Annotated in this window: 98 protein-coding genes and 7 pseudogenes (1 of these 105 only partly in view); 49 read left to right on the top strand and 56 right to left on the bottom strand. The window is 59.3% G+C overall.

Features of this window, described 5'->3' with window-relative positions; translation table 11 throughout:
• The first annotated feature begins 766 nt into the window (after nt 1–766).
• The gene (locus JG746_RS36510) at nt 767–2,308 is read left to right on the top strand and encodes a Fic family protein (RefSeq protein ID WP_199200650.1); all 1,542 of its coding nucleotides are present in this window, start codon (nt 767–769) and stop codon (nt 2,306–2,308) included.
• Between the two features lie 725 nt (nt 2,309–3,033).
• Nucleotides 3,034–3,990: a magnesium transporter CorA family protein gene (locus tag JG746_RS36505; RefSeq protein ID WP_199200649.1), complete on the top strand. Its 957-nt coding sequence runs from the start codon at nt 3,034–3,036 to the stop codon at nt 3,988–3,990.
• Nucleotides 3,991–4,439: 449 nt separating this feature from the next.
• On the opposite strand, the gene JG746_RS36500 is transcribed toward JG746_RS36505, so the two are convergent.
• Nucleotides 4,440–6,161: an OmpA family protein gene (locus tag JG746_RS36500; protein WP_199200648.1), complete on the bottom strand. Its 1,722-nt coding sequence runs from the start codon at nt 6,159–6,161 to the stop codon at nt 4,440–4,442.
• Between the two features lie 149 nt (nt 6,162–6,310).
• Nucleotides 6,311–6,764, bottom strand: a pseudogene (locus JG746_RS36495) (integrase core domain-containing protein); the annotation flags it as partial.
• 410 nt (nt 6,765–7,174) lie between these two features.
• On the opposite strand from JG746_RS36495, the gene JG746_RS36490 reads away from it, so the two are divergent.
• Complete coding sequence (locus JG746_RS36490) at nt 7,175–7,453, top strand: hypothetical protein (protein ID WP_199200647.1); 279 nt, start codon at nt 7,175–7,177, stop codon at nt 7,451–7,453.
• Between the two features lie 535 nt (nt 7,454–7,988).
• Here the strand turns inward: JG746_RS36490 and JG746_RS36485 are convergent.
• Nucleotides 7,989–8,357 carry a hypothetical protein gene (locus JG746_RS36485; RefSeq protein ID WP_342216577.1) on the bottom strand — a complete coding sequence of 123 codons (369 nt, stop codon included), beginning with the start codon at nt 8,355–8,357 and terminating at the stop codon, nt 7,989–7,991.
• A 37-nt stretch (nt 8,358–8,394) separates the two neighbouring features.
• Nucleotides 8,395–8,847 carry a host attachment family protein gene (locus JG746_RS36480; protein ID WP_199200646.1) on the bottom strand — a complete coding sequence of 151 codons (453 nt, stop codon included), beginning with the start codon at nt 8,845–8,847 and terminating at the stop codon, nt 8,395–8,397.
• 1,094 nt (nt 8,848–9,941) lie between these two features.
• Here JG746_RS36480 and JG746_RS36475 point away from each other — a divergent pair.
• Nucleotides 9,942–10,952 carry a sensor histidine kinase gene (locus JG746_RS36475; protein ID WP_199200643.1) on the top strand — a complete coding sequence of 337 codons (1,011 nt, stop codon included), beginning with the start codon at nt 9,942–9,944 and terminating at the stop codon, nt 10,950–10,952.
• 86 nt (nt 10,953–11,038) lie between these two features.
• On the opposite strand, the gene JG746_RS36470 is transcribed toward JG746_RS36475, so the two are convergent.
• Nucleotides 11,039–11,383: a response regulator gene (locus JG746_RS36470; RefSeq protein WP_244731102.1), complete on the bottom strand. Its 345-nt coding sequence runs from the start codon at nt 11,381–11,383 to the stop codon at nt 11,039–11,041.
• Between the two features lie 773 nt (nt 11,384–12,156).
• Nucleotides 12,157–12,660, bottom strand: a complete 504-nt coding sequence (locus tag JG746_RS36465; protein WP_199200641.1) for a hypothetical protein — start codon at nt 12,658–12,660, stop codon at nt 12,157–12,159.
• A 273-nt stretch (nt 12,661–12,933) separates the two neighbouring features.
• Here JG746_RS36465 and JG746_RS37980 point away from each other — a divergent pair.
• Nucleotides 12,934–13,044: pseudogene (locus JG746_RS37980) on the top strand (YadA-like family protein); the annotation flags it as partial.
• Between the two features lie 1,099 nt (nt 13,045–14,143).
• Here JG746_RS37980 and JG746_RS37565 read toward each other — a convergent pair.
• A complete protein-coding gene (locus JG746_RS37565; RefSeq protein WP_244731058.1) occupies nt 14,144–14,431 on the bottom strand; it encodes a hypothetical protein in 288 nt (95 codons plus the stop codon).
• A 431-nt stretch (nt 14,432–14,862) separates the two neighbouring features.
• Here JG746_RS37565 and JG746_RS36450 point away from each other — a divergent pair, with 431 nt between their 5' ends.
• A complete protein-coding gene (locus JG746_RS36450) occupies nt 14,863–15,051 on the top strand; it encodes a DUF3606 domain-containing protein (protein WP_199200638.1) in 189 nt (62 codons plus the stop codon).
• A 915-nt stretch (nt 15,052–15,966) separates the two neighbouring features.
• Here the strand turns inward: JG746_RS36450 and JG746_RS36445 are convergent.
• The 9 genes and pseudogenes from JG746_RS36445 to JG746_RS36410 all read right to left on the bottom strand — a co-directional run.
• Entirely contained in the window at nt 15,967–16,299 is a 333-nt protein-coding gene (locus tag JG746_RS36445) for a hypothetical protein (protein ID WP_199200637.1), read from the bottom strand.
• A 2-nt stretch (nt 16,300–16,301) separates the two neighbouring features.
• Entirely contained in the window at nt 16,302–16,661 is a 360-nt protein-coding gene (locus JG746_RS36440) for a hypothetical protein (RefSeq protein WP_199200636.1), read from the bottom strand.
• Nucleotides 16,661–17,881, bottom strand: coding sequence for an NRAMP family divalent metal transporter (locus tag JG746_RS36435; protein WP_199200635.1), 1,221 nt, complete (start codon nt 17,879–17,881; stop codon nt 16,661–16,663). Before JG746_RS36435 ends, JG746_RS36440 begins: the two co-directional genes overlap by 1 nt.
• Nucleotides 17,878–18,312 (bottom strand): hypothetical protein, encoded by a 435-nt coding sequence (locus tag JG746_RS36430; protein ID WP_199200634.1) that lies wholly within the window; start codon nt 18,310–18,312, stop codon nt 17,878–17,880. The genes JG746_RS36435 and JG746_RS36430 overlap by 4 nt, the downstream gene beginning before the upstream one ends.
• 553 nt (nt 18,313–18,865) lie before the next feature.
• Entirely contained in the window at nt 18,866–19,141 is a 276-nt protein-coding gene (locus JG746_RS36425; RefSeq protein ID WP_199200633.1) for a hypothetical protein, read from the bottom strand.
• Nucleotides 19,142–19,251: 110 nt separating this feature from the next.
• Nucleotides 19,252–19,680, bottom strand: coding sequence for a cupin (locus JG746_RS36420; protein ID WP_244731057.1), 429 nt, complete (start codon nt 19,678–19,680; stop codon nt 19,252–19,254).
• Complete coding sequence (locus JG746_RS37560; RefSeq protein ID WP_244731055.1) at nt 19,650–19,988, bottom strand: hypothetical protein; 339 nt, start codon at nt 19,986–19,988, stop codon at nt 19,650–19,652. The genes JG746_RS36420 and JG746_RS37560 overlap by 31 nt, the downstream gene beginning before the upstream one ends.
• Nucleotides 19,989–20,755: 767 nt before the next feature.
• Nucleotides 20,756–21,088 (bottom strand): low affinity iron permease family protein, encoded by a 333-nt coding sequence (locus JG746_RS36415; protein WP_199200632.1) that lies wholly within the window; start codon nt 21,086–21,088, stop codon nt 20,756–20,758.
• 263 nt (nt 21,089–21,351) lie between these two features.
• Nucleotides 21,352–21,666: pseudogene (locus JG746_RS36410) on the bottom strand (NmrA/HSCARG family protein); the annotation flags it as partial.
• A gap of 140 nt (nt 21,667–21,806) precedes the next feature.
• Between JG746_RS36410 and JG746_RS36405 the strand changes: the two are divergent.
• A complete protein-coding gene (locus JG746_RS36405; protein WP_244731053.1) occupies nt 21,807–23,342 on the top strand; it encodes an alpha,alpha-trehalose-phosphate synthase (UDP-forming) in 1,536 nt (511 codons plus the stop codon).
• Nucleotides 23,343–23,954: 612 nt separating this feature from the next.
• Here the strand turns inward: JG746_RS36405 and JG746_RS36400 are convergent.
• From JG746_RS36400 to JG746_RS36390, 3 genes are all read right to left on the bottom strand, one after another.
• On the bottom strand, nt 23,955–24,254 hold the full coding sequence (locus tag JG746_RS36400) for a DUF982 domain-containing protein (protein WP_199200631.1): 300 nt from the start codon (nt 24,252–24,254) through the stop codon (nt 23,955–23,957).
• Between the two features lie 136 nt (nt 24,255–24,390).
• The gene (locus JG746_RS36395) at nt 24,391–24,900 is read right to left on the bottom strand and encodes an Hsp20/alpha crystallin family protein (RefSeq protein WP_199200630.1); all 510 of its coding nucleotides are present in this window, start codon (nt 24,898–24,900) and stop codon (nt 24,391–24,393) included.
• Nucleotides 24,901–24,973: 73 nt separating this feature from the next.
• A complete protein-coding gene (locus tag JG746_RS36390) occupies nt 24,974–25,441 on the bottom strand; it encodes an Hsp20 family protein (protein ID WP_199200629.1) in 468 nt (155 codons plus the stop codon).
• 226 nt (nt 25,442–25,667) lie between these two features.
• Between JG746_RS36390 and JG746_RS36385 the strand changes: the two genes are divergently transcribed.
• Nucleotides 25,668–25,919, top strand: a complete 252-nt coding sequence (locus JG746_RS36385) for a hypothetical protein (protein WP_199200628.1) — start codon at nt 25,668–25,670, stop codon at nt 25,917–25,919.
• Between the two features lie 165 nt (nt 25,920–26,084).
• Here the strand turns inward: JG746_RS36385 and JG746_RS36380 are convergent, their stop codons facing one another.
• Both JG746_RS36380 and JG746_RS36375 read right to left on the bottom strand, forming a co-directional pair.
• Nucleotides 26,085–26,306: a hypothetical protein gene (locus tag JG746_RS36380; RefSeq protein ID WP_064982348.1), complete on the bottom strand. Its 222-nt coding sequence runs from the start codon at nt 26,304–26,306 to the stop codon at nt 26,085–26,087.
• A gap of 291 nt (nt 26,307–26,597) precedes the next feature.
• Nucleotides 26,598–27,306: pseudogene (locus JG746_RS36375) on the bottom strand (Crp/Fnr family transcriptional regulator).
• 121 nt (nt 27,307–27,427) lie between these two features.
• Here JG746_RS36375 and JG746_RS36370 point away from each other — a divergent pair.
• Nucleotides 27,428–27,673 (top strand): DUF6894 family protein, encoded by a 246-nt coding sequence (locus JG746_RS36370; protein ID WP_199200627.1) that lies wholly within the window; start codon nt 27,428–27,430, stop codon nt 27,671–27,673.
• A 1,093-nt stretch (nt 27,674–28,766) separates the two neighbouring features.
• Here the strand turns inward: JG746_RS36370 and JG746_RS36365 are convergent.
• Nucleotides 28,767–29,198, bottom strand: a complete 432-nt coding sequence (locus tag JG746_RS36365) for a hypothetical protein (protein ID WP_199200626.1) — start codon at nt 29,196–29,198, stop codon at nt 28,767–28,769.
• A 429-nt stretch (nt 29,199–29,627) separates the two neighbouring features.
• On the opposite strand from JG746_RS36365, the gene JG746_RS37555 reads away from it, so the two are divergent.
• Nucleotides 29,628–29,891, top strand: a complete 264-nt coding sequence (locus JG746_RS37555; RefSeq protein ID WP_244731051.1) for a hypothetical protein — start codon at nt 29,628–29,630, stop codon at nt 29,889–29,891.
• A 536-nt stretch (nt 29,892–30,427) separates the two neighbouring features.
• Here the strand turns inward: JG746_RS37555 and JG746_RS36355 are convergent.
• The gene (locus JG746_RS36355) at nt 30,428–32,596 is read right to left on the bottom strand and encodes an amylo-alpha-1,6-glucosidase (RefSeq protein WP_199200625.1); all 2,169 of its coding nucleotides are present in this window, start codon (nt 32,594–32,596) and stop codon (nt 30,428–30,430) included.
• A gap of 192 nt (nt 32,597–32,788) precedes the next feature.
• The gene (locus JG746_RS36350) at nt 32,789–33,886 is read right to left on the bottom strand and encodes a glycosyltransferase family 4 protein (protein WP_199200624.1); all 1,098 of its coding nucleotides are present in this window, start codon (nt 33,884–33,886) and stop codon (nt 32,789–32,791) included.
• Nucleotides 33,887–34,425: 539 nt separating this feature from the next.
• On the opposite strand from JG746_RS36350, the gene JG746_RS36345 reads away from it, so the two are divergent.
• Together JG746_RS36345 and JG746_RS36340 are read left to right on the top strand one after the other, a co-directional pair.
• Nucleotides 34,426–34,725, top strand: coding sequence for a DUF1236 domain-containing protein (locus JG746_RS36345; protein ID WP_199200823.1), 300 nt, complete (start codon nt 34,426–34,428; stop codon nt 34,723–34,725).
• 1,405 nt (nt 34,726–36,130) lie between these two features.
• Nucleotides 36,131–36,328: a hypothetical protein gene (locus JG746_RS36340; protein WP_199200821.1), complete on the top strand. Its 198-nt coding sequence runs from the start codon at nt 36,131–36,133 to the stop codon at nt 36,326–36,328.
• 117 nt (nt 36,329–36,445) lie between these two features.
• On the opposite strand, the gene JG746_RS36335 is transcribed toward JG746_RS36340, so the two are convergent.
• The 5 genes from JG746_RS36335 to JG746_RS36315 form a co-directional block, all read right to left on the bottom strand.
• Complete coding sequence (locus JG746_RS36335) at nt 36,446–36,946, bottom strand: DUF6894 family protein (protein ID WP_199200820.1); 501 nt, start codon at nt 36,944–36,946, stop codon at nt 36,446–36,448.
• A gap of 280 nt (nt 36,947–37,226) precedes the next feature.
• Nucleotides 37,227–38,378, bottom strand: a complete 1,152-nt coding sequence (locus tag JG746_RS36330) for a DUF2252 family protein (protein ID WP_199200819.1) — start codon at nt 38,376–38,378, stop codon at nt 37,227–37,229.
• Entirely contained in the window at nt 38,375–39,271 is an 897-nt protein-coding gene (locus tag JG746_RS36325; RefSeq protein WP_199200818.1) for a DUF6328 family protein, read from the bottom strand. The genes JG746_RS36330 and JG746_RS36325 overlap by 4 nt, the downstream gene beginning before the upstream one ends.
• A 6-nt stretch (nt 39,272–39,277) precedes the next feature.
• Nucleotides 39,278–40,570 (bottom strand): Nramp family divalent metal transporter, encoded by a 1,293-nt coding sequence (locus JG746_RS36320; RefSeq protein WP_199200817.1) that lies wholly within the window; start codon nt 40,568–40,570, stop codon nt 39,278–39,280.
• A 312-nt stretch (nt 40,571–40,882) separates the two neighbouring features.
• On the bottom strand, nt 40,883–41,044 hold the full coding sequence (locus JG746_RS36315) for a helix-turn-helix domain-containing protein (RefSeq protein ID WP_199200836.1): 162 nt from the start codon (nt 41,042–41,044) through the stop codon (nt 40,883–40,885).
• 788 nt (nt 41,045–41,832) lie between these two features.
• Here JG746_RS36315 and JG746_RS36310 point away from each other — a divergent pair.
• On the top strand, nt 41,833–42,012 hold the full coding sequence (locus tag JG746_RS36310) for a hypothetical protein (RefSeq protein WP_199200816.1): 180 nt from the start codon (nt 41,833–41,835) through the stop codon (nt 42,010–42,012).
• Between the two features lie 9 nt (nt 42,013–42,021).
• Here JG746_RS36310 and JG746_RS36305 read toward each other — a convergent pair whose 3' ends face one another.
• The 7 genes from JG746_RS36305 to JG746_RS36275 all read right to left on the bottom strand — a co-directional run bounded on the left by JG746_RS36305 (nt 42,022) and on the right by JG746_RS36275 (nt 48,734).
• The gene (locus JG746_RS36305) at nt 42,022–42,681 is read right to left on the bottom strand and encodes a hypothetical protein (RefSeq protein WP_199200815.1); all 660 of its coding nucleotides are present in this window, start codon (nt 42,679–42,681) and stop codon (nt 42,022–42,024) included.
• Nucleotides 42,662–43,075 (bottom strand): phage holin family protein, encoded by a 414-nt coding sequence (locus JG746_RS36300; protein WP_199200814.1) that lies wholly within the window; start codon nt 43,073–43,075, stop codon nt 42,662–42,664. Before JG746_RS36300 ends, JG746_RS36305 begins: the two co-directional genes overlap by 20 nt.
• 14 nt (nt 43,076–43,089) lie before the next feature.
• Complete coding sequence (locus JG746_RS36295; RefSeq protein ID WP_199200813.1) at nt 43,090–43,611, bottom strand: hypothetical protein; 522 nt, start codon at nt 43,609–43,611, stop codon at nt 43,090–43,092.
• A gap of 111 nt (nt 43,612–43,722) precedes the next feature.
• On the bottom strand, nt 43,723–43,896 hold the full coding sequence (locus JG746_RS37545) for a histidine kinase dimerization/phosphoacceptor domain -containing protein (protein WP_244731100.1): 174 nt from the start codon (nt 43,894–43,896) through the stop codon (nt 43,723–43,725).
• Nucleotides 43,897–44,305: 409 nt separating this feature from the next.
• Nucleotides 44,306–45,346 (bottom strand): sensor histidine kinase, encoded by a 1,041-nt coding sequence (locus JG746_RS36285; RefSeq protein ID WP_199200835.1) that lies wholly within the window; start codon nt 45,344–45,346, stop codon nt 44,306–44,308.
• Nucleotides 45,343–46,872: an ATPase domain-containing protein gene (locus JG746_RS36280; protein ID WP_244731099.1), complete on the bottom strand. Its 1,530-nt coding sequence runs from the start codon at nt 46,870–46,872 to the stop codon at nt 45,343–45,345. The genes JG746_RS36285 and JG746_RS36280 overlap by 4 nt, the downstream gene beginning before the upstream one ends.
• Nucleotides 46,873–47,756: 884 nt before the next feature.
• Complete coding sequence (locus tag JG746_RS36275) at nt 47,757–48,734, bottom strand: SDR family oxidoreductase (protein ID WP_199200812.1); 978 nt, start codon at nt 48,732–48,734, stop codon at nt 47,757–47,759.
• A 56-nt stretch (nt 48,735–48,790) separates the two neighbouring features.
• On the opposite strand from JG746_RS36275, the pseudogene JG746_RS36270 reads away from it, so the two are divergent.
• Nucleotides 48,791–52,943, top strand: a pseudogene (locus JG746_RS36270) (GAF domain-containing protein).
• A gap of 1,246 nt (nt 52,944–54,189) precedes the next feature.
• On the opposite strand, the gene JG746_RS37800 reads toward JG746_RS36270, so the two are convergent.
• Nucleotides 54,190–54,471, bottom strand: coding sequence for a hypothetical protein (locus tag JG746_RS37800; protein WP_342216579.1), 282 nt, complete (start codon nt 54,469–54,471; stop codon nt 54,190–54,192).
• Between the two features lie 211 nt (nt 54,472–54,682).
• On the opposite strand from JG746_RS37800, the gene JG746_RS36260 reads away from it, so the two are divergent.
• Nucleotides 54,683–55,321: a LolA family protein gene (locus JG746_RS36260; RefSeq protein ID WP_199200809.1), complete on the top strand. Its 639-nt coding sequence runs from the start codon at nt 54,683–54,685 to the stop codon at nt 55,319–55,321.
• A gap of 196 nt (nt 55,322–55,517) precedes the next feature.
• Here the strand turns inward: JG746_RS36260 and JG746_RS36255 are convergent, their stop codons facing one another.
• Nucleotides 55,518–56,540, bottom strand: a complete 1,023-nt coding sequence (locus JG746_RS36255) for a YihY/virulence factor BrkB family protein (RefSeq protein WP_199200808.1) — start codon at nt 56,538–56,540, stop codon at nt 55,518–55,520.
• A gap of 270 nt (nt 56,541–56,810) precedes the next feature.
• Between JG746_RS36255 and JG746_RS36250 the strand changes: the two genes are divergently transcribed.
• Entirely contained in the window at nt 56,811–57,074 is a 264-nt protein-coding gene (locus JG746_RS36250; RefSeq protein ID WP_199200807.1) for a YMGG-like glycine zipper-containing protein, read from the top strand.
• Between the two features lie 264 nt (nt 57,075–57,338).
• Here JG746_RS36250 and JG746_RS36245 read toward each other — a convergent pair whose 3' ends face one another.
• Nucleotides 57,339–59,360 (bottom strand): response regulator, encoded by a 2,022-nt coding sequence (locus JG746_RS36245; RefSeq protein WP_244731096.1) that lies wholly within the window; start codon nt 59,358–59,360, stop codon nt 57,339–57,341.
• Between the two features lie 53 nt (nt 59,361–59,413).
• Nucleotides 59,414–65,125 carry a HAMP domain-containing protein gene (locus JG746_RS36240; RefSeq protein WP_446721255.1) on the bottom strand — a complete coding sequence of 1,904 codons (5,712 nt, stop codon included), beginning with the start codon at nt 65,123–65,125 and terminating at the stop codon, nt 59,414–59,416.
• A 912-nt stretch (nt 65,126–66,037) separates the two neighbouring features.
• Here JG746_RS36240 and JG746_RS36235 point away from each other — a divergent pair.
• Nucleotides 66,038–66,439 carry a response regulator gene (locus JG746_RS36235; protein ID WP_199200804.1) on the top strand — a complete coding sequence of 134 codons (402 nt, stop codon included), beginning with the start codon at nt 66,038–66,040 and terminating at the stop codon, nt 66,437–66,439.
• 733 nt (nt 66,440–67,172) lie between these two features.
• On the opposite strand, the pseudogene JG746_RS36230 reads toward JG746_RS36235, so the two are convergent.
• Nucleotides 67,173–67,620: pseudogene (locus JG746_RS36230) on the bottom strand (cysteine hydrolase family protein).
• Nucleotides 67,621–67,785: 165 nt separating this feature from the next.
• Here JG746_RS36230 and JG746_RS36225 point away from each other — a divergent pair.
• Both JG746_RS36225 and JG746_RS36220 read left to right on the top strand, forming a co-directional pair.
• Nucleotides 67,786–68,289: a GFA family protein gene (locus JG746_RS36225; protein ID WP_244731094.1), complete on the top strand. Its 504-nt coding sequence runs from the start codon at nt 67,786–67,788 to the stop codon at nt 68,287–68,289.
• Nucleotides 68,283–69,296 (top strand): ATP-dependent DNA ligase, encoded by a 1,014-nt coding sequence (locus JG746_RS36220; RefSeq protein WP_199200802.1) that lies wholly within the window; start codon nt 68,283–68,285, stop codon nt 69,294–69,296. Before JG746_RS36225 ends, JG746_RS36220 begins: the two co-directional genes overlap by 7 nt.
• Before the next feature lie 31 nt (nt 69,297–69,327).
• Here JG746_RS36220 and JG746_RS36215 read toward each other — a convergent pair whose 3' ends face one another.
• On the bottom strand, nt 69,328–69,531 hold the full coding sequence (locus JG746_RS36215) for a hypothetical protein (protein WP_199200801.1): 204 nt from the start codon (nt 69,529–69,531) through the stop codon (nt 69,328–69,330).
• Between the two features lie 563 nt (nt 69,532–70,094).
• Here JG746_RS36215 and JG746_RS37525 point away from each other — a divergent pair.
• Both JG746_RS37525 and JG746_RS36205 read left to right on the top strand, forming a co-directional pair.
• Nucleotides 70,095–70,265, top strand: a complete 171-nt coding sequence (locus JG746_RS37525) for a hypothetical protein (protein WP_244731093.1) — start codon at nt 70,095–70,097, stop codon at nt 70,263–70,265.
• 723 nt (nt 70,266–70,988) lie between these two features.
• Nucleotides 70,989–72,995 (top strand): sensor histidine kinase, encoded by a 2,007-nt coding sequence (locus tag JG746_RS36205; protein ID WP_244731092.1) that lies wholly within the window; start codon nt 70,989–70,991, stop codon nt 72,993–72,995.
• A gap of 25 nt (nt 72,996–73,020) precedes the next feature.
• Here the strand turns inward: JG746_RS36205 and JG746_RS36200 are convergent, their stop codons facing one another.
• Nucleotides 73,021–73,302 (bottom strand): hypothetical protein, encoded by a 282-nt coding sequence (locus tag JG746_RS36200; protein ID WP_202359597.1) that lies wholly within the window; start codon nt 73,300–73,302, stop codon nt 73,021–73,023.
• Between the two features lie 567 nt (nt 73,303–73,869).
• Here JG746_RS36200 and JG746_RS36195 point away from each other — a divergent pair.
• Nucleotides 73,870–74,397: a YciE/YciF ferroxidase family protein gene (locus JG746_RS36195; protein ID WP_199200833.1), complete on the top strand. Its 528-nt coding sequence runs from the start codon at nt 73,870–73,872 to the stop codon at nt 74,395–74,397.
• 889 nt (nt 74,398–75,286) lie between these two features.
• On the opposite strand, the gene JG746_RS36190 is transcribed toward JG746_RS36195, so the two are convergent.
• Nucleotides 75,287–76,114: a PRC-barrel domain-containing protein gene (locus JG746_RS36190; protein WP_244731091.1), complete on the bottom strand. Its 828-nt coding sequence runs from the start codon at nt 76,112–76,114 to the stop codon at nt 75,287–75,289.
• Nucleotides 76,115–76,425: 311 nt separating this feature from the next.
• On the opposite strand from JG746_RS36190, the gene JG746_RS36185 reads away from it, so the two are divergent.
• From JG746_RS36185 to JG746_RS36160, 6 genes are all read left to right on the top strand, one after another.
• Nucleotides 76,426–77,088, top strand: a complete 663-nt coding sequence (locus JG746_RS36185) for a hypothetical protein (RefSeq protein WP_199200798.1) — start codon at nt 76,426–76,428, stop codon at nt 77,086–77,088.
• Nucleotides 77,085–78,287 (top strand): plasmid partitioning protein RepA, encoded by a 1,203-nt coding sequence (gene repA, locus JG746_RS36180; protein ID WP_199200797.1) that lies wholly within the window; start codon nt 77,085–77,087, stop codon nt 78,285–78,287. Before JG746_RS36185 ends, repA begins: the two co-directional genes overlap by 4 nt.
• A 77-nt stretch (nt 78,288–78,364) precedes the next feature.
• Nucleotides 78,365–79,330 (top strand): plasmid partitioning protein RepB, encoded by a 966-nt coding sequence (repB, locus tag JG746_RS36175; RefSeq protein WP_199200796.1) that lies wholly within the window; start codon nt 78,365–78,367, stop codon nt 79,328–79,330.
• A 153-nt stretch (nt 79,331–79,483) separates the two neighbouring features.
• On the top strand, nt 79,484–80,689 hold the full coding sequence (repC, locus tag JG746_RS36170) for a plasmid replication protein RepC (RefSeq protein ID WP_199200795.1): 1,206 nt from the start codon (nt 79,484–79,486) through the stop codon (nt 80,687–80,689).
• A 167-nt stretch (nt 80,690–80,856) separates the two neighbouring features.
• Nucleotides 80,857–81,246, top strand: a complete 390-nt coding sequence (locus JG746_RS36165) for an antitoxin Xre/MbcA/ParS toxin-binding domain-containing protein (RefSeq protein ID WP_446721254.1) — start codon at nt 80,857–80,859, stop codon at nt 81,244–81,246.
• Entirely contained in the window at nt 81,243–81,761 is a 519-nt protein-coding gene (locus JG746_RS36160; RefSeq protein WP_199200793.1) for an RES family NAD+ phosphorylase, read from the top strand. Before JG746_RS36165 ends, JG746_RS36160 begins: the two co-directional genes overlap by 4 nt.
• Nucleotides 81,762–81,799: 38 nt before the next feature.
• Here the strand turns inward: JG746_RS36160 and JG746_RS36155 are convergent, their stop codons facing one another.
• Together JG746_RS36155 and JG746_RS36150 are read right to left on the bottom strand one after the other, a co-directional pair.
• Nucleotides 81,800–82,918 (bottom strand): site-specific integrase, encoded by a 1,119-nt coding sequence (locus JG746_RS36155; RefSeq protein ID WP_446721253.1) that lies wholly within the window; start codon nt 82,916–82,918, stop codon nt 81,800–81,802.
• Nucleotides 82,919–82,920: 2 nt separating this feature from the next.
• Entirely contained in the window at nt 82,921–83,055 is a 135-nt protein-coding gene (locus JG746_RS36150) for a type II toxin-antitoxin system VapB family antitoxin (RefSeq protein ID WP_199200791.1), read from the bottom strand.
• A gap of 167 nt (nt 83,056–83,222) precedes the next feature.
• Between JG746_RS36150 and JG746_RS36145 the strand changes: the two genes are divergently transcribed.
• Entirely contained in the window at nt 83,223–84,179 is a 957-nt protein-coding gene (locus JG746_RS36145) for a DUF1403 family protein (protein ID WP_199200790.1), read from the top strand.
• Nucleotides 84,180–84,181: 2 nt separating this feature from the next.
• Nucleotides 84,182–84,907, top strand: coding sequence for an SMC-Scp complex subunit ScpB (scpB, locus tag JG746_RS36140; protein WP_199200789.1), 726 nt, complete (start codon nt 84,182–84,184; stop codon nt 84,905–84,907).
• A gap of 100 nt (nt 84,908–85,007) precedes the next feature.
• On the opposite strand, the gene JG746_RS37515 is transcribed toward scpB, so the two are convergent.
• Together JG746_RS37515 and JG746_RS36135 are read right to left on the bottom strand one after the other, a co-directional pair.
• A complete protein-coding gene (locus tag JG746_RS37515; RefSeq protein WP_446721252.1) occupies nt 85,008–85,181 on the bottom strand; it encodes an RES domain-containing protein in 174 nt (57 codons plus the stop codon).
• Nucleotides 85,178–85,411 (bottom strand): annotated as a pseudogene (locus JG746_RS36135) (hypothetical protein); the annotation flags it as partial. The gene JG746_RS37515 and the pseudogene JG746_RS36135, both read right to left, overlap by 4 nt.
• Nucleotides 85,412–85,635: 224 nt before the next feature.
• Here JG746_RS36135 and JG746_RS36130 point away from each other — a divergent pair.
• The 3 genes from JG746_RS36130 (at nt 85,636) to JG746_RS36120 (ending at nt 90,604) form a co-directional block, all read left to right on the top strand.
• Nucleotides 85,636–85,779 (top strand): hypothetical protein, encoded by a 144-nt coding sequence (locus JG746_RS36130; protein WP_199200788.1) that lies wholly within the window; start codon nt 85,636–85,638, stop codon nt 85,777–85,779.
• A gap of 98 nt (nt 85,780–85,877) precedes the next feature.
• Nucleotides 85,878–87,137, top strand: coding sequence for a metallophosphoesterase family protein (locus tag JG746_RS36125; protein ID WP_199200787.1), 1,260 nt, complete (start codon nt 85,878–85,880; stop codon nt 87,135–87,137).
• A complete protein-coding gene (locus JG746_RS36120; RefSeq protein WP_199200786.1) occupies nt 87,134–90,604 on the top strand; it encodes an ATP-binding protein in 3,471 nt (1,156 codons plus the stop codon). The genes JG746_RS36125 and JG746_RS36120 overlap by 4 nt, the downstream gene beginning before the upstream one ends.
• A gap of 193 nt (nt 90,605–90,797) precedes the next feature.
• Here JG746_RS36120 and JG746_RS36115 read toward each other — a convergent pair whose 3' ends face one another.
• Nucleotides 90,798–91,025, bottom strand: coding sequence for a hypothetical protein (locus JG746_RS36115; RefSeq protein WP_199200831.1), 228 nt, complete (start codon nt 91,023–91,025; stop codon nt 90,798–90,800).
• A gap of 548 nt (nt 91,026–91,573) precedes the next feature.
• On the opposite strand from JG746_RS36115, the gene JG746_RS36110 reads away from it, so the two are divergent.
• From JG746_RS36110 to JG746_RS36095, 4 genes are all read left to right on the top strand, one after another.
• Entirely contained in the window at nt 91,574–92,053 is a 480-nt protein-coding gene (locus JG746_RS36110) for a YidB family protein (RefSeq protein ID WP_199200785.1), read from the top strand.
• Nucleotides 92,046–92,468 carry a DUF4112 domain-containing protein gene (locus JG746_RS36105; protein WP_199200784.1) on the top strand — a complete coding sequence of 141 codons (423 nt, stop codon included), beginning with the start codon at nt 92,046–92,048 and terminating at the stop codon, nt 92,466–92,468. The genes JG746_RS36110 and JG746_RS36105 overlap by 8 nt, the downstream gene beginning before the upstream one ends.
• A gap of 121 nt (nt 92,469–92,589) precedes the next feature.
• Nucleotides 92,590–92,841, top strand: a complete 252-nt coding sequence (locus JG746_RS36100; protein WP_199200783.1) for a GlsB/YeaQ/YmgE family stress response membrane protein — start codon at nt 92,590–92,592, stop codon at nt 92,839–92,841.
• Nucleotides 92,842–93,048: 207 nt separating this feature from the next.
• Nucleotides 93,049–93,525, top strand: a complete 477-nt coding sequence (locus JG746_RS36095) for a YciE/YciF ferroxidase family protein (protein WP_199200782.1) — start codon at nt 93,049–93,051, stop codon at nt 93,523–93,525.
• Between the two features lie 158 nt (nt 93,526–93,683).
• On the opposite strand, the gene JG746_RS36090 is transcribed toward JG746_RS36095, so the two are convergent.
• Nucleotides 93,684–93,836, bottom strand: a complete 153-nt coding sequence (locus JG746_RS36090) for a hypothetical protein (protein WP_202359596.1) — start codon at nt 93,834–93,836, stop codon at nt 93,684–93,686.
• 330 nt (nt 93,837–94,166) lie between these two features.
• The gene (locus JG746_RS36085) at nt 94,167–94,478 is read right to left on the bottom strand and encodes a hypothetical protein (protein ID WP_202359595.1); all 312 of its coding nucleotides are present in this window, start codon (nt 94,476–94,478) and stop codon (nt 94,167–94,169) included.
• Between JG746_RS36085 and JG746_RS36080 the strand changes: the two genes are divergently transcribed.
• Genes JG746_RS36080 through JG746_RS36070 form a run of 3 tightly spaced genes read left to right on the top strand, consistent with a single transcriptional unit; the run spans nt 94,464 to nt 99,309 of the window.
• A complete protein-coding gene (locus JG746_RS36080) occupies nt 94,464–96,413 on the top strand; it encodes a PrkA family serine protein kinase (protein WP_199200779.1) in 1,950 nt (649 codons plus the stop codon). The two genes, JG746_RS36085 and JG746_RS36080, sit on opposite strands and share 15 nt — an antisense overlap.
• Before the next feature lie 19 nt (nt 96,414–96,432).
• Nucleotides 96,433–97,752 carry a YeaH/YhbH family protein gene (locus JG746_RS36075; protein ID WP_199200778.1) on the top strand — a complete coding sequence of 440 codons (1,320 nt, stop codon included), beginning with the start codon at nt 96,433–96,435 and terminating at the stop codon, nt 97,750–97,752.
• A 12-nt stretch (nt 97,753–97,764) separates the two neighbouring features.
• Nucleotides 97,765–99,309: a SpoVR family protein gene (locus tag JG746_RS36070; protein ID WP_199200777.1), complete on the top strand. Its 1,545-nt coding sequence runs from the start codon at nt 97,765–97,767 to the stop codon at nt 99,307–99,309.
• Nucleotides 99,310–99,469: 160 nt separating this feature from the next.
• On the opposite strand, the gene JG746_RS36065 is transcribed toward JG746_RS36070, so the two are convergent.
• Both JG746_RS36065 and JG746_RS36060 read right to left on the bottom strand, forming a co-directional pair.
• Nucleotides 99,470–99,880, bottom strand: coding sequence for a hypothetical protein (locus JG746_RS36065; RefSeq protein WP_199200776.1), 411 nt, complete (start codon nt 99,878–99,880; stop codon nt 99,470–99,472).
• Between the two features lie 1,184 nt (nt 99,881–101,064).
• Nucleotides 101,065–101,274 (bottom strand): hypothetical protein, encoded by a 210-nt coding sequence (locus tag JG746_RS36060; RefSeq protein WP_199200775.1) that lies wholly within the window; start codon nt 101,272–101,274, stop codon nt 101,065–101,067.
• A gap of 407 nt (nt 101,275–101,681) precedes the next feature.
• Between JG746_RS36060 and JG746_RS36055 the strand changes: the two genes are divergently transcribed.
• The 8 genes from JG746_RS36055 to JG746_RS36020 are packed head-to-tail and all read left to right on the top strand — an operon-like array spanning nt 101,682 to nt 109,767.
• On the top strand, nt 101,682–104,075 hold the full coding sequence (locus JG746_RS36055) for an FdhF/YdeP family oxidoreductase (RefSeq protein ID WP_199200774.1): 2,394 nt from the start codon (nt 101,682–101,684) through the stop codon (nt 104,073–104,075).
• Nucleotides 104,076–104,098: 23 nt separating this feature from the next.
• Complete coding sequence (locus JG746_RS36050; RefSeq protein WP_446721251.1) at nt 104,099–104,692, top strand: c-type cytochrome; 594 nt, start codon at nt 104,099–104,101, stop codon at nt 104,690–104,692.
• Nucleotides 104,689–105,681, top strand: coding sequence for a cytochrome c oxidase subunit II (gene coxB, locus JG746_RS36045; RefSeq protein ID WP_199200772.1), 993 nt, complete (start codon nt 104,689–104,691; stop codon nt 105,679–105,681). The genes JG746_RS36050 and coxB overlap by 4 nt, the downstream gene beginning before the upstream one ends.
• A gap of 38 nt (nt 105,682–105,719) precedes the next feature.
• On the top strand, nt 105,720–107,591 hold the full coding sequence (gene ctaD, locus JG746_RS36040) for a cytochrome c oxidase subunit I (RefSeq protein WP_199200830.1): 1,872 nt from the start codon (nt 105,720–105,722) through the stop codon (nt 107,589–107,591).
• Nucleotides 107,588–108,190, top strand: a complete 603-nt coding sequence (locus JG746_RS36035; RefSeq protein WP_199200771.1) for a cytochrome c oxidase subunit 3 — start codon at nt 107,588–107,590, stop codon at nt 108,188–108,190. Before ctaD ends, JG746_RS36035 begins: the two co-directional genes overlap by 4 nt.
• A 20-nt stretch (nt 108,191–108,210) precedes the next feature.
• Nucleotides 108,211–108,495: a hypothetical protein gene (locus JG746_RS36030; protein WP_202359594.1), complete on the top strand. Its 285-nt coding sequence runs from the start codon at nt 108,211–108,213 to the stop codon at nt 108,493–108,495.
• Nucleotides 108,483–109,361, top strand: a complete 879-nt coding sequence (locus JG746_RS36025) for a cytochrome c oxidase assembly protein (protein ID WP_446721250.1) — start codon at nt 108,483–108,485, stop codon at nt 109,359–109,361. Before JG746_RS36030 ends, JG746_RS36025 begins: the two co-directional genes overlap by 13 nt.
• A 34-nt stretch (nt 109,362–109,395) precedes the next feature.
• Complete coding sequence (locus JG746_RS36020; protein ID WP_199200770.1) at nt 109,396–109,767, top strand: c-type cytochrome; 372 nt, start codon at nt 109,396–109,398, stop codon at nt 109,765–109,767.
• Nucleotide 109,768: 1 nt separating this feature from the next.
• Here the strand turns inward: JG746_RS36020 and JG746_RS36015 are convergent, their stop codons facing one another.
• Nucleotides 109,769–110,692 carry a c-type cytochrome gene (locus tag JG746_RS36015; protein ID WP_199200828.1) on the bottom strand — a complete coding sequence of 308 codons (924 nt, stop codon included), beginning with the start codon at nt 110,690–110,692 and terminating at the stop codon, nt 109,769–109,771.
• Nucleotides 110,693–110,851: 159 nt separating this feature from the next.
• Nucleotides 110,852–111,373, bottom strand: coding sequence for a KTSC domain-containing protein (locus JG746_RS37510; protein WP_244731089.1), 522 nt, complete (start codon nt 111,371–111,373; stop codon nt 110,852–110,854).
• A 1,093-nt stretch (nt 111,374–112,466) separates the two neighbouring features.
• On the opposite strand from JG746_RS37510, the gene ligD reads away from it, so the two are divergent.
• On the top strand, nt 112,467–115,115 hold the full coding sequence (ligD, locus tag JG746_RS36000) for a DNA ligase D (protein WP_199200768.1): 2,649 nt from the start codon (nt 112,467–112,469) through the stop codon (nt 115,113–115,115).
• Nucleotides 115,116–115,125: 10 nt separating this feature from the next.
• Here the strand turns inward: ligD and ku are convergent, their stop codons facing one another.
• Nucleotides 115,126–115,343, bottom strand: the end of a protein-coding gene (gene ku / locus JG746_RS35995; RefSeq protein ID WP_199200767.1) for a non-homologous end joining protein Ku. It continues 592 nt past the right edge of the window; 218 of the gene's 810 nt are visible here — the last part of the coding sequence; its start codon lies off the right edge, out of view — the gene reads right to left on this strand; it ends in the stop codon at nt 115,126–115,128.

Below are 115,343 nucleotides of genomic sequence, written 5' to 3'. Positions count from 1 at the left end.
CGATCAGGTTGCATGGAGGCCAAAGGACTTCGGCAACGCGGATCCTTTGGTTGGCAATCTTGTACACCGCAAGTTCGCCGGTGGTATTGAAGGCGAATGGCGTGACTGCGGGCCTCCTGCAGGTTGGTCGCGACCGTTGAGGCCTCTTTGCCATGTAAGAGGTATCGGCGACGGATGAGCAGCGGAATTCCAAGGTTCGGGGAAAATGAACCCAATGACGCCGTCGACCTTGGTAGCTAAACTTGTCACTTGCGGCCTCATAAGGAGGATGCGCCCAACTCCCTGCGATCGATTGACGCGTTGCCGTGGGTGTCGCCACCACTCCTGGTTTGCTGGAACGCACCGACGTGGTTGGGCTTACTCGAGTAATGGAGGCCTATCGGGCTTTTGGCGCACACCGGCCCTCGGCCGCCCTGCCCAGATGCCGCAAGGGACGATTCATTTGCCTGCATGGCCGTCGACGAATCCCGTTTTCACAGGATGGGAGAAGTCCTGGGGAGGTCTGTCCTGCACGACCCTTATCGTACAGGAGGGCGGCTACCCCTCCCCGACACTTGCACTTTCGCTGGCTGCGTTCCTGAAGGATTTGTCGCAGAGCAGGCTACGGTCCGATTTGGCGAGCCATGACGCGAACCTTGCGGAAATCTAACGGCGCACTTGGAGATTGATTTTCACACTTTCGGATGATAGTGATCGATTTTCGCAGACGGTGAATGAAACACGCAACCCGGTCTGGACCCGGTGATCGCGGTTCACAGGAGTAGGCATGGGTGAGTGGTTTACGCGACCGGTGACGGACTTTCGCGGCCGCCCCTTGCCGGAGCCAGGTGAACCCGCCGGATATGCCGCTTTGGCTGAGCACTATGAGCTGGCAGCGCCGCTTCCACAACGTCTGGCGGCCATTGCCGAGCGTCATCATCCACAATCGACTGACGAATGGCTGTTGCTGACGCCACGCCATCGGCCACCGCCCACCTTGGAAAACCAATTAATCTTCGCCTTCCGCTACGAAGGGGTCGATCTCCAAGTCCTGTTTCAGCTTTTCAGCGCGATCAAGGCAGCCGACATTGAAACCATTGTGCGTCGCGCGCCAACCGGTTCCTTCGCGCGGCGCCTGTGGTTCTTATACGAATGGCTGACAGGAGAGACACTTGAGATTGCAGATCCGGGCAAGGTCCGTCTCGTTCCCATTATCGATACGGACCAGCAGTTCGCATTGAGCAAGGGGGATCCTTCCGCCCGGCACAAGATCGTCAACAATCTGCCCGGGACGCCAACCTTCTGTCCTCTGGTCACCAAGACGGCGGGGCTTGTCGAGATGGCCGGCAAGGCGCTGGGCGAGCGAGCTCGAGCCGCCATGGGGCGGGTTCGACCGGATCTGATCGCACGCGCGGCCGCATTCATTCTCCTCAACGATTCACGTTCGTCCTTCGCCATCGAGGGCGAACGCCCCTCCGGGCCGCGCGCCGCCCGCTGGGGCCAGGCAATTGCACAGGCCGGAACGCGACCGCTCAACCTCGAAGAGCTCAACCGTCTCCAGCGCATCGTAATCGGAGATGATCGCTTCGTTCGACTCGGCTTGCGACGCGATGGCGGCTTCGTGGGTGTCCATGATCGCGAAAGCAATCTGCCCATTCCCGATCACATAAGCGCGCGCCACGAGGATCTTTCGGATCTGATCGACGGCCTTGCGGCCTTCTCCGACCGGGCGACGCGTGGTGGCATGGATCCGGTTGTGACGGCCGCTTGCCTCGCCTTCGGCTTTATCTATATTCACCCTTATGTGGACGGGAACGGGCGGCTGCATCGCTGGCTCATCCACCACGCGCTTGCAGCCGCCGCTTATAGTCCGCCGGGACTGGCCTTTCCGGTGAGCGCCGCGATCCTGCGCAGGCTCGATGAATATCGCGCCGTATTGGAATCCTACTCGAGGCCGCTTCTTCCATATATTGAATGGCGCCCGACGGCGTCAGGCAATGTCGAGGTGTTGAACGACACAATGCCGTTCTATCGGTATTTCGATGCCACGGCGCACGCAGCCTTCCTTTACGCCTGTGTCGAGCAAACCATCGAAGAGGACCTACCGCACGAGGTTTGGTTCCTCCAGGCATTCGATGCCTTCAACCAGGCGGTCCAGGAGATCGTCGACATGCCGGTGGGCAAGGTCGAGCTTTTACACAAATTCCTCGCCCAGAACGACGGGCGGCTGTCACAGCGCGCGCAAACGAAGGAGTTTGTTGCCCTGACGACTGATGAGATTGGCCGCATCGAAGCCGCTTACGCAGAAACATTCGGAAGACAGCATTGAGATGGCGGATTGCCGACGAGAATGCTGTTTGTCCACGCGACAGCAGCCCCTCGATGACGCATCTCAGACAACTTCGAGAGTCGCGGCCGCGCCCACTATATCGGCCGAAACCGACAGGTCAGCATCCGCATCCTGTCCCCGCCGGGCTCGAAAATCAGATCGGTGCGGGCGGCGCGACCTGGCTCGATTAACCGTTGCAGGTCAACACCCTCCTCCCGTGGCAAGCTTGATGTCGGACCCGCTGCCACCTCCTCCCGGCAGCGGGTTCTTTCATGCGATCAATGCGTCACGATAGGCATCGGGCTTCTCAGAACCCAGTGCCCGGATCCAGGTCATGTCGGCCGTCATACTCACAGCGTGGAGGGCTTTAAAGTCTCCACCTGTACGCCCGCCGCCCACCGCCGGGAGTTGCGGGACGGACTTCTGGAGCGCGATTCAAAGGCGTATGCTCACTTGGGGATAGCCGACGCGACTTTTTCTCAAAGTGACGCGTTCCAAAGACGATTTACGCCGCAGTTACAACTCCCAGGGTGCGAGGATCTGGAACATAAAGCGCAACCGCTCGTTCAAATAGCGGCAGGGGCCAGCGGAATTGGTAATCGGCCGGCACGCAAAGGGCTTACAAATGGCTAGAAGCCTGCCTTGGAGCACGGAACTCCATTTCGATTTGGCTTACTCGCCCAAAGACCATTCCACGCGATCCGCCTTTTAGCGCACTCCCGAAAATGTTGAGCATCTATCCTCAGGCCAGCGCCCCGGAAGCGACTGAAAAGGCGCTCTGGCTGGATCTTATCGACCCTGACACGGCCGAGGTCAAAGAGGTCGAGGGGATGGCCGGCGTTGCAGTCCCAACCCGGGAAAATCTCAGCGAGATCGAAACGTCTAGCCGACTAAAGGCCCGCGATGGCGTGCTTACCATGAGCGTTCCGATGGTCACCCATGTCGAAGGAGGCCCGCCGCTGGTTGCTCCCCTCGGCTTTGTGCTCTCGCGCGACCACTTGATCACTGTTCGCTTCTCGGCTTTGCCGGCCTTTGACGCAGTTGCTGGACGCTTCACCGATTCGGGAGAGCCGCCGACCTCGAGCCTTGAGGTGTTCCTAGATCTCTGTGATGAGCTTGTCGACCGCCTCGCCGACGGCCTTGAGCAGGCGGCGACGGACCTTCGTACCCTTTCTTCAACCGCCTTTCATGTACCGGACAGCCATGGTCGCAAGGCGATCCGCTCAAACAATGTCATTCGCGCGCAGCTCCGCCATGTTGGCAGGCTGGGTGACGCTCTCTCGGAAAAGCGTGATGCGCTACTTGCTCTTGGACGCGCCATCGATTTTGCCTGCGGGATGACCGCGGGCTGGGGCGATGGAGAACTCGCGTCCCGTATGGATGGCCTCAAGCTCGACGTCGCGTCGCTCGACAATTACGAGGTCCATCTCTCCGACAAGGTGCAGTTCCTGCTCGACGCAATGGTTGGACTAATCGGCATTGCGCAAAACGACATCTTCAAAATCCTCACCATCGTCTCGATCGTCGGCATTCCGCCAACCCTGATGGCGAGCATCTATGGCATGAATTTCAAGAGCATGCCCGAATACGATTGGGCCTTCGGCTATCCCTATGGTTTGGGAATGATCGCTCTCAGCGCAATTATTCCGCTGGCGTGGTTCAAATGGCGGGGTTGGTTCTAGGAGACGTCCATTCATGCGGAGGGAGTGGCAAGGCTCCCTCCGAGCCTGATATGACGTGGTTTGAGGATTTCGCTCCCTGTGACAGGGCGAAGTCAGAAATGTTCTGTCGCTCCAACCGCTGCTCGCCGTCGTTCCGATACCAAGCTCGAAGAGGCTTTCCTCAAGAGCCCGGAATTGCGCAAATCGCAAAATCGCTACCTCGTTGGTGACCTGCGAGGATGCCGCGTTCCTGCTGTGGTCGAGCGGTCTACAGGGCGATTGCTAACGCCTGCTCGCGCGCCGGAGGCCAGCTCGGCCGGGCATTTTGATAGGAGCCGATAGCTTGGGCCTAAGGTGCCCGTCGCTCTTAGGTGACAGGCATCTTCGGTCGACAGAAGAGGCCGAGCCGGTTCGGCTTGGCTGGCAAGGTTTCGCGACTGGGCCTCTCCACCGCGTCGTGAGACGCGTTGTCAGTTTGCGCTGGCGACGGGCGCCACCAGCGGCGTGATGCGGCGGATAGCGACACGACGGTTCTGTCGTTCGGGCCCCGTCGTATTCACCTTAAGGTAGCTCTCGCCGTAGCCTTGGGTCGTCAGGTTCTCTGGCGCGATGCCAAAGGCATTGGTGAGGGCCTCGGCGACTGCCTCGGCTCGCTGGTCGGACAATGCCAGGTTTGCATTGTCGCTGCCGACCGCATCGGTGTGGCCCTCGATCAAGAAGGTTTCCGCCGGGTTCTTCTTCAGCAGCCGCTCCATTGCGTCCGCCACGCCTTGCAGTTTTTTGACTTCGCTGTCCGAGATCGCCGCCGAACCGGTCTCGAAATTCAACGTGTCGAGATCAACACGCCGGGCGATGTCGCGCACACGCGCCGAGCGTTTGACCTCGTCGACCGAGTAGAGGCGCTGGACCTTTTCCACGGGCGGTTGTTCAAGGAAGGTGTAGTAGTCGCCAGGATCCTCTACCAAATCCGACTCCAGGATATATTGCTTGCGCGGGATGGTTAGCCGCATCGGCGGCAAGTCATCTCCAGGATCGCGCCAATCCTGCACGTCCTGGTAATACCTCTCGTCGACATAGCTTAACACATACTGGCGGCCGTCCGGCGTGATGCGAGAGCGCTGGATGACGTCTCCGTTGCGGTTGCGGATGGTGACGATTTGGTTGCCGTTGTCGCGAACGATCGTCTCGCGTGTGCGGCCGTCCTGCAGGTCCTCGTAATACACGTCCTTGGCACCACGATTCATGCGCGGTGCTTCGTTGCTTTCGACGATGGTCCTGTTGTTGAACTGGATGATGAACCGGCCGCCAATTTTCGTGAGGACATCGGCGCCTTTCGGACGCTCCGGCGCCTGGATATCCGGCGCCTTGTCACGGCGGGTGCCCTTTTCCTCGGTCACCGGGACGATCTTCTCAGGCTTGATCTCCTGCTGCGCTGCCTGGTCGTCTGCAGGCGGTGGTCCGCCATCTACCGGGGTAGCCGGGGGCGCGGGGTTCTGACCGCCGTCGCTCTGTTGAGCAGGCGGTTTGCCGTCCTTGCCCGGACGTTTTGCATCCTTTTCGCTGTCGAGGATTGGTGCCGCGTTCGGATCTGCCGGCGCCGCGCCCTGGACTGGCTTTTCGCTTTGGGAGGGCGCCGGCGGCTCACCATTGGCTGGCTTTTCGGAAGATGTAGCAGGTGGCTGGTCGGTTGCAGGTTGCCCTCCAGTCACGGGCTGCTGTGGTGCGGGGTGCTCAGCGGCAGGCTCCTCGGCGGCAGGCTTCTTTTCGGGTTTGTTCGTCGGTACTGCCGGCTGTTCGCCGACGGCCGGGGCAGGCTCGCCAGCCGGCGCAGGCTGGGACGAAGGCGCCGGCGCGGCCGGCTGAGCAGGCTGTTCTTTCGCGGACGGTTCAACCGGCTGGGTTGGTTCTGGAATTGGAGTTGCCTCGGACGCCGGGGCTGCCCCGTTTGGCTTTGGAGTAGGCTGTGGTTCGGTCGCTGGAAGAGGAGCAGCATTTTCGGAAGGAGCCTGTTGCCTCAGCGCGCAGGCTTCGGCGGACTCGCCCTCCTTACATTTCAGCTTGATAAAAACAGGCGGTGCTGATGCGACGCGTGCGGTACCGAAGGCTGCGCTGCTGAGCGGGGCCCCGAACGGTGCTGAGGCGATAAGCAAACCCAGTGCGGTGCTGGCCAAAATCTTTGGTCGGCGTGTCATTTGAATTCTCCGTTGGTGTCCCGTCGCTATCCAAACTGGGCACTGCCACATTCGTTCCGCTCGTTCCGAATGATAAGCTCCCCCAACAGAAACGAGGGGGATACTTCGGAAGAGGGCCGCAAGTTGCCGCCAGGCGATTTGGAGCAGAGCGGCCGCGCGGTGTTGTGGTCGGCGCACCACAGGGCGATGGCTACACGCGCCTGCAGCGAGGGAAACACCGTCTCGTTGAGCAGTTCATCGGGCCGTCGGCCGTTGAAGCTCTCGGTGAAGCCATTCTGCATCGGCTTGCCGGACGCAAACGTAATGCCATTCGAGGCGGCTCTGATCCGCCAGGAAAGGATGGCGTTCGAGTGAACTGGCTGCCATTGTCGCTGACGATCATCCTCGGCCGACCGCGATCGGTGATGAGCCGGCCTAATTCGCGGGCAATCCGCATGCCCGAGAGAGACGTATCAACGATGAGTGCCAGGCTCTCTCGTGCCGTCGTCGACGACGGCCAAGATGCGAAAGCGTCGCCCGTCGGTGAACTCCCATACTAAGCGACCAGCGCTCGTCGGGCCTCAGCGGCACCAGCATCGGCGCCCGATCGCTCGTCCCGATAGAACCGGAAAACTTGGGGGCCGGCCAAGGCGGAAAATGAGGTCCGCCGCCGAGGTTGGCTACCAGACGGGCCGCAGTTTTATATGCTTTGATCGCGGAAGAGGTAGGCGCTCATATAAGCGTAGGGCAGCGGCGTGGTCTAGGGGCTTTTTGCGGCGGCTGCCGCTGGGCTGACCGATCTGGCCGAGGCGCGGTGTCGGCTGAACTTTGGGCGCAAGCTACTTTGATAGGCAAATCGCCGTCTGCCGCTCAGCCAATGAGTGGCGACCTGCACGCGGACTGCATCGCCATTCCTCCAGTCAGACGGCTGTTCGATTGAGGAATCGGCGTTATGCCGGAACAGAGTTCAGAGGCCGACGTTTATTCTCAGGTCACGCGTTTTGCGCGTGTCGAACTAGACGGAGGAAATTGAGATGAAGATCAAAATGCTTACGATGGGCACGATGGCGCTCGCAATGATGACGGGCTCGGCCCTCGCTGGTAACACTTCCGCACTCGACGATCCGGCCAAAATGTCACCGTTCTTTACCGATGCCGGCATGAAAACGTTGAAGTCGGAAGCGGATTTCAAGACGGCGTGGGCGGCGATGAAGCCGGATGAACAAAAGGCAGTGCTGAAAGACTGCGGCGACACCACGATCAACAAGTCGCACGCTGATTTCTGCGCCATGGCGAAGAAGATGGGCGGCTGACCTAGCCGTTCCTCAACGCCGAACGATGAAGGCGGACCAAGTCCGCCTTCATCAACTCGCAGGCTGCTCACGCGGCTGATCGCCTGCCAAGTGGACACGCGGGCCCTTCGCTCCGGAATCTGCCCTACCCGTCAAGTCCCAAAATCTTACCCTGTGCTCCTACGCTTATTGATCTGCTACAAACCCTACCAAGGCATAAAAGCCGGAACAGAGCCAGTAGCAGGTAGTAAGTGGCATCGGCGGGCCACGAGCAGCCAATACGAACGCCGTGGCTGTTGAGACAGCCGCGCAAATGAATGACCTTGAAGCTGTCAAAGTCGCGGACCTGATTTGCACTGACGTAATAGTCGGCCCGGCCACCCGCCTTCAGCTAGTGAGGCGCCGGATTTTGGCGAACCGACGCTAGGAGCGACTGAGATCAATCCGACTGATCAATGGTCTTGCCTGTCGCCGGGTCCTTATCGACTGTCGTCAAGCGCATCCGATTGTCGCCAACTTTTTCCAGCCTCAGCTGGGCCGTACGGTCGCCAATTAGCTACCTTTGCCCAATGATGCCGAGAACCAGTGCGTTGCCTGAGCGACTGCCACTGAGGCCAGCAGGGCCTGTGCTCGATCCGGTGTATTTGCACGTATAGGTTTTGCCATTCGTCTTGACGTCGGCGCCGATCGCCCGCGAGAAAACCACGTACCCTGTACACTTGCCGTTAAGCGCCAAAGAGCTGTCAGTCGCGTCAGATGCAAATTTGCAGTTGATTTTGATGGGTCGGGAATCGGCGTCGACCTTGACCGTGCCCTTGCCAGCCCAGCTTCCGGTAAACGATTTCAAAAAGGCGCCGTCAGCGGCCTGAGCAGGCGCTGCAATGCAGAGCACCGCTGCGGCTAGCCATTCAATGGATTTTGTCATGATAAAGTCCTTCAGTTCGGCGCAGGCGAAAAGACGATCATAGCGCGGGCGCGATACAGTTTTGAGTTTCGGTCGAATGATGCGCCCTAGGCGCTGGCACTGCCTTCTCTATCTCCCGAGCAGAATGGCCGGTGAGCTCCTTCGCGATTTCGCCAACCAGAACGTCCGATAATTTCTGATGATAGTGCTTGCGCAGTTCGCCAAGCGTTCGAGGAGCGGCGATGATTATCAGGTTGGCGATTTGTCCGCCGAGGACCTGTCGGTTGAGCAGATCGGCCGTTCCGGCTGCGAAACTGTTCTCCTCGACCTGACTATTGTCCGGATTGGCGGAGCTGCTCAGATGACGCGCACCCGATCCCTTGTTCTCGTTTGCCACGTCACCCACGACCGAGGCCATCAGCTTTGGATTGGCTTCGTCTCCTGCATTGCGAAACAGATTGAGCCTCTCGCCATCGGCCACAGCAACGGTCGCGCCTTTAGGAAAATCCATGTCCAAATGTTCTCCGAGATTGCGCCAGCCGTTGGCTATTCGGTTTGAAGGCCTGCTGACGTCAGTCTATAATGGATCCTTGGACCTGGGCATTTTGTCCATGCCGCCGACCGGGGAGCGGCGCCGACCGGCCGCAAGCCCCCAATCGCACGGGGGCTTGTTGCGCTGGAACGAATGTCGTTGCGCCCCGTCGCTGAGAGATGGACGGAGGCTGCGCTGTTGCTGATGGAAAAGTGGCCTCAAGAGCACCGGGACGCGTTGCAGGCCAGCATTGGCTCACTGGGTTCGGAGGACGAGGTGGAGAATGCCGGCAGGCGTTTTTGGCGGCTGAGGAGGAGGCGGGCTGACCGTGCAAGGCGTGCACAACGAGGGCGCTTCATCGCGGCGTTCTGTAGAACAGTTAAAATCGTCATATATCGCCGAGGAGAAACGACGGGGATCGTGGAGATAGGGACGAGCAAGAAGACTTTCTCATCCGCTTCCTGGCCCGCGAAACCGGGACTAGGCAAGCCCAGGCGCGAACTGACCGATATGGTCGTGGATCTGCGAGAGGCCAGAATACTGAAGGCGCAGCGATGAGACGCCGGGATCTGGCAATGGTGCGGAAGGAGTGCGCCGGCTAGGCTGATGATGGGGATGCTGGACAGCCCACAACCTAGGCAGGCTGGCGTTCAGTGCCTGACGATGTCGTCGTGCAGTGAATTAGCCGTTTGATTGTTGAACGCCCATGTTTCCTCGACAGGTCGAAACTCGTTGCGCCGCAATCAGACAGGGTCCCTCAACGATTGCCAGGAAGCCGTTCATCGACGGAAAATAGGCCATCATACCGGCAGTGAATTTCATCGCCCCTGTAAAGAGTGCGCCGGCTCGCGGCTCAAGCAGGCTGGACCGGACCCCGCATCGCCACCTTGGCGTGAGGACCAGGTGCTTTGGGACTACGGGCGAACCGGCCGTGCACATGTCCGGTTCGCGGCGCGAGGACTGGGCAAATGATCTGCGATTTTTCTCATATGCTGGATGAATTGAGCTAATAGAAACGCCAGCTTCTGGTTCACAGCATCAGAGTTTGTCCTTAGCCCCCTTTGTGAGTTTTCATGACGACAACCGCGGAACATCTCAAACCACTGCTTTGGGAACCCAAGAACCTGGTCCGAGCCATCGAAGCCGCAGGGGTCGCCCTGTGGTCGTGGAACGTGGACAGCGACGCGTTGGCCATGGATGACCGCGCCTATGACCTTTGGGGCGTACCGCGCACGACAGACGTCAAGTTTGAAGACCTTTCCGCCCACATCCATCCTGCCGACCGCGACCGAGTGCGGGCGGCCTTCAATGCCACGCGAGCGATTGTCGGGCCCTATGAGATCGACTTCCGGATCATGATCGGCGACGAACTCAAATGGATTTCCGCGCGCGGTCAAGGTGACGACGAAGGGATCGTCCAGCGGCTGATGTTTGGCATCTTCATTGATGTGACCGGCCGCAAACAGGCGGAAGAAAGCCGCGAGCTTCTGGCCGGCGAAATGAGCCATCGCGTCAAGAACCTGCTGACCATAGCCTCCGGCCTTACTGCCATTACCTCGCGTTCGACGACGACGACCAATGACATGGCGCGCGAGCTTACACAGCGGTTGACTGCGCTGGGGCGAGCCCATGATTTGGTACGGCCGGTGCCCGGCCAGACGGAGGCCGCCTCGGCGCTGCTTGGCGACCTGCTTACGGTACTGCTGGCGCCTTATGACGATCTTGGAGCGTTTAGCGGCCGCATCAGGGTGTCGGTGCCAAGGATGAGCGTCGGTGAATCATCGGCAACTATCCTGGCGCTTATCATTCACGAGCTTGCAACCAACTCTCTCAAATACGGGGCGTTGTCTACCGAGACGGGGACGCTGGACGTTTCCTGCTCGGCGCATGACGACGACGTCACCATCGTCTGGACAGAAAGCGGCGGACCGCTCGTTGAGGCACCTGCAGGTCCGCCCGGCTACGGCAGCAGATTGGTCGAGCGCAGCGTAACTGGGCATCTGCGCGGCTCGATCGCTTATGACTGGTCAAAACATGGCCTGGTCGTCACGCTGAAAATCCAGCCGCAGCGCCTCGCACAATAACCGCGCTCGCCTTCAAAGGTCGAAGCTGGTGATCGAGACCGACCTGCCCACGCCATGGAGGCGGAAGAACTGGCAGGGCGGCCATGTCAAGTTGAGAGGTCGCGAAAACTTGCCGCTATGGCTGCGTTGTCATACGGCTTGGCATAAAACAGGCTGCCTTTCGTAAGGTCCGTGACCGACACCGCGCGATGGCCTGACGGCGCTACAATCCTGATGGGTGGCCAGCGGTCTCGCACAGCGGCAGAAAGCTTTATGCCATCCATGCTCCCCGGCATGTCGATATCGGTGAACATGAGCTTGATCTGGGGATTGGTTTCGAGCAAGTCGATTGCATCATCAGCTTTGGCCGCCTCCAAGACCTCAAAACCCTCGCCGAGGAGGAAATCCGCAATGTCCAGGCGGATTAGCGGCTCGTCCTCGACAACCAACACTAGGTGGCATTGGACCCCGCTGCCAAAATGATGCTGGCGGTCCACAACTCTGTTGCGCCCAGATCGCTTCACAAAAACTTGCACTACAGGCATTTAGCGCCAAGAGCTGAAGTTCGCGCCGTACTAACTGAACGGGCAAGGGATTTGGATTTGGGCAGGTGATGCTTCGCGTCCGACGCTCCTCACGCATGCGGGCTTTTATTGGCTGTCGCGATGAACGCGGTCAATTCCTCTTCGACCCGAGCAACACACCGATCTAAAAATGAGCCGATCGGCGGCCCCAGCCTGCATGAATTTGCATCAAGGTGGCGCAGCAGCCAGTTCGATGGTTCGGGGGATGGGGACAGTCCTTTTTGTTCCGCGGCCACGCAGCCACGCAGATGAGAAACATCTCATACCCGAAAAGAGTTGCCGCCAAATAAGTGACTTCGTCGACGAATTCACGACCCCGTCATCCAGGCGGAGCGACAATAATTGACAGCCCTTGCAGGGCAGGTTGCCGAATGAAGCTCCACCGCTATCGACGCCCGCGGCCACCGCGGTGGCTGGCGGTCATATCAGCGCAGGAAGCGCAGTAAGGAACGTGGCTGCGCCAATTCATGAGATGTCAGCCAAGCACCACCAGAAAGCTAACGGCTGTCACGAAAATTGGTGCGAGCAACCAACGCGCTCGACCAACGCCTTCATCCACCTGTTTCTCTGAATCTAGAGAAACAACTAAATAAGGCCTAGGTCGTTCCGCCTATTCAGGGGGCGTAGGACTATTGCGTTATTCAATGGTACTTAGTCCAAACCTTCGCAGGCTTGGTCCTGCAACCGTCCGCTTGCAGGGATCGGACCATCCGAACAACAACCGGGTCATACGGGACTTTTTCCGATTTGCTGTAATTTATGGTGAAGAGTGCGGCTCGTTCGTCGCAGAGCTCGATAGCACGGACATATCGAATCTGGCCATTCTTAATGCCGGAGTAGCTCGCCCACCTCGGCGTAACTCGCCGATAGGTCAGCTTCCATCCGACCTTTTCGTCCTCAATCATGCGGTGCTCGACCTCGGAACGGAAACTGGCGATCCCGAGTCTAGCACCCCAGACAGCAAGGAAGGCATCGTTCTGGCCTTGAAAAGCCGCGCCTTGGTCCGAACGCTGCGTCAGGACAAAACCCGGCGGAACATCAAAAGTAAAACCGAACTGCCGGAGGCCGAACTGCTGCCACGCCTGGGCCTGAAGAAGTGTGGTGCAAAATAGGACCGGAATGAGGCTGAGCAGAAAACGTACCATGACAGGAAAAGGGTAGCCCCGCGATTCCGTTCCATCAGCAACAGATTATATTCCCAAGACGACTGGGCCAGATCAGGATGCGCCTTAGCGGCCGAGCGCCTTGAAAGCGTAATCAACTTCCGAGGGCGATGACGGTCCAACTGGAGCAGCAGCCGCCCGTTGTTGAGCCGACCCCGCGACATCAACGAGAATGCGATTGCTCCGTATGCGCAGGCGATGCCGGCGCCGACGCCGACATGACCGCCGGCGGCCGCGCCCGACACGTTGCCACGGATGCGCTATGACGACCGTCCCGGCAAGCTCAGCGTCGCGGCGGGCTGCGGCTTCTGGCGGGATTCGAGCGCCTTGGTCTTCGGCGCGGGCTACACGACGAGGACGGGCCGCAGCGAGGCCGCGGCCAGGCCTATCGCCGCCGCCTGGCGGGCTTCGTCGCGTAATGCCCTCGATGTCGGTATTGAGCTGGCTGAGCTTCTGGTCGGTATAGTTGTTGGCTCGCGCAGCCTTCCACGCAGCTTCGTCTGCGGCGGGCACATGGCGGACAGAGCGCTGGCCGATCGAAGACCGATCTTCGATAAGGCGCTGGAACTCAATGTCCGCGAGACCCTGGCTCGCAGCAACGGGTTTGCTTGATAGGTTTCATCGAGCCTCTACACAAAAGACCTCATGTCCGCCGTCCAACGCTACAGCAGACTAATCGACGTCAATGCGGCGGAGTTCAATCGAATGAGGGCATGATCCGCGACCGTGTTGCCTCATTCGACTTCAATAACTTTCCGCGACGGCTTTTTGGCGGGGGCGCGCCGCCTCCTAACCGGAGTTAGGGTCTCCGCGGGCTGTGCCGAAAGACGTAGCGCCCGCAATCGCGCTGTCTTTGCATTTCGCGCTTTCGTCTCCGCTTCGACTAACCGCTTCGCCTCTCGATCGGCGCGCTCGATGCGCTCTTTGTCGATCCGTCGTTGGGTCAAGATAGCCTCCCTGGCTAACTGACATAGGAAATTATCGCTTGCGAAAATTGTTCCTTGGTCCGTCAATTTCGTGACCGCACGGACCATATCGAGGATTCCCGCAGGCTTGACTAGGAACGTGCGCTATCGGAAAGCGTTGTCGACCTCTTTCGGTGCCAGAGCCGAATGCACAACGAAGGGCGCGCCGTCTGCAAGAAGTTTCTTTGCTACTAGACGCTTTGGCCGCGCTAGGGGGATGTCTAGAATTACGACATTCGGCCAACGAGTATCTAGGACCTCGTTGTTGCGCCGAGATATCCGGCTTTCGCCCAAGACCTCCCAGGTCCCAACTGATCAACTCATCTTCTTCAAGCACAAGCACAAGGGCGCCGGCATCACGGAGAAATGGTTTGTCGCGGGAAGGGATCAAGAAAGCCTGCCTTCGCTCATCGGCACTCCGGACAGGCCATCGGCCGATTAATCCTCCCCCGGAAATTCTGCAGCGAAGCGTACCAAATCCTCTTCGCCGCGCAAGTGCTTCAGGCGGCCGATGATCCCGGACTAGACCCGTTGCGTCGCCGACCGCTTATACCCTCGGTCGCCGGCCCGGCATGCTCCTGGACCCGCTTCCACAGTCGCTCGCGGATACCCTGGCTGAAGTGACGAAGGCCGAGCCGGACATAGCGGCAGGTCGCCGGATCGGCCATCACGGCGAAGGCAAGCTTGCCGACTTCAAGCTCGAAGCCAAGCACTTCGTATTCGTCGACCTTTAGCCACTTCGTCGAAAGGCTGCTGCGGTCCTTGCTGTCACGGCGCTTCGATACCATTGCCTCGAGGCCGGCCTTGTCGAGCAGATGAAAGATTGCCTTGGTCCGCCCGGTAGTGGCTCGCTGAATTGAATCCGGGCGCCAGGCTCGATCATGCTGGCCAGGATCTCGCGCCGCTCCTCGACCGCCACGTCGCGCAGATCATGGCCATTGAGGTGCAGGCAGGTCCAAGGCGACGAAATAGAGATCATGCTGGCGACGCACGATCGCTTCCGCAGCTCGCCGAAGTCGGACGAACCCTGATGATCTCGCCGTCGACCAGGGCGCTTTCAACGGCCGGGCCAGCCTTGCACCAGGCCGCGATATTCGCCGTCCAGACATGGCCGTTTCGTGTGTAGATCTTCGTCCCGTCTCGGCGAACGGTAGCCGTCGAACTTCACTTCGTGAATCCAACCGTCGCCTTGCGGAGGCTGCTCGACATGCCCGAAATCATGCCTGACGACAAGAACAAGCTTGGCTATCACGATCGAAGCCGCGTGAGCGGCGACGAGGAATACGAGGTCGGCTATTTCGCGAGCAAATTCGGCCTGTCTATCCCGCAGGTTCGGCAGTTGATCGCAAAGCACGGCAACGACCGCGAGACGCTGGAACGGGAAGCCGAGGCCCTTAAGAGCCGGTAACAAGAGACCCCGTCCGACGAGGAACGAGGTGGCGACGAAGTTCCAGGTCCCCATATGGTAGGGGCCTGTGGTGGCTTCCGTATCATCGGAGCGCGAAGTGCCGAGACTGCGAAGCGAAGGTGCGCACACGTTATGCAAAAGCTTTCGATCTGGGCAAAATGGCTCGCTGGGCGACGCATTGTCGAAGCTGCGAGAGACCGTGGCACATGTCACCTCGTCGACCCCGTAAGCCTGCGCGACTGTCGCGGGTCTTTAGTCAAAGCCCGGCGCTACAGTCGGCCCGGAACGCGGGGCCCCGGTTTCTTCGGCTATAACGAGAAGCGCCTCCAACGTGACGGCGATACCTGACATCAGTGCGGAAAATCGGTGTTCCCACCGGGCAACGCAAGTTCGTCCACCCGACTAGCATGCTGGCACCCAGTTCCTTCAGCTTCCGGCGCAGGCCGTCGTCCATGGTCACTCTACGGTTCAGGCCCCAGATCAATGCGCGCTTAGACACCCAGTTCCGGCTTGTCAGCTATTTGAAACCGCGCATCTCCAACGGTGACGCTTGAGCCTGAAAAAGGTCAACCCGGTCAGCAGAAGTTGCCCAGACGCATAGTCCGTAGGCCGTCGCGAAGGAAATCAGAAACGCCGTCGCGATAGGTAGACGGTGCATGGCCGGGCTTATCCTCTTTGTTGCAGACTCGCCGACAACCTTCTGCGACCTGGAATGTTCTCGATAAAGTGTTTGCCGTAATGACATGGTTAAAGAACTGTTTCGAACGCGGTCGCTAGCTCGCCCCCGTACGTCACTTTTCCGGGGGTACCGGCACGGTTTATCGTAGCCAAGTGACTCGGTCTTCTTCGCAGCCTTACAGCCCGATGGCTACCTGGGCGACGACATCATCTCCACAGCTTCCCCAGACCGGGGCCTCAGCGTTTGACTGAAGGGCTGGATTGAAGCGCTGCGAGTTCCTGCTCTGAGATGCAAACGGTCGGCCGTGTCGGGTCGGAGATGTCGAGTTTGTCCCAAGGAATTCTATAAATGCCTTTGCGGTGTCGCATCCGAACGAGGTCGAGGATCGCGGTGCCGATCGACGAGGCGGCCAGACGCTCAAAGGCCGCGAAAATACCGACATGGTACTCTGTGACGAGCAATTCGTCGCCATGTGCCGCGGCGACGATCTCCTCCAGATGACCGATGCAATGACCCTCCTTTGAAAGGACCCGCCGGCCCACCAGTTGGTCGAGATTTACGGTATGCATCGTCAAGCGCCCGGAATCCTGCCGAGGATGTGGTCGCGAAGCCAGACCTGCCAGTCAAAGATAGCAGTCTTGCGCACGTCGATATCGAACTCGATGTCGAGGCCAATGTCGCGAGTCTTGCTCCAGGCTACCCGATGAGGGTTGGCGTGCCGTTCGCCTCCCAGCTTGGCGGCAAGAATGGCCATCCAGCGGCCGGGAAGCGGTCCCAAGCGGCGCGCCAGCGCAATTGAGCCGATTTCGACGGCAATGACCCTTGGGGGCTTGCCTTGTCTCAGCCGCGCCACTATCCCGTCCACCTTCCCGATCTTGACCTGATTTCGATCGACAATCTGCTTGTCCAAAACATCGCGTATAAGGCGCATCAACTGCCTCCCAATATCTGAAGCGGTATGGTTACAACCGCGAGGATGAAGCCAAGTGCAACAACAAACAGCACTGCCACGTTGGAGATAACGCCGTTGCGGTGCTGGCTCATGTAAGACTCGTCGTTCAGCAAAAAGAGAAATGGCACGACCGTCAACGGCAAACTGGCGGCCGTAAAGGCCATTGAAAAGATGGTAAGCTTGAGCGGATCAAGGCCGAGCGCGATCGGAATGGCGGCCGCGAAGATCGTCACCGTATAGACCGCGGTGAAGCCTGGATCGTCACGAGGCTTGCGGTCCTCACCCCAATTCCACCCGAACCCCTGCGCGACCAGGTATGCCTGCTGAAGGGCGATTTCGACCGTGGCGCCGAAGCAGGCGATGCCAAGCGATGCAATGAACAGCACAAAGCCCCTGAAACCGAACACCGCAGTCAGCATCAATGGCAATTGGTGGTAATCGTCGACCTGGGTGATGCCGTTCGCTCCAAGCACCAACGCAGCAATGATAAGCACGGCTATGGAGATCGTGCCGCCGAAACTCATGCCGAGCCCGGCAATGGCGCGATTGATACCGAGATAACTCCTGTCCCATTTGTCCTCGATCGCTCCCGCGGAATAGAACATGAAGAGATATGGCGAGATGGACGCACCCAAAATGCTTACCGCCATGAACCAGTAAGTGGCCGTGTCGTGATGTGGCAGGGAGGGCACCGAACCGACGGCGACCCACGTCCAGTCAGGCTTGAGGATAACCGCCGCTGCGACGAAGCAGAGCGTTACCAGCCCCAACAGCGAAACGCCTTTCTCAATCAGGCCGAAAGTGCCTTTCCACAGCAAGAGCCACGCAATGAAGGCTACCGGCAGGGCCCACAATTGGAAGCCTATCCCCGTGGCGAGTTCGCCAGCAATGGAGACCCCGCCGATCTCAGCAGACAGCACCAGGAAATTGACCAGAAACGTGGTGACCAAAGGCCAAAGGAACGCGTTGAAGCCGAAGCGCTCGCGAATGCCGTCGGCTATTGTGTGCTTGCTGACGGCTGCGAAACGACCGGCCATCTCCACGAGGAAAATGATGCAGACGGTGCCGAGGAGAATGGCCCAGATCAACTGAAATTGGAACAATGCACCGGCCTGGGCCGCTGTTGCTAACGAACCGACCTCCAGGAAGCCGCCAACGCTGGTGACCACGCCGAGAGAGATTTCCAGCAACTTTTTCATGGAGCTGTAGCTTGATCTACGGGACCTGCACCCCCGAACTTGGTAATGGCTGTGTGAAAATCCTGACGGGCTTGCTCTGCTTGCGCTTGGTTTCCGCTCCTGATGGCGTCCTCGGCCCGCCGGGCAGCGGCCGTGAGCTGCCGAGCCAATTGTTTGGAGGAGTCCGAAACGTGCGCCCCTTCTAGTTGGCGATCAAAATCAACTAACGTCTGGGCCAACGAGCGCATCGTGGCTTTCGCATAGTAGGAAGGAACGGCACCGGCGGTCCAACTGTCGATCACCATGATCGCTGAATTCGCGGCAGACTTCGCGGTCTGGGCCTGCTGTCCTCCAGCATTGGATGAAGAGCAGGCGGCTAGACCGGCCAGCATCAACGCGCCCAGCAGAAAGCACAGGGCGGTATTGGCGAACGATGCTGCGACGCGTGCCATTTGACGCGTAAAGCATTGCGTTTGAAAAGGTTCCGCAGCGCGATTTGGCTCTTACTCGCGTAAAGGCTAAAGAGGCCTCTGGCGAAGGCCGCTGCTTTTTCCATCTCTGCCATCGCGTCGTTGACGCACAAGTTTAAAGAGGTTCGATCGACAGCTCTCCACACACCCTCGACTGTTGCACCCGCTCCCACCGGGAAGATACCTATTCACGCCAACGTGCAGCATGCATCACCAATTAAGGAGGGGCGTCATTTAGCCGGATGGAACCTTGGCGTTCGACCTGGTCGGCGTTAGGAATTTTTCAGCGGCGACCCTGAGCCTTCAAATATCCTAGCTTGCCCCTCCGTTCGCCATTTCAATGCCCTGGCTCAGGACCTCGGCTTCGTAACCGTGTGAGGCGGCGGTTTCGCAGCGTTGATGGCGGCCGTATCGCTGTTTGAATCGTACGGGTATCCCATCGCGTTGTAACGGATCTTCCGGCGGTCTCCTTCTTTGAAAGTAATACTTTCGCCGCCGCTTAGCTGCTCCCCGAAAAGAAGCTTGAAACCCTTCCTCATTCGGCAAACCATGGCAGAAACCTCTCTACAAGACCACCAATCCCTCCCCCAAACGAAATCAGTTTGGGAAGCGCGCCAGCTGTCACGGCCGCAGCCCCATCTCCATCAATGTGGACTGGGCTGCCGGAATATTGCCAATGACTCGACGCTGAAGCCCCACCGCTCAATTTCGGGCTTTGCACCTTCTCGACATTGGGGGGTGATGGGCCATATGCATCAACCGCGAAGATTTTTTCAGCACCGGCCAGTTCGACGAAATTGCCGGCATTCAATGGCGTGCAAATCCGGTGAACGCCGCCATCATCGCGCGAGAAGCCAGGCTTGCGCAGATGCTTGCTTGCGGTCCCGTCGTATGCCAGACGTGTTCTGCTGGTCCGAGACCCTAGCGCTTCCAACTCGTCATCAGGGGACCCTTGCTTCCATATAAGGGGTCTTTACGAGGACGAACAACGGTTGGGATGGTCGCGACCGCATCATCGTGCTCGTCCTTGGTGGCGCATTCGTCGTAAGTGCCGAAGCGAGGGTATGCGCCGACAACCAAAAAATCATCGGATGAAGACAGACATTGGTGCCCGGTCCCGGCAGGGAGAATCGGCACGTCGCCGGCCTTCTTGCCGCCCAACCGGACCTTGGCCGTCCCGCGCGCCACCCCTAGGACCTCGTGTATTTGCGAATGGTAGTGGACGTAGTCATAGATGCCATTTCGCCAGCTATCGCCCCAACCGTTTGTTTTGAAAATCACCTCCATGACGGCCGCCGGATCAAGCCTCTCCGGCAGCTTCACCGCACCGCGATAAAAACAAGCGGCCATGATGGATGATTGGGCACCAGACCGTCATGAAACCGGAACTCATTCGATTTTCGGTGCCTCACGAGGGCGGCGACTTCCTCCTTACCCGGTGTTGCAAAACCGGTCTTGATCGCCTTTTTGGTGGTTTTCAAAATGCTCATCGATGCGGCCTCCGCGAATAGTTTCAAACACGTTTCATGTTTAACATGCAGTTCCGCCGGCTCCTCCCGCGTTGGCAGGCCGATGTCCAGTTTCCCCGCATGCAAGGGCTGAATCTGGTGGATTTCCCGACAGGGAATGAGGAAGAATAATGACGTTGAAGGCCTCATGGCCAGCTCAGACGTCCGGCACCGCTTAACGCCCGACGACCTGACTAATAGTCTCGGCGCGGGGCCCTCGGTCCCGCCAAATCCATTTACCGTGTCTTCCGCGCATTGTACGTTCTTAACAACGAGTTGCCTGCCATTCGGGGTGTTGTATATTTAGCGGGCGGCAACCCCTCAAGAAGCCGTGGTGGCCGACGTGGGACTGAGGAAGCTTCACCGGCATTCCCCTCCCGCGTCGGTCATTCGGGTTCAGTTCACGGCAGATCAATCGCAGCTGCGAGCCTTCGGATTGCGACTGCAAACTCCGCGGTGACCTTTACACGCTGGACGCCAAACCTCGCTGAAAACCTTTGCCTTGGATGTGGAAACTGCCCCGCCCACGCGCCGTCGCTCGTTGACGTCGTGCTGGGTTGATCCCTAGCCACTCCAAACCCTTGCCCGCTGCCGATCGGTGGCGGGCCTTTTGAAGATCGTGACGGACCTGATTTTCACCACCGGCTACATACGGCGGCAGAATCCCCTCGCGCTGCTGGCATGGGCGTGAAGCTTGGCCGGGCCCGCATCGCATTGCCAGTATGCGCACCCATGGCGAATGGCCGAAGATTTCCGGCCCACTTAGGGGGCATTTGCCGGCGATCCATGGCAAACGCGGCCCCGTGATTTAGGGAGCGCGATTCCACGCCAAGGCCCCGAGCGGCTGCCACCCAAAATGGGCATAGCCCATGGCGCTGTGATGGGGCCGTAAACCATAGTGCTGAGCAAAGGCGCCTCTACATGCCAAGCCCCGCTTGGGGCCGCTCAGCCTCCCGCTGGCGCTCAATCTCCTCTGGTTCCTTCTGGTCGATCTGTGTCAGTTCGTCTCTGGCCGCGCTGTTAGCGCGCAACAGTTCGTCCAATTTTGACTGTATGGCCTGTGTGTCCCGGTGTTCTGCTCTTTGTATGAAAAGGGTCATCGCCCAAGTGGCCAATGTCGCGGCGCCGTGCCAATCAAAGCTGCTGCGATCGAAAATAATCCACAGCCCGGCGTAGACGACCAGGATCAGAAATGCCCATGGCCTCGCGGTCAGCGTACCGGCTTGCGTGATGATGCTGGAGGCATTCATTTCCCGATTCCATTCTTGTTTTTTTCAACCAGTTTGGGGGATGTTGGTTCCGTCGTCCTTAGCGAGCTTCCCAAGCCCATCCGGTGATCGAAGTAAATCCCTTATGCCTGCCAGGCCGATCAGGGTGTTGGAACGCAACGAGCGTTTGGCCGGGCACTCATCGCTGGATCGATCCGACTAGCGCGTTAACGCGAGGTCCGCTTCAGATTTTGTCGCCGCATCGTCCGTTGAAGAGATCCGTGGGATGACCTTTCGAACTCCTCCTATGAAACGGCCGCTGAGATTGCCGAGGCGAAGTAGCGATACGGGCGCAGTGGGCTCCCAGAAGCGCAGTCGGGCCCCCGACGTCGCCGGCCTCAGGCATCGTCCCTTTGGTGACGAAGCGCTCGCCCATCAGGCGCATGCCGCAGGCCATCCAGGCGGGCAGGAACTGCTTCAGATTTTGCTCAAACCCCTTTGCATTATCGCCACCGTAATGGATCGGGCGCGCGAACACGTCGGACAAGACGGCAGGATCTCCGTCTCAGTCAGCGTCTGCCGACGAGGTTGATCCGGTCGAGCAGCTCTGCGGACTGTTCGATGAAGTGGGCCGGCCAGGGCTGGTCGTATCAAGGCCAAGCCGAGGTGATGCGTTAGGGACCGTGAACCGCAGAATTGAGCCGCGTACTGGTGCGGCGCATCCATGGAAGGGACGAAACGAATTGCGTGGAACAATCGCATGGGCGGACCGTTCTCAGGCGATCTTCAGGCTCAGGATTTTCTCGTGTTGCAGCCACCGAACGAAACCCATGACGAGGCTTCGCAGACGGTTTGCGATTTCGCAAAGCGTGAGGCCGCGTTGGGCGATCGACAGACCACCAATGATGCCAGATCGCGACGTCTGGTTGTCGTCTCGAATCGGCTCGGCAATGTACGCGATGTGGCACAAGCCGGCGGGCTTACAGCGGGCATCCTCGACGCCTTGGCCGAGCGTGGAGGGCTGTGGCTAGGGGCAAGCGAAGGGCACCATGGTTCAACCGCGAGCGACGAACCGCTCATCCACCTCGAACGCGTCGGCAAGATCGAGACGGCCGCACTGACGCTGCCGCAGCAGGAGTATTCGCTCTACTACAACGGCTATGCCAACAGTACGCTTTGGCCGCTCTTCCACTATAGGCTCGACCTCGTACAGCACCGCAGCGAGTTTCTGCAAGCGTACAGGCAGATCAATGCGCGGTTTGCCCAGGCGCTCGCGTGCTTGCTATCAGGCAATGATGACCTGATCTGGGTTCACGACTACCACCTTATCCCCCTGGCTGCGGCGCTGCGGCGGCTCGGATTGGGAAATCGGATCGGTTTTTTCCTCCATATTCCTTTCCCGCCGCCGGACCTGTTCGCAGCCACGCCTGACCATGGAGAACTTATCGCTGATCTGCTACAATACGACGTGCTGGGCTTCCAGACCGCGACGGACGTAACGAATTTTCGACGCTCCGTTCGCGCGACAGCTTCGACCACCTTCGACATCCACGGCGAAGCCAAAATCAATGGCCGAACCGTCCTGACGAGAAGCTTTCCGATAGGCATCGATGTCGACGCCTTCGCACGCATGGCTAATGATGCCGCGGAGGATGTTCAGATCGATTCCATGCGCCGCCAGATTCTCGGTCTCAAGCAGATCATCGGCGTCGACCGGCTGGATTACTCTAAAGGACTACCCGGCCGCATGCAGGCCTTTGCACGCCTTCTCGAAAGGCACCCTCAACACGAGCGGGCGGTAACGTATCTGCAGATAGCGTCGCCCACACGAGAAGAGGTCGCAGCCTATGCGGAAATACGCGCGCAGCTCGAGGCAACCGCTGGCTCCGTGAACGGAAAATACGCGGATTTGACCTGGACGCCGATCCGCTACATCCACCGCACCGTTCCGCGCTCGCGCCTGGCCGGTCTGTTGCGCGCCAGTCAGGTCGGGCTGGTCACGCCCCTGCGTGATGGAATGAACCTCGTCGCAAAAGAATACATCGCCGCCCAGGATCCAGCCGATCCCGGGGTACTCGTATTGTCGCGTTTTGCCGGCGCCGCTGAAGAACTCGCGCAATCCCTGATCGTGAACCCCTATGCGGTCGACGAGGTTGCTGACGCGATAGCGCAAGCGCTGACCATGCCGCTTGAGGAAAGAATTGCAAGACATCGTGCTCTGATCGAGCGCATCCGGCGCAATGATGCGGCACAATGGGGGAAGTCATTTCTCGAGGCGCTGGCGAACAGGCGATAGCCCAGGCTGGCGGGAGCCGACCGGACATCCTCTTCACGCACTGGTTCCAGCTCTCTGGAGAGATTTTCTTCAGCGCATGAAACGAGCGCCATTCTGCGACGTTGCCGGTGCAGGTGAAGATATATGGGAATAGCGCCATGAAACTATCGCTGTTGCAATTTCATGAACTTGCAGCGCCACGCGGAGAGGGGTTGCATCCGATTTTCTTGCAGCCCCGGATGAACAATCCGCCGGACCTTGTCGCTCTGCCGATTGTTGAGGTTGGCGACGAACGGAGCCCAAGCCTCGTGCTCCGCCTCGTACGACCACAGTCGGCAGGCAGCTGACGGAGTTCGGCTAGCCGTGGCGTTGCGGCAAGGGTGCTGCTGCTGCCGCGCCGCTGAGTAACGGCTTTACATCCCATGTTCGGCTTAAGGAGCGCCGCTGAGACGCGCCGCCGACGGCTGTATGGCGCCTCCAGCGTCCGCGTACCGCGGCGCGACCGCGCCTGGCAGGTCGCGGTGCGCTACCGCGGCTGGCCCGGGCCGGTTGACCAGCACGGTTTGGTCTTCATACGCGTCACACCGGCAAGCGGGAGTGCGCCGTCCTACGGTTGAGTCAAGCGATGAGCGGTCAGGGCTTGGGTGGAGCCACGGCCTTCCTTTCATCGTCTCCTGCCGATGCGGAATGATCAGATTGAGCAAGCACCCCTGCCATTGTGGCAAAGCTGACAAATGCTTGCCGGGCCTCTTCAGCCGGCATTTGCCCGGCAATTGCGGAGTTACAGCTTCTCAATGCGCCAGCATATAGTCGGTCCCGACGGGCTTTCGGCCATTGGTTCAAGAATACCAGAGCCTCCCGAACCGAGTTGATGTCGTATATCACGTCACTGGTCTTGACCGCCACTGGAGCAAGGAAAGCCAGATTGGCCATTTGTTACTCCTTCCGATTGGGTGAAGCATTCTCATTCTGCGGCATTCTCGGTTTTCGAGGCCCCAAGACTTTATTTTTTTATGCTGGCAATCCGCAAGGACGGGACTTATCCAGCCCCGGCCTTGCTTCGCGACCGTCATTTGTTGCCGTTGATTGGAATGCGCTTGGCGTTTGCCTGCGCCTTTTTGGACTTGGGCAATCTCACGGTGAGCACACCGTTCTTGAACGTCGCCGCCACCTTGTCGTCTTCAACCTCACGACCGAGACTAAAGCGCCGCTCAAAACGCCCATAATAGCGTTCGCTGAACTGGCGGTCCTTGCCCTCGGTCTCCGCCTTCTTCTCGCCGCGAAGTATCAGAACACCATCATCCAGCATGACCTCGACGTCGTTTTCATCGAGGCCAGGGATTTCGGCCGTCACCCGGATTTCCTGATCGGTTTCCGAGAACTCCACGCTTGGCCAAGTGCCGTTGAGAGGGGCCATGCGGCCCAGCGTCGAACGTGTGTCAAAACCGCGGAGCACCTCGTCGAATAGCCGGTTGACATTGCGGTGCAACGACAGGAACGGATCCATGTCGTCACCGCGATAAAGGCTCGGTGTCTGGCTGCTGCCACGGCTCCAGGGAATCAAGTCACGTACGTTCATTTCCTTCTCCTTTCCGTGTTGGGTCGCACCCGGACCCCACCCACGACAGGACGGGTGCCGGCCGACAGCCAGATTAGGCCGCCGCGCTTTCAATGCGCTTGGACGCCGCCTTGTTGTCGGTCTCGACATTGATCGCGATGCGGCGCGGCTTCATCTCCTCGGGAATTTCTTTCTTGAGGTCGATAGTCAGCAGACCGTTTTCGAGCTTTGCCCCGACAATGGTCACATGATCGGCTAGTTCGAAGCGGCGCGCGAACGACCTCAACGCCAGGCCATGATGGAGGTACTGAACCTCGTCGTTCTCTGTCTTGGCGCCCTCGATCACGAGCATATTTGGCTCCTGCGTGATCGTAAGCTCATCTTCCCCGAAACCGGCGACCGCAAGCACTATCCGGTAGGTGTCTTCGCCGAGCTTGGCGATATCGTAGGGCGGCCAGTTGTCCGCGTTTTGTGGCGGGCTGGCATTTTCGAGCATCTTGAAAACGCGGTCAAAGCCGATGCTCGAACGATAGAAGGGGGAAAAGTCCAGGTTCGTCCTCATAGCTACATCCTCCTTTGAGCAACATAGATACGAGGGAACGCCAAGAAGCCTGGCGCTCCCTGACAATGTCAGTCCCAATTGGGCGACCGACGCGTATGAGTTGGGACTCGATTTCCATCACGTCAAGAGGGTCGTGAAACCCTTTTTAGCGACCGTCTCGACGGGCTGGCTGGCAAGCGCCTCGACCAGTACCCATTTGCTCTGCTGATTGCAGGTGAAGGTGAGTATGACCATGACACGCCAAGACGTTGTCTCGGTCCTTGGAGCCGTCGACGACGCAACGATTGCGGAAATCATCGCGTCCGGTGCCTCGCTCGAGGAGCTGAGAGAGGCATGGGCATGGGCCATCGGTGATGAGGCGTTGATGAGCCAGGGTCGCCCATTGCCAGGAACACGGGTAGCAGGGTTGATCGACCTGATCGAGCCCGATGATGAAGGCGATGTCCAGCCACAGATGAATCCGGGCGCCGACGAATGATCAAGGGCCGAAATGGATCGCCACGGTTCGACCGCGCCGCTTAGCGGCGCGTATTGTTCTAAACGAGGACGTATGGGGCGCCTCGGCCGCTTGAGCCGCCGTGCCATTCGCCGAGAGTGAAGGCCCCTGTTTATACACCAGGGCGGCCTCCACCGACCTGGTAGTTCACTTACAGGCAGCCAGTTCCTTTAGCGCCTTTTCGGCATTGGCCTTGCTTGTATATGTCTTATTGCCGGCGTCGGTCAGTTTTGTGCCGTCCGGCTTTTTGCTCACAACCTCGCACTTCTTGGTCGCCGCATCCTTCGCAACCCAGTACTCCGTGGCTGCAACAGCAGGCATGGTGAAAATGGCGACAAGTGCACTGGCAATAGCGGCTTTGCGGATCATTGCTAACCTCCATTCAATGTCAGCCCAAAAATGGGCGCATTGCATTTTGATCGCCAACGATTTTGGCACTATTTTGACGTTACACCACGGCAGTTTGCGCCTGCGTCGGTCGACATAAAAGGATGAGGTCCAGAGCCATCACACGGCGCGCAGGGCGTTCCTGTCGAGTCCGAAGCGACTTGCCAACCAACGGACAGGCATCGGAACGTCGCCACGAACGAAGCATACCAACAAGCTTGCGGCGCGACCCGATCGGCCGGCTCGCCCTCGTTGGCTAAGTGGTGGCCGAGACTATCTTGGCTCGTTCGTCATACTAAGGTAAGTTGGGTCAAACTCTGCCATTTGAGCGAGCAGTCGCCAGTCCACGACGGTGACCGTGTGGTTGGCCCAGTTGACGGCCGCCGACTTTCTCAAGCTGCCAATGACTCGATACATGTAGACCACGGACAGTCCCAACACGTCCGCCAATTCAGCCCAGATTGAAACTCGTTCCATTCGTGTGCCCGACGACCTGCAGACGTATAAACAATTCGCAGATCAGATGTGCCAAGTGGGAGACTTTCGATCGGCGTCCCATCGCGACAATCCACTCCCGGTGGATGGCCGCGTCAACGAGGGTGTCCAGCCACAGCAACCGACCAAGGTGCGGCGCCTTCTCTGTGATGACGCGCAGCTTGGTGTGGTCGGCGAACATGACGCGGCACAATGATAAGGCTACGATCCCATGGTCCATGGTTTTGAGCAGGAACGCGTGGAGGTCTACAAAGTCTCCGGGCACCTGCAGCGAAGTGAATTGCCTGCCACCGTTTTCCAGAACTTTGTAGCGCGCTGCTAGCCCCTCAACGAGCAACGTGCTGTAGATTGGCCGGGAGCCCTCCGACACTAGGTCCTGTCCGACCGAAAATTCCTTTCCGCCCGATACGACGTGCGCCAGCATCGACCTTTCGGCATCGGAAAGAACATCGTGCTGGCCAAGTTGTAAGTACAACGGTTCAAGCATGGTCAATCCCTGGCGCCTGATTTTCTGAATCTGCCTGCATTTCCCGTAAACTACCAGCATAACGAGGAACCAGATCGAAGAAGGGAGATTGAGCTAGGTTCAAAGCGCAAGCGGGCGTTGAATGGACCGGTATTTCTTTGACGTCTACAACAGCGAGGGGCAGGTGCTGGACGAGGAGGGCCAGTTGTTCGCCTCGAAGGAAAGCGCCAAGGACGAGGCCCTGCGGGTCCTCCAGGATGTCGCGCGCGACGAGATGCCTGACCGCGATCTTTTCAAACTGACCGTCAAAGTGCGGAGCGAAAATGGAGCAGACGTGTTTGAGGCATCCCTCATCTTGATGTCTGGCTGGACCGCCGATCAAGCTTGATTTCACCGCCAACCCAGTGCAGCCGTTCATGCTTAATGTCTGCCATCAGGCCCGTGCCAACACAGCCTCGGGGCGGGCAGATGAAGGCTCGCGGCTTCATTCAGCCCTCCAGGGGAAGGATGCGGATTGCGGCTTAACGAGATTCCCCGAAAAACCACCGTGCCCCCGGGGAGGCGATATATTACTCAGGATATTTGCATACACCGTCCACGCTCACTGCCCAGCCTTCTCCTTCATGTCGTTAGCTCTGTCACCCTGGACGAAGCGTAACTGGCTTGTGAGCATGCAGTTCGACGTAACGGCGGTGTCGCCTCCATGGTCGAGGATGAGACGACAACCCGATATCACCTTGACCTTTGAGGGTGCGCACATCGGTCGCTTGGTCTCTCCTCTGTACGCATGACATGCGGCACCAGGACTTCTGTGACGGACGTCTCCTTCGCCGCTAGGACCAAAGTCTGATTCCGATAGAAAAGGTCCGAGGTCGGGAAACTTTCGCTCGCCCCGTTAGTTTTGAGTGCCGGCCGCCGAGCGGGAGAGAAAAACATGCCTCTATCTCTTGAATTTCGCGATATTGCGATCGAATTTCGGTGCCCGATCTGTTGCCATCCCACTGCCAGGAAAGGCTCATGGCTGATAACGGTTGGGAGGTTCAAATGCGAGGGCTGCGGAGCAACGGTGCGAATTGGCTACGAAGAGAAGATCGCGATTTTTGAAAAACACCGCATAAACAGGGCCCCTCAACAGAGAAGCGGGAGCATGGAACTGCGCATCGGGGAAATCCCGCCAGCCAAACCTAGGTCGCCAGCTCCCGAACCGGTTTCGCGTACGCGCAGGCCGAACGGGCTTTGTCAGGGTCATGCTTCAACTGTTGGCCGTTGTCAGAAGAAAAAGCCCGCTCCTAAGGGCAGCGGGCCAGTCGCATAGGAATTCGCGGCGGACATCACTGTAATCGGATCCCATTGGATTCTGAGGCGGTGCGAAAATGACGCGCAGGAAATTGGCGTCGGGCAGTACCTGATTGCTTCCAGCTACCAATGGTTTTGCCGCCACTAAGACGTGTATCTCGGACCCAAGCTGCCACCTCAAGGCTTTAGTGCCAGAGTTTCTCGCTCAACCATGCAAGCAGCTTGTTGCCGCCGATCGTTCTGCGAACCCGTGCTGCTGCCCATTGAGCCTTAAATGTCGTACCGACGTGGCAACTGCATACGATGCTGTGCAATTGCCGGTCGGTCAGTTCGAAGAACCGCTTGGCTTCTCCATAAGAATCATCTCTCAGGCCCAGCTCCCGCAATACCGGGTCCGCAAACGCCACGGTAATGGGCGAGCCCTCAAAGCGTGCCGAATCACGGGCCTCCCGCTCCAGATACTCGGTGCCGGTAAGAGCACCCAGGCGCCGATCTGGGTCTTTTTCCAGCAGCGCTGCCCAACGTTCTATGCGCTGTTGGCGAGACATGAACGGGTACGTCGACAAAGGCTGAATCTTCGCGACTGTCTGCAGTTGTTCCAGGGTTTGATGTTTCATGGTAGGCTCCTGTGGCTTGAGGTCCCCCACCCTTCAAAAAATTATCGCGCACCGACGCCCTGACAAGAGCCGGCCCGATGCGTATCGCGACAAAATTGACATAGAGCGCTCGTTGATGCGGTCGCTGTCATTTGCGGCGCTGCGAACGCTTGTGCTTGATTATCCGTGCGTTCAGTTCGACCCAGCCGGCAACCTCGAATTTTCTGGGCTCGTCGCGGTGAATGGCGGCGAGAAGCCCAAGTTCGAATTGACCGTGCCTAAGTCCTTGCTGTCCTAGACGCAGCCTCCAACAAGGCGGCACGACTTAAGGCAGAACTTGGCGGGTTCGTTCAACGGCCATGAAAATTTTTTTTTAAACCGGCGGGGGCAAATCTCAGTTCAGCATTGCCTGGCCGCAATAACGCCGGCGTGGCCAACAGGAAGTTGAGCATGCTTACGAAGAAACAGTTCTGTGTTGGGCTGGTGCTGGGAACTTTGATGATTCCGGCCGGTGTCGCTAGCGCCTCAGCTCAAGAGATCCCGAACGATTTCAGCGCAAATCGTGCAGCAGAAGCTGCCCGCTGTGTCGCCATCACGGCGAAGCAGCTTTACGACGATCAGGCGTCGCTCAACGATTTCCTCGACTCGCTCGACAGTCGCGGCTTGGGCACTGCCCAACCGCAAATCCGAAAGGCGTCGGGCTCGGGCTCGTGATCGATCCACGAACCGCGCAGAGGGGTCGATGATCAGTTGATGAGCACCGGTCACATCGAACGCGGCTTCATTGGAGTGCATCTTCAGGAAGTCACGCCCTCACTTGCCGAGGCGCTTGGCATTACAGGCACCTGGGGTGCGCTAGTCGCCTCTGTAGAGCCCGGTTCCCCGGCCGACAAGGCAGGAGTGCGTTTAGGCGACGCGTGATCGTCTCGGCCAACAATCACGATGTACGCCGCCGTCAGATATTCAGGAGGAATGCGTAATCCCGGCAGAAGAACAGGAACAGGCCTATTCTGTTGTGCATAAATAGACGAGGACAATCGCTTTTCGTCGCCATTGCTCTGATGATTACTATTGTGAAATTAAAACCGAATATGGGCGGCTGCGGATGAATTTAGTTATTCTTGCGGGAAAGCTTGCCAAGCAAGGCAGCCGAGACAACGACACCGGTCGTCGCCCTGTGTTGTTTCTTCCAGGTCTTTTTTCCTAAGTTCGAATGTCAGGGTACAAGGGAATTCCAGCGACTGGCCCAGCTAGGAGCGCACTACCAGCGGCACGAGCCCTTCATGGCGCTCATCGAGATAACAAACAATGTGGTCACCGACGCGCTCGAACGTGAGATCGACTTTCGCCTCCCCAACCGCCAGCTGACGGATGACAATATTGTCTATGCCTATTGGCAACCGCGGACGGTCAACCTCGATCGCACGGTTCCACCCGTCGATCCGAATTCCCAAACAGGCCTGCAGCATCATGAAGGCCGAGCCGGCGGACCAGGCCTGCGGCAGACACGCGACAGGATAGGCCACCGGTGCATCGCCAATCGCGCGGGTGAACCCGCAGAATAGCTCGGGAAGTCGCATGTTAAAACGAACCGCGGCCTCGAACATGCTGCTCATGAGTCTAACGACGCCGGTACGCTCTTGGTAGCGGGCGAGCCCGGCGGCACAGATGGCAGTATCATGCGGCCAGATGGAGCCGTTATGATAGGACATCGGATTGAATGGCACCTCGTCGTCGGCCAAGGTACGCACGCCCCAGCCGCTGTTGAGGTGACCCGACAAGAGCTGCTCGGCTATTGACGACGCCCGCTCCGCCGACGCCAGCCCGACATAAAGCAGGTGACCGGCGTTAGAAGCGCGCACCGCGCATTGTTTACCTTCCCCGTCTATGGCCAAGGCGTAGAAATTTTGGTCTGGCATCCAAAAATGCCTCTCCACTGCGTTGCGGATACTTTCCGCCAGAGCGCTCCAGCGCGCTGCCCTCACCGGGTCGCCGCGTCTGGCTGCGAGTGCTGCCATGCCCTGGTAAGCTGCAAAGGTATAGCCTTGCACCTCAACCAGTGCGATGGGTCCCCTCGGGATCGTGCCGTCGGCGTGGAATATGGCGTCGGCACTATCTTTCCAGCCTTGGTTGAAAAGCCCAGTGTCCGCCGCCCTGCTATAGGTCACGAAGCCCTCGCCGTTGCGCGTTCCGACATCCTCTATCCATCCGACCGCCGCACAGAGCGAATCCCACATGCGATTGACAAAGAGCTCATCGGCAGTGCGATCGGCGTAGGAGCAGGCGAGGTAAACATAGAGGGGAGTGGTATCGACGCCGCCATAGTAGCGGCCGAACGGCAGTTCGCGCAGCACCGCCATTTCCCCTTTGCGCGTTTCATGCATGATCTTGCCGGGCTCGGAATCATCGAATGTCGAAGTCTCGGTGGACTGATGGCGCCCAAGGAATGCCAGGACCCCGCGGGCAAGTGCCGGGTTGAGCCAAAGCATCTGAAGGGCGGAGATGACGCCGTCGCGACCGAAAGCGGTCGAGAACCATGGAATGCCGGCGTAAGGATACGGGCCGGTCTCAAGATCGGTGGTGAGCAGTGCTATGTCGGCGCGCGTGCGCGTAAGCCAGTCATTGAACACGCGGCCGGAACTGAAGACGGTGGCGCCCTGCCGCCGCTTCGAACGCATCGCAAATCGTGCTCGGGCCGCCGCGGCTCGAAAGCGGTCGCTGGAGGGGACTTCTTCGTCGTGACCAACCTCTACAAACAGCGCCCTTGCGTCACGCCTGCCCACTACAATGAAGAACACGGCGTGGTTGGACTGGATCTGGTCAGGCCGGGTCGAGAATGAAATATTCGACTGGCGCGCCAAATTGTCGAGCCCTTCGTAGCGAAACGTGACGCTTGCCTCGCCGATCAGCGCGTCATGGGCGTGACCTCGGCGGCTGCGCGTAGTGCCACGGACCTCGAACATGTCGCGAAAATCGGCGTCGAAGTCGAATCTCACAGGCAGGAGCACTTCGCGGCCAGAGTAATTCGTGAAGGCGACCCGCTCGAACATGCGATTTTGCCAGATGAACCGTGTCCGTTCGACGTGGACGACACCCGGCAGCGTTTCACGACCCTCTGGACCCGTTGTGGCCAAGTTCGTGAGATTGGCTGTGAACAGTATGTTGTCCTGGGACAGCGAAGCGCCAAGCAGGGAAGGAGTGCGCCCGCCGATGAACAGACGGAAGCGCGACAGTACGCGCGTGTCGTCGCGGAAGAGACCGTCGCCGGTGCCACGTATGTCGCCGTAGCCGTCGGAAACGATGAAGCAGTCCTCATGCTTGAGCGCAAATTGCCGGTGAGGCTCGCGTGGCGCCGAGTCATCGATCGGCGTCGGCGCCACAGCTGGGTCAAGCTTGCGATCTTCGGTTTCAGCGATCATGTCTGCTCTCCCGTTCGAAAGAGACTTTGTCCATGAGGGCGCATGCTTGTCGATCGTCGCCAACGTCAAATTCTTCACCAGCGCCCGCCTCGTCGCGGCATGGTCCGAACGCAAAAGCGTCGTTCGACTTGATATGCTATGATTGACGAATTTTGGATTTTGAGCAATCAGCCTTGATATCCAGCCGATCGCTTACGCCACCGATTCAGTTGCCTGACCAGCTATGTTTCCAGCATAGCGATTGCGTCGGGAGGAACGTCGCTTGTCGCCGGTGAGCGAGCGATAGATCGCCATATAGTCGGCGCACATGCGCTCGGCGGTGAACCGCTTTTCAAAAGTCCTCCTCACCCGAGCGCGATCGAGGTCACCTACGCGACGAACGGCCTTCACGGCCTCCGCGATATTCTCCACGATAAATCCCGACACCCCATCATCAATGACTTCTGGAACTGCGCCACGGTTGAACGCCACCACAGGCGTTCCACAGGCCATCGCCTCAATGGTCACGAGCCCGAACGGTTCGGGCCAGTCGATCGGGAACAGCAACGCGGCCGCATTGCCCAGGAACTCCGCCTTTTGCTTCTCGTTAATCTCGCCAATGAACTCGACATGTGAATTTTGCAGCACCTGTGGTTCGACGCTTTCTCTCCAAAACGAGCGGTCAACCGAATCGATCTTGGCCGCGATCTTAAGCGGCATTTTTGCTCGGGCGGCGATTTCGATCGCGGCCAGCGGTCCCTTTTCCGGAGAGATGCGGCCAAGGAACGCCAGATAGCTCGAGGCCTTCTGACGGAACGGCAGGATACCAGGCGGCAAGCCGTGATAGACCGTTCCGAGCCAATTGACCGGCGGCATCGGCCGGCGCTGATCCTCGGAGATCGAGACCAGCGGAATGTCATCGAACATCGCATAAAGTCGTGGGAGGTCCGGGAGGTCAAGCCGGCCATGAAGGGTCGTGACGGTGCGCCTGCTAAATTCTCTGATCATCGGAAAGTGAAGCACGTCGACGTGGAAATGCAGCACATCGAAAGCGTCCGCCCATCTGCGCACCTGCTCAAGCATCGAAACGTGACACGGCACGGGGTCCCTTCCTTTAGGGCTCAGGCGTAACGCAGCGTCGCAACACGCCACGAGTTCGGCCGAAGTCCTTGAGTCGCCGCTGGCGAACAGCGTCACCTCGTGGCCCTGTCGAACAAGTTCCTCCGTCAGATAAGAGACGATGCGCTCGGTACCCCCGTAGAACTTGGGAGGGACGGACTCCATTAGAGGTGCAATCTGGGCGATCTTCATTGTAGGTGCGTCCGCGACTTAAGATTCGACAAGGCCGACGGCATGCGAGCGCCGCTCCCTTTCGGCCGCAAACTTTCGAATTGCTAATATGTTCCCGAAAGACGTAACGACAGACGGTCTGACACGGGCGTAACCGCACACAAGGGCTCGGCGGCGGGCGCAATCGCTGCAAAGGCCAACTTCAGGCAAGCCACGAGGTGTTCGGACCCGCCTGACTATCTTCTCACGAAGATGTCGCCCAAGCCTGAATTGGTTCGTTTCGAATCCGCAGCGGCAGCGCCTGGGTGCGGCGGTCCAGTGGGGCGGTCCGAATGGATTCTATGTGAGGCCACACCGCGATTGGGTTCGGTCATTTGGATGCCTGGGCCAAAGACCCGTCAGGTTCCTCAGCCTCGGATCCGAGTGGCCCGGATATCAGGGTCAGGCGTAGAACCCGATTTTGGGACCAAAGTCCTACTCTGGAACGGTTCGACGCCCTCTGGGTTAGATTTGCGAGCGCCGACAAGGGTGCTCTTTAACTCGCTTTGAAGGAGAAAATCATGAGGATGCATTTCGGTGCCGCCGCTGCGGCTTTCTTGCTCATAGTCGGAATGGGTGCGGCCGCGGCGGAGGACGTGGTGATCCAGCCTGAACAGGACACGGTCATCCGGGAATATGTGAAAAAGCAACCGTTGGCTTCCGTCAAGCTTCCTGGCGTTGAACTTAATGTCGGCACAGCTTTACCTGATACCGTTGAGCTGCATGAGGTTCCCAACGTCAAATACCGGTACGTTGTCATCGACAACCGGACCGTCCTAGTCGATCCGGGCACGCGCAAGATCGTCAAGGTGTACGATTAACGTTAGACGTTGATTGGGCGGCGGAAGGGTGGCCGCAGGCTTCGTAGTCTTTGCGGCCATCCTCTGCCACTCAGGCCCCGCCCTGCCCTACTGGGAGCCGACGCGCACGGGCCTCATCCCCGCATGCAACAATGGCTCATTCGCTACGCTTTCCCGCCCCGTAACACGTCTTGATGTTATTCGACGTGGAGCAAACCGATGGTTTCCGCGCAGCCCGCGTATACGCGAAGGCGTATACAGGCAAATTATAGGGCTGCGTGAAGTCAACAGTATACGCATCCGCGTAACGCTGATGCGTCTATTGCTCGCAGCGAAAAGCAACTCGGCGCCATCTTGCGGCGCGCCCGCAGGCAGGCCAACCTCACGCAAAGGGGCTTGGCCGCTCTTTCCGCCCTTGACCTTGCACTCGTCGCCTCCGCAGCACCGACATTGCAGGCTTGAGGGGGGCCTCTGAGGCATCGGAGCAAACGCCGAGAGGCACGCTGAGTCCGTGATCTCTTCATTGTCGCGTCACTTTCCGGCGCAGGACGTTGAGTCGGCCAGTTCGGCGATAGAAAAGCGCGCGAAGCTTCAATCTGATCAATCTGAAGCGCGGTGGGTCAGACATCCAGGCTACCCGATCGAGAGGTCGTTGGGTGCGTACTGTGAAGCTGCGGCGACGGAATAAATCCAGAAGAGAACGCCAGGACCGAAACGCATCTCGGGACTGCTCGAACCGTGATCCGCGCAGGCGGGTCGTTTCAGGGCGATGGGTCGGGCAACGCCGTCAGACCCATGCCGACAAATCACAAAGTCGTACATCAATTGTTGATTGAAAGCCGACAGAAGGAGGGAGAGATTCGCCGCTTCGACCGGCGGGCTCAAACGGCCGGCGCGGCCAGGTTAGTCTCCTGTGTCAAGGCGCCACTTGCGACGACTGACTGCCTCGAAACTCACATCGCATGGTACTTGCGACGAGCATGCGTTTCGTCTGGCCAAGATTGTGGTGCACACGATGAGGCATCAACGCCCCCCCGAGCGCAAGTTCTATTGATTTGGGCGATCCTTTGCAATGACGTTGAAGAGTACGAGGCACGCCAGCAGGGACACGACACAGCCGAGCAGGTCGTTGCTCGTCAGACCGGCAAAATAGACCAATTCAAACGCAAATACGGACATCATAGCCACGTGGGATTCGGAGGTTTCAAATAGAACCGCTAAGCGGTGCTAATGTTCCGCCCGTGCGGTGGGGATCACAATTGCGGATCCGACCACTCCACGCTTGTTCGGGGGGGCAGGGTTATCCCTATCCAGGCCTTGTCCCCGATCGTCCGTCCCTACGGCGATACACATTTGATATTGAAACCAGCTGCGGGGGAGCCTTATAAAAGTCGATGTTTTCCCATTGCGTTCTAAGGAGCTTGCGATGGATAGCGTGACCGTAAGCCTCAATGACCAGGTCGGCCCCTGCGTTGAAGTAATCGAAGTCTGCGGAGAATGGTTCGTCCGCGTGGTTGACGGCGACGAGGAACTAACCCGATCATTCGAATTGGAGCCGTTCGCCTTGGCCTACGCAGAGGGCCAGCGAATACGTTTGGGGCTTGCTGATTTCGATCGGCTGTAGCGCTGAACGCCCACTATCGTGCCGGGAATGCGGCCGCTGTGACGTTCCACACGATCATAGCCTCCGTCACCAGATCGGCTGGCGCCCACCACAACGCCGGGCATCAGCACGATATGGCTAGAAGCTCGAGGGGGTCGGCTCAGCTACGCCAGTCACGTTCGCGTCATCTGGTGCGCGAACATCCTCATAATCGACTGTCGCAACGACGGCTCCGCTTGCATCCTTAGCCCGCACCGCCCAGCCGACAGGCGACTCACCACGCGAGAGCGCGTCCTGCCACAGGTCGGCCGCAGACCGTCGGCATTCGTCCAAGACCGCTTGCAGCGTGGGAAACGAGAGGCCTGCGAGTTCTCGCACTTGACCCTTGTCTTGATACTCGAGGGTATATGACGCGGCGCGGCCCGATTCCAGCTGACTTCGCACACTGGCGTGTGCGGCGCCGCTGTCTTTATCGAAGGCAGCGGCATGCAACAGCATCACCTTTGCCTTTGCAATCAATTGCACGTCATCGAGGGCGCTGTCATAGGCCAGGGAGACGGAAATCGCCTCACCGCCTTCGCCCACGAAGCGGACTGTCGGGAAAGGTCCGTTCTCAACGACCGTTTCAAGAATCTGCATGGGATACTCCACCGCTGCCGGTCTTTCGGGTCAGTCCTTGACATACGCCCCAGGCTGTCGCCCGCTCTTTGGCGCCTTGGCGTCCTTGGAATGCTCGGAAAGGGCGGGCCCGGCGCCGGAGACCTCTGGGTGGACGGGGACGGCGTTGCAGGCTGTGATGGAGACTTGGATTGAGGGGCCTGAAGGTTCTCTTGTCCGCAGTTGTCATGTCGTTTTTCTCCCATGTCAGGGATGAACTAGCCATCGACTTGGAGGTTCCCCGTCGTCGCGTTTCGAGGGCTTAGTTTGCGAGCGCGAACCGTCGGCAATGATCGAGATACGCAAGCTCATGCGTTGCGAGCAGGTCAACGACGCTTGTCCATAACCACGACGGTGTCTTAGTGTTCGCGCCAGTCGCGTGCGACAGTTCGCGGGTCCAACTGCGCCAATCCGCGACGTCCATCTGGCGTGCGTGTGCTTCGCCCACAATCGAACCGAGGTGGCGGGCAAGCGCCTGCGTCTGTCGACATGTCAGCCGGTCGATTTCGAGTTTCATATCGCGTGGCGATATAGCCCTGACAAAGACCTGCTTCCCCTCAATTTCACCGCACACCATGCGATCGCCAAGGTTTGGGGACATGGCGCGCGCGCCTGCCCGGACACGCTCAGCATGATTGCCCGGCATCTGTGCCCGCCGTGCCGAGGGAGCGGCCGCAGCAGTCGCTTCCTTGATGTCGAGCAGCGCCATGCGGCGATGCTTGCCCCGCATCAGGGCCGCAAAGCGCAGATGCCCGAGCGAACTGCATCCTTTGATCCAGTACGCCGCGTCCATGAATTCCCAGCCTTTCTTGCCGTGCTGTTCCGTCTCAGGTGTTAGGCCTGAGATATCCAGAACTTGGCAGAAGGTGCGCACCTGGCTGCGCTCGGGGTGATGCAAGGGCCAAAATCGGCGGTTGCGCGGCAACTGCTTCTGTTGTCCTTCAAATCGCTCAAGAGCGAGGTTGTGCCAGCGGCGATGCGCGGCGCATTTGAGCAGCTTTCGCAGGTCCTCGGATCCCCGCGCGCCTGACGAAGGCGCTGCCTTGATGTAGCCGGCGAGGAGGTTGTCGAGCATGTGCGCTGTTGTCACGCCCGGCAGGTCGGAACTGCGGATGGCCGAAGCCAGCGAGAGGCCCAGCCGCACGAGGTCATCTGCCGGGTTGCCGATGACGGTCTGGTCAAAATCCCGGATCTGGATCGCTACGCCGCCTTCCAGGTCCGAGAGCGCTCCCAGGTTGCCAAGATGGCAGTCGCCGCAGATCCAGGCAGCGGGGCCTTGCGGCAATGCTTCATCATGCTTGTTCAGCCAGTCATAAAACAGCCATGCGCTGCCGCGCACAAATGCATGCTGCGACTTTGCCATTTTGCGGAGGCGCAACCGCTCCAGATACCTTGGCCGATCCGAGAAGTTCATGGCTGCCTCTCCCGCCATCGGCGCAGCAGCGGCCAGACATGCCAAAGGCCGACCAGCACAATTATTGAGACGGCGGCGGCAAAGACGCCCGCTGCGGCTATCCCCGTAATCTTGCGCACCACGACGTACATCTCCACGGACAGTCCGACCGCCAGGAATACAGTTGCGGCGAGGACCAGCCTGCTCGCCACGATGTAGAACGCCGGCGCCGCCTCTCCGCCATAGACGATCCTGTGATAGGCCGCCGGCGTCATGAGCAGGACGGTCGACAACGCAACGCACGCCAGGGCAATCCCATGAGAAGCTTTGTCAAGCGGCGGCATGGCGGCGAAGCCTTGAGTGACCACAATTGCCAATTGAAAGCCCAGCATGGCTTGTGCCCCGGGCAGCACAATGCGGCTTTCGGTCATCGCATACTCGATTTTGGTCTCGGTCGACGTTTGATGCATGGCTGATGCTCCCTCCTGTCGCCCCGCTCTGAAAACCATCGGGCCGTACCAGAACGTCAACGCCAAAACGAGCCCCGCAGTCCCGGCACCGAAGGCGACAGAGACTCCACCGATAACCTCCCCGGCGATAGCAAGGTCCAGGGCCATCGCCAAAGCGAACGGCGCGAGTGTGGTTTCGGCGGCTCGGGTAATAAAACGATCAACGCGCGGTCCAGCCGCGCCGTGTTCGACAATGCGATGGTAGGCGCTCGGTGTAATTAAAAGCCCGACAACGAGGACCATCACGCCCAACGCGATGACGTAGATCACTTTGGCATGGGACGGCAGGTACGAGAATGCTGTCTGAAAGGGTCCCTGAAGCTGGAAGCCGAGCAAAATCTGCGCGCCCAGCATTAGCGTCCGCGATTCATCCAATGCCAGCTTGGTTCTCTTGTCGGGCGTCACCTCTTCTCAACCTCGGATGAGTTGTCCAATCATAACAACGGCCGCTGCAGCCATCACGACTGTTGCGACCCAACCCACCCCGCGCAGCCCCAGAGGAACGGTAGCCTTTCCCATAATGTCAGGCCTCGCGGTCATGGCCATCATCACGGCCATAACGGGGACGGCAACCACGCCGTTGACCACGGCGCTCCAGTACAGGGCTTTGATTGGGTTGATAGGCGTGAAATTGAGGCCAACCCCCACGACGGTAGCGGCAGCGATCGTGGCATAAAAGGCCTTGGCTTCGAGCGGCCTGCGGTCGAGACCAACCGGCCACTTTCGCGCCTCTCCCAAGGCGTAACCGGCCGAGCCCGCGAGCACGGGTATTGCCAGAAGCCCTGTGCCGATGACGCCGACGGCGAAGATTGCGAAGGCAAAGTTGCCGCCGACGGGTTTAAGGGCCTCCGCCGCCTGACTCGTGGACTGGATGTCCGTCACACCATGAGCATGTAAGGTCGCGCCGGCGGTAATCATGATGGCAAGCGCCACGATGTTCGAAAAGGCCATGCCGACATAGGTATCCAGGCGGATGCGTTCGACCGCGTTTTTCGTTTGCTCCGGGGCGTCCTTCAGTGGCTGGCGCTCTGGCTTGGCTTTCTCGTCTTCGACCTCCTGCGACGCCTGCCAGAAGAACAGGTATGGGCTGATGGTCGTGCCGAGTATCGCCACCACCGATGTCCAGAAATCGGCGTCTGCAGTGAATTTGGGAATTAGCATTCCCCGGGCGACATCGGCCCAAGGAACGGACACAACCAGGACAGTGGCGAAGTAGGCGAACAGGGACAGGGTAAGCCACTTCAAAATGGAGACGTACCGCGTATATTTCAGGAAGATTTGAAGGATCACCGAGATGGCACCGAAGGCCACCGCATAAGCCAGGGCCGGTCCTCCGACAATCAACTTCAGCGCGTCGCCCATGGCACCAAGATCGGCGCCGATGTTGATGGTGTTGGCTACGAGCAGAAGGAGGACTACCGACTGAAGCAGCCAGTTCGGATAGTATTTGCGCATGTTACCGGCGATGCCGCGTCCGGTCGTGCGCCCGATCCTGGCACTGATCTCCTGGACCACCGCCATAAGCGGGTAGCTGAACAGCATAGTCCAAGTCAGCCCAAAACCGAATTGGGCTCCCGCTTGAGAGTATGTTGCGATTCCACTCGGATCATCGTCGGACGCGCCGGTGACGAGCCCCGGCCCGAGCACTCCAAGGAGGCGTGGTTTCGACGGTCCGATGACCGGGCTGTTCTTGACCTTGTTCATGGGCTGTCGCCTTGCCTTTAACGTGCTACCTTGAGCAAAGGTCCGTAGGCGCAATAAAATCTCGCTGCATTAGCAAAAGTTGCAGATGTCGGTGCACTGTGCCCTTGGTGGGCCGGGAACAGTTACCCATCTGCACAGGTCGAACTGCAACTTCGGTCTCGAGTTGCCAGTCTACCGGCTGTGGGTAGCCAGACCCAAGAACACGCTCAAAAGCGCCGGCCGGAGCCTCGATGGATTGGCCCTTATCCATCGCCTTGCACCATCGGACGAATGACAATTCTAGCGGGCAGCGTGTGGCAATTCCTGTCAAGATTAATTCGAAGGGTTCGCCCTAGCTTTTCCGGCGCTCTCAAAGTCGCGTATCGTGGATTCGCTTAGGTTTGACTTCGCAGCCAAACGGGCCTGGGACCAGTCCAATAGTGCGCGAGCTGCCCGGCAATACGCCGGGGAAAACTCTTGCCGGCTGGCGTCCACAACTGGGTCGGTTTCTTTTGACCCCGTCCTGCACGATGAACATTCGATAGGGCCAAAAGGTTCCACGCCGCGATCGAGTGTCGCGTGCTCTCAGGTTCAACGTTCGACGGTCGTCCACGGTAGATCGCGTGCGCCTGTTCCATCATCCCGCTCGAATCACCGGCAACATCTCCCTGACGCCAGATTGTCCGCGGCGTCGCATCCCTCGCGCGGAAAGAATTGTAGCGGTCCGCAAAGCCTGCAGCCGCCGGGGTCACGTTCATTGTCGCCGGCCCTTTGCCGGCAGCGGCCGCCACAGGCCAGCCACTACCTGAAACTGGAGGCCGCCCGGCCGAGGCACCAATGGCGGACAAAGGATGGTCGAGGCGATCGCCGCAAAAGATACGCAGTCGACCGTTGAAGGGGGAAGATGCCGAGGTCAAACACATCGTCGAGATGCACGACATTTCGCCGGCCTAAGCGCGAGCACTGGTACGCCGGCACGGAAACGATTGGCGCAAGATTGAGGAAGGTGCGAAATCCTACAAAGACTAGCAATAATGGCTCCGCCGCTGTAAGGCAGTGCTTGAGCGCGCAGTCTTTCATTAGGTCGTCACGGAAAACAGTGACTTCGCACTGACCTCCCGCGCAATTGCTGGGTCTGGCAATACCGGAGGCAGCTCACTCGGCGCTCAATACCCTAAGGCGCGGTTTCAGCCACAGCGACACGGCCGGGTCGGATTGTTTGCGTTCAAACGAATTTTGCGACGCTATCTTCGTGTCCTTCCCTGGTGATCGTGGAGGACATAATGGGATCGCCCGACCATGCCGTCGAAATCATTCGCGAGAAAAAATGGACGGTCCGCGTAACGGCGTACGGCAACGCGCTGACATTAGCATTCGAGGCTGAAAGTTACGCCCGCTCCTACGCGGACGGCCAGGCGTTCCGGCTCGGCGTCGAGGTTGCGGAACGCAACGAGTGTGCCTGACCCTGACGATTACTTTTCGGAAGGGGGTATCTCTTCGTTGCTGACGAAGTCGCCGGCCGCAGCCAGGACCGCCACGAAGGCGGCGCTGTATCGCGCGAAGCCGAAGGCCTCGGCAGCTGCAATCTTTGCCCCGCGCTTGTGCTCGCTGACGAATTTAGCCGCGATCTCCTGAGCCTCGATGGCAGCCTCGCCGAACAGTGCGCGCTCTTTGGCCGTTGGCTGAAAGGCTTGACCAATGGCATAGCCAACCAACACTCCTGCCGCCGAGCCGGCGATCATCTTGGCTCGATCAAGGTTTGTAACGGCGCGACGCGGGCTAGCCTTATAACCTTTTAGCCCTGAAGGGGCATCTCCGCCGGTCGTCAATGTCGCCTGCGTTGCATCGACGCGCCCGTTAGGGGCATTGCCGTCAGCACTCCTTCGTCCTGCATCAAAAACAGCGACTGCTCCCACTGCCACGGCGGCCGCTATTCCGCCATTCTCCTTGACGGCATCCGAAATCCCCCCGACCACCGCGGCGACTTTCTGTCTGGCGTATTGGGAGGAAACGTCCGCCAAATGTCTGGGTTGCAGCCGGCGGCTCACCTCGCTCAGCGGGCCTAACAGAGCTTGCCGTTCGGCTCGGCTCTGCACCAGTATATCGCTGATTTCATTGCTGGGTTGAACCATAGCGTATTCCCTGCTTCAAGGCCGCGAGGTCGGTCCGAACCTGATTGACCGTCTCGACGGGCGTGATGGTCCAGCCGGTCAGCGCCCGCTTGGCAAGATAAAGGGACATCGAGCCTGCCCCTATCAAAAGGAGCGCGACAACCAGACAGGCGAGCATTGGGCCAATTCCTAAAAAGATCATTGCAAGGATGAGACACTGAACCAGAGCGAACCCCGCCAGCGCAAAAAACATGGCGGCGGCCATCCCACAGGCGCCCGAGGACGCGAGCGCCGTGGACTTGGCTCGCATTTCCGCCTCGAGCAGACGCAGATCGAGGCGCATCAACGAGCCGAATTGGCTTAGCGCTTGGCCGAGCACGCTCCCGAAGGGCCGGTGATCCATTCCATCATCCATGCGAATGATCCTTCTTAGGACCGATCGGAGTTTCGCATCATCCGCGTGAGGACAACGCCGGCGAGGATACCGACGCCGAAAAACGCGGCTGGCTGACGCTGCGCGAATTTCGTGACGGAATCGAGCAACTCGCCGACGTTGCGGTCCCTGATATCGGTTGAGATGCGCTCGACACCTTCGGCAGCACTGCGCACCATGCTTGCGACCTGGGGCGCCTGCTTTTCGATGCCGTCCGCCGCGTCCTTGACGGAGTGGGCGATATTCGCGATAGCATCGGCGCCGGCCGTCTTATTTGCCTCGACTGCCTCCTTGAAGGCGCCCGCGGCCTCAGCGGCAACAGACCCGGCATAATCCTTGGCTTCGCCCGAGACGGAGGCGGCGGCATTCTTCAGATGCGACGCGGTCTCCGCCGCACTTGTCTTGAGCTTTCCCAAAGCTTCTTTGCTCGTCGCGGCACGTTCCGCACCCTCGTTGCCCCGCCAGCCGTTCTCGTTGGTACCCGGTCCCGTAAAGTCGTCGGTAGTTGGCGTGTCCATGATGTTTCACTCCTGTTCCTGGGAATTGAACTTCGCTATCATCAAGCGGTTCCTGCCCCAGAGGAATAAAGGATCCGCCGCTGACCGGATCACCGCTACGGCTGGACGCGATCACCCGGCGGTCGTCCGCCTTCTTGTCCCTTCGGCGTGCGGTAGGCTTACATCGCAACGCTTCCGCGAACGCCAGCTGACGGCCCTCTCCAGCCGGATGAGCGCGGTCATCATCTGGAGATTGTTCTTTACCCGATGTCGCAGCTCCCGCAGCAAGGTATCCTTCTCGCGCACGCTTTCCTGAGGGCGCCTCTTCACCGTGGTGGACGTCAACGACTGCCGGTCCACCGACGCCGCGCTGCGGATCCCCACGAGATCAGTTTCATTGACAACGCACTCGGCCAGCGCCTTGTCCTTCTGCGCTGCGAGACTTCAAGACTTCAGGCCTTATAGCTTTTCGAACTCAGGGTTGTCATATACGACGCGCTCCGTCTCGATGAGGTCTGAAACGGCGATCGCAATAGGCACTGATCGAGAATGTCTTGAATTGTTTGCTCTCCAGCGCGGTGGCGAGTTCGGGCGTATCGAGCAGCTTCTCGATCGCCTCTGGCCTCCCTGGATCCGATGTCGTTTTACGCCTAAGGCATCAGTATCAGCGATGGGCTGATAGGCCAGCACCGAAGCAGGGCTCCACCTGCAGAGGTCAATAGGCCGGGACCAGCCTGGTGTCGCGTAGCGGCAAGGTCATTGCAAACCGAAGGCCGTCAGGATGATAGGTTAACTCAACCTCGGCCTGGCACTGCACCGCGACTACTTTCTCCAGCAGAGTCGTACCAAAACCGCGCCGCCTTGGTTGCTCGACCTTAGGCCCGCCCTTTTCAAGCCAATCCAGATTGAGCATTCGCTCGTCTTGCGAATTGCTCACCGACCACCGGACGTCGAGACGCCCGGTGGGGCGGGACAACGCGCCATATTTCGATGAGTTGGACGCGAGTTCATGAAAGGCCATCCCGATCGGGATCGCGATATCGGCGACCAGTGCAACGCTTGGCCCTTCGAGGGCTACACGGGACTTGTTGGTCGTATCGTAGTGGCGCAGTTCCGACTCCAGGAGCTTGTGCAACGAAGCCATCTGCCAATAGTCATCGGTCAGAATCGAATGCGTGTCGGCGAGAGAGACGATCCTGGCGGAGAAATCGCGCACGAAATCATCCACGCTGCCACTCGATCTGGCGGTTGCCCCCATCATCGCCCGGACATTTGCCAACGTGTTTTTGACGCGATGATGGAGCTCCCTGATCAGCAGTTTCTGCCGGTCCGCGACCTCTTGCTTCTGTTCAATATATGATTTGACCTCAAGCTGACGGGCGCGGGCACGCAGAGCCGAGCGCACCGAATTTGCCAGGCTCGACGCCAGGAAGGGCCTCTCGAGAACGATCAGATAGCGGTCCAGAAAGGCGAGGCGTTTGTCCATCTCCGTTCCCCGCATCGTCAGCAACACGATCGGAAAATCGGACCACGCCGGTTGATGATTGAGCCAGGATGCAAGCTGATTTCGATCAGAACTGATCAAGGCCTCTTCGGCAACCAAAAAGCACTGGGCCTGGTCCAAGAGCGGAACTGCCTCGTCCAGCGTCGCGCAGATTTGAGACTTGATACCGTGTCCCGTAAGGATTGCCGACGCGACCTTCGCGTCGCGGCCGACTGGTGCCAATACGAGCACACTGCTTTCCGAGGGCATTATGATGCCTTATCTTGCAACAGGTTGCCGCGCTTTCCCTCGTAGGTGGGCACGCCAGTCAGTATCCCCCGGAACTCCTCCAATGGTTCACCGACGGACAGGCCGGTTGCGCTTATCTTGAATTCGCGAATGGTGTCCTCATGCGGTCCGACGCGCTTCTTGACCACGGAAATAGCCCGTCTCAGACGGCCGCCGCTTTCAAAAAAGCGCAGGAGCATTATGGAATCGCAGAGATAGGTCATGTCGACGGGGGCGGACATTTGCCCGATCAGCCCATGATTGGCCAACAACAGGATCGTCACGACGCCCTTTTGATTAAGATATGTCAGGATCTCGTGCATCTGAAGCACAAGATGCTGCTCCTCCGACATAGCGTTGAGGTATCCGGTCAGGCTGTCGATAACGACGATCCTTGCATTCGAGCGGTCCACAGCAGACTGAATGCGCGAGGACAATTCACCCGGCGACAATTCCGCCGGATCGATCTGTTCCAGCAGCAAGCTTCCTTTTTCGGCGAATGGCCCCAGATCCATGCCGAGGCCCGATGCGCGCGCCAGGAATATCCGCTTGGTTTCATCGAACAACAGCACCAGCACATGTTCGCCGCGCTTGAGAGCGGCATGACAATAGCTGCACGCGATGGTCGACTTGCCGACACCTGAAGGGCCCATCAGGAGGGTGCTGGTGCCGCGGTCCAGCCCGCCACCCACGAGCGTGTCTATAGAACCGTTGCCGGTAGCAGGCGATCCATGCTCGGCCATCTCATGTTCGGAGGCAACCAAGCGCGGAAATACCATCACGCCGCCCGGTCGAATGACGAAATCGTGGAAGCCGCCGCGAATTTGTACGCCGCGCATTTTGATGATGCGCAGCCGCCGCCGCTCTCCGCCGTAAATCGGCGAAAGCTGTTCCATCCGGATAACGCCATGACTGATGGAGTGCAGGTTGAGATCGTCATGTTCAGCCGTGAGATCGTCAAGCAGAAGCACCGTCGCATTGTTGAGAAGGAAAAAGCTTTTCAAAGCAAGAACCTGCCGGCGATAGCGTAACGAGCCTTGCGACAAGAGGCGAATTTCCGACAGAGAATCGAACACCACGCGATCCGGCTTTATGCGCTCGATCTCGGCGAGCGCGGACTGCACGGTCTCACCGAGCTCAAGATCGGACGAATGAACCAGAGTCTGTAACTGCGATGGATCGAGGCTCAGTTCCGGTGGGACCAGCTCGAGGATTTCGATCCCGTCAAGAGAAAACCCATGCCGTTTTGCGACCGAGTGCAATTCGCGCTTGCTTTCGGATAGCGTTATGTAGAGGCACTTCTCGCCATCCGCCGCGCCTTTGATCAGAAACTGCAGACCAAGTGTCGTCTTTCCTGAACCAGGCCTGCCCTCTACAAGATGTGAACGGAATTTTGCGTAGCCGCCTCGCAGCACATAGTCGAGGCCTTGCACGCCGGATGATATTGGTGAAGCGTCGTCTTGATCCACGTTGTCCCCGCATGCCTGTCGTGCCCCCTTAACGGACAGCATTTTCAATGGTTCCCTCTTTAAAAAGAGGTGACGGTCATCCCCCGCGGGGCTGTCACGCAATGACGCTTGAGCGGCCGGCCGCCCAGCTGCTGCGCAGTGACGAACACCTAACCGGCAATCTTCCATTCCTTTTTCATCGGCCAGTCAGTGCCACCATGAGCGTTTCTTTTCTCGCGTCTCTGCTCCCTCGGGTGGAAGCGATGGTCTACTATCGGATCGTCGACAAGGTCCATGAAGCTGGTTCGGCCAGCTTGCCAATTCCAGAGAGGCGTCGAGAGGCGCCAGTTTCCTCGATAATGTGTTCCGCTGAACAACCACCGTGACAACGACGTGGCTTGGCTTCAACGGCTAGCGCCGAGCGATCAGTTGCCGAAGATCGTGGTCATCGGGAACCAAACTGACCAGAACGTCGACGCAGCGCATCTTCATGCGCGCCATCTGACTGGTTATATCTGGGCGCCAGCCGCCCTGAGCCTCGGAGTGGGCAGGCTGATTTGCCGGGGTTTGTCACGCTTGTCGGACCGATGCCGTCGACGCGCATCCCAGGGGGTGCACCCATGCGTCGAGGCCTGCATTTCAGTGACACCGATCTTCGCACCCGCTGCGGCATTGACCCGCTTCGCTTGGCGCTGTTTCCGGCTTTGGGCGCGTTCATTCAATTTATGGCTTTCTGCAAGCCCTTAGCCAGGCAAAAACCAGCGCGCTGAGTACAGTTTCGTCATCGGCCTTGGATTGCGCTTGGAGTTCCAACAGCGGCATCATTGGCGCCATGAACATCGCATATACCTATGCATTCTCCAGCGCCCTGTATCGGCGAGATCGGTAATCAATGAAGGGTCGCTCAACTTGCAGTGCATTCAAACCGTTCGTGGCAACGCGATTCATCAATAGCCGCCTATCACAGGCAGAATCTCTCCGGTGATGTAGCTGGAGCATTGCGGTGACGCCAGGAAGACATAGGCAGGAGCAATCTCCTCCGGTTGCGCGGGTCGTTTCATCGGCGTTTTTGCGCCGAACTTTGAAACATCGCCCGCTTGCTTTTCAGATGGATTGAGCGGTGTCCAGACCGGGCCCGGCGCGACGGCGTTCACGCGGATTCCCTTGTCGATCAGATTGCCTGATAGCGCCCGTGTGAAAGCGTGAATCCCGCCCTTGGTCATCGAGTAATCCACCAACTCCTTTGATCCGTCGATCCCGGTTATCGATCCGGTGTTGACGATCGCGGAGCCCGGCTTCATGTACGCCACCGCTTCCTGTGCCATATGGAAATAGCCGTACAGGTTTGTCTTCAGCGTGGTGTCGAAATGCTCCTCGCTCAGGTCGGCGAAGTCGCTTGAATGCACCTGGAACGCTGCGTTGTTGACGAGCACATCCAAGCTTCCCAATTGCTTGACCGTGCTGGCTACTGCTTTGCGGCAAAAGGAGCGGTCGGCGACATCACCGCGGAGCGCGATGCATCTACGCCCCTCGCCTTCCACCGCCCGCTTCGTCACTTGCGCGTCGCCATCCTCGGAAAGATAGACGATTGCGACATCGGCGCCTTCGCGAGCGTAAAGGACGGCAACGGCACGCCCGATGCCGGAATCCCCGCCAGTTACCAGCGCGACCCTGCCTTCTAGTTTGCCCGAGCCACGCCAGAATGGCGCGTCGTATAGCGGGGCCGGCTTGATTTCTGCCTCATGGCCAGGTTTTGGATGGTGCTGCTTGGGAAAAGGCGGTGCCGGGTACTTTCGCGCGCCGGCCTGCATAGCGCCAACTGGTTTCGTTTTTGGCTTGGCCTGATCGTCCGCGTCGACTTTGCGTTGTATGCGGTTTTGCTTTCGCGTCGTTTTGGACGTGTCGGTCTTGGTTAAAATCGGCATTGTTGTCTCCTCAGTTTCAGGACACAACGTGCGTTCAAGGAAAAAGTTGAACAGCGATGTCGATAACGGTTCCGCTTGAATGCGACGCCTCTGCCATGACGCGTCGCCGTGCAACCAAAACCGGCTTGCACCGTTTTGTCGGGTTCGACATTTCGGGGGATATCTTGGAACCATCCAGCAAGGACAGGGCGAGCGCCGCGTTTGGCAGCGCCGGCGAAATGGCTGCGCGTATCGGCTCGTTTGGCTGGAGCGCCACATCTATCGGACCGGTGTCGTCGTGGCCGACGGCGCTCAAGACACTCATTGATCTTATTCTCGGCTCCGCACAGCCTATGTTCGTCGTGTGGGGTGAGGATCGCATCTGGCTCTACAACGATGCCTTCATTCCTATCCTTGGCCGCAAGCACCCGTTCGCTCTCGGCTTGCCCAGCCAACAGGTCTGGGCAGAGGCATGGGAGACGATAGGACCGATGTTTGATCTCGTTTACCAGGGCCAGTCAGTCCATATGGACGACATTGAGATCCGGATCGACAAGCACGGCGCGCCGGAAGAGACCCATTTCGCCTTCTCCTACAACCCGGTCACGCAGCCGGAGACTGGGACGACCGGCGGCCTGTTTGGGGTCTGCACGGAAACCACCGATCGATTCCTGGCCGAAAAGCGCGAACGGCTCGCTGCTGAACGTCAAATCCATCTGTTCGAACAGGCACCAGGCTTCATCATTATCATGCGCGGTCGCGACCATGTCGTTGAATTCGTGAATGACGCCCATCGCCAGGTTTTCAACAGCGGCGATTGGGTCTCCAGGCCCATCCGGGATGCCGTTCCCAGCCTGGAGGGACAAGGTTTTTTTGAGCGGCTGGACGACGTCTTCAAAAGCGGCACGACTTTTGAGGCGCAGAGCGTTCCTGTGCGATTTCGCCGCTCGGCGCATAGTCCGGAGGAAACGCGTTATCTGACGTTTATCTACGCCCCGCTCTATGATGGCGGGAACATAATTACAGGAATATTCTGCGAAGGGTTTGACGTCACCGAAACATTTCGCGCGCGGAAGAGGAGCGCTGCCCTCGCCGAACTTGGCGACGTTGTGCGCCTGGTCGAAGACCCCGACGAACTGGCCTATGCGGCGGCCGAAATCATTGGCAGGGAGCTGGATGTAAGCCGGGCCGGATATGGCACGATCGATCTGGCGAATGAGACCATCTCCATCGAACGCGACTGGAATGCCCCCGGCATCAGTAGCCTGGCCGGGGTGCTGCATTTTCGCGATTACGGCACGTATATCGATGATCTCAAGCGCGGCATCACTGTTGTCATTGAAGATGCGGACAAAGACCCACGGACGAGCCAGAACCCAGAAGCATTGAAAGCCATCAGCGCTCAATCCCTGATCAACATGCCCGTCACCGAAAAGGGGGGGGTTGTGGCCCTACTCTACCTTAATCATAACAGGCCCCGATCCTGGTCTGAGGAAGAGATCGAGTTCGTTCGCGAGATGGCAGAGCGAACTCGCACCGCAGTCGAAAGGCGGCGCGCGCAAGCAGAGTTGAGGCAGAATGAAGGGCGCTTGCGCTTCCTCGACCGACTTGGGAAGGAAACGTCGAACAGTGCGGACGCGGACGCGGTGCTTGAGATCACGACCAGGATGCTTGGCGAGCATCTCGGCGTCGCAATCTGTGCCTATGCTGATATGGAGCCTGACCAGGACCACTTTACGATTCGGGGAGACTGGCACCGACAAGGCTCTTCGACCATCGTCGGCTATTACAGCCTCCGGGATTTTGGCCAGCTCGCCGTCCACAGGCTTCATCAGGGCCTGCCGTTGATCATCAACGACAATCGCGCCGAGTTGCCGCCCGAAGAGGCCGCGACATTTCAGACCATCGGCATCGCTGCAACCATCTGCATGCCCCTGGTCAAGGAGGGGCGCCTGAGCGCGCTGATGGCAATCCACGACAGCGTTCCGCGGGTCTGGACGCAAAACGAGCTTGCACTTCTCACCGAGGTAACCGAGCGGTCGTGGGCGCATATAGAACGGGTCAGGTCGGATCAGGGCGCTACCGAGACTGCTGAACGGCTGAGCCTGGCCACCCAGGCGGCTGCAATCGGAATCTGGGACTACGACCCGGTCACCAACCGTTTGCGGTGGGACGCGCAATGCCGTGCATTGTTTGGCATTACGTCGACCGATGAGGTCTCGTATGAGGGCTCCTTCATCGCCGGCCTTCACCCAGACGACCGCGTCCGGGCGGATGAGGCAGTGCGACGGGCAATCGCTCCAGACAGTCTGGAGGGATTTAGCATCGAGTACCGAACCATTGGCCTGGAGGACGGTATCGAGCGTTGGGTGGCGGCCAGCGGGCATGCCATTTTCGAAGCCAGCAAGGCCGTTCGATTTATCGGCACGGTCATCGACATTTCGGATCGAAAAAAAGCCGAGCGACATCTCAAGATCATGAACGATACCGGAGCGGCGGTGGCTGCCGAACTCGATCTCGACAAGATCGTGCAAATCACCACCGATGCCGGCGTCGAACTTTCCGGAGCGCAGTTTGGCGCTTTCTTCTACAACGTGCTCGACGATCAGGGCGGCAGCTACATGCTCTACGCCCTGTCGGGGGCTCCACGCTCGGCCTTCCAAAATTATCCCATGCCACGCGCGACCGCGGTGTTCGAACCGACCTTCCTTGGGACAGGCGTCGTTCGATCGGACGATATTCTCAAGGATCCACGATACGGCAAGAATGCGCCGCGCAAGGGCATGCCTGAAGGCCATCTGCCGGTTCGCTCCTATCTGGCGGTGCCGGTCGTGTCGAACTCCGGCGAAGGGTGGTTTGTTCTTTGGCCACGCAGACACCGGCAAGTTTCGCCCTGAGCACGAGAGCGCCCTTCTAGGCATCGCCGGCCATGCAGCAACGGCGATCGACAATGCCCGCCTGTTCCAGTCAAGGGAGCGCGAGTTGGCTGAAAGGCGGCGTGCGGAGGCGGCACTGCAGACACTCAACTCCACGCTTGAACAGCGCGTCATCGACGAAGTGGCGGAACGTTCGAAGGCAGAGGAACAGCTGCGGCAGGTTCAAAAGATGGAGGCCGTCGGCCAGTTGACGGGGGGCATTGCGCACGACTTCAACAACATGCTTGCGGTCATCATCGGTGGGCTCAATTTGCTTCAGCGCAAACTGTCCAAGGGTGAGACAGATGTCGGCCGATTTGTCGAAGGCGCCATGGATGGCGCTCACCGCGCCGCCGCCCTTACCCAGCGGCTCCTGGCCTTCTCGCGACAGCAACCGCTCAAGCCGGAGGCGATCAATGCGAACCGCCTGGTCGGCGGGATGACGGATCTATTGATGCGGACGCTCGGCGAGACGATCAAGGTGGAGACGGCTTTCGGTGCCGGTCTATGGCAGGTCAAGGCCGACCCCAGCCAGTTGGAAAGCGCCTTGCTCAACCTGTCGGTCAACGCACGTGACGCAATGCCCAACGGCGGCAAGCTGACCATCGAGACGTCGAACGCCTATGTCGATGAACGATACGCTCGTGAGTCGGCCATTGCGGCCGGACAATTCGTGCTGATTGCCGTAACCGATACCGGCTCTGGCATGACCTCGGATGTTCTGGCCAAGGCTTTCGATCCCTTCTACACGACCAAGAGTGTCGGCAAGGGCACGGGGCTCGGGCTTAGCCAGGTTTACGGTTTTGTGCGGCAGTCTGGCGGAAACGTAAAGATATACTCTGAGCCGGGTTTGGGTACGACGGTCAAGATCTATCCGCCACGGCACTATGGCGGCACTGATCAACGTTCTCCCGAGCTCGGGTCAAAGCCGATCGAAGGTGGCCTTCCAAGCGAAATCGTCATGGTGGTCGAGGACGAGGATCGCGTGCGCGCAGTGTCAGCCGAAGCCCTTCGCGAGCTCGGTTATACCGTCGTCGAAGCCAGGGGGCCGAACGAAGCGATCAAGATGATCGCAGCTGGACAGCAATTGTCCCTGCTCTTAACCGACGTCGTCATGCCGGAGATGTCAGGCCGACAGTTGGTTGATATCCTGCGCAAGGACAACCCGGAACTCAAGGTTCTCTACACCACGGGCTACACGCGGAATGCCATCGTCCACAACGGTATCCTCGATCCGGGAACGCAGCTTCTCCCGAAGCCTTTCAGCCTCGAAGATCTAGCCGAGAAGGTGAGGACGATTCTCGACGGTCGTTGAAAGGTCAACAGCGAGGCCTCCCTGCCTGCGCGACTGGTCCTATTCTGCGAGGAGCTTATCCAGGACAGGATCGACGCGACCGCCACGCCGGAGGGCGAGGGTTATGCCTTGAATTGGGTACTTGCTCGGATGGTTGCTGCCCCTCTGATTGATGAGTCTTGTCTTCCACCTCATTGACCGGGCGCGTCAGCCCACCGCCATGCTTGGGCTTCTCGTTTCCCGCCGCGTCTTGAGAGAACGCATCCGAAGGGTCCGCGCCGGTCTTTGCCGGATATTTTGTTGCCCCGGTTTCGCGATGGTTCTTGTTGTCGCGCATGTCTTGATACTCCGTGATTAAAGAAACGGCCCACGCCACCTAAAGTAGGTCGTTGGCCCGAGCGAAGCTGCCCGACAAAGCGTGCTGATGTCCGGCAAACATGTCGGTCTGACCTAAACGCCAGTATGTTCATGCCCCAAAACCGGCATCGAATGAGGAACCGCCGGGAGATGCTCCGACCTGGAGTCTTGACGTGCGAGAGAGAACCTGCCTCGTCCCTCAGCTCGGTCAGCCTCAAGGCGATCACATTCCACCATGGTGCGGCATTAACGATATTGCCGGCCTATCTCCTCAGGCCCAAAAAGCTCAGCACTGCAAGGACAACGACGACTAGCCCTACGATGTAGATGATGCTGTGCATCGGTCGGCCTCCGAACTAATAGGCAGGCCACGCTGTTTGCCTGCCGATCTGGTCATTGCGTCGAAATCAACATTTCCGACTGACTAATGTTCCATAGCAGGCCGTATTTTTACGACGTCGTCCTTGGGGCGGCTTTAGCGGGTTTTGCATGGTCCTTGCGTTGGTGCGCGCCGAGGAAACGGCCCGATAAATGACTGAGATCTTTTTGGTGGCAACAGGACATCCCGTTTGCCTCCGAAATTGCGTCTACCAATGGATCTCGATGATACGCCCTTCGCCATCGCCCGACACGCAGTCCCCTCGATGCCCCTGCGGGTCCTTCCCCACCGTTGTCAGGAAATCGTTCTTCTAAAGGCCGCAATCGTCTCTCAGTGGCCAAGCTTATTCCCAGCCAATCCTGCGCGATCGAAGTCACGCTCTTGATCGGCCGGTGCGCTGTCGAGAGAGTCAAGGTGACGAATCCTGGATGCTCATGCTCGTACATCGCCCAATCCAGAACACCCACCAAGCCTTCCTTAATCGCCAGGAACCAAAGCGATCACACGATGTTAAGCAGGCGAAGGGCCATCTTAAATCGTTGAGGATCTTAAATGAAAACCGCCATTCTTAGTGCTTTGGCACTGTGCCTGCTCGTACCATCCGTGGCCTCGGCTGACGCGATCGTAATTCAGACCCATCGACATCACCGACACCATCATTGGAACAATGATCGTGTGGTCATCTATCGCGAAGGCCATCGCCTCCATCACCGCCGTCATGGCGATATCGCTTTCTTCGATCACGGTCGCAGGCACCATCGCTCCGACGCGGTCGTAATCCGCAGCCCGATGGATCGATCGCATCATCGTCATCGCCACGTTGTTATCCAGCAGGACGAGAATGGCGGATACTGACGGCACCTATGCCCGGCCCTCGATTGGAGAGCTGGGCATAAATGTATTACGACGTAGCGGTAGGACTTCCGCTAGAAGCTTCGTCGCTGTCATCGAGCACGCCAGGGAGGGGCATCTTATCGCAGGCGCTGTTATTCAGATCATGTAGCCGCTCGAACCTGGAATGCGAATGGAAAAGATCAAAAGAATGATGGCTTTCGGGTTTGTAGTCGTAGGCTTCGGCGCTACCGCGATCAATTTCGACATTACGCCTGCCTTTTCGGCCGCGCTTTTAGATGCAGCGACGATTGCCAATCATTTCTCGGCGATAAAGTCCATGTCCGGGGATTTCGTTCAGTCCGGCCCAAGGGCGGAAAAGACCGGAGGTAGGTTCTTTCTCCAACGCCCGGGCAAGCTGCGGTTCAACTATGCAGGTAAATCCGGGATCAGCTTGATTGCAGACGGAAAATCTGTCGTAATCTACAACAAAAAGCTCAAGACGTCGCACCTCTATTCTCTCTCGAAGACGCCGCTCAAGCTCCTACTGGACGACAAGGTCGAATTCTCTGGCAGTCGCCTGAAAGGTGTCAAAGACGATGGCGCCCAGTTCAAGATTAAGCTGGCCGACAAGTCGGTCTTCGGAAACTCGAACATCACGATGGTCTTCGACAGGAAATCGCTTGATTTGCGCGGATGGGTCCTAACCGACGAAAGAGGCCAAAGCACGACGGTCACTATCTCCAATGTGAAGGAGGGCGTTCGTGCTCCTCCGGGCACCTTCACCATCGATTATGCGGCAAACCGTGAATTCAACACCACTGCGAAATGACGGCCGACTGCCGGCAAGCTGGCCGAGAGGCTGTTGAAGTGATTTGACAAACTGGCAAGAGACGGGCGCGTCCGCAGCAAGCGGAACCCCCCGAAGCAAGGAGGCCGCCTTTTACGGAGGCATAGAACTGTTCATGCTCACAGCGCCCCGACGCGCGTGGATACCGGGTTCGTCCACATGCATTTCATCAACAATGCTAAGGGCGGCGTGGGCCTACCACGATAGCGGTTATCGTCGCACTCACACACGCCATGGCGACTACCGCCAAAACCCCGCCTGACGTACCCTTTTTATCGCCGAGAGTCATTTGGGCCCTGGGGATAGGGTTCGCCGTCTCTCCTGCCAACGGCCCGGGAACCAGCCTGGCCAGATCGGATCTGCTTCCATGTCGGATCGAAAAGGCGCGCGTGAATTCTGCCCCGAGCAGGAAGATTTCCGACGAATAGTAGACCCACAGCAGGATTACGAGCAGTCCTCCTGCAGCCCCGTATGATGATGCAACGGCGCTCGTGCCAAGGTACCAGCCGATTAGTGATTTTCCGATCGTGAACAGAGCAGAAGTCACCAGGGCGCCAAGCGCAACATCGCGCCATTTCAAGGCCCGGTCGGGCAATACTTTATAGATCGCCGCAAACATCGCAGAAATTAGAACAAAGGAAAAAATGGTATTGATGACACTTAAAACGATTGTGCCGAGCGGCAATCGAGCGCTGATGAACTCGCCGAGCGTCGAGATCGCTGCACTCGCCACGAGAGATACGAGCAGCATGAAACCGAGTGCAGCCACAAGGCCCAGACTTGCGGCGCGCGCGCGAACGAGCCGCGAGATCGAACTGCCGTGCGGCTCAACCTTCCATATCTTGTTAAGCGACTGCTGCATTTCGCCAAAGACACCGGAAGCAGTTATGAACAATGTAACTGTGCCCAGCATCGCCGCCACGGTTCCCGACGATTTCGCAGACGCCCCTTTGAGGACGTCTTCAAGGATTGCTGCGCTTTCCGCTCCCATAAGACCCGAGATCTGGGCCGATAGAGCCAATTGCGCAGCGTCGTGACCGAAAGCCACACCAGCGATCGCGACGACGATCAACAGGACCGGTGCAAGCGAAGTCGTGGCGTAGAAGGCCATCGCCGCGCCATGACTAAGGGCATCGTCGTCGACAAAACCAACAACGCTTTCGCGCACAATGTTCCAGACGTTCTTCAAAGAGAGGGGCATGTTGGTCCCTAAAACCGAAAGAGCTCCATGTTTGCTAAAGCAATGCGTCGACGCATTGGATGTTCCGCTTGGCTTGGGTTAGATCCGAAGAAGTGTGCCGAAAGGCGGCGGCACAGCGCTCGAGGCCCGCACTCCGGAGGTCCGCCGAGATACTCATGTGGGCTCGTCACAAATCGTCGTTAGCCAGATCTAAATTAGCCCGACGTGGATCCAAAGCGGGAACCGCGCATTTATTACCCGGCTCACTTTTGGGCCGCTGGAGGACGACTTATGAAAAGGACAATGCTCGTATTAAGCCTTTTGATTGCGCTTGCTGCATGTTCCCGCACGGAACAGGGTGCTGCCGTAGGCGGATTGGGTGGGGCTGCAATCGGCGCCGCCGTGGCTGGCAACCCAGTCCAAGGCGCGGTCGTCGGCGGAGCTGTGGGTGCCATCGCCGGAGCGGTGATCGGGCACGCCAGCGAGGCCGGCCAGTGCCGCTACAGGGATCGCCAGGGGCGCGTCTATGTTGCGCGGTGTCCCGAGGGATATTGAGTGCGCCGGGCCTGCGCGACCCTGCGATGGGACGTGCGGCCCGCTGCCCCGCGGTCCCGGTTCTTTCACCGATCAGATAGGACGAGGCGCAATGGCATGCAGCCTTGAGCTTACGGCCTCGCTGATTGAAGGCCAGGCGTCTCGGTGCCTTCTCGGAGATTGCTACCAGTGCAACTCGAGATTCACAGCGTCGAAGCCTTGACCCGTTCGGGAAGCAGCGCGATGGTTCCTGGACGCTGCAGTGAAGTGGCTATGACGGTTGGCCTATCCTGCCTTTGTTATTTTCGAGGCCGCCTGTGCGATCGCCCGAAAGATCCCCTCGATGAGATCCTTCTCTCGGAACGGCTTGCTTAACAATGGGACGTCCGACGGGCGATCCGAAATCGTATCCGCTTCGGCATAGCCCGTCACTATCACGGCGGGCCAGTCGCCGCGAAGGTTACGCGCAAATCGAATGACGTCGATCCCGGTGATTAGCGGCATGGCAAAGTCAGTGACGATTACATCAAAATCGTGCGGTGCCCGTTCAATGGCAGCCAGCGCCTCGGCGCCGCCGGACGCGCAGGTCACCGGAAAACCGCGCTGCCGAAGCGACTCGGCAGTCAGTTGCCGCAACACGCTGCTGTCGTCGATCAGAAGGACAGACGGGGTTTTGCCACTGTAAGTTACGGTTTCCTCGTTGCTCGCCGCGTTATCGTTGAATGAATTATCAAAGGAGCGTGGCAGCCACAGTTCCATTGCCGTTCCGCGTCCAGGGGCGCTGTCGATGCGAAGAGAACCACCGGACTGCTTCATGAAGCCATAAACCGTGCTGAGTCCGAGCCCAGTTCCTTTTCCAACCGGCTTTGTGGTGAAGAATGGTTCTATGACCTTCTCCAGAATGTCGGGAGGTATCCCCGAACCCGTGTCCTTGACCGTTACGACCACATATTCGCCGGCCGCCAAATCTTGCGACGTCGCGTTGAGGGAACGATTTTTTGCATGCACAACGATCGTTCCACCAGATGGCATGGCATCGCGTGCGTTGAAAACAAGGTTCATCAGCGCAAGTTCAAGCTGCCCGGCATCGACATGTACCGGCCATACCGTGTCGTCGATCTGCCAATCGAAGCGAATCAAGCCCCCTAAAACTGGCGCTACCAACCCGTTCATGGTGTCGCCAAACCCTGCAAGACGCACCGCTTGCGGTTTCAGCGTCTGGCGTCGCGAAAAGGCGAGCATTCGAGTGACGAGATCGGCCCCTTGTTTGGCCGAGCGTCGCATCAGCTCAAGAACCTGCCGGGACTGGTCATCCAAGCTTGCACCGCGTTCGAGCAGTCCCAGCCCACTCAAGATTGCGGCGAGCAGATTGTTGAAATCATGAGCCAAACCCCCGGTCAGTTTGCCAATGGCGTCAAGTCGCTGCGACTGAAGCAGCTGGTCCTCGAGAGCCCGCCGCTCGGTGACGTCAAGCAGCGTTCCCAAGATTTCCGGTTCGCGGCCATCAGAGCCACTCGACATCACACCTTGGTCGAGAAAGATCCGATACTCGCCATTGGCGCACAGCCAGCGGAATTCACAGGTGTAGGAGCCGGTCGTCTTTGCCGCCAGCAGCGCTTGCTCCAACCTGGCGAGATCGTCCGGATGGACCCTGCTGAGGCCAAAGGGCGGATCCGAGGTCAATGTCTTGGCCGAAAAACCGGTCAGGCGTTCCACTCCATCGGTGACAAAGCGCGCTGCAAAGGGCGGCTCGGCTGCCCTCGCATGGAAACAAACCGGCAGCGAACTCAAAATGGCGTCCTGCCGTTCCTCTACGTTGCGCAGGGTCTGCTCCGCCTCAAGCTTTTCCTTCTGCGCCTGGAGTGCCTGTGCCAGCAGTCTCTTCTCGGTCACTGCCTTTCGCTTGATTTCCGCCGTCTTTTCGTGGAGGTCAACGAATACGGCGACTTTCGAACGCAGCATGATCGGATCGAACGGCTTGAACACATAGTCGACCGCGCCGACATCATAGCCGCGCAGCATGTGGGCCTGTTCCTTGTTGATGGCGGTAAGAAAGATGATGGGAGTGCGCTTGGATTGCTCGCGCTGGCGTATAAGCGCAGCCGTCTCATAGCCGTCTATTCCCGGCATGAGGACATCCAGGAGGATGATGGCGAAGTCCTCCTTCAGCAGGAAGCGCAAGGCCTCTTCGCCCGATTGCGCGCAGATGACATCGCCCGTCGAAGCAAGGACTTCGCTGATCGCCAGAAGATTGCGTTCATCGTCGTCAACGGCAAGGATCCGCGCCCTTGCCGGTCTCTCGGCCAATTGCGTGGCCTCAAGCTTTCTTACCTTATTCCTCTGAGGTTTTTGCATGGCCGTCAGTTCACTGCCACGAGCATCTGTTCCGGCGTCTCCGTGCGTGCCCTGGAACGGCCTATCCAGACACGAAGCAAAGCCAGCAGGAGATCGAGATCGACGGGCTTGGCGATATAATCGGAAGCACCGGCGTCCAAACACTTCTGCCGATCGCCCTTCATCGCTTTGGCAGTGACGGAAATCAGCGGGATGTGAGCGATCGCCGGCATCCCACGAATGCGCCGCATCGTCTCGTAACCATCCATCTCCGGCATCATGATATCGATCAAAGCGGCGTCGACATCGGGCGTCTGCTCCAGCAGTGCGATGCCGTCGCGGCCGCGCTCGGCATGCAGAACCTGAATGTCGTAGGTCTCAAGGACGCTGGTGAGCGAGTAGATGTTCCTGATATCGTCGTCGACGATAAGCACTTTCGCTCCGGCAAGATCGGACTTGCCGGCCTGCTCGGCTCCTGGATCCCCCTCTTTGCGTCCTTCTCCGGGCAGGCTCGCCGAGATTTGCAGTGCCAGTTGGGCAAAATTCTCGGCCCGCGGCGCATTCGCAAGCCCCGGGTTCAGGGCCAACACCTGTTCAAGCGCATCGGGATGAGGGGCAAAGAACAACAGCTGAGGCAACGCTTCGCCAAACTGGCCCGCGAGCTCGTCGAGCACTTGTGCATTGTCCCTAGCCGAGCGCCCGAAGCCAAGCACGACGGCATCGTACGAAGCCGTGCCGATATCGTCGGCATTTGCCGCAAAACGGCCGATCGCAGTGACCGAAGTCACCCCGTCGCGGATCGCTTCGACCAGCGATAGCCGGCGCTCAGGGTCGGGGTCCGCGACCAGAACGCGCCTCTGAATGCGCAGCTTCCTGGAATGAATATCCTGAAACACCCTCACCAGTTCGTCCGAGGAGACAGGCTTGGTCGCGATGCTGGACGCCCCCTTGCGGGCAAGAGCGTCGATATCCTCGGCACCCGAGATGACATGAACAGGGATGTGACTCGTCTTCTGATCGTGACGTAGCAGATCGAAAAGCACCCAGCCGTCGATATCCGAAAGACCGAGATCGAGCGTAATCGCGTCAGGAACGAGTTTGCGGGCCAGGGCCAGTGTGCCGGAACCGGCGGTCGACAAGACACCTTTGAGGCCGGCAGAACGCGCGAGACCAAGCAGCAACCCGCCAAATGTCGGGTCGTCTTCGACGATTAATACGACCCGATCCGTCGGAGTGATGGAATCGCGATCGTCGATCAGCTCCGCCGAAGGCGAGCTGCCGAGCGATGCCGGCGCGGCAACTGCCTCGGTTGGCACAGGCAATCCCGACTGAGCGGCCGCCGCATGGGGGCCGTCGAACGGTATGACCAGCGTGAAGGTCGAGCCCTTGCCGAACGTGCTTTCAACGCGTAGCTCACCGCCAAGCAGGCGTGCGATTTCCCGGCTGATCGACAGGCCAAGCCCGGTGCCGCCATATTTGCGGCTGGTGGTGCCGTCGGCCTGCTGGAAGGCTTCAAAGATCAGTTTCTGCTTGTCTTCCGGAATGCCGATGCCGGTGTCGGTCACGGCGATCGCCAAGGCCTTCATCGCTTGCCCGGAGCCATTGCGGCGGCCGGCCTTCTCGACCCGAAAATTCAGGCTGACTTCGCCCTGCGAGGTGAACTTGAATGCATTCGAAAGAAGGTTGAGGACAATTTGCTGCAGGCGTTTCTCGTCGGTGCGGACCGTCTCGGGAAGTGCGGGATCGACCTTGATGGTGAAACCGAGGCCCTTGTCGGCGGCCAACTGCCGGAATGTGCGTTCCATATGCTGGCGCAGATGGGTCACCGGCATATCGTTGATGTCTATGGAAACGGTACCGGACTCGATCTTCGACAGATCGAGGATGTCATTGATAAGGCTGAGAAGATCGGTTCCGGCAGAGTTAATGGTCCGCGCGAATTCGACCTGTTTTTCATTGAGATTGCCCTGCTGGTTGGTCGCAAGAAGGTTGGAAAGAATAAGCAGTGAGTTGAGCGGTGTGCGCAGCTCGTGGCTCATATTGGCCAAGAACTCGGACTTGTACTTCGACGTAAGCGCCAGTTGTTCGGCTTTTTCCTCCAAAGCACGCCGCGCCATCTCGATTTCGAGGTTCTTGTTTTCCACCTGCTTCTTTTCGTTCTCGAGAAGCTGCGCCTTTTCCTGCAACTCCTCGTTCGTCGCATGCAGCTCTTCCTGCTTCTTGGTCAGTTCGGTCTGACGCGCCTGCAATTCCGAGGTCAGCAGCTGGGACTGCTTGAGCAGCCCCTCGGTGCGCATCGTTGCTGCAATGGTGTTGAGAACGATGCCGACGGACTCCATCAACTGGTTGAGAAAGGACTGGTGCGTGTCGCGAAATTCGCCGAACGAGGCGAGTTCGATAACGGCTTTGACCTCATCCTCGAACAAGGCTGGAAGAATGATGACGTTGGCTGGCGAGGCACTGCCGAGACCTGACGTGACGCGAAGAAATTCCGGCGGCACATTGTTCAGCATGATGGCCCGCTTGTCAGCAGCACTTTGCCCGACAAGACCTTCACGCAGATCGAGACGCTGTTTGATGGCGGTCCTGCTTTCGGCGCCATAGGACGCCGCGAGCTCAAGATAGGATTCCTCTTCGTCGCGGTTGGTGACGTAGAAGACCCCGTATTGCGCGTTCACCAGCGGAGCGAGCTCGGACATGATAAGCCGCGAGACGGTGGCAAGATCGCGTTCGCCCTGCAGCATGCGCGAAAATCGCGCGAGATTGGTCTTCAACCAATCCTGCTCCGCATTCTTAAGGGTTTGATCCTTCAGATTGCGGATCATTTCGTTGATGTTGTCCTTGAGCGCGGCGACCTCGCCGGAGGCCTCGACGCTGATCGAGCGTGTCAGGTCGCCCTTGGTCACCGCTGTCGAAACCTCGGCAATTGCGCGCACCTGCGTGGTCAGGTTGGCGGCGAGCTGATTGACGTTGTCGGTGAGGTCGCGCCACAGGCCGGCAGCACCTGGCACGCGCGCCTGACCGCCGAGCTTGCCCTCGATGCCCACTTCACGCGCGACATTGGTCACCTGGTCGGCGAAGGTAGCCAGCGTCTCGATCATGCCGTTGATGGTGTCAGCGAGCGAAGCGATCTCGCCCTTGGCATCGACCGTCAGTTTGCGCTTGAGATTACCCTGCGCGACCGCTGTCACGACGTCGGCGATTCCACGCACCTGATTGGTCAGGTTCGTCGCCATGAGGTTGACGTTGTCGGTCAGGTCCTTCCAGGTACCAGCCACGCCTTCGACACGCGCCTGGCCGCCAAGCTTGCCTTCGGTGCCAACCTCACGCGCCACGCGCGTCACTTCGCCGGCGAAGGAGTTGAGCTGGTCCACCATGGTGTTGATGGTCGACTTGAGCTCGAGGATTTCACCCTTCACGTCGACCGTGATTTTTTTCGACAGGTCACCGCGCGCAACAGCGGTCGTTACTTCCGCGATATTGCGCACCTGGCCAGTCAGGTTCTCGGCCATGGAGTTCACATTGTCGGTCAGGTCTTTCCAAGTTCCAGCCACGCCGCGCACCTGCGCCTGGCCGCCCAGCTTGCCTTCGGTGCCGACCTCGCGCGCTACCCGCGTCACCTCCGAGGCGAAGGAATTGAGCTGGTCGACCATCGTGTTGATCGTGTCCTTGAGCTCCAGGATTTCCCCACGCACATCGACAGTGATCTTCTTTGACAGATCCCCAAGCGCCACCGCCGTCGTCACTTCGGCAATGTTGCGTACCTGGCCGGTTAGATTGGCGGCCATGGCATTGACGTTGTCGGTCAAATCCTTCCAAGTGCCGGCGACACCACGCACCTGCGCCTGACCGCCCAGCTTGCCATCCGAGCCGACTTCGCGTGCCACGCGCGTCACCTCCGAGGCGAAGGAATTGAGCTGATCCACCATCGTGTTGATGACGTCCTTGATCTGCAAGATCTCGCCCAGTGCATCAACCGTGATCTTCTGCGTCAGGTCTCCGGTGGCAATCGCCGTCGCCACCTTGGAGACGTCGCGCAATTGCACGGTCAGATTGCCGGCCATTGCGTTGACGTTGTCGGTCAAGTCCTTCCAGGTGCCGCCAACGCCTTCGACGTGAGCCTGCCCACCAAGCTTGCCTTCCGAACCGACTTCTCGCGCCACACGGGTGACCTCCGAGGCGAAAGAATTCAACTGATCGACCATCGTGTTGACGGTATCCTTGAGCTCCAGGATTTCGCCCTTGACGTCGACGGTGATCTTCTTCGATAGGTCGCCGCGAGCCACCGCCGTCGTGACCTCTGCGATGTTGCGCACCTGTCCGGTCAGATTGGCAGCCATCAGATTGACGTTGTCTGTCAGATCCTTCCATGTGCCGCCGACGCCCCTCACCTCGGCCTGGCCGCCCAGCTTGCCTTCGGTTCCGACCTCGCGCGCCACGCGCGTCACTTCCGATGCAAACGAGTTTAGCTGGTCGACCATCGTGTTGATGGTATCTTTCAATTCCAGAATTTCGCCTTGAACCGCGACGGTGATCTTCTTTGAAAGGTCTCCAGAGGCAACGGCCGTCGTGACCTCTGCGATGTTGCGCACCTGTCCAGTCAGGTTTTCAGCCATCGAGTTGACGTTGTCGGTGAGGTCCTTCCACGTGCCGGCAACGCCGCGCACTTGCGCCTGGCCGCCGAGCTTGCCTTCGGTGCCAACCTCACGCGCGACGCGGGTCACCTCGCCGGCGAAGGAATTGAGCTGATCAACCATGGTATTGATGGTCGATTTCAGCTCAAGGATTTCGCCTTTCACATCGACCGTGATCTTCTTGGAAAGGTCGCCCAAGGCGACGGCCGTCGTCACCTCGGCGATATTGCGCACCTGGCCGGTCAGATTTTCGGCCATGGAATTCACATTGTCGGTCAGATCCTTCCACGTCCCGCCGACCCCTTCCACGCGCGCCTGGCCGCCCAGCTTGCCTTCGGTGCCGACCTCGCGCGCCACGCGTGTCACTTCCGAGGCGAAGGAATTGAGCTGGTCGACCATGGTGTTGATGGTGTTCTTCAGCTCCAGAATCTCGCCCTTCACGTCGACGGTGATCTTTTTCGACAGGTCCCCGGATGCAACCGCCGTCGTCACCTCCGCGATATTGCGCACCTGGCCGGTCAGGTTGGTTGCCATGGCATTGACGTTGTCGGTCAAATCCTTCCACGTCCCGGCGACACCTTTCACGCGCGCCTGGCCGCCGAGTTTGCCTTCGGTGCCGACTTCGCGCGCCACGCGCGTCACCTCGGAGGCAAAGGAAGCAAGCTGACCAACCATGGTGTTGACGATCTTGCCTATGCGCAGAAATTCGCCGCGCAGCGGTCGACCTTCGATCTCGACCATCATCGTCTGCGACAGATCACCCTTGGCGACGGCGCCGATGACGCGCGCGACCTCGGCCGTCGGTTGGACCATGTCTTCTATGAGATCGTTGACCGACCGTACGCTGGATTCCCAGCTGCCTGTAGCGTTTCGGACGCGGCCACGCTCGCCTATCCGCCCATCCTTGCCGACGACCCTGCTCAGACGCTCGAATTCTCGGGACACCTGGTCGTTCAGATCGACGATCTCGTTGAAGGTTTCTGCGATCTCGGAATCGAGGCCTTCGTAGACGTTGTCGATGCGGACTGAAAAGTCACCGCGCCGCAAGGCCTTCAGAGAATTCAGTATGCTACGACGGTCCAATTGCGTCTTGGATGCCTGCACAGTCACAGCCCCCACTCCAGATCGATCCATGTCGGATAACTGCCCCCTCGGGTGCGAATGACACATTCCCCCGCAAGCTCACAAACGCCGCGATTTCAATTTGGTTCCGAGCGGCATTTAGCAACCTTCCCAAGTCGAAAATTACACAAATTGGGTTCCCTGCCGTTCAGCCCATGCCGCGTGGCGAGGGGGAAGGATGGCCGTCACTATCATGTCCCTCTAGCGGGCAGGAGGCGCGGGCACCGCCCTGCAGCGGTCAACCTTTAGATGACTGATGTTCTGGCAAGCCGGTGTTACGGGCGAGAATGGCTCGAACGACAGGAGGGAGACATTTGCGGCCCCGTGATGTCACCTCATGAGGGAAAGATGAGACCAGTCGAACAAGTTGGTGCGCAACCTTTTCAGGCAAAAGTCATTCATCCTCGTATACCGAGCAAGGAACAATAATATGTGGTTCTTTACAGGTTTGTGTTAGCCATATCGCTAGGTTGGGCGGTCGGCGGCTTTTCAAGGTAAAATTACGCAAGCAGATGCGAGCGGTCCGCATGGACGTTCTGGAGGCGATGCTCTTTGGCGACGAAGTGTGACAGATGCGACGACCAATCCGACTAAGGTCACGTCGTGGCCTTCACTTACCATGTTCCGGAACTCCCGATTGTCAAATATTCCCACTGTAACGAAGTCGGCGTCTCGCCACGCGTATGTTCTTCGCTTTGATCGTAATTTTGGTCGCTGAAGAATAGGCTGCTCCAACATCACAATGAGCAAGACCATGAGGAGCGTCGCTCTTGTGATATTTATGGGCACAGCCCTTTCCGTGACCGGAGACTCGGCGCTCGCGCTAAAGTGATTTATTGGTTCGGAACTTAAACCTCTGATAGTCGTTTACGGCCGCGCTAGAGGGGAATGATAATGAACGGAAGTTCGGTTCTAGTCGTCGAGGACGAGGCGCTGATTTTGCTCGACATACAGTCGGCGCTTGAAGACGCAGGGTTTCTTGTCGTCGCTGCTAACAGCGCCGCTCTAGCCATTGAAGCTTTCGATGCCGATCCGAAATCGTTCAAGGCGCTCATCTCGGACATTCGCCTGGGATCGGGTAAAACCGGATGGGAAGTTGCGAGGCATTTGCGTCAAGCTAATTCAGCCCTGCCCGTAATTTATATTAGCGGCGACAGTGACATTCATTGGGGTGCGGAAGGCGTGCCGGGAAGCGTAATGATCGCCAAGCCATTCGCCGTCGTGCAGGTCATCACCGCTTTGTCGACCCTTCTAAATCAACATGTTCCTGCGTCCCCGCCCCCGTCCAAAGACTAGGCGCTTGAAAGTGCGCCGGACTCCTGAGGCGTTACGGCCTTAGCGCCGCGAGAGCGCCTTGACTCCTCTTTGGTTCATGCTCGGCTGGCGAGCCGGGGACGCGCTTCGTCGCGTGGACCTCATCGACGACTCTGTCTGCCGACATAGTATTTTTGGGCACAGTTGGCTTGAATGCCCTCGGGAGTTAGTCCCTCCACCGATTGCGCCCGCTCCTGGGGAACACTGCCGGAAAGCCCTCTGGGATTGTCAGTGGGAAGAATGTTCATCCCTCGCCCGCGCTTTCGCGGCCTTCCTTGCGGAGGCAGAGCGCCCGGCGGCCGGTCGGTCTGCGGAAGCGGCCCCACCCTTTTCGCCGCCTTTGTGGCAGCGGTCGCGAATATTGGAAGGCACCTGTTTTCGGCTCATGAGCGAGCTTTGCAGCTGCTCGGCGTTTCAACAACGTCGCGAAATAAGTCGCGGACCTCGTTGGCAGTTTCAAGAAATTCGTCATGGCCATGCATCCTTCTCCATGCGAAAACCCAAGAGGTTCCATCCGGCAATAGCGGGATTGGCGGTCGCTGGGACGTCGCACGCGATCGAAAAGCGACGAAAAGGCGGTGACACACCTTTCGAGCACATGGCGCGCCATCCGTTATTGAAGCTGCGCACCACTATTGCTAGTCACCTTCGCCGCAGGAAGCGTTCCGAACTCGGGGTTGCGTTGATCGTCCTCGAAGCGTCGCGGTGGGGCTCGTCAATTCCACGCCGAGAGAACCGTCTCCATCTCTGCCGTTTCGACCTGTTGAGCAAAACGCTGGTGATAGACGGTCATCAGCGCGTCATGGGTGGCGTCGGACGAACTACAAAGCGCATCGGTGACCAGAACGACGCGATAGCCGATATCGATCGCGCCAAGAACGGTCGCGAGGACGCAGACATCGGTTTCGCCGTCGCCGGCGGAGTGAATGCAGGCAGCGGCGGCAGCAAGTCCACCATCTCCGGACCGACGGCCTCCATCGTCATCGATGCCCAGCGCTCGTAGTAGCGCTTCCAGGTCCCGGCGCCCTGCCCTACCTTTGCAGCCGGTAGCGGGTGAAGATGGTTTGCTCGGCTTTCCTTTCGACAAGGCGCTTAATTCTCGGAAGGACCCGGGCGATCCAGGGCGTCGCCCATTCGGACGGCTCCGCGAACAGCTTTTGCATATCGACGCAAAGATGCGCGCAACGATCGCTAAGCGGCCCGTAGCTCAAGCGGAGTGGACATCACAATCCCAAGCGCGCTTGGCTCGACTTTACTAACTTCAAGCAGAACAACATTTGTTTCGGCGAGCAGCGGCGCTTCTTAAGATTCAATGGTTGATCCTCGCAATGTCCGACAAACGTCCCTCCCGGCTACGCGTTCCCTCGGAAACCAGTTCCTGCGCCGCGCGTTCAGACTGGATGGATACAGCACAGAACTCCGTCCATGCCTTCGCTATCGAACGTACAGGCGGGTGCCTCTGCGGAAAAATCCGTTATCGGGTGACAGGCGGTCCGCGCGTGCATTACTGCCATTGCGACATGTGCCGGCGTGCGACCGGCAGCGCCTTTGCGGTGCTCGCGTGGCTGCGTTCTGCCGGAGTTTCCTGGCAAAGTGAGGAACCTACCTACCGCCGGTCATCACCCCTTGCGCAACGCGGCTTCTGCCGAGCATGCGGCACGCCGCTTACTCTGGCCTATGATGCCGCAATTGACGAAATCGCGCTTCATGTCGGAACCTTCGACAATCCGGCGGAACTCGAGCCGCAATACAACTACGGGTCCGCGCAGCGGCTCAACTGGGTTTGCTGCGGCCTCGACCTGCCTCATCGCAATACGGAAGAGCGATGGTAACGGAATCTGGCGTCGAGTTTCCCTTGCCCTTGAGCACGCAGCCAATGGAAGCGCGCGCGGCGGAGGCATTGCCGCGAGAAGACGGTCCCTGGCAGTACGAACCGAAATGGGATGGCTTCCGCTGCCTCGCCTTCAAGGGCGGCAAGGCCGTCGACCTCAGGGCAAAATCTGGTAAAAAGCTTGGTCGTTATTTTCCCGAACTCGTAAGGGCCTTGAGTACGCTCGCGGCAACGGACTTCGTCGTCGACGGCGAAATCATAGTCGAGATCGATGGCCGTGCTTCTTTCAACGCCCTGCAGATGCGGCTTCATCCAGCAGAGAGTCGCATCCGCAAGCTCAGTGGGGAAATTCCCGCGCAGCTGGTCGTCTTCGATATGCTTGTGGCTCCGGGAGATCGGCCGCTGATCGAATTGCGATTGCACGATCGGCGTGCAGCGGCCGAAGACTTGGTGGCCAAGGCAAAGACCAAGATTCTCCGGCTTTCGCCGGCCACCACCAGCCTGGCGACAGCCGACAAGTGGTTGAAGGGCGCTGGTAGCGGTTCCACCGACGGTGTCGTGGCCAAGCTTCTCAACGGCCCCTACCGGCCGGGCGAACGCGCCATGGTGAAGGTAAAGCGCCTACGCACGGCCGACTGCGTGGTGGGAGGGTTCCGCTATTTGAACGGCAGACGACAGGTTGGATCGCTGCTGCTCGGTCTCTACAACGACGATGGTCTGCTCGACCATGTCGGCTTCACTTCGACTATCGCCAATGACGAGCGTGCGGCACTGACGGAAAGGCTGGAACAGCTGCGTGGCGGATCCGGCTTCAACGGCAAGGCGCCGGGCGGCCCTAGCCGCTGGAGCACCGAGCGTAGCGGCGAATGGGAACCGGTCAGGCCGGAACTCGTGGTCGAGGTTCGCTTCGACCACGTCACCGGCGACCGCTTCCGGCACGGAACGAAATTTTTGCGCTGGCGGCCGGACAAAGCCCCGCGCCAATGCACCTTCGAGCAGATCGCGTAACCCCCGCTTCCAGTCTTCACCAAGGCGCCATTCACGGCTTGAATGCGAGCAAGGCCATATCCGTGTCCTTCACACCGGCGATCGAGCTTGAGACGACGTCAGAAGCAATCTGCGAAAAGACGTCTAGGTGCGGAAAGATCCTCGCCAGGGTTTTGCCTTTGGACGTCAGGGCATTTCGTCTTGGTTGGTCGGTGAAATCTTCTTCCTCGCCGCCGCAATCACGACCATCCGCCATAGGCGATCATAGAGATACGGACCGGATGCCTCCCGCAGGTTCAAGAGGGCAAGTCGCGCGCGGCCATGCCTTTTGGGCGGCCCCGGCACCAATCATATGCGACAGTTCCGTCAGGGGCCGATCGATTTCAAACTGAACCAGCGCGGTCGTCACGGCCGTCGATCCTTCAACGGTCCGCACCGGTCGTCAGACCACGCAAAGTCCATCTCGCGTCAGCGCCTCGGCCATCATCGGCCGCTGATGCCCATGCCAACGACCGCACATCGGTCTTAACGTGTCGTGTCAGCCGCCTCGCAGGAATGGACGGCGGGCGGTATGCATACCAGACAGGCTTACCGCTTCTGAGATTGCCAGTCCAAGCCTGGCTTGGTTCCATTCGACTGCTGCGGCATCGGACGCGCTGGACCCTCCCGTCGCCTGGGCGGTTTCTCTAACGCAAAGGCCCCAATCAAATCGTGGAGATCTCCATGGAGTCGCGCAATGAGTGAACAGCTCAGCAAGATCGGACCGGCGCGCCGGCTAGCGAGCAGCAGAACTGGAATGCGGTCGTAGGCACCAGCATCGTGGCGGCCGAGGGCGAGGCTGATGGTGCGACGGAGAGGGACGGAACACTTCCCGAAGAAGATGACGACAACGCTTACCAAAACAGCGACGAAGCGTTGCCCGATGACGAAGAGGAGGGAGTTTTGTCACGCGATCCTTCGAACGAAGGAAGCCGCTTCGACGAAGTATGAGCCGAGCAGGCGGCTGATTGCCATTGCGAGGTTTTCGGGGGCGTCTGTCCTGAAGGGCGGGGACGCCCGTTCAGGTCCGAAATCCGGACGCGTCGGGAGTTGACACGCTCGATGGTGCTTTCATGTCGTCGGACCTGCCGATAGCCGGCTTTACCGTGATCGAAGCGGCTGACCTTTCGGACGCCATCGATAAAATTTCGCGTGTTTCCTGCGCTGTCGCGCATGGCGTGGTCGAGGTTTGGCCACTGAATCGAGGGCGGGTCTTGTCCTAATGAACTGGACCCCGATGACGCGCTATGACCAAGCTTTCAGACCCCGGCCCGTCTATTCCCGGCAAGCGCCACGCTGGCGAACCGGCATGAGAGGAAGACCATTTCTACTGCTTTCCCCTACTGCGTCGGTCGATCGGCGCGATTTACACCAGGTCCTCTATCAGCAAGGGCCCGGGGCATAGACCGCCTGCCCCTGAAGACGGGGCGAAAATCATTAAGTTGCCGATAGAGTTGTGCCGCAACTTCGGTGTGGATGACAGAACCACAAGATTGGCAAGGCCCCCTTTCAACTTCTGACAGCGGGCAAAGCCTGTTTGCGCCGACGAGAGGCCCAGAGAATCCTACATGCCACGCTAGCCCAAAATGCTTTCAAACATTCGCTTTAACAAACCTTGCTGTTCGCCGCCTTGGCATTATGCTGGCATAAGCCAGAGGCTGCGGAGGGTTCGGCTTGCAACCTCGATCCGTTCGATTGCACCTGCTTGGACTGATCGCTGCTGCGATCGTGCCCGTCTGGTTATTTGCGGCCTATTTGCTGGTTCAATTCGCGCTTCGGGAGCAAGACCGCATCGAACACGAGGCTGTGCAGACGGCCAGGCAGGTTTCGCTCGTGGTTGAAGGCGAACTCTTCAATCTTCAAACGGTCCTCAATGGCTTGTCAAAATCGACCGCTCTTTCTAAAGGCGATTTGCAGGCCTTTCATGACCAAGCGGTCAATCTAGTATGGGGCACGAACCGTGTCATCATCCTGCGCGATCTGGGCCGCAACCAGCTGATGAACACCGAAATTGGCTATGGGACTAGCCTCCCGCCCCTAGAGCCGCTCACGGACCATGACCGCCAAAGGTTGCAGACTTCGGGTCTTTTCGTAAGTGATGTCTTCGCCGCAGCGGGGTCGAAGGACTATCGCATTGCCGTCGGCGTGCGGGTGCCGGCTCCCAAAGGCGAGGACCTTATCCTTTCAATATCCGTCCCGACTTCGCGCATCCACAATGTAATGATGCCGGCAGTTCCAGACGGCTGGACGGTCGGGATTGGCGATCATCAAGGACACTTCGTCGCCCGTTCCAGATTGCATGAAGAGATGACCGGCAAGCCGGGATTGCCCGAATATGTTGAGAAAGTCGTTGGTCGGTCCGGCAGCTTCACGTCTCGCAACCTGGAAGGCATCACCCTTCTGGCAGGCTACTACAGGTCTTCGTATTCCGACTGGTTCTTTACAGCCAATTTACCGCTTTCAGCTGCAAAGGCTCCGCTCCGGCGCGTCTTGATCGCAATTTGCGGTATCGGCCTTCTCTCGCTCCTTGTCTCCATGGCGCTGGGATATATCTTCGCCAAACGTTTTGTCGGAGCAACCGCCGACCTTTCGGCGCGCGCCCAAGCGCTGGGCCACGGACGAAAGGTCGAGCCTCTGCATTCCTCAATCGCCGAGTTTGCCACCATTGCCGATGCAATGGTTGATGCAGAGCGGGCCATTGCCACACGAAGAACCGAGTTGGAAGCGGTCTTGGACACTGTCCCTGCAGCGGTATGGTTCACCTATGATCCGAAAGCGCTTCAGGTTATCCGGAATCGTTTTGCGACTGAACTGATGGGGTTGCCGACAGAAACTTTAACATCCTTTGGCCAGCCAGAGCACGTAATCGACACAGTGGCGGTAAAGGATGGTCAGGTAGTCAGCCGAGAGGATCGGCCGCTGAGCCGGGCGATGCGTGGAGAACTGGTCGACCAGGAAGAGTTTGCATACATCTTGCCTTCGGGGGTTGAACGCTTCCTGCTCTCAAGCGCACGGCCAATTCGCCATCCCGATGGCGCAATCCTTGGCGCGGTACAAATCAGCCTGGACATTACCGAGCGCAAGCGCGGCGAAGAGCACCGAAAACTGCTGGCCAATGAACTTAACCATCGCGTCAAGAACACGCTTGCCGTTGTCCAATCCATTGCGAGTCAGACCATCCGCAATGCCACTAGTTTGACCGAGGCGCGACAGACACTGTCTAGCCGACTCATCTCGCTGGCAAAGGCGCACGACCTCCTCACGCAGCAGAACTGGAGTGGGGCCGACCTGAATGACCTGATTTTGGGAACGATCATGCCGCACGCCCCGCTTGAGCGATTCCAGATCAGCGGCGAGCCGGTGTGGCTCCCGCCGAACATCGCCCTTTCGGCGGCTTTGGCATTTCATGAGCTTACGACCAATGCGATCAAATACGGCTCGTTGGCGAATGCCACGGGCCGGGTTTGCATCCGCTGGAGGCTCACCGCCCACAAGGATCATCGCTGTCTTGATCTGAATTGGCGCGAGACGGGAGGCCCGCGCGTTGGGCCAGGCGGCCGTAAGGGCTTCGGAACACAGCTCCTAGAGAGGGTATTTGATTCGGACAAGTCAGGTAGCGTAACGCTGAAATTTGAAGAATCGGGATTGATCTGTGAGTTGCGGGTAATCTTGTCTCATTAGAAGGCAAACCGAGCGGGAGTTGTCGTCATGGCCGAACGAGCGCACCGCCAAATTGCGCCCACAGTCGATCACAGTCTCTTGACCTAAGACTCGGAGTTCCCGGTTCACCATAGAAAACCATGGCCCCGCGGACGTCGTACCCAAGGACTGTGGCGTTAGCCACAAATTGAATGGCCAGCCCCAAGGTGATTTTGCTGATCCGGGTTTCGCAGCAATTGGTAAGGTCGATCACGCCAAAAATGTCGACCTCATCGCTCCTGGCTGCCAGGACGGCCGCCGAGATAGAGTTCTGCACGGCAAGCAGCATCAGAATTCGATTCCCCTGGAGTAGCGCCAGCAACGCCGGACATCGAAATGTGTTCCCCCGGCACTCGTGAAATCGGTATTTTTGGCGCGGTCCGCTCGGGGGCGCGTAAAGAGCCCAACGCACGATTAATCCACACTGGTCCCCCCCGAAGCAGGGATTTCTGGGGATCAGCGGTGGTCGGATGCCATCTTGTGGAGTGGCGTCGAGAAGCTTGATGATTATCATCCGGAGCGCGGCTACACCCGCCCTTGACTCAAGCGCAGCTACCGGCAGGTATGAGATCGACTATTGAAACGTCGTTTGTTATCTCTCGGCTCCAGAGCTGTCCAATATGGCCGCTTGATGCAGGGAAATATTGGATCGTTGTAGCGCGGTTTCTGCCACCAGCGAGAGCTCAAGTCATCTCATCCCGTTGCAGGGCTCGTCGACGCTTGGCCCGATGTGTCCCAGAACTGCTACGTGAGAGGTCGCCACCAAAAGGCCGCCCCGTGTCAATTGCTATGGAACCTCGCGTGTCCAATGAAGTTGGGAACCCGCAATGGGTTCATGAACAAGGAGAACATCACAATGGCAGCTACGAAGAAGGCAACCGCCGGAAACAAAGGCCTTGAGGACATGTTTCTCGATGGCCTGAAGGATATATACTATGCGGAGAAAAAAATCTTGAAGGCGTTGCCGAAGATGGCAAGGGGTGCGGACGACCAGCAGGTCACCGCCGCCTTTGAAAAGCATCTTGCTGAGACCGAAGGCCAAGTCGAACGGCTGGAAGAAGTATTCGAGATTCTCGGCACGCCGGCCCGAGGCAAAACCTGTCCCGCCATCGATGGCATACTTGAGGAAGGCTCGGAGATTCTCGAGGACTACAAAGGCTCGGTCTCATTGGACGCCGGGCTGGTAGGCGCCGCGCAGGCCGTCGAACACTACGAGATCGCGCGCTATGGCACTTTGATTGCGTGGGCGACATCTCTTGGTAGGGATGACGTGGCGGAACTGCTCAACGCCAACCTGGAAGAAGAGAAAGCCACCGACGAAGCACTGACGTCTCTTGGCGAGGCGGGCGTGAACGATCGCGCTGCCGAACAGCAGGCTGCCTGATCCGGTCATTCGAGGGGTCCCGTTGGGAACCCCTCCCCCGCCGGTTCGTACGCCCTGCGCGTCGACGGACATCCCTACCTAGGCCCAGAGACAAAGCCTATCATCTGAGGTCCAAGTCGTAGCACCACTGGCGTTGGCATAAATCATCTCGTCGAGCGCCTTTTTTCGCCGATAGGGCGTACCCTCCGCACGATCGACTCTCCGGCGTGGCAGACCCCGCCATCCGATGCTTAACGCATGGCGCCGGCCGCCGCGAATATCCGGCAAATAAAAACAGCCAGCGGCTGCGTCGGTATCGGACGGGCGCCCAAAGGGGGTACTCCGGGGTCGACGATCAATGCCGTGCGAGTGTCGCCGATCGCATGGTCGACCTGCTGTGCTGGGAAGGGGCGCCACGCAGGACAGTCCATCGAGAGCAGCCTGACTGCGCGATCGGAACCTTTCCGTGAGCGTGGTTCGTGCTGCCAAAGATCTAGCGCCTTGAAGCTCAATAATGAAGTTCCCACACCTCCGAAGAGGTGGGTGATCGCGAACTGCGCCTCCACTACCTGCACGCGCACCAGATTGCGTTTGCGCGCCGAGCGCGACGCCGTGCGAGGGCCGGGTCCAACATGGCGAGCTTACCAACCGTCGATGAAAGCCCATGATAAGCCGAGCTGAGAGGCGTCCCGGCCAACTTGCATCTGACGCCATACGAGGATTTGGACAACTTCAAGACTCTTGAACGTCTTGTCGGGGCGCTAACGGAGACCCGGTCTTGGAGGATGCGGTACCTTGCCAACAAAGTTGCGCGAAGCACAAGACTACTCCGCCTCCGCATGATCACCTGCGACCCGGTCGATACGAACCGGGCCGCGAAGATCCACTTAACGGATAGATCAAAGAAACTTTAGTTTGCAATCATACGTTGTTTGTCCCGCGCGCTTGCGTAAGTGCCTTTTTCATAGGCCGGCTGGGCATTGAACTGCTCTTTTGTAAAATTCGTGTATAGGTACCGATTTCCTGACTTGTCCGTCATGAACTTGAGATTGTTCATGCCAATGGCCACCTCCTTGGCGCCCATGCCGAGGAACCCACCGACATCGATCAGCACGGCGTCGACTTTTTTGTCGCCTGTCAGGACAACGTCGCCGATCTTTCCAACCTTGGCGTCGTTGGCGCCATAGACAGTCGTGCCGACCAGATCCTCGGCCCGGACCTTGTCGATCGGGACGGCGGTCAGTGCCGTCTTGTCGACCGCCCCAGTGGTGTTTGAGTCAGGCGCCACCGTCGCTGCGGGGGCAGCGCTGGAAGCCGTGGTTGGATCGTAAGCCTTGGTATCGAAGTTCGGCTGAGCCTCCAGGTCTTCCTTGGTGGTCTTGATCACAAGCCAGCGCTTGCCGTCCTTTTCGGCCCACTGGGCCTTGTTGAAGTCGAAAGCGACATTCTTTTCACCGATGCCGAGAAAGCCCCCGACGCCGATGATGAGCGACTGGGCCTTGCCGTCCTTGGCCAGGAGAACGTCATTGACCTTGCCGATCGTCTGAGCATTAGCATCCGTTCCGTTGTAAACTGAAGCGCCTATCATTTTGGAGACAAGGCTGCCATTTGGGGCAACCGCGGCAGTTGTCGCAGCATTGTTATCCGCGGGCGCCGATGTCACGACGTTCGCGGCAAATGCCCCTGAGGCAATGAGGGTTGCAAGTGCGGTGGCAGCAGTGAGAGTTTTGTAGCTCATCGTGGTTATTCTTTGTGTTGTCGATGTCGTTGCGCGCTCCCTGTCCGTTTTCCCGACAAGACGCAACTTGATGCATCATCAACGGAATTGCGTTCATCGAGGTTCCCACGACACCCCGAAGAAGGTGCCCTGTGGGGGCCGGGCCCGAGCAAATCGGCAAGTCCCTCAGCACAAATTGCGCGCATGTCGAGAACGTCGACCCAGTCGTCTTTCACCCCTGAAGGTGGGTTCGTGCCAAACAATGCAGCCAGCGGCTTGGAACGATTTTCGACGGTGCGTTAGGTCCGGTTTCGCCGCGGGGCGTGTCAAGAGTGAACGACCGCCGAACCACCCAGGCGGCAGCCGTCCTAGCCCGTAACTTCGACTATCAGGATTTTCTCGAAGACGGTGCCTTTGCGCTCTATCTGGTGAACACGGATGGCCTGACGTGGCATGCCAACAAGGCTAACTTAATCGTCAAACAAGGATTTCACGATCGCCGAAGGATACTGGCAAATTCTTCATCCCCTAAACGACTTCGGAAGTGCCCGTCCCCGGCCCTTCCCGCACCATGGCTCTGCACGCAGCGGCCGCCTTACACATTGGCGGCCTTTCCGCGTTCGACGCCGCCAGTGCCGAACTGCCGAGACAAATCCTCACACGCAAATCCTGCCCTCCCCGCCAATTTCAAAACCGAGACCTCCGCGACATCCGTCGCTGAACGTAGCGGTCCTGGCAACATCATCACAGCTGCGATGGTTGCCTTGTCGAGTGGTCGCTTCCAGCCCGCGCAAATCTCTGTTTTCAATATCGTTCTGCGGTGTTTTTACTGCGGTAAATTTATGGATGCTTTGCGCGCGATTGCCCGTGGTTTGGCCAGCGTTAACCTTTTGTTAACCCAAAACTTCTTGCCGGTAAGTCCGAATCGGAGCTTAATGGCGCTTCTTGTGGGCATTGCTAACAAAAAGCGCCAATTCAGGTTTCGACGAGAATGAATGTTTCCATGCGCCTGCCACGTTTCGAGTTCGATGACAAAATCCTCGAACAGGGCGCCGAGATTTCCCGGCGGTTGAACCAACTTCGGATGGAGAAATTTCCGCCCAATGCGACGAAGACGCTGCGCACATTCTCGATGGCGGAGGTCGCTCACTACCTCGGGGTCTCGCAGAACAATCTGAAGCGTCTGCATCTCGAAGGCAAGGGGCCATTGCCTGACCAAAGTCCTTCCGGCCGTCGCTCCTACACGGCTACACAGATGCTCGAGCTCAGACAGTTCCTGGACCAGCATGGCAGGACCGAAGTCAAGAAATACGTTCCGCACCGCAAGCTTGGCGATAAGCTCCAGGTGGTCGCGGTGGTCAATTTCAAAGGCGGCAGCGGCAAGACGACCACGGCTGCCCACCTCGCCCAGCACCTGGCGCTGACCGGTCATCGGGTTCTTGCGATCGATCTTGATCCGCAAGCTTCGCTGTCCGCACTGCATGGCTTCCAGCCCGAGCTCGATCGCAACCTCTCGCTTTATGAAGCGATCAGGTATGACGATGAACGCAGATCGGTCGCGGACGTGATCATACCGACAAATTTCCCCGGTCTCGACATCATCCCCGCCAATCTCGAGCTGCAGGAATACGAGTACGACACCCCACTCGCCATGCAGGACAAAACCTCCAATGCCGGCCGCCAGTTCTTCACGCGCATGGCCAAGGCGCTTTCGGAAGTTGACGACCGGTACGATGTTGTCGTTGTCGATTGCCCGCCCCAGCTTGGCTATCTGACTTTGACGGCAATGTCGGCGGCGACGTCGGTGCTCATTACCGTGCATCCGCAGATGCTCGATCTCATGTCGATGAGCCAGTTCCTGCTGATGCTTGGCGGCATATTGAAGACCATCAAGGCCGCCGGCGCCGCGATCGAACTCGACTGGTTTCGCTACCTGATCACGCGCTACGAACCGACCGATATTCCGCAGGCGCAGATGGTGGGCTTCATGCAGTCGATGCTTGCCGGCCAGATCCTGGAAAACCCGATGTTGAAGTCGACGGCGATTTCGGATGCGGGCCTCACCAAGCAGACGCTTTACGAGGTGGAGAAGTCTGCCTTCACCCGATCCACATATGACCGCGCCCTGGAGTCGCTTGACGCGGTGAATGCTGAGGTCGTCACCCTCATCCATCGTGCGTGGGGTCGCTCGTGATGGCGAACTTTACGGCAGTAAAAATGGGCTATTTTGTTCGTAAAATCAGATCGCTAGCCTTATGTGGAGGCGGTTGAATGGCCCGCAAGGATATTTTCGGCAGTGTGATGGGTCCCGTCGCTGCGGTGGCCGATAGCAAGGATGTATCGGGATATGCCGTTCGTGGCGCCTCCCGTTCGATCATGCAATCCTTCGAGGAGCTCTCCAAGAGTTCGGTCGTCGATCTCGATCCGGCCATGGTTGACACCTCGTTCGTCTCGGACCGCCTGGAAGAAGACGATCAGGCGTATCAGGAGTTGCTGTCGGCAATTCGGGAAAGAGGCCAGGATTCTCCGATCCTGGTCAGACCGCATCCGGAGGTTTCAGGGCGATTCCAGACAGTATTCGGCCATCGCCGCGTCAAGGTTGCCCGCCAGTTGGGAAGGCCGGTCCGCGCCGTCGTCAAGAAGATGGGCGACGAGGACCATGTCATCGCCCAGGGCCAGGAGAATGCCGCCAGGGCCAATTTGTCCTTCATCGAAAGGACCCTGTTTGCCGATCGCATTCTCAAGCGCGGCCACACCTCGGACACGGTGAAGTCCGCTTTGGCGCTCGATGACACGACCTTCTCGAAGATGCGCTCCGTGACCGGCAATATTCCCGAGCCAGTCATCGTGGCGGTTGGCGCGGCCAAGGCCGTCGGTCGGGACAGATGGTGGCAACTGGCCAAGCTCATGGAGCATCCAGGGAACGCGGGCAGGGCGGCAGACTATGTGAAGAGCGCTGGTTTCGCGGGGCCAAGCAGTGACGCACGATTTGCGCTCCTTTTCGACTTCCTGAGCGCGCCGGCGAAACGCTCGCGGGCTGCGCCCAAGACACGAGAAAAGGACTGGGCGCCGCAGGACAGCTCGGTGCGGGCCAAGATCACCGACACCGGAAAAGTGTTCACGCTTGCCCTGAAAGCGAGGGAAGCCTCGCCGTTCGGTGCTTTCATCACCGAACGGCTGGACGAGCTTTTCGAAGCTTTCCGGCGATCGGAAATGTCAAAGAAAACGGGAGACTGAAACCGCAAAAGAAAAAGGCCCCCGAACGTCGCCGTCGCGGAAGCCCTTCTCGTCTGTAGCAAGCTGAGAATCGCACTTCCCCGAATCACTGTCAAGAGTCGTGGCGCCGTTTCGGCGAGCAGGTTTCTTTTGCCTTCGTGAAAGGTGAGGGAAATGGAGAGTGGGTTTGCGACGACGCCCTTTGGGCGGCGGCCGATGACGCTTGCCTTGGTGAAGGCCAATGCCGCGTCGCGGCAGATTCCGGAAGGGGCCACCGTTGAGAAATGGCAGGTCTACCGGTGGCTATGCGAGGGCAAGTCGATTGTCGGCGTTGGCGATCGTGCCCTGGCGGTGCTGAGCGGGCTGTTGACGTTCTATCCTGACGACCAGATCAGCGAGGAAAACGGCTTGATGGTCTTCCCGTCGAACGCACAGCTATCTTTGCGGGCGCACGGCATGGCCGATTCAACGCTGAGAAGGAACCTGGCCGAGCTGGTGAGTTGCGGCCTGATCATTCGCCGCGACAGTCCGAACGGCAAGAGATTCGCTCGCAAGGGGCAGGGCGGTGCTGTCACGGAAGCCTTCGGATTCTCGTTGGCGCCTCTGCTGACACGGGCCGCGGAGTTTCAGCGCGCCGCCGAGCAGGTCCGCGCCGAGTGCCTGGCGCTGAAATTGATGCGGGAGCGGATCACGCTGCATCGCAGGGACGTCCAGAAGCTGGTCGAGGCGGCGATCGAGGAAGGGGTTCCTGGCGACTGGGGCAGCGTCTGTAGGCGGTTTCGGTCCATCGTGGATGCAATTCCGCGCAGGGCAGGGCGGTCACAGCTTGAAGGGATCGTTGCCGAGCTGACCGTACTCCATGATGAAGTGGATAGGATGCTGGAAAGCATTACGAATTCCACGAATCCTGGCGGCAATGAGTCCCAAACTGAGCGGCAGCAATCTGATTCAAACACAGACTCCATTTTTGTATTTGAACCGGCTTTCGAAAAAAGCAGGGCGGCCGTTGAGCCAAGACCGGCACCGGACGAGCGGTTGAAAAGCTATCCGATTGGACTGGTGCTGAGGGCCTGCCCCGAGATTGCGGACTATGCGTTCGACGGAATCGCCAACTGGCGCGATTTGATGCTCACCGCGGCCCAGGTGCGCGGCTACCTTGGCGTTTCACCGTCAGCCTATGAGGAGGCTTGCCATGTGATGGGTCAGGAAGTCGCCGCGATCGTGATTGCGTGTATTCTGCAGCGGGCACAGCACATCAATTCGGCCGGTGGCTATCTGCGCGTGCTGACGGAAAAGGCGAGGGCAGGGGAGTTCTCGGTCGGACCGATGCTGATGGCCGCGCTCAAGGCCAATGGCGCGGCAGCGAGGATGACGGGATGATTGGTTACAGGGTTCTTGGGGCAGGCTGCTCGGCGCTGCTCAAGGGCGCCTGGATAGGTCACGGCATGCGACCACCTATCGCCGGCGGGCTCCGGGCTTGAAAGCTGTCCGGAAATGCCATATCTTTTGCACAAGAAACATGACTCCCGATATGGTGGATAAAAGCTGTGGGCCAAGCACTCAAGATAGCCGAGCAGAATGGGCCTCTCATCTTGTCCTATATGGACCGGAACGGGAAGATTGCGATCGAGCAGGTGGCGGATGGGTTTGGCATGTCCAAGGGTCAGTTGGCCCAGACCGCCGGTCTTGCGCGTGAGACACTCTATCGCTCGAAGCGAAGTGCTGCGGTAAAGACCCAGGGGCGTCTGCGCGAAATGCTCGAAATCATCAGCCGCGTGAGCGGTTGGGCAGGCGGCAAGGAACAGGCAATGGCCTGGTATCGGGCTCAGCCGCTTCCGGCATTTGGCGGACGCACTGCCGAAGCGCTGGTGAAGGATGGCAAGGCCTCCGCGGTCCGTGATTATCTCGATCACATGGCCGTTGGTGGTTTTGCGTGAGGTTCGTCAGAACCTGTTACAGGGCACACGATCCACGCTGGGCCTTCAAGCCGACTTCCGGTGATGGAGCGGCGATGAGAGGCGCCCGGTTCAACCCCAAAGGCGTGCCGGCCCTCTATCTGGGGCTGACAATCATGACGGCGGTCAAGGAAGCCAACCAAGGCTTGGCGCACCGGATCGATCCCTGTGTCCTTTGCTCCTATGAGGTCGACTGCGACGACATCGTGGATCTGACAACGGAAGAGGCCAGGGGTGAATTCACCATCGCGCTCGAGGACATGGCCTGCGCCTGGGCGACGGCTCTGGGCGACGCAGAGCGCCCGGCGTCGTGGTCCATCTATGACCGGCTGCGGTCTCGCCATGTTGCTGGAATTGTGGTCCCAAGCTTCGCGCCAAGTGCCCAGGACGAGGATCGTAACCTGGTCCTTTGGGACTGGGGTCCGGACCTTCCGCATAAAGTAACTGTCTTCGATCCGAGCGGCAGGTTGCCGAAGGACCAGTTGTCTTGGTCATAGCGTGCTCGTAAGGGCAGGGGAGGGGACTGGGTCCCAGCCTATAATCCGCTTGCCTTGGTGAGGTTGACACGGAAACGGTCACGCTGGCGCTGATAGCGGCGGGTCATCTCGGCGGAGGCATGGCCAAGCTGCTTTTGCACATATCGCTCGTCGACCTCGGCCGAGGAGGCCAGACCAGCACGCAGCGAATGGCCTGAAAACTTCATTTCCCGCTCGCTTTCGGACAAATCGCCCCGCACACCTGCGGCCAGTGCCGCGCGCTTGACCAGCCGCGCCACTTCCTGGGCGTTCAGCCGTTCGGCGCCGACGGCCTTGCCTTTACCGGTCACGCGGCGGAAAACAGGCCCGTGCACGATACGCCCGAGCTTCAGCCAGGTCGCCACGGCAACCACGGGGCAGGTGCTGTCGGCCGATCCAAGACCGATCTCGACTTCGCGCCAACCAGTCTTGCCACGCAAGGTCACCAGAATGCCCTTGTCCAAAATCTCGAGCCAGCCGGACGAATCCTCAGTCTGGTCCCTGGCCACGTCGAGGCCGACGATTTCGGAGCGGCGCAGGCCGCCGGCGAAGCCCAGAAGCAGCATGGCCCGGTCGCGCAGACCGCGCAGGGTACCGCGATCCAGCGTCTCCAGCATCGCGATAAGATCCTCGAGCAGAATGGCTTCCTTCTGGGCCGGCGGTTTTGCGTGGGTATTGCGAATGCCGGCAAGCACGGTTGAGATGTGACGATCTTTTCGGTCGAGCAGGAGGCCACGCTGGGCAAAATTCCAGGTGAGCGATGAAAGGCGCCGTTCGATCGTCGAAACCGCTTTCCTGTCCCCTCCAGATCCAGAGGCCAGGGCCGTGATATAGAGCCCGACGACCTGCGGATCCGGCGGCATGGTGTCAAAAGACTGACGCCGGCACCACGCCGAGAAATGTTTCCAGTCGGCAGCATACGCACGACGGGTGTTGGTTGAACTCGCCGCCTCGATATAGTCGCGGGCGCGGCCGGCGAGGGCGTCAAGATGGGCGGGAAGCCGTGCCATGCTGTCTGCCATAGGGGAGGGGGCTTTCTCCTGCTTCGCCGGGCGCCCCATCTCCATGACCAAGTCGATGATGTCGGGGAGATCGTCCTCTCCGGAAGCCACAGTGGCGTCCTGACCATCCTCAGTCATTGTCATGCTGCCTCGACATCTGTCTTGAAGAAGGCATTGCCGGCCTGGTGAACAGCCGCTGTCTTGCTGATGCCCCGGCGACGTGCGAGCTCGTCGGCGGGGGCGACGGTTGCCGGATTTTGGATGTTCAGGGGCAAGACAGGCTCCTTGGTTCTACCTTTTCGGCAATTTCTACCTGAATCGGCAAGCTTATCCAGAATGAGCGATAATGCAAGATTATCATTCGTTTTGTCACGCCGACAGGCTGTGCGTTTTGGTGCAACAATCATAGCAAAAAGCGCACCGGCGCTTTACTCTCCAGATCATGATTCGCCTCGATCCCGCGACCGCCAGCTTCTCTGCGCCGCCCTCCGTTCCGGCCTGGGCGCTCACAAGCTCCGGCGCGCCGAGCGACGGCGGCGCCGCCTTCCGGGCCGGGGCCGCCCTGGGTGCCCTCGACACGCTCGCCCGCGCGCAGCCTGCATGGGCCGGCGCTTGGCGGCAGCGGCTGGCGCTTAGCTGCGCCGCCGCCAGCATGCGGCTTGCCGGCCGCGCCGAGGACGCTGCCGCCTTGCGCGATGCCTGGCATTTGCGTCCCCCAGGTGGTGATCCCGGCCCCGCCGGCGTCGTCTTTGGCGCCTGGCGGCAGTTGGCCAGGCAGCCGCCCGCCGCTACTCCTGACCGGCTCGGAAAGATACTTGACCAGCTTGGCCTCCATTGGGACGGCGGGGTGCTCGCCGATCTTTGCTCCCAGGTCGAAAAACTCGAGGTATCCCAGCGTCCGGCGCCGTTCGACGCCGCGGCGATCACCGCTGAGGTCGTCGCGATGCGTCCCGATGCCGAACTCTTTGGCTGGTGGCTCGCCGACCTGGTGCTGGCGCAGCGCCTGGGCTGGCCGCAGCCCCTGCCGCTCCTAATGGCGCAGGTTTTTGGACCATCCTTTCGCATCGGGGCCGGCGGTGGCCGGCGCATCCGGCCCGGGGACAAGAATTTTGAGCGGGCGGTTTGCGTCGCGCTCGTTGCTGCCGCCGCAGACGCCTGTCGGTTGGCCGCCGAGCTGGCACGCCGGGCCGAAAGGCTCCTGGCGGTGGCGCCGAAACTGCGCGCCAAAGGCGCTGGCGACGTAATCTTTCTGCTGCTCAGTGAAGACGCCATCTCTGGATCGCTGACGACGAAGAATCTGTCGCGCTTTGCATCGCGGCGGCTGTTCGAGCGGCTGCAACAACTCGAAGCCGTGCACGAGTTGTCCGGCCGCGCAAGCTTTCGACTGTTTGGGCTCTAGCGATGAGCGAGGCCGCCCGATCCGAACGCCCGCGGGGCAAGGATGATGTCCAGCCGATGCTGGTCGACACTGAGCTTGAGCACCTGCCGCAAGAACTTCGCTGGCGCGAATGGATGGGCCGCGTCGAAGCGGTGATCTTCGCGGCAAATGAACCGGTGCCGCGCGAGGTGCTGGCGCGCGTCGTCGGTAAAAGGTGCAATCTTGAGCTGATCATCGACGACATTCGCGCCGAGCTCGCCGGCCGCCCGTACGAACTGGTTTCGGTCGCCGGCGGCTGGCAGCACCGAACCAAAAAGGTTTTTGGCGACGTCATACACGCCGCCTTCGGCCAGCGCAGCGGCAAGGGGGAAAAAGAGCTGTCGCAGGCGGAGGCGCTTGTCCTCATGTGCATCGGCTATTTTCAGCCGATCACCCGGGGTGAGTTGTCGAGCTTCTTTGGCAAGGAAGTGTCGCGCGATCTGATCGGCGTGCTGCGCGCGCAGGAGCTGATCGCGTCGGGGCCGCGCAACCCGCAGCCGGGCGCGCCTTACACATATGTGACGACCAAGAACTTCCTGTCGCAGTTCGGGCTCGACACGCTGCGCCAGCTGCCGGATTTCGAGGCGCTGGAGGATGCCGGACTGCTGTCGAAGGACAATCTGCTGGCCGGCGATATCCCAGCCGGGCTGGCGCTGGCTAGCGGGGAGGGCGACGGTACGGACGATGTCGTTGGGGACCAAGCGCCGTGACGCGGGCGTCAGCTCATTGTGATCCCAGAGACAGTGGATCACTCACGGCCAGGACGACTGGTCGTGCGGCAGCCGGGGATCGGGATCATGGACCGTGACCTTATCGCCTTCGACAAGATAGGCCCGAACGGGACACATAAAGCGCTTCGATGCCAGGTAGGTTGAAACGACCGCCGTCCATCGCCGCGCCTGCACCGCTTGTGGGCAGGAAAGCCCATTTGGGTGTCAGATAGCGATGGAAGATCTCGTCGGGGCCGACGCGGGTGACTTTCACCCGCGCGCCCCATTCTCGAGATCCCGGATGAAGGCCAGAACCGCTTCGACCTGACCGTCAGCGACGAGTTCGGCCGCCGTGTGATGGCCATAGTCAGCGATAGGTTCGTTGCGATACCAGTAGATCGCCTTGTCGACGGCGCCGGTGAGCTCCGTCGCGGCCGAGATATCCTTCACCATTTCGCGCATCCGACCCTGCAAGCGCTCCGATGACGGGTTACGAAGCGTGTTGCCTTGGCGCTGGCCCGAACGGTTCGGCAGCATTTCTTTCTCCACGTTTCCTGGGTCGCGAAACTGCGCGCTCAATTTGATCGAATGTCGCGGTCGCCGCCGCACCCGTCGCGCACATGCACGGCCTATGAAGAACTCGTCAACGCAGGCATGGACGAGTGCGGGCTTGCCATTTTGGCAACGCGCACGGTCGGTTTTCCCTTCGTAGGGTTGTTGGCAGCGACATGGCGATCTCCGAGTTGTTGCGCCGGCTGCATGGTGGGGCGACACTCGAATTGATATCGACCTCCAGCAAGACGCTCGACGATGTCACCACCATCGCCGCGGGGGACCCTTACGGCTTTGGACATCTTGCGGCCAGGACATAGCGGAGTGTACCTCCCTAGAGAACGGCTCAACTAACGCCGTCGTGAAATTCATTCATCGAGCCGTAGAACATCAGTATGTTCAGCGACCGGAGATCTGAATGGCATTTCGATTCGTACACACCGCCGACATTCATCTAGACTCCCCGCTGCGCTCGCTGGCGTTGCGCAACGCTGAGCTTGCCGAGCTCGTCGGAGATGCCAGCCGCCAGGCATTCACCGCGATCGTGGATTTGTGCCTTGCGGAGCGTGTCGATGCGCTTGTGATCGCCGGTGATCTTTACGATGGCGACCAGACTTCGATGAAGACGGCACGCTTTCTGGCATCCCAGATGGCGCGTCTCCATCAAGCTGGCGTCAGGGTCTACATGATCCGCGGCAACCACGACGCCATGTCGCGGATTACGAAGCAGCTTGTGTTGCCCGACACGGTGATCATTTTCGGCGGCCGCTGCCAATCCGTGATCCAGTCTGGCCCTGGGGTGGACGTTGCGTTCCATGGTCTGAGTTTCGCCAGCCCCAAGGCGCCCGAAAGCCTGCTGCCCAAATATGCCGCGCCGCAAGAGGGAGCTGCGAACATCGGCATTATGCACACGAGCCTGGCCGGCTCCCCAGGCCATGATGTTTATGCACCTTGCAGCGTCGCCGACCTGCACGGCCACGGGTTTGAGTATTGGGCGCTTGGCCACATTCACGCTCGCCAGGTGTATTCCGGTGCGAGCGCGCTCGTCATGCCAGGGATTCCTCAGGGTAGGGACGTCAACGAGGCAGGCGAGAAATCGGTCACGCTGGTCACTATCCGCGATGATCGCTCGGTCGAGATCGAGGAGAGGCTCACCAGTGTCGCGCAGTTCGAGCGGGTGAGTGTCGATCTGACCGGGGTGTCGGAATGGGGCGAGGCGATCATTCGTGTCCGAGCAGGGCTGGAGCAATTCCGGGAGGGTGCCAGGTCGCGCTACCTTGTTGCCCGCCTTCGCCTGGTCGGCACGTCTGCCCTTTCATGGTCGCTGATGCGCGACCGGGACTTGGCCGTCGCAGAAGCCGAGCAGGCAGCGGAGCAGGTGGGCGACACCTGGGTGGAGAAGCTGGAGTTTGATCTTTCGGCTTCCGCTGTCGGAGGTTTGGGCAATGTGGCGGATCCCTCTTTGGAGCTCGCTCAATCAATGCGCTCCAATGCGAGCTCGGAAGCATTTCGATCCGAAGCGCGCGAATTCGTGTTGAAGACGATCGCGGACCTGCCGCCCGATGCGCGGCGTTTCGCCGGCAAGGACGAAGCAGGGCTCGAACAGTTTCTCGACGATGTGCTTGCCGGAAGCGTAGACCTGGTCACGGCCCGGCTCAAGGCAGGCGCGACGCGATGAGATTGCGTCGCCTTGACTTGACCCGCTATGGCAAGTTTACCGATAAAGCGATCGACTTCGGGGAGAAGCCGTCTTCGGCCCCGGATTTGCATATCGTCTTCGGCCTGAATGAGGCCGGTAAGTCGACAGCGCTTTCCGCCTATTTGGATCTGCTCTTTGGCATCGAGGAGCGCAGCCGCTATAATTTTCTGCACGAATACAGCTCCATGCGCATCGGCGGGTTGCTGGAATTCGACGGACGGATGCTTGCCGTCTCACGCACCAAAAGCCGCGGTAACTCCCTGCACGACGCTGAAGGCAGGCCGCTCAGCGAAATTGCCATTTCGGCAAACCTCACGGGCTTGTCCCGCGATGCCTACAGCAGCATGTTCTCGCTCGATGACGAGACGCTGGAAGCGGGCGGCAGGGCGATCCTTGAATCGCGTGGCGATCTCGGCAAGCTCCTTTTCACTGCCAGCGCCGGGCTTGGGCATGCGAGCGACGTCCTGGCTGCACTGGATACGGAGGCAGACGGTCTTTATCGCAAACAGGCCCAGAGCACCGAAATCGCGTTGCTGAAGAAGCGGTTCGCGGAGCTCAAGTTACGCAAGGAGGCGATCGACACGCTGGCCTCGACATTCGAGGCGCTCGAGGCGGAAAGGGTGGAAGCCCAGGACAAGTATGACCGCAGCCTGGCTGAACGCGCGGTCTTGTCGGCGCGGCTCGCCACCGTCGAACGATATGCGCGCGCCGCGCCGCTCCTTGCCGAAATAAAACGCAAGGCAAGCAGGCTGGCTGAGCTGCCTGATATGCCGTCTCCTTCCCGGACCTGGAGTGGCAGCGTCGCGGAATTGATCGATCAGGATACCCGTTTGAGAACCCGCCTCCAGGCCAACGCCGATGAGATCGAGCGCGCGAAGGCAAAGATCGAAGCAATCGCTGTCGATGAAGCTGTGCTGGCGATCTCGGAGCAGGTGCGAGGACTTGCCGATCGCAAGGCGCGATATCTGTCCGCGGGCATGGATCTGCCGACCCGCAAGATGGAAGTCCAGATGCTCGACCAGGTCGTGGCGACTTGTCTCGCCGCGCTCGGAAGGTCGGCCGAACAGGATCCGTCCCGGCTCACTCTACCTGCCTTTGTGGTAGGCACCCTTCGCAATATGGTCGAGCAACGCTCCGGGATCACGACGAGCCTGCAGATGGCCCGCGATGAAGCCGCTGCCGCGCTCGACCGGCTCAGCGCTGCGCGAGGCCGAGTTGGCGCGGAGAGGGCAGTGCCCGAGCCCGCAAGAGCCAGACTGATGGCAGCCGTGTCGGGGGCGAAGCAGAGTAGTCACACACGCGAAATTCGAGAGGCGCGCGCCGTGGAGGCCGAGCGGCAAATAAGGCTGGCGGATGCGATGCGGCGCCTCCAGCCGTGGTCAGGAGATGTCGACCTGCTTTCGAAGATGTCGGTCCCGCCGCCGACGCAGTTGGCTGCCTGGAAAACACTGGCCGCGGACCTTCGAAGGGACAAGGCAGTCTTCACCGAGCGTCTGGCTGAGTATGAACAAAGTCGGATAACTACTTCGTCATGGTTGGCTGCTGTCCGCGCCTCGGCCAATCTCGCTGACGATGAAACAGCCGCAGCCATACGACGTGAGAGAGACGAGGCCTGGCGAAGTCACCGGGCGGACCTCAAGATTGAAACCGCGGACCTGTTTGCCACAGCATTGGCCAAGGATGATCATGTCGGGGCTGGACGATTGGCCCATGCAAGCGAGCTTGCAGATCTGCGCGCAGTGAAACAAAAGGTTGCCGAGACCGAAGCGGCAATTGAGCGCGCAAGCTGCCAGCTCGCCGGGGCGTCGCAGCGTGCAGAGATAGCGTCCGCTGAAATCAAGGAGGCAGCTAGCGCCTTACTTCAGGATTGCCAGGCACAGTCGCTCGACCTTTTGATAGGACTTCTCGAAGAGCGACTTTCCGCACGCGCTGACGCGCTTGCCTCTTGGGACGACATTCTGCTCGCACGCGCACGGATTGAATGCGCAATAGCTGAGGGAGAGCGGATCCATCTCGCATTGGCCTCGGCTCTTCAAAGCGTCGGAATTCAGCCGGACGCTGGTGAGGCCTTGGAAGCAACGGTTGTAGCCGCCGACCGCTTTCTCGATAGGCAGGCGAAGGTCGATGCCGAACGAGCTGAAGCGCTGAGGAGCATCGCCGCGAAAGAAGAGGAGCTGGCCGCCAGGCGGCTCGCTGTTGAAATTGCCGAAAGGCGAGAGGGTGCATGGCAGGCCGAGGTCAAGGAAACGCTGAAGGGCACTTGGCTCGAAGAAGGCATTGCCGGGACAGGCCTTGGCAGTGTGCTCGACCAGTTGTCGGAGCTGTCGAGGGCCCTGCAGGATCGTGAGGCCATGCGCATCCGCATCCGCAAGATGGAGGCGGACAGGACTGCATTTGCCGAAGAGGTGGCCAGACTCGGTGCGAAGGGCGGCGAGTGTGTGAGCGACGAGGCGCCAGAGCAGGTTAGCGTCAGGCTGACAGAGCGTCTCGAGCAAGCTGAGCGTGCTCGAGAGGCGAGGGCAAATCTCCACCTTGATGTTCAGACATTGCGCGAGGTTCGGGAGGCGCTGAAAGGCGAGGTCGCGGCAAACGACACGACGAAACAAGAAGTGCTCGATGCCTTTGGGGTAAGAACTCTGCCGGAGGTCTCAGAGCGCGATGAACAGCTTCGCGAGCGAGACGGCCTGCAGAGCACCGTGGCCGAGCTAGAAGAACGGCTGACGAGGGAGCTCGCCCTTGAGGACTTCGCCCAGGCGCGCTCATTGCTGGAGAGCCTCGATCTCGGCGAGTTGGCAATTGAAAAGGCCGAAATCGAGCGGCGCCTCGCTGACCTCGATGAAGCATTGCAACAGCAACTCGTCCGGCGTACCCGAGCGACCGACAAGCTCGACGCGATTGGCGGCGACAGCCAAGTTGCCCGCATCGATGCCGAGCGCCGCACCGTGCTTCTCGAAATCGAGGAGAAGGCTGCCCGTTATATCGAATTGAAGCTCGGTGTCATGTCGGCGGCAAGCGCGCTCCGGGTCTACCGCGAACGCCACCGCTCTGGAATGATGAGCCAGGCCTCCGACGCGTTCGCGCTGATCACGCGCGGCCAGTACACAGGCTTGACGACCCAGCCGGTAAAGGGCGGTGAGGTCCTCATCGCCACGCAGCGGGATGGTCAATCGAAGGTCGCAGACGCTTTGTCGAAAGGCGCGCGTTTTCAGCTCTACCTGGCTCTGCGCCTCGCCGGATATTACGAGTTTGCCAAGCTCAGGCCGTCCGTTCCGTTCATCGCCGACGACATCATGGAAACCTTTGACCATCTCCGGTCGGAGGAAGTTTTCCGACTGTTCAGTGAGATGGCTAATGTGGGCCAGGTGATCTACCTCACCCATCATAAACACCTGTGTGAGATTGCGAAGTCGGTTGTCCCTACCGTGGTCATCCACGAGCTCCGGTAATTCAGACGCATTGTTGCTGGCGCACATTCTCGAAAAAATGGAATCGCCAATGACCGCTTTGCGCCACATGTCGGCCTAGAGATCAGTTTGGTCTAGGCTGAAAGGAGACGGCGACAACCGGTGACCGTAATTGCGCCGGAACGGACGGCTAGAACAGCGGCCCGCCGAAACGCGCGCCGGTGGGCTTCCTGGCTTATTGTTTGATACTGGGGGAAGGCGGCTTCATCATCACGCGCAACTGCATCTTGTCGATAGTTGCGACGATGGCAGCCGCCAGCGCTTCCGCCTCATGGATCAACTCCGGCCCGTAAAGGCCGTTCACCGCTTCTTCGCTCGGCAGCACACCGGGCGGGCAGTGTTCCTCGATCGTGCGCCGGATCAGCATCAGGGCTGTCCGGCATTCGTCGGCGTCGACCTTCATAACCTTCAAACATGCAATTCGTCTAAAATGTTCCGGAACGATTTTAGCGCAGCCTCGGGCATGGCCCCTGGCGGCGGGCTCCAGGACGCGCGGCAAGAGTTGGCGGCGTAGTCAGCTGGCAAGCTCGTCGCCGACGCCAGGGCGCTTGGCATCAAGCGGGCGAGATCGATGAACAGGTCGCTAGGTGGCAAGGCGCGTTCATGGGCGATCCAAAATGGTTGACATACAACGGACATGGCCCGGTGACTTTGGTCGGCGGGTTTTTCGTTGGCCTGCCGGCAGATGTGGGAGCACCTTACGTCAAGAGCTTGAAATAGGCCTCCGGTGTTGGGGGCCCACAGACTGGTCGGCCGGCCGATTGTGCGCCTTGCTCTGACGAGGCCATTGCGGCGATAGCGACACCGCTCGACGAACGCACGATCGAAGCATTGCCTCTGATCCCGCTTGCTGCGTTCGCGATACTGATGGTGAACCCCATGTCGACCGGGGTAGCGCTGACGGAACCTTTGTGGAGTTGAGCCCTTCTCTACTGAACGGTGGAGATACTAATGGCGAATCTCGGAAAATTGGCGCTCGCGATGCTCGGCGTTCTAGCCTACCAGAATCGCGACAAAATCGGCGAGATGATCCGTGGTGCGGGCGATCGTAATCCAAACGACCCGCAAGGCGGGCTTCTGGATCAGTTTTCCAAAGGCGTCTCGGGGACGGCGCTTCGAGACATCCTTGATCGGTTTAGAGGTGTGGGGGCAGGATCAAAGGTCGACTCGTGGGTAGGCACTGGGCCCAACCAGCCAATCAAGCCTAATGACGTGGAAGCGGCAATCGATGAAGACACACTGACATCGCTGTCGATGCAAACTGGACTTCCGCGCGAGGAACTCATCAGCAGGATCACCCGGGATCTGCCCGAGGCGATCAACAAGATGACGCCAAATGGTGAACTCCCACCCGAGCCCAAGCAAAGCTCCTATGCGATAACCCTACTCGACGACGTGCCCCCGAGTAGAACCGGGCAAAACGATGTCTAGAGTAACGACCATGCCCCGAGGAGACCCGCTGCCTCGTACGGGCTCGGCAGATGATCTAACTGGGCAGGGCTATCATGGCACCAAGGCGACAAACGTAGTTGCCGAATTGGATTTGCTGGCTGCCTTACTCGATTCCCGCTGGCGCATTCCGGGGACATCCATTCGCTTCGGATTGGATGCCCTGGTGGGTCTGGTGCCTGTCCTGGGAGATGCGGCGACAGGCATCGTTTCGGTTTACATCGTGTTGCGAGCCCGTAGCTGCGGTGCTCGAAAGACGTTGGTGGCCAGAATGTTAGGGAACGTACTGCTTGATACCATTGTAGGAAGCGTCCCTATTCTGGGCTCTTTCTTCGACGTGTACTTTAAGGCCAACGATCGCAATATCAGACTGCTTCGTCGCCACCTCCAACGTTAAGCGCGACTTGGTGCCCGGCGGCCCGACCTGATTGCGGCCCAGTGTTCACCCAGGGAACCTTATTGGTTTAAGGCACGTTTTCTCGCCGAACCAATTTCGGTTCGAAGGAGAAGGGGAAAATATGGAAAATCCAGGTGTCGGTTGGATCGCGGCTGTCGTCATCGGCGGTATCGCCGGATGGCTCGCCGAGATGTTCATGAAAAGCAATATGGGCGTGCTCATGAACATCATTCTGGGAATCGTCGGCGCTATCGTCGCCAACATCCTTCTTGGGTTGCTGGGTGTATCCTTGGCCGGCTGGCTTGGCTATCTTGTCTCCGGTTTCATCGGCGCATGTATTCTGATCGCCGTGGCCCGAATGATCAAGCGCTGAACCAGCAATCGATCTTGCGTGCAGTCTGACCTATGATTGACGCGTGGTCCGTTAGGATCACGCGTGTTTTTCCCACCATCTGGCGATGTTATTCTACTTTGCCAGGGCACCCGGGCGCCAGGACGCGGACAACATGAGAAAGGCACGGAACCTTTCGCGTTGCCGGCTCTTTCACTCAAAGCCAATTCGGGCAAGGAGCATTTTTTAATGAAAACTCTAGCCGATATTTTCGAGCATACGCTGCAGGACATGTATTATGCTGAGAACGCGATTACCAAGGCGTTGCCCAGGGTGGCTGCGGCCGTCAAGGATATCAAGCTAAAGAAGGCAGCCGAGGACCATCTGGAGGAGACGAAGGCGCAGATCAAGAAGCTCGAACAGGTGTTCAAGTCGCTAGGCATGAAGGCGTCTGGCGAGAAGTGCGACGCGATTGAGGGCCTCATCAAGGAAGCCGACGGGCTGATCGAGAAGGCCTCCGGAACGGCCCTCGATTCCGGCCTGCTGGCCGCCTGCCAGGCAGTCGAGCACTATGAGATCTCTCGGTATGGCTCGCTGCGGGAATGGGCAAAGGATCTTGGGCATGACGAGGCGCACAAGTTGCTCAGCGAGATCCTCGACCAGGAAAAAGCCACCAACAACAAGCTGACTAACCTAGCGGTCACTTCTATCAACCGGACAAGTTGATCACGGTCCTTCCTGCTGTCCTACCGCCTCCAGGCAATCGGGCAGGCCAGCCCGGTCTGCGAGGCAGGCGTTAACGGCATTGCTTTGATTGAAGAATGGATGATGCCGAATAGTAGCGCCGCGGAATGACATGTCATCAGATCGGGGACCGAGTACCTTCACCATCTGGCGATCAGCTTGCGATTCGGGATGATCTCAAATAGGGCGTCGATTGATCGACGTTTTCGGCTGATCGAAATGCCGCTTTGAGCCGCCTCGGCCTGGAGATCGGCGGTGGGAATGTCCTCAAGGAGCACGGCCTCGACGATCACCCCCTTCGACTTTGGGGTGCCTCGAAGCTGGTCAGCATCGATTCCGGGACGAACGGCCCTGTAGAGAAGCCCCGGATCAGGTTTGTCTTTTCGCACTGGCTTTAAGTTTGGCCTAGGGACGCGGGCGAGGCGGTTGGATTAAGACCGCTGGAAGCCCAATCTTCGGACTTTCGCGCGCGTCTTCAAAAACAATCCCGTGAAAATCGGACGCGGTGCGGGCTATCGCGCGCGTCCAATTCGCAAGGCTCGATTAAGGCTCCTGAGCGCACCCTCAAAGCCCGCATGTCTCAATGGCTCCTAAGCACGCGAATGTTCAGGGCTGGCGTTGGGTCAGCTAAAGGCGGGCAGCAGCGGCCATCCAGGATCTCCTGAAGTTCGCCAGTCGCCTGGCCTAAGATCTATCCTTACTTGACGTTCGCCGATATCCAGGACAAGCGCCTTGGCCTCATGTTCGGCAATGCCTTGAATTTGCCCCAGAGCCGCGATCGCCTGGCTCGAATGCGCCAGGTCGCCGAGGTCGATGTCGCATTGCGTGCGCTCTCCTTCACGTGAAGGGAACCGCAATGCTTCCCGGCAGTTAATATGAGTGGATGGAGCCGATTGGCAGCCTGTTGAGGCAAAGGCATCATGCGCGAAAATCAATCAGACGTCTTCGATCTGTTTTCGGAGATTTATTCCAACGCGGCCCAGGAAGAGATCAGCCTCCAGCAGTATCTGTTAGCCTGCCGCGAGGACAAGGCCATGTATGCGTCGGCCCCGGAGCGCATGGTCGAGGCGATCGGCGAGCCAAACCTGGTCGATACCAGCAAGGACGAGCGGCTCGGCCGCATTTTCTCCAACCGCACGGTCAAAGTTTATCCTTCCTTTTCTGACTTCTACGGAATGGAATACACGATAGAGCGCATTGCCGGATATTTCCGCTACGCCGCGCAAGGCCTCGAGGAGCGCAAGCAGATACTCTATCTCCTAGGCCCGGTCGGCGGCGGCAAATCTTCGCTCGCCGAGCGGTTGAAGAAGCTAATGGAGCAGCGCCCGATCTACACGCTCAAGGTCGGCAACCAGATCAGCCCGGTCTTTGAATCGCCGCTCGGCCTTTTCGATCCCGACCGCATGGGCGATCTGTTGGAAGACAAATACGGCATAGCTCGCCGCCGCCTGAGCGGACTGATTTCGCCCTGGGCGGCCAAGCGCCTGGACGAACTGTCCGGCGACATCTCCAAATTCAGCGTCGTCAAGCTGTTGCCGTCAAGGCTGCGCCAGATTTCCATAGCCAAGACGGAGCCCGGCGACGAGAACAATCAGGACGTCTCGGCCCTGGTCGGCAAGGTCGACATCAGGCAGTTGGAGAACTTCAGCCAATCGGATCCGGATGCCTATTCCTACAGCGGCGGCCTGAACCGGACGACGCAGGGCCTGCTCGAATTTGTCGAGATGTTCAAAGCGCCGATCAAGGTGCTGCACCCGCTGCTGACGGCAACCCAGGAAGGCAGCTACAATGGCACCGAGAATTTCGGCGCCTTCCCCTACCAGGGCATCGTCGTTGCCCATTCCAACGAATCGGAATGGCAGCAATTCAAGAACAACAAGAACAACGAGGCATTCCTCGACCGCATTCTCGTGGTCAAGGTTCCCTATTGCGTTCGCGTCACCGAAGAAAGGCAGATCTACGAGAAGCTGCTGCGCGAAAGCGAACTGGCGAACAGCCCCTGCGCGCCCGAGGTTCTGGACATTCTCAGCCGCTTCACCGTCTCGACCCGGCTTGCCGCGCACGAAAATTCGCCGCTCTACACCAAGATGCGCGCCTATGACGGCGAGAACCTCAAGGAGATCGACCCGAAGGCTAAGTCGGTGCAGGAATATCGCGATGCTGCGGGCGTCGATGAAGGCATGACCGGCGTCAGCACGCGCTTCGCCTTCAAGATTCTGTCTCAGAGCTTCAACTACGACACCAAGGAGGTCGCCGCCGATCCCGTGCACCTGATGTACATCCTCGAGGAGGCGATCAAGCGCGAGCAATTCCCGAAGGAGACGGAAGCCGCCTATCTCGAGTTCATCAAATCGGAGCTTGCAACGCGCTATGCCGAGTTCATTGGTCACGAGATTCAGAAAGCCTATCTGGAATCCTACAGCGAATACGGTCAGAACCTTTTTGACCGCTACATCGCCTACGCCGATGCTTGGATCGAAGATCAGGACTACAAGGATCCCGATACGGGACAGATCCTCAATCGCGAGGTCCTGGACAAGGAACTGTCGCAGGTCGAGAAGCCCGCCGGCATCGCCAATCCCAAGGACTTCCGCAACGAAGTGGTCAAGTTCACCTTGCGCGCCCGCGCGCGCAACAATGGCCGCAACCCGTCCTGGACGAGTTATGAAAAGCTTCGCGAGGTCATCGAAAAGCGCATGTTCGGCCAAGTCGAGGACCTTCTGCCGGTGATCAGCTTCGGCTCGAAGCAAGACAGCGTCACGGAGAAGCGACACAACGAATTCGTGCAGCGGATGGTGGAGCGCGGCTATACCCAGCGGCAGGTCCGCCGGCTGGTCGACTGGTACATGCGCGTGAACAAGGCGGGTTGAGTGACGCCCGAACGGTGCCATGCCGATCTTCATCGACCGCCGCCTGAATCCGAAGGACAAGAGTCTTGGCAATCGCCAGCGCTTTCTCAGACGAGCGCGCGAAGAGCTCAAGCGCAGCATCCGCGACAAGGTCCGCACCGGCAGCATCGCCGAACTCGACCGTGAGCATGCGGTGCCAATCCCTCGCAAAGGCACCGGCGAACCGACCTTCGGCGACGACAGGGAAAGCGGCAGGCGTCACCACATCCTGCCCGGCAACCGGACATTCAGCTCTGGTGATATTATCCCCAAGCCGGGCGGCGGCCGCGGAGGCGGGGGCTACGGATCGGGCTCGGGAACCGCCGCATCCGAAGACGACTTTCGTTTCGTGCTGTCGCGCGAGGAAGTGCTCGACCTTTTCTTCGAGGATCTCGAGCTTCCCGATCTGGTCAAGCTCAACCTCAAGCAGGTACTGAGCGTCAAGCCGCGACGGGCAGGTTTCACGTCAGGCGGGGCGCCGACCAACATAAATGTCGGACGCACGATGCGAAACAGCCACGGGCGGCGCATCGCGCTCAGGCGCCCCAAGCAGGCGGAGCTGGACGCAATCGCCCACCAGATTGCCGAGCTGGAAGCTCAGCCGGCAAGCGCCCCAGCGCGCGAAAGGATCGCCGCCTTGCGCGAGGCGCTTGACCGGCTCGAGCGCCGGCGCAAGCGAATTGCCTATGTCGATCCGGTGGACATCCGTTTCAATCGCTTCGATCCCCAGCCTTTGCCCAATGCGAACGCCGTCATGTTCTGCCTGATGGACGTCTCGGGATCGATGGGAGAGCGCGAGAAGGATCTGGCCAAACGCTTCTTTGTGCTACTGCACCTTTTCCTGACACGGCGCTATGAACGCATCGACATTGTCTTCATTCGTCACACCCATTTGGCCAAGGAAGTGGACGAACATACCTTCTTCTACCGCACGGAAAGCGGCGGCACCGTCGTCTCCACCGCCCTTGAGGAAATGCACCGCATCATCGAGCAGCGCTATCCGGTGTCCGAATGGAACATCTATGCCGCCCAGGCCTCCGATGGCGACAACTTCGCCGGCGACTCCGAGCGTTGCATAGAGCTGCTCGACCGCAAGCTCATGCGGCTTTGCCAATATTTCGCCTATGTGGAAATCATCGACGAACGGGAAAGCCACATTTTCGGCGCGACCGAGAACGGGACATCGCTTTGGCGCGCCTATAACGCCATCGACGGCAAATGGCCAAACTTCCAGATGAGGCGCATTGCCGCCCCGGCCGACATTTATCCGGTTTTCCGCCAGCTGTTCGCCAGGCAGCCTGGTCTACGCAAGAGCGCGTGAGGGACTTCGGCAATGGTCAGTGAGGCGTGCACGTCCGAACTGCTGTTTTCCGGGTCGGACTGGAATTTTGCGAAACTGTCGCGAGTGTACGAGGAGATCGAGGCGCTCGGCCTCGAAGAGCTTGGTCTCGACATCTATCCTGTGCAGATGGAGGTCATCTCTTCTGAACAGATGCTCGACGCCTATTCATCTCTGGGCATGCCGTTGATGTATCGGCATTGGTCGTTCGGCAAACGTTTCCTCTACGACGAACTTCTCTACCGCAAGGGCGCTCGCGGCTTGGCCTACGAAATGGTCATCAATTCCAATCCATGCATCGTCTACTTGATGGAAGAGAACACCATGGCCCTGCAAGCCCTGGTGACCGCGCACGCAGCATTGGGCCACAATCATTTCTTCAAGAACAATCATCTCTTCCGCCAATGGACGGATGCCGGCGGCATCCTCAGCTATCTGGATTTTGCCAAGAGCTACATAGCGCGATGTGAGGAACGGCATGGCCTGACCCCTGTGGAGGCGATCCTGGATTCCGCCCACGCGCTGATGGAGCAAGGCGTCTTCCGTTACCGGCGGCCGCCGAAGCTGTCATCGGAACAGCAGCGCGAGGGGCTGCACGAACGCCTCGAATACGAGGAGCGTTCATTCAACGATCTCTGGAGAACGCTGCCGCCCTCGCCGGGAAAGAGCAAGCAGGACGCCACCGACCAAATCCTTGCAGAGCGGAAGAAGTCGCTCAAACTTCCGGAGGAAAACCTGCTCTATTTCCTCGAGAAGAACAGCCTCGTCCTTGAGCCTTGGCAGCGCGAAATCATCCGGATCGTGCGGATCATTGCGCAGTATTTTTATCCGCAGCGGCAAACCCAGGTGATGAACGAAGGCTGCGCCACTTTCGTGCATTACACGCTCATGAACACGCTTTTCGACCGTTGCCGCATCAGCGAGGGCGCCATGCTTGAGATGCTGCGCAACCACACGAACGTGATCTTCCAGCCGGCCTATGACGACCCCTGCTATTCCGGCATCAATCCCTATGCGCTTGGTCTGGACATGATGCAGGATATCCGGCGCATCTCCACCGCGCCGACTGCAGAGGACCGAGACTGGTTCCCAGACATAGCCGGCCGCGGCGACTGGCGCGATACCTTGCTCGATGCCTGGGCCAACCATCGCGACGAATCCTTCGTCCGCCAATATCTGAGCCCGGCTCTGATCCGGAAGTGGCGGCTATTCATGCTGGCCGACAACGCCGACGAGCCGCACTACGAAGTCGCGTCGATCCACAACGAGCGTGGCTATGCCAAGATAAGGTCAGCGCTTGCTCAAAGATACGACGTTGGAGCGAGCCGGCCCGACATCCAGGTGATTGACGTCGATCTCCTGGGCGATCGGCGTCTGAGGCTTCAGCACACGGTGAAGAATGGTCTCATGCTCGAGGGCGGAAGCCGCGACGCGACCTTGCGCCATATCCGAAACCTTTGGGGCTACGAGGTCAGCATGGTGGCAGTGGATGCTGAAACCGGTGCGATGCTCGGCGAACGCTCGACAAAGGAAGTTTGAGATCGCAGCCCTCCACTTGTGAGCGGAGCGTTTTTGCGTTGCGACCAAAGAAACAGTCCATAAATGAGGCCACAACGATTGCCCGCGCTGGAGCCGGTCAAGCCTGTGCTTCCGGCTCCAGTGGCTCATGCCGGCCCTCATACTGCCGAGTTCCGCCGATTTAGCGTGTCGCGGTCGATAACCCAGACGCCACGCGCTCCCTTGCGCTTGAGAAAACAACGAAAGCGAATACCAGCACGGCGGCAGCCACGATCAGTGAACCTACGGCGACGACGGGCTCGATTGCCGTATAGCCTTGGTGAAGCATCAGATACAGAGCTGGCAGCATTACCACCAATCCGACGTTGTAGAGGCCGTAGTGGATCATGGCGGTTCTCCGCGCTGCCTTTGCCGGATTAAGAGCGTAGTAGCCGCCAAAGATTGCGCTTGTGACCCATCCGAGCAGATTGATGTGTGCGTGCGCAGGAAATGCACCGTGGTCGCCCGAAATTGCCATCTGCAAGCCGGCGCCGATCCCCAGAATGAGCCATACGATAGCTGTTTTAAAGAAAAGATCTGAAACCTTGGGCATGACACTTCCTCCCAGAATGCCGATTTCAACAAGCTGATATTAGGTGTTACTGAAAAAGCAATGCAATCGAAATCCAAGCCCCTTCCACAAAACCACGAAGGCCGGAAACTGGTATGAGTGCCACCCGAGATGGTCGAATTCACCTGACCGCGGTCATCTACGAAGCAGCGCTCGGGTGAGTACAGGCCGGCGAGCCTTGCCGGCACCTGACAGAGCACACGCAACCCAAGGCTGCCAAGAGGCGCCACGAAACGTGGGACGTATGGACAGCGGCAAATGAAAAAGGCGCTAGGAAGCTGGCAAAGGCCAGGATGAAAAGCCCGGCGCGGGGGAGGGCCGGGCTTTTCGTCGAGCGTCGCACTACTCAAAACTGGCCTGCGAAGTCGTACAAACTATATTAGAATTTATGAATAATAAGTTTCCGAGTTTCTGCGTCGGCAGCACCCGGCGCTTCGTTTAGGATTCCTGCAAAATCAGCATTCCAACGCGTCGCGCGCGCGCAGCAGCTCAACCATCATTGTTCCGGCCGCACCCGAGTTGGGCGCGGGCCTGGTCAGTCGAAAACGGACCGCGCCCAATTCCGCGTGCGACCGGCCCTACGCATGGCGGAGTCTATCCACTTGCTTCCCGGCCAGACATCTCTCGACGAGAATCCGGAAGAAAACGTGCGGCAAGCTATCTAATACGGGAGGGATCACAGGCTTGAGCGGCCCGGGGTCCCACCCACCCTCGTGCTTGCTCAATGCTGGCCATGCGTGATCGCGCTGAAGCTTGTGACCGATCTGTTGGCGTGGGCTTAGTTGAAGCCAGACGACGTAGGGTTGCCCTCCTTGGCGCACGTCAAATGGCCACACGATTGGCAGCCCGCAATTTGAGAGCGTGCGGAGCAGCATCGATGTCACGGTCTATTCTGTCAGATTTACACCCTTGGCAGCTAAGCTCGCTATGGCGTGGATCAAATTGCGCTAAATGAGCCTGCCATGGTAACCAATCCTGTCGAGGGAGGCGGAGTGCATTGCGAGGTATGATAGCCACCTGCATGACATTCTAAGGATCCGGGGCTGGTTTCGGCCCAACGCTTCCGATTGACACCCGAGCAAACCGCGCCGACGCCCTATCAATACAGAGTGCGCTACGAGAGCGAGCCGAACAATCTGGCGGAGACTATCCGCACTCGGAACCTCTCAGCCGCCGCCGTCTACACCGCTGCTTCCACCCGCTTGGCTAAAGACAACTGTACCGTCAGGTTTGCGAACTTCCACCGCCACGACGCCGTCATCCTGCTGTCGAGCGGCGAAGGACGCCCGGGCATGCTCCCTGGCCTCTTTCTCTGCATCGAAGGGCGTCATTTCAACTACGCCCTGCTTGCCGTACCAAATCACTGTGTAGACCATTGATACAACGCTCCCAGTCCGCCGCACGCCAAACTATGCGCCCAGTCGCTGGGCCCGGTCTATAGCGGGCCGCTGTTCGTTGGGATCCGTTCTGCTCTGACCGAGTCGGGGACGAAGCCCTCGCATCCGATCGCCCGGTCGTTCTCGAGGTCAAAACCGATCAGAAGGGCCGCCACTTCCGCGCACTTCACTTTGAGCAGATCAGGAATCTGACCTAGTCCTCGCCAAGGACGGCGCCGAAGAGATGGGCGGTCATCCGTGGAACCGTCCGACAGGTGCCAAGTTCTATGTTGCCGGGGCAAGACTGAATGGTCGGCGATTGGACGTCGGCCCGTCCACGAACGAGGTCGCGACGCGCCAGTGAAGCGGGGCCGAGCGCGGCCCTCGGCTACGCGAGCGAGGCGGAAATGACATCAAAGACCCGTACGCCAACCATCCGACCATATGAGGGACCCGCTGGCGGCTGGGGGTCGGCAAAATCCGTCGCAGCGATTATCGCGAGAGAGCATGTTCCCTTGCGGGATCCAAAGCTACTTTCGATCCAGAACAAGCCTGAAGGGTATATGTGCGTCAGCTGTGCCTGGGCAAAGCCTGCTCGGCCACATCCGCTTGAGTTCTGCGAGAACGGCGCCAAGGCTACGGCGTGGGAGACGACGTCGCGTCGAGCCGGTCCGGCATTCTTTGCCAACCACACGCTGAGCGAACTGGAGACCTGGTCCGATCATGACCTTGAAGAACAAGGCCGCTTGACGCACCCCATGCGCTGGGATGCGGGGAGCGACAAATACGTTCCGATTGCCTGGTCTGATGCCTTTGATGAGATTGGGAGAGAGTTGCGCTCCCTCGATCCTAATCAGGTTGATCTCTACACATCCGGCCGTGCTTCGCTCGAGACCAGCTACATGTACCAGCTGTTCGCACGCATGTACGGCAGCAACAATCTGCCTGACAGCTCCAACATGTGTCACGAGAGTTCGTCCGTGGCGCTCCCGGAAAGCATCGGTTCATCCGTCGGGACGGCGATCCTGTCCGATTTCGAGAACACCGACTGTATTTTCTACATCGCGCAGAACGTTGGAACCTCGTCGCCTCGGATGCTTCATGATCTCCAGGACGCAGTGAATCGGGGCGTCAAGGTCGTCACCTTCAACCTGCTGCGCGAACGGGGGTTGGAGCGCTTTATCAATCCGCAGTCGCCACAGATGCTGACCGGGAAAGAGACAAAGATCTCGTCGGAATATTATCAGGTGAGGAACGGCGGCGATATCGCGGCACTGTTCGGGGTATGCAAGGCGCTGATTGAAGCTGACGACGCCCTCAAGGCATCAGGCGCAAGCCGCGTGGCGGGGCAGGACGGGAAGCCGAAGGACCAGGACAATGCGGCGATGGTCGCCTTTGCGGCCTCGATGGCCTCGGCAGACAACAAGTACGTGCTCGATCACGATTTTATCCAGGAACACACTACTGGCTTTGAGGAATTTGCTCAGGCCGCGCGAGCCCATCAGTGGGACGAACTCGAACGCGTCTCGGGGCTGAGCCGCGCGGAGATGATGCAGGCTGCTAGCACCTATGCGAACGCCAGCGCCGTGATGATGATTTACGGCATGGGCCTGACGCAGCACCTCATGGGTGTCGAGAACGTTCACATGGTCTGCAACCTGGCGCTGCTGCGCGGGAATATCGGCAAGCCCGGAGCAAATATCTGCGCCGTCCGGGGCCATTCCAACGTGCAGGGCCAGCGCACCGTCGGGATCACCGAAAAACCCGGTCTGGCGCCGCTGGACAAGCTTTCCCAGCTCTACGGCTTTGAGCCGCCGACATGGACCGGCCGCTCGACGGTCGAAACCTGCGAAGCAATAATCAACGGCCAGTGCCGCGCGTTCATCAGCCTGGGCGGGAACTTCCTGAAAGCCATACCTGATACGGCCGCCATGGAAGAGGGATGGCGCAAGATGCATTTGAGTGTTCAGATCGCGACAAAGCTCAATCGCAGCCATGTTCTGCACGGGGAGGTCGCTTATCTGCTGCCGTGCCTGGGCCGCATTGAAGTCGACCAGCAGGCAAGCGGTCCCCAGGCGGTGTCGATTGAAAGTTCCATTGCTCATTTCCATGGCTCTCGCGGCAAGGCAAAACCGGCCAGCTCCGAGCTTCTTTCCGAACCTGCCATCGTTGCTGGCATCGCGAAGGCTACGCTCGGAGAAACGAAGGTTCCGTGGGACGCCTGGGTCGGGAACTATGGGCAGATACGAGACGCCATCGAGCGCACTTACCCAGAGACGTTCAAGGACTTCAACAAGCGGCTTTTTCAACCTGGCGGATTTGCCAGGCCGTTGCCCGCGCGAGAACGCAAGTGGGTGACGAAAACGGGAAAGGCCAACTTCATCACGCCGCACAGATTGTTTCCCGAGTTCTCGACTTCGGGGAGAGCCGACGTCCTGCATCTTTCGACACTGCGATCCAACGACCAGTTCAACACCACGATCTACGGATACAGCGATCGATTTCGTGGCGTTGAAGGCACCCGTCGGGTCGTGTTCATGAACGGCGAGGATATTAGCCGGCTGGGCTTCGTCGATGGCGAGTACATCGATGTGACGACGGCGATCGACGATAGCAACATTCGTAAAGTCACTGGCCTGAGGATCGTGCAGTACAACATTCCTAGGGGATGCTGTGCGGCGTATTACCCCGAGGCAAACCCGCTATTCCCTTTGGCTCACCATGACCCGAAGGCAAAAACACCTTCCTATAAACTTCTGCCTGTGCGCCTTACCCGATCGAGCTTTAATCCCGATGGCTAACCAACTTATGGGCTGAGGGCCCCTTGATAGACACAAGAAACCCACACTGGGCATTCGTGGCGGCGGCGTTTCTGCTGATCGGTGTTGGGGCCTGGTTGGGCTGGATTCGGCAGGCCAGGGAGCTTCGCACGGATCCCCCCGTTGCGGCCGATCTCGATCAATTCCGCCTCATGCCCAATGCGATTAGCGGAACACCGCCACAGAGTTATTTTGCGCAGGGCAAGCTTTATGAAACGGACGCCTATAATCTGAGCCAGGGCAAGCGCCTTTACGCTTGGTTCGGGTGCTCGACATGCCATGGAGATGGGCGCGGCGGTGTCGGCCCCTCCTTCCTTGACGGCTGGTGGCTGTATGGTCCTGAAATGGTCTCCATCGTCGCCTCGGTCCGTGATGGCCGCCCGCATGGCATGCCCGCCTTTCACGACCGCATGACCATCGAGCAGATCTGGCAGCTCGCGGGTTATGTCCAGACGATCGGCTCCTATACGCCGAAGACAGCGGCGCCTAGCCGCAACGATGACAAGCAGACCCGCCCAGCCGAGAACCGCAGCCCTGCGAAGATTCTCTTCGATGAGGGCCCGGTGGGTGTCCATCCAGATCAGGGACCTTCGCCGTGAGAGCCCCTCGCATTGGTGTGTTGTCGACTGGTATTCTGGTGTCAGGCTGCAGTGGTAGCCAGTCTGCGCTTAACCCCTACGGGGCTCCCGCCATTCATGTCGAGCATCTGATCGTCGGGATAGTTGTGCTGTCCGGAGCGATCTGGTTGCTGGTAATGGTCATGCTTGCCCTGGCGCTCAGGCGGGGGCGTCGGGCCGAGGCGGAAGGCCAGACATCGGAAGGTCGGCTCACGATGACGGTCTCGGCCGCAGTCGCGGTGACGGTGGCCACTATCGCCGGCATGACAATTGCCAGCTTCTACACCACCCGCAGCGTCGGCCTCCCGCAAAGTGCTGCCGTGACGATCACCGTGAGAGCACAGCAATGGTGGTGGCAGGTCATCTACACCGGTTCCGACGGCACTTCCACCTTCCAGACCGCCAACGAAATCCATATCCCCGTCGGTCAAGATGTCCGGCTTCAGCTTGAAAGCGCGGACGTCGTCCATTCGTTCTGGGTTCCCAGCCTGGCCGGGAAGCAGGATCTCGTTCCGGGTCGCCCAAACGATTTGCTGCTTCGGGCGGAAAAGCGTGGCGTCTATCGCGGCCAATGCGCCGAATTCTGCGGTCTGCAGCATAGCCATATGGCGGTTATGGTCATTGCGGAGGCTCCGTCCGATTACGCGCGCTGGATCACATCGCAGCGCGCCAATGCGATGATGCCGGCCGATCCCGATGCCGCCTCCGGGCAGGCGACCTTTCTGGCAAAGCCCTGCGCGGCCTGCCATACGATCCGAGGAACGCTAGCCACCGGTACGACGGGACCCGACCTGACGCATATCGGGAGTCGTCAGACAATCGCTGCCGGATTGGTGGAGACCACGCGCGGTTCGCTGGCGGCCTGGATTGCCGATCCGCAGACGCTGAAGCCGGGGAACAATATGCCGATGGTCCCGCTGACGAGCATCGAGCTCCAGAATATCTCCGCCTATATGGACAGTCTCAAATGAGTGCAGCATCGGATCGCGAAGGCGTTCGGGACACCGGGATGGAAGCCGGCGAACTCGATCGTCGACTTGGCGCGACCTGGTCAACGCCCCCTGGCCTTTGGGGCGCCCTATCGACAGTCGATCATAAGATTATCGGCCGCCGCTACATCGTCACGGCGTTTGTCTTCCTGGCGCTTGGCGGAGTGCTGTCTTTGCTGATGCGGCTGCAGCTGGCGCAACCCGAAGCCCGGTTCATCGGGCCCGATCGCTACAACCAGATTTTCACCATGCACGGCTCGAACATGATGTTCCTGTTCGCCGTGCCCGTCATGCAGGCGATGGCCATCTACCTCGTGCCCTTGATGGTGGGGACCCGACACATCGCATTCCCGCGCCTCAACGCGTTCTCCTACTGGATGTACCTTGCCGGCGGCCTGCTGTTGTGGATCGCCTTCGCCGTTGATACCGGTCCGGACGTTGGGTGGTTCGCCTACGTACCGCTGTCGGGGCCCCAATATGCGGCCGGGAAGCGTGCCGACATATGGGCCCAGATGATCACCTTTACCGAGGTTTCCGCTCTCGCCATCGCCGTCGAAATCGTCGTCACCGTATTCAAGCAACGCGCCCCGGGCATGTCGCTGGACAGGATTCCGCTGTTCGTCTGGTCGATGCTGGTCACGTCCTTCCTGGTCATCCTCGCCATGCCGGCGATCATGATCGCCAGCACCAGCCTGATCCTCGATCGGCTCGTGGGGACGCATTTCTTCAACCCTGCCGAAGGCGGTGACGTGCTGCTGTGGCAGCATCTGTTTTGGTTCTTCGGCCACCCTGAGGTCTATATCATCTTCCTGCCGGCGGTGGGCATGGTCTCGAGCATCGTCGCCACATTCACACAGCGGCCGGTGTTCGGTTATCTGGCCATGGTGATGGCCTTGATCGCGACGGGCGTTCTGGCCTTCGGGCTGTGGGTCCATCATATGTTCGTGGCCGGCCTTCCGCGGCTGGGCGAAAGCTTCTTTACCGCCTCAAGCATGGCGATCGCCGTTCCCGCAGGCCTGCAGATCTTCTGCTGGCTGGCGACGATCTGGGCCGGACGGCCAATCTTCAAGGCGCCGTTTTTGTTCGTCATCGGGTTCATCGTCGTCTTCGTCATTGGTGGACTGACCGGCGTGATGGTGGCGTCGGTTCCGTTCGATACCCAGGTTCACGACACCTATTTCGTCGTCGCGCATTTCCACTACGTCCTGGTCGGTGGCGCCGTGTTCCCCTTGCTGGGCGCGGTCTATTACTGGTTTCCGAAACTGACGGGCCGAATGATGAGCGAGTCGCTTGGCCGCTGGTCGTTTGGGCTCATCTTCTCGGGTTTCAATCTGACTTTCTTCCCAATGCACATTCTCGGCCTGCAAGGCATGCCGCGGCGCATCTACACCTATCAGCCGGAGATGCCGTGGGCCGGCCTGAACATGTTCATCAGTCTCAGCGGGATCATTCTGGCCGCCGGTTTCCTGCTGTTCTTCATCGACGCCATACGCAGCGCCAGATCAGGTCCCATCGCACCAGCCAATCCGTGGGGCGCCTCGACGCTGGAGTGGGCGACCTCTTCGCCACCGCCGTCCTATAATTTTGCGCGGCTCCCGGTGGTCGAAAGCCTAGAGCCCTTGTCGGACAGAGCGGATCCACTTGGATTCGTCGAGGGTCTGCACACGGACCGACGCGAAGTGCTTATCACCAGTGTCGTGGAAGCGCGTGCGGAAGCGCGTGAATCATCTGTCGGGAATTCGATTTGGCCGCTCCTGGCGGCGCTCGCTACGTCAGCAATGCTGATTTGGTCGATCTTTACCCCATGGGCCGTGGTCTGGGGCTCCATACCGATTGCAATAGCACTCATTGGCTGGTTCTGGCCAAAGGGCGACCCGGAGGACGAGTCATGAAGCATGGTGTCGTTCTTGACGTGGCAAAGCTTCCCGCGCATGGCCTTGGCACCGCCAGCCTGTCTTGGTGGGGAACGCTCGCCTTCATGCTCATCGAAGGCACCGGTTTTGTCCTCTCGATCGTGATTTATCTCTATCTGATGAGCCTGGCACCGCGGTGGCCGCTCGATACGGCCCCGCCTGATCTGCTTGCAGGAACGACCCTGACAGTCGTTCTGCTTGTAAGCCTCATACCAAATGTCTTTGTCACGCGCTGGGCGCGCACCCAAGACTTACGGAAAGTCCGAATTGGCCTCATTGTCATGTCGCTGTTAGGCGTCTTGCCGCTCATCCTACGTGTTTTCGAGTTTCCCGCCATGCACATCAAGTGGGATCAAAACGCCTATGGATCGATTGTATGGGTGATGCTCGGCCTCCATACGACACACATCCTGACCGACCTGGGTGAGACTGTCGTGCTGGCGAGCCTGATGTTCACGCGCCATGGCGACAATGCACGGCGGTTTGGCGATGTGGACGACAATGCGATGTACTGGAACTTTGTGGTGCTGACGTGGTTGCCGATGTACGTCTGCCTTTATTGGGTTCCACGAGTTTGACCAGACGCTGGCTGCGATACATGGGGTTGGTCGTGCCGCCTGTCGCTTGGGCGGTCACCACCCAACTTGGACAAATCACGCCCTACATGGATTGCCGTCAGAATTTTCCGTGGACGGTTGCTTTTTGTGCGGCGCTTCTAGCAGCCTCCATCGCTGGTGTCGTCGCATCACGCACGAGCTCCGCCGGATTGGCGAGATCCGAGCGATTTATCACCGACGCGGGTTTCCTGATCGCGCTGGCATTTGTGCTGGCGTTGTCGTTGCAGGGGGCGGCTACGATGCTGCTGGATCCGTGCCAACGCTGATCCGCACGCTTGTCTTCTTGATCATCGCCAGCCCGGCTATGGCGCATGGGAACGAGGCGCACGGTTCGACTTACCCTTGGACATTTGACCCGTGGATCGTCGTGCCGCTAGCTGTGATTGTCATACTGTTCATCGTGGGCGTCATAAGGTTGACCTGGCGGCTCACGAGACCGGGCATGATGACGATCCGCGTCCTGCCGTACTGCGGCGGCATGCTGGCATTGGCAGGGGCGCTGCTTTCGCCGCTTCATTGGCTTGGCGAACACCTCTTTGCCTTCCATATGATCGAGCACGAGATTGTCATGGCCGTGTCGGCCCCCTTGATCGTGCTGGCGCGGCCGGCGGGTATCCTGCTTTGGGGATTGCCCGGAAAAACGCGTCACGCCGCTGGCTCGGTGATGCGTATGGCCGTTGTCCGCAGGGCATGGGACTGGTGGACTGGCGCCACCAACGCGACCATCATTCACGGCGGCGCCATCTGGGTATGGCACGTGCCCGTCCTGTTCGACGCCGCCGTGACCGACACCTCCCTCCACCGCCTCCAGCATCTGAGCTTTTTCGCCACGGCGATACTGTTTTGGTGGGCAATGGTCTGGCGAAGTGATTATGGCGCCTCGGCATGGCATTTGTTCCTGACCCTGATCCACACCAGCATCCTGGGCGTCTTGTTGGCCCTTGCCCCGCGCGTGCTCTATGTCGCGCAGACCCAAACCGCGACGGACTGGGGACTAACGCCGCTGGAGGACCAGCAATTGGCGGGCATGATCATGTGGGTGCCCGCAGGCGCGGTCTATGCGGCCGCGGCAATGACCATGCTGGCGCTCTGGATCCGGCACTCGGGCGGAAGAAAGACGCAAAATGTCTAGCTCGGTGGTCTCTGGTCCCGGTCGAGCAGCCTTAATGGCCGGCCTTCTCGTGGCCTCAGCTGCGTTCGTCACGGCCAACATCGCGCGTGACAATCATACCCGAGCCGCGACCGCGAAAACGATGACCGGTGGCGATCCCGACCGCGCACCGGCAATCTTTCGGCGCTACGGTTGTTCCGGATGTCACGCGATTTCCGGAATCCCGGGGGCCGACGGCCAGACCGGCGGTCCGCTCACCGGATTATCAAAGCGCGTCTACATTGCCGGCGTGTTGGAAAACCGTTCCGACAACCTTGTCGCCTGGATCGTTTCGCCGAGTAGCTTTTCCCCCCGGACGGCGATGCCGTCCACCGGTATCTCCGAACAGGAAGCACGAGACCTTGCAGCCTATCTCTATGCGCAATGATCTACGGACCAGGCGTTGCAATCGCAGGAAGCGCCTTGACGTAGCGCGCGATCGCCTGGCGGTCGCTATCAGGCAGCATCGCAGCGTTCGTTACCACATCGGCCATGGATGATCCCACGCGTCCGTGATTTGGCGTCTCGCCCGTCTTTAGCATCGTTGCGATGTCCGCCTCGTCCCAGCTGCGCAATCTCTGCTGAGTTATGTTGGGCACGAACCCCGTCCCCTGCGGATCGACGCCACCTGCGAAAAGGGTGCCGGACTTGATCGCTCCGAACGCGTTGCGGCTCGAGTGGCACTCTGCGCAGTGCGATACCGTTTCAACAAGATAGGCCCCGCGATCACGCGTTGATTTTCCGCCGGTGTCTGCGGCGGATTGCCCTTGCCGAAAGAACAGAAGTTTCCAGAACCCGATTGACCGGCGGACCATAAACAGAATTTTGGGATCGTGGGGCGGCGGCCGGCCCGAGACCGCCGGAAGCGTACTCAGGTAAGCATACAAATCCTTTATGTCCGCAACCGTCATTCCCGTAAAGCTCGTATAGGGAAAGGAGGGATAGTAATGCTCGCCGCTTGGCGAGACGCCCCCGACAAGTGCATTCGCCAAGTCGGTCGCGGTCCATCTCCCTATACCGTCGACCGGATCTGGAGAAATGTTTGGCGGCCGGAAGGTGCCGAATGGCGAGCCAAGTGCCATCCCGCCGCCGAGCTTCAGCCGGTCCGATTGCCCCGGTGTCGCATGACACGAAGCGCAATCGCCTGCCGCGAAAACGAGCTTGCCAAGCGAGGCGTCGCCTGTGCCTTGAAACTGCGGGTCGTCTTGAGAAAAAGGAGGGCGGACTTTCGATAGATACCACGCAGCCACGGCAAGCGCGGCCCCTGCAAGCAGTAAGGCAATAAAAGCGCCTTTACGTGAACCGCCCAGCATGATGCTCCCACGTCCGGGTCTTGATTGCACGGCACTTTCCCCGTGACCGCGGAAAGTCCTGTGTCCCCCAAACAGATGAATCTGATGACTGCGCGCAGATCCAAACGTGGGTTTGAGGCTTTAGTTCCTCTCGCGCCGGTGCTGAATCAAAGGTGGTCGTCAGAGGTCCGTTGACCGCCGAAATGGATAACGGTCCCGAATCCAGTCATTAAAAAAGCGGCCTTTCGCGAAGGCGCTTCGGAATGCGGCGTAGACCTCGAAGGGAACTCCCTCATAGTCATAGCGCTTGCCGCTCGCGACAAACCAGACGGAGAGAACTTCGCTCTCGGAATCGTATTCACTCTTGCGGATCGACGTCGAAGGCATGGCGTCGACCTGGACGAGCGCCATTGGCATGTAGCGGATGATGACTTTATCCTGCCGGAATCTTCGTTCGAGTGCCGCACGGCGCTCGAGCCAATCCGCCAGATCGACTTCCTCCGTCATCACCTCGAAGATAACGATCTCGTCGCTGTCGGATTGCGCGCCTTGCCGCCACAGACCCTCCGCAGGAGCCTGAAGATAGGCCGTGACGCCTTCAAATCGGCTCGCCAGTTCCTCCTTGACCCGATCGAAATCTTTCCGCGCGAAAGGCTGGCCGGCCTTATCGGTGAGGGGGAGGAGGATTTGGAAAAGGTGCATGCTCCATACTCGCTGACCGGGGTTAACGATAGCGAGCCTACCGCGTTCCCTTTTGTTGAAGGTCTGCTACCCCTGGCCCTGCCCAGTCCGCGCGCGTTCGTCGAATGGGTCGACGCCTTCTCGACCTTATGCGCGCCCAGCCACGGTGCTGCCAACGGACTCCGCGTTGGCAGCCGCAGCGGCTGGCAATGAAAGCGCCGGCGATGAGGGAGAGTGCACCGATAAGACAAACGGTTGCGTCGGAGTTGGTGCCGCGTCGAGTACGGCAGTGCCGTTGCGTCCGCCTAGCACCGGCCCGTAAGTGCGTGGCGAATGAGTGCCCCAGCGCCGGTTTCAATGAGATGGCGCTGCACCCCAACCGTCGGGCCGGGCAAGCGCCTCAATGAGCTCCGCAAAACGCCATCGGCTCGACCGGCAGCGGCGCGTCAGGGGACGAGACGGCGACGAAGAAGCAGATCAGCCAGGATACGGGTCGGCAGCGCAACGCTGCCTGAGTTTCGCACGGACCTCAAAGCTGCGATTTGCCTCCCGAGCGTCCGGGAGGCACGATTGCGGAGAAACGGAGATGACAGGCTTTATTAACTTTCCAGACACGGGCTGTCGGGACGCTCCGACACTCCAGCGGCCCGATGAAATCCTCAACGATCCGGCAATGAGCCGTGCGGAGAAGCGGGCGCTGCTGGGGTCGTGGGCATCCGAAGCGCGCGGTTCGTGGCCGGCCATCGATGCGTGAGTCGGAAGACGGCTCGCGCTTCGGAGTGGATGAGATTCTCCAAGCGCTCGAGGCGCTGGATGGGCCAACCACCGGCCGGCAGGCACCAGGTCCGTCGCGAAGGCAGGCCGGCGTAGCGGTAGATTGTTTCCCGCATTGGGCTCGCATCACGCGCCATCGCCGGCGCGATGACGATGACGACCCGCCGCCTTGTCCTGCCTTTGCAGCCGTTCCGCCGAGAACTGGCAGTGGCGGGGCCTTTGCTCATCCCGAGCCCGCGCTGGCGTAACGCCAGCGCGGGCGTGCCAATTCGGGGAACATGTCGCCACTCCGAACATTCCTGCTTCTAGGCCGATGTGGTCCGTGCTCCGAGGGCATCGAATGGCGAGCGACAAACTAACAACATACAAGGCCAAGCGCGATTTCAAGAAAACGCAGGAGCCGAGCGGTCAAGGTTCGGTCATGCCATCCAACCGCCGCCGTTTCGTCATTCAGAAACATGACGCGACGCGGTTGCATTACGATCTGCGACTAGAGCTCGGCGGCGTTTTCAAATCCTGGGCCGTGACGCGCGGCCCCTCTCTCGATCCTCATGACAAGAGGCTCGCCGTCGAGGTTGAAGATCATCCGCTCGATTACGGGGACTTCGAAGGCACCATTCCAAAAGGCCAGTATGGCGGCGGCACAGTCATGCTGTGGGACCGCGGCTATTGGGAGCCCGAGGGAAAGATGAGCCCCGAGCAGGCTCTGGCGAATGGCGACTTCAAGTTCACGCTGGAAGGGGAACGGCTGCATGGCGGTTTCGTGCTGGTGCGGATGGCTAACGACCGCGAACGCGACAAGCGCAACAATTGGCTGCTGATCAAACATCGCGACGAATATGCCGTGGAGACAAAAGGCGCTGCAATCCTCGACAAGAATGACACCTCTGTCGCGTCTGGACGAAAGATGGAGGCAATTGCTGCCGGCAGGGGCCGCGGCCCGAAACCCTTCATGCTGAAGGGCGGCAAGGCGGAGGCAGATGCTGTGTGGGACAGTCGTACAGGCCTTGCGGCGCAGGAGCGGAAAACAAACATCCGTGCAAAGAGGAAGAAGCACGGGACTGTCACTGCGGTCGATCTGCCCGACTTCATCGAGCCACAGCTCTGCCAGACGCTGGCGCGGCCGCCCGCTGAACGCGGATGGCTGCACGAGATCAAGTTCGACGGCTATCGCATCCAGATGCGCGTCCTGGGCGGGGAAGCGACCTTGAAAACCCGCAAGGGTCTCGACTGGACGGCCAGGTATCCGGCCATTGCCCGAGCCGCCGGCAAGCTGCCCGATGCGATTATCGACGGCGAGATCTGCGCGCTCGACGAAAACGGCGCCCCGGACTTCGCCGCCCTCCAGGCAGCGCTGGCAGAGGGCAAGACCGATGGGCTTGTCTACTTCGCCTTCGACCTGCTGTTCGAAGGCTTTGAGGATTTGCGTGTCTTGCCACTGAGTAAGCGCAAGGCGCGATTGCATCGGTTTCTGACCGACACGGTTCAGGATGATCGGATTCGCTTCGTTGAGCATTTCGAAACTGGCGGCGAGGCAGTGCTTCGCTCGGCCTGTCGGCTGTCCCTCGAAGGCATCGTGTCGAAGCGCGCCGACGCACCCTACGTTTCCGGCCGCACCGAGACGTGGGCGAAGTCAAAGTGTCGTGCGGGCCATGAGGTCGTCATCGGCGGCTATGCCACAACGAATGGCAAATTCCGGTCGCTTCTGGTGGGCGTCAATCGCGGCGATCACTTCGTCTATGTCGGCCGCGTGGGCACAGGCTATGGCGCAGCCAAGGTCGGGGACCTGCTGCCGAGGTTGAAAGCTGTTGCGACCCGGGAATCACCCTTCGCCGGCATCGGCGCGCCGAAAACAGAACCCGGCGTGATCTGGTTGAAGCCGGAGTTGGTCGCCGAGATCGAGTTCGCCGGCTGGACGTCCGACGGGCTGGTGCGCCAAGCCGCCTTCAAGGGTTTGCGGGAGGACAAACCAGCGCAAGATGTGGGAGCCGACAAGCCTGCCTCGCCGGAGAGGACTGAGGTGCCCCAGCCGGGTGAGCCGACCTCAGCAAAACCTTCCCGCCAAGGCGGAAGGGCCAATGTCATGGGTGTGCTGGTCTCAAACCCGGACAAGCCTCTGTGGCCCGATGCCAATGACGGCACGCCGGTGACCAAGGAAGATCTCGCCCGCTATTACGATGCCGTAGGTCCCTGGCTGATCGAGCACATCCGCGGACGTCCATGCTCAATCATCCGCGCGCCGGATGGTCTCGGCGGCGAGCAGTTCTTTCAGCGACATGCGATGCCGGGAACATCAAATCTTCTCGAATTGGTCAAAGTATTCGGCGACAAGAAGCCTTACCTGCAGATCGACCGTGTGGAGGGCCTCGCCGCCGTCGCCCAGATCGGGGCGCTGGAATTGCATCCCTGGAATTGCGAGCTACAGCAGCCGGAGGTGCCGGGCCGTCTCGTCTTCGATCTTGATCCAGGTCCCGACGTCCCGTTCAAGACGGTTGTCGAGGCGGCCAAGGAAATGCGCGCGCGCCTCGACGATCTTGGGCTCGTCAGCTTCTGCAAGACGACCGGCGGGAAAGGGCTTCACGTCGTCACCCCCTTGGCGGTCGCCAAGCGCAGCAAGCTCACCTGGCCGGAGGCAAAAGGTTTTGCCCATGATGTCTGCCTGCAGATGGCGCGGGACAATCCCGCCCTCTACCTCACCAAGATGGCGAAGAACCAGCGCATCGGCCGCATCTTCCTCGACTATCTGCGCAACGATCGCATGGCTACCGCCGTGGCTCCGCTGTCCCCGCGAGCGAGACCTGGCGCGACCGTCTCCATGCCGCTCACCTGGTCACAAGTCAAAACCGATCTCGATCCGAAGCGTTTCACCTTGCGTACCGTCCCGGCGCTGCTGAAGAAGAGCACGGCGTGGAAAGACTATGGCGAGGGTCATCGCCTGCTCGAACCATCGATCAGGCGCCTGGCGCGATCGATGCGACGGGCGGCCTGACGCGCGCTTTCTAGCGCTTGCCGGGACGATTCTGCGCCTCGACAGACTTACGCAGCGCATCCATGATATTTATGACGTTGTTCGGCGTCGCCTTCGGCTCGGAGGCCTTCGCCTTGGCCGGGCGCTTTATCTTCTTCCGCTTCGCTTCGATGATTTCCACCAGCTTATCCTGCACCGGGTCGGAGACCAGCTTGCTATCCCAATGACGGGTCTGCTTCTTGATGAACT

Origin of the sequence: Mesorhizobium sp. 113-3-3 (genome assembly GCF_016756495.1) — a bacterium.
Lineage (GTDB): Bacteria > Pseudomonadota > Alphaproteobacteria > Rhizobiales > Rhizobiaceae > Mesorhizobium.
The sequence above is the reverse complement of the archived record's forward strand: the minus strand, read 5'-3'. Positions and strand labels throughout refer to the sequence as shown.

Excerpts from the sequence above, each read along its gene's own strand:
- JG746_RS36510 (WP_199200650.1), top strand. The coding sequence starts at position 767 with ATGGGTGAGTGGTTTACGCGACCGGTGACGGACTTTCGCGGCCGCCCC.
- JG746_RS36505 (WP_199200649.1), top strand. The coding sequence starts at position 3,034 with ATGTTGAGCATCTATCCTCAGGCCAGCGCCCCGGAAGCGACTGAAAAG.
- JG746_RS36500 (WP_199200648.1), bottom strand. The coding sequence starts at position 6,161 with ATGACACGCCGACCAAAGATTTTGGCCAGCACCGCACTGGGTTTGCTT.
- JG746_RS36490 (WP_199200647.1), top strand. The coding sequence starts at position 7,175 with ATGAAGATCAAAATGCTTACGATGGGCACGATGGCGCTCGCAATGATG.
- JG746_RS36485 (WP_342216577.1), bottom strand. The coding sequence starts at position 8,357 with ATGACAAAATCCATTGAATGGCTAGCCGCAGCGGTGCTCTGCATTGCA.
- JG746_RS36480 (WP_199200646.1), bottom strand. The coding sequence starts at position 8,847 with ATGGATTTTCCTAAAGGCGCGACCGTTGCTGTGGCCGATGGCGAGAGG.
- JG746_RS36475 (WP_199200643.1), top strand. The coding sequence starts at position 9,942 with ATGACGACAACCGCGGAACATCTCAAACCACTGCTTTGGGAACCCAAG.
- JG746_RS36465 (WP_199200641.1), bottom strand. The coding sequence starts at position 12,660 with ATGGTACGTTTTCTGCTCAGCCTCATTCCGGTCCTATTTTGCACCACA.
- JG746_RS37565 (WP_244731058.1), bottom strand. The coding sequence starts at position 14,431 with ATGGTATCGAAGCGCCGTGACAGCAAGGACCGCAGCAGCCTTTCGACG.
- JG746_RS36450 (WP_199200638.1), top strand. The coding sequence starts at position 14,863 with ATGCCTGACGACAAGAACAAGCTTGGCTATCACGATCGAAGCCGCGTG.
- JG746_RS36445 (WP_199200637.1), bottom strand. The coding sequence starts at position 16,299 with ATGCATACCGTAAATCTCGACCAACTGGTGGGCCGGCGGGTCCTTTCA.
- JG746_RS36440 (WP_199200636.1), bottom strand. The coding sequence starts at position 16,661 with ATGCGCCTTATACGCGATGTTTTGGACAAGCAGATTGTCGATCGAAAT.
- JG746_RS36435 (WP_199200635.1), bottom strand. The coding sequence starts at position 17,881 with ATGAAAAAGTTGCTGGAAATCTCTCTCGGCGTGGTCACCAGCGTTGGC.
- JG746_RS36430 (WP_199200634.1), bottom strand. The coding sequence starts at position 18,312 with ATGGCACGCGTCGCAGCATCGTTCGCCAATACCGCCCTGTGCTTTCTG.
- JG746_RS36420 (WP_244731057.1), bottom strand. The coding sequence starts at position 19,680 with ATGGCCGCTTGTTTTTATCGCGGTGCGGTGAAGCTGCCGGAGAGGCTT.
- JG746_RS37560 (WP_244731055.1), bottom strand. The coding sequence starts at position 19,988 with ATGAGGCCTTCAACGTCATTATTCTTCCTCATTCCCTGTCGGGAAATC.
- JG746_RS36415 (WP_199200632.1), bottom strand. The coding sequence starts at position 21,088 with ATGAATGCCTCCAGCATCATCACGCAAGCCGGTACGCTGACCGCGAGG.
- JG746_RS36405 (WP_244731053.1), top strand. The coding sequence starts at position 21,807 with ATGGGCGGACCGTTCTCAGGCGATCTTCAGGCTCAGGATTTTCTCGTG.
- JG746_RS36400 (WP_199200631.1), bottom strand. The coding sequence starts at position 24,254 with ATGGCCAATCTGGCTTTCCTTGCTCCAGTGGCGGTCAAGACCAGTGAC.
- JG746_RS36395 (WP_199200630.1), bottom strand. The coding sequence starts at position 24,900 with ATGAACGTACGTGACTTGATTCCCTGGAGCCGTGGCAGCAGCCAGACA.
- JG746_RS36390 (WP_199200629.1), bottom strand. The coding sequence starts at position 25,441 with ATGAGGACGAACCTGGACTTTTCCCCCTTCTATCGTTCGAGCATCGGC.
- JG746_RS36385 (WP_199200628.1), top strand. The coding sequence starts at position 25,668 with ATGACCATGACACGCCAAGACGTTGTCTCGGTCCTTGGAGCCGTCGAC.
- JG746_RS36380 (WP_064982348.1), bottom strand. The coding sequence starts at position 26,306 with ATGATCCGCAAAGCCGCTATTGCCAGTGCACTTGTCGCCATTTTCACC.
- JG746_RS36370 (WP_199200627.1), top strand. The coding sequence starts at position 27,428 with ATGGACCGGTATTTCTTTGACGTCTACAACAGCGAGGGGCAGGTGCTG.
- JG746_RS36365 (WP_199200626.1), bottom strand. The coding sequence starts at position 29,198 with ATGAAACATCAAACCCTGGAACAACTGCAGACAGTCGCGAAGATTCAG.
- JG746_RS37555 (WP_244731051.1), top strand. The coding sequence starts at position 29,628 with ATGCTTACGAAGAAACAGTTCTGTGTTGGGCTGGTGCTGGGAACTTTG.
- JG746_RS36355 (WP_199200625.1), bottom strand. The coding sequence starts at position 32,596 with ATGATCGCTGAAACCGAAGATCGCAAGCTTGACCCAGCTGTGGCGCCG.
- JG746_RS36350 (WP_199200624.1), bottom strand. The coding sequence starts at position 33,886 with ATGAAGATCGCCCAGATTGCACCTCTAATGGAGTCCGTCCCTCCCAAG.
- JG746_RS36345 (WP_199200823.1), top strand. The coding sequence starts at position 34,426 with ATGAGGATGCATTTCGGTGCCGCCGCTGCGGCTTTCTTGCTCATAGTC.
- JG746_RS36340 (WP_199200821.1), top strand. The coding sequence starts at position 36,131 with ATGGATAGCGTGACCGTAAGCCTCAATGACCAGGTCGGCCCCTGCGTT.
- JG746_RS36335 (WP_199200820.1), bottom strand. The coding sequence starts at position 36,946 with ATGCAGATTCTTGAAACGGTCGTTGAGAACGGACCTTTCCCGACAGTC.
- JG746_RS36330 (WP_199200819.1), bottom strand. The coding sequence starts at position 38,378 with ATGAACTTCTCGGATCGGCCAAGGTATCTGGAGCGGTTGCGCCTCCGC.
- JG746_RS36320 (WP_199200817.1), bottom strand. The coding sequence starts at position 40,570 with ATGAACAAGGTCAAGAACAGCCCGGTCATCGGACCGTCGAAACCACGC.
- JG746_RS36310 (WP_199200816.1), top strand. The coding sequence starts at position 41,833 with ATGGGATCGCCCGACCATGCCGTCGAAATCATTCGCGAGAAAAAATGG.
- JG746_RS36305 (WP_199200815.1), bottom strand. The coding sequence starts at position 42,681 with ATGGTTCAACCCAGCAATGAAATCAGCGATATACTGGTGCAGAGCCGA.
- JG746_RS36300 (WP_199200814.1), bottom strand. The coding sequence starts at position 43,075 with ATGGATGATGGAATGGATCACCGGCCCTTCGGGAGCGTGCTCGGCCAA.
- JG746_RS36295 (WP_199200813.1), bottom strand. The coding sequence starts at position 43,611 with ATGGACACGCCAACTACCGACGACTTTACGGGACCGGGTACCAACGAG.
- JG746_RS36280 (WP_244731099.1), bottom strand. The coding sequence starts at position 46,872 with ATGCTGTCCGTTAAGGGGGCACGACAGGCATGCGGGGACAACGTGGAT.
- JG746_RS36275 (WP_199200812.1), bottom strand. The coding sequence starts at position 48,734 with ATGCCGATTTTAACCAAGACCGACACGTCCAAAACGACGCGAAAGCAA.
- JG746_RS37800 (WP_342216579.1), bottom strand. The coding sequence starts at position 54,471 with ATGACGATGATGCGATCGATCCATCGGGCTGCGGATTACGACCGCGTC.
- JG746_RS36260 (WP_199200809.1), top strand. The coding sequence starts at position 54,683 with ATGGAAAAGATCAAAAGAATGATGGCTTTCGGGTTTGTAGTCGTAGGC.
- JG746_RS36255 (WP_199200808.1), bottom strand. The coding sequence starts at position 56,540 with ATGCCCCTCTCTTTGAAGAACGTCTGGAACATTGTGCGCGAAAGCGTT.
- JG746_RS36250 (WP_199200807.1), top strand. The coding sequence starts at position 56,811 with ATGAAAAGGACAATGCTCGTATTAAGCCTTTTGATTGCGCTTGCTGCA.
- JG746_RS36235 (WP_199200804.1), top strand. The coding sequence starts at position 66,038 with ATGAACGGAAGTTCGGTTCTAGTCGTCGAGGACGAGGCGCTGATTTTG.
- JG746_RS36225 (WP_244731094.1), top strand. The coding sequence starts at position 67,786 with ATGTCCGACAAACGTCCCTCCCGGCTACGCGTTCCCTCGGAAACCAGT.
- JG746_RS36220 (WP_199200802.1), top strand. The coding sequence starts at position 68,283 with ATGGTAACGGAATCTGGCGTCGAGTTTCCCTTGCCCTTGAGCACGCAG.
- JG746_RS36215 (WP_199200801.1), bottom strand. The coding sequence starts at position 69,531 with ATGGCGGATGGTCGTGATTGCGGCGGCGAGGAAGAAGATTTCACCGAC.
- JG746_RS36200 (WP_202359597.1), bottom strand. The coding sequence starts at position 73,302 with ATGCTGCTTGCCGTGCAGAACTCTATCTCGGCGGCCGTCCTGGCAGCC.
- JG746_RS36195 (WP_199200833.1), top strand. The coding sequence starts at position 73,870 with ATGGCAGCTACGAAGAAGGCAACCGCCGGAAACAAAGGCCTTGAGGAC.
- JG746_RS36190 (WP_244731091.1), bottom strand. The coding sequence starts at position 76,114 with ATGAGCTACAAAACTCTCACTGCTGCCACCGCACTTGCAACCCTCATT.
- repA (WP_199200797.1), top strand. The coding sequence starts at position 77,085 with ATGAATGTTTCCATGCGCCTGCCACGTTTCGAGTTCGATGACAAAATC.
- repB (WP_199200796.1), top strand. The coding sequence starts at position 78,365 with ATGGCCCGCAAGGATATTTTCGGCAGTGTGATGGGTCCCGTCGCTGCG.
- repC (WP_199200795.1), top strand. The coding sequence starts at position 79,484 with ATGGAGAGTGGGTTTGCGACGACGCCCTTTGGGCGGCGGCCGATGACG.
- JG746_RS36155 (WP_446721253.1), bottom strand. The coding sequence starts at position 82,918 with ATGACTGAGGATGGTCAGGACGCCACTGTGGCTTCCGGAGAGGACGAT.
- JG746_RS36145 (WP_199200790.1), top strand. The coding sequence starts at position 83,223 with ATGATTCGCCTCGATCCCGCGACCGCCAGCTTCTCTGCGCCGCCCTCC.
- scpB (WP_199200789.1), top strand. The coding sequence starts at position 84,182 with ATGAGCGAGGCCGCCCGATCCGAACGCCCGCGGGGCAAGGATGATGTC.
- JG746_RS36130 (WP_199200788.1), top strand. The coding sequence starts at position 85,636 with ATGGCGATCTCCGAGTTGTTGCGCCGGCTGCATGGTGGGGCGACACTC.
- JG746_RS36125 (WP_199200787.1), top strand. The coding sequence starts at position 85,878 with ATGGCATTTCGATTCGTACACACCGCCGACATTCATCTAGACTCCCCG.
- JG746_RS36120 (WP_199200786.1), top strand. The coding sequence starts at position 87,134 with ATGAGATTGCGTCGCCTTGACTTGACCCGCTATGGCAAGTTTACCGAT.
- JG746_RS36115 (WP_199200831.1), bottom strand. The coding sequence starts at position 91,025 with ATGAAGGTCGACGCCGACGAATGCCGGACAGCCCTGATGCTGATCCGG.
- JG746_RS36110 (WP_199200785.1), top strand. The coding sequence starts at position 91,574 with ATGGCGAATCTCGGAAAATTGGCGCTCGCGATGCTCGGCGTTCTAGCC.
- JG746_RS36105 (WP_199200784.1), top strand. The coding sequence starts at position 92,046 with ATGTCTAGAGTAACGACCATGCCCCGAGGAGACCCGCTGCCTCGTACG.
- JG746_RS36100 (WP_199200783.1), top strand. The coding sequence starts at position 92,590 with ATGGAAAATCCAGGTGTCGGTTGGATCGCGGCTGTCGTCATCGGCGGT.
- JG746_RS36095 (WP_199200782.1), top strand. The coding sequence starts at position 93,049 with ATGAAAACTCTAGCCGATATTTTCGAGCATACGCTGCAGGACATGTAT.
- JG746_RS36080 (WP_199200779.1), top strand. The coding sequence starts at position 94,464 with ATGCGCGAAAATCAATCAGACGTCTTCGATCTGTTTTCGGAGATTTAT.
- JG746_RS36075 (WP_199200778.1), top strand. The coding sequence starts at position 96,433 with ATGCCGATCTTCATCGACCGCCGCCTGAATCCGAAGGACAAGAGTCTT.
- JG746_RS36070 (WP_199200777.1), top strand. The coding sequence starts at position 97,765 with ATGGTCAGTGAGGCGTGCACGTCCGAACTGCTGTTTTCCGGGTCGGAC.
- JG746_RS36065 (WP_199200776.1), bottom strand. The coding sequence starts at position 99,880 with ATGCCCAAGGTTTCAGATCTTTTCTTTAAAACAGCTATCGTATGGCTC.
- JG746_RS36060 (WP_199200775.1), bottom strand. The coding sequence starts at position 101,274 with ATGGTCTACACAGTGATTTGGTACGGCAAGCAGGGCGTAGTTGAAATG.
- JG746_RS36055 (WP_199200774.1), top strand. The coding sequence starts at position 101,682 with ATGACATCAAAGACCCGTACGCCAACCATCCGACCATATGAGGGACCC.
- ctaD (WP_199200830.1), top strand. The coding sequence starts at position 105,720 with ATGGAAGCCGGCGAACTCGATCGTCGACTTGGCGCGACCTGGTCAACG.
- JG746_RS36035 (WP_199200771.1), top strand. The coding sequence starts at position 107,588 with ATGAAGCATGGTGTCGTTCTTGACGTGGCAAAGCTTCCCGCGCATGGC.
- JG746_RS36030 (WP_202359594.1), top strand. The coding sequence starts at position 108,211 with ATGGGGTTGGTCGTGCCGCCTGTCGCTTGGGCGGTCACCACCCAACTT.
- JG746_RS36020 (WP_199200770.1), top strand. The coding sequence starts at position 109,396 with ATGGCCGGCCTTCTCGTGGCCTCAGCTGCGTTCGTCACGGCCAACATC.
- JG746_RS36015 (WP_199200828.1), bottom strand. The coding sequence starts at position 110,692 with ATGCTGGGCGGTTCACGTAAAGGCGCTTTTATTGCCTTACTGCTTGCA.
- JG746_RS37510 (WP_244731089.1), bottom strand. The coding sequence starts at position 111,373 with ATGCACCTTTTCCAAATCCTCCTCCCCCTCACCGATAAGGCCGGCCAG.
- ligD (WP_199200768.1), top strand. The coding sequence starts at position 112,467 with ATGGCGAGCGACAAACTAACAACATACAAGGCCAAGCGCGATTTCAAG.